This window comes from Planococcus rifietoensis (assembly GCF_001465795.2).
In the GTDB taxonomy this organism is placed as follows: domain Bacteria; phylum Bacillota; class Bacilli; order Bacillales_A; family Planococcaceae; genus Planococcus; species Planococcus rifietoensis.
In genome coordinates, this window is the sequence record NZ_CP013659.2 from 3,339,929 (window position 1) to 3,453,241 (window position 113,313).

Sequence of the window (113,313 nt, forward strand, 5' to 3'; positions counted from 1 at the left end):
TATGCAAGGTAACGCAGTATCTTGGTCTTCGGCTGGGGCTCTAGGATTCCGTGGTTCACGTAAATCCACTCCATTCGCTGCCCAAATGGCTGCTGAAACTGCTGCAAAAACTTCCATGGAACATGGTTTGAAAACTTTGGAAGTAACTGTTAAAGGTCCTGGTTCAGGTCGCGAAGCTGCTATCCGTGCGCTTCAAGCTGCTGGATTGGAAGTTACTGCAATTAGAGACGTAACTCCAGTTCCTCACAACGGCTGCCGCCCGCCAAAACGCCGTCGCGTATAATCGTTGGTCTGAGTAGGATTTTTGAACATCACGACTTACTAAATGTGTTCTGAATCGTAGCGAAAGTCTGTGACTATCGAATTCTTATGCAACGAAAATACCGACGTTTTGAAGGAGGGTAAACTGAATGCTCGAAATAGAAAAACCAAAAATTGAAACGGTTGAGATCGACAGCAATGCCAAATATGGCAAATTCGTTGTTGAACCCCTTGAGCGTGGATATGGTACCACTTTAGGTAACTCCTTACGTCGAATCCTACTTTCATCTTTACCTGGCGCAGCTGTTACTTCGATCCAAATTGATGGCGTTTTGCATGAATTCTCCACTGTCGAAGGTGTAGAAGAAGATGTAGCCTCTATCATTTTGAACATCAAGAAGCTCGCATTGAAAATTTACTCTGACGAAGAAAAAGTCATTGAAATTGATGTAAAAGGTGACGGAACGGTTACGGCTGCAGATATCACTCACGATAGTGACGTGGAAATTCTGAATCCGGATCTATATATTGCAACAATCGCGAAAGACGGCCACTTGCGCATGCGCATGTATGCTAACCGCGGCCGTGGATATGCCCGTGCAGATCAGAACAAACGTGAAGATCTTCCGATTGGCGTTATCCCGATTGACTCTATTTACACGCCAGTTTCACGCGTCAATTTCCAAGTGGAAAATACCCGTGTGGGCCAACTCGCTCATTTCGATAAATTAACCCTCGATGTCTGGACAGATGGAAGCATCGGTCCCAAAGAGGCAATTGCGCTTGGCGCGAAAATTTTCACTGAACATCTGAACATCTTCGTAGGATTAACGGATGAGGCTCAAACAGCTGAAATCATGGTTGAAAAAGAAGAAGACCAAAAAGAGAAAGTGCTTGAGATGACTATCGAAGAGCTTGATCTTTCTGTTCGTTCTTATAACTGCCTGAAACGTGCCGGCATTAACACTGTCCACGAATTGGCCAACAAGTCGGAAGACGACATGATGAAAGTTCGCAACCTCGGACGCAAATCACTTGAAGAAGTGAAAGTGAAGTTGGAAGATCTAGGTCTTGGCCTTCGTAAAGAAGACTGATTGCCCGATTCTTTCTGAACTATTCAACAAAGGAGGGAAACTTCAATGAGAAAACTTCAACGTACAAGTTCTCAACGTAAAGCGCTATTGCGTGACCTTACGACTGACCTAATCGTTCACGAGCGCATTCAGACAACTGAAGCCCGTGCTAAAGAAGTCCGTTCAACTGTAGAAAAAATGATCACGCTTGGTAAGCGCGGAGACATCCACGCACGCCGTAAAGCTGCAGCATATATTCGCCGTGAACTCGTGACTTCGACTGACGAAGAAGGCAACGAAAACACAATCTTTGCTTTGCAAAAATTGTTTGATGATGTAGCACCACGTTACGCTGACCGTCAAGGCGGCTACACGCGCATCATGAAAATGGGGCCTCGTCGCGGAGATGGCGCACCAATCGTAATTATTGAATTGGTTTAATCAGTTGAAGAGGGTTCATAGCCCTCTTCTTTTAGCATCATGATTTATACGACAATATGAAAAGCTGAGTGTTATGATGAGCGAGCCTTCGGGCGGCGTCTCGTCTAGCTCTACGCACCTCATTCAACCGGCGGCTTAAGCACCCGCAGGAGCCATAGAGATAGAAAAGCGCATACTCTGAATGAGGTGCGCGCTTTTTTTATTTAGTGATCAATTAATTTTCAGTGTTGATATTCCATAGAAGGGAATATGAACAGTGTAAGTTAAGCGTGGCTAAAGAATTCCCGTTTTACAGCACATAAGAGCAGAGTAGAGAAAGTTTAGAGGAGGCTTCAACACATGAAAGGAACCATTTTGTCATTTGAACAAGTGACATTCACATACGTACCGGGAGACGAGTCGGTCAAGCCGGCCGTCTCGGACCTATCGTTCTCGATTGACGAAGGCGAATGGGTGGCGCTGGTCGGACACAACGGCTCGGGCAAGTCGACAATCGCCAAATTGATGAACGGCTTATTGTTTCCCCAGCAAGGAACAGTCAAAGCGATGGGCTTGGAAATGTCTGAAGAAAGCTTGTGGGACATCCGCTCGCAGATGGGCATGGTGTTTCAAAATCCAGACAACCAATTCGTCGGGGCAACGGTACAGGATGACGTAGCGTTTGCGCTCGAAAATAACGGCGTCCCTCATGAAGAAATGGTGGTGCGTGTTCGTGAATCTTTGCAGCAAGTGAAGATGGCGGATTATCTTGACCATGAACCACATCACTTATCCGGCGGGCAAAAGCAGCGCGTGGCAATTGCTGGGGCACTGGCTTTGCGTCCGCGGCTGCTCATTTTGGATGAAGCCACATCGATGCTCGACCCGCAAGGCCGCCGAGAAGTCATCGAGACGATCCGTGAGCTTCGTGAAGCGACGGGCCTCACTGTGTTGTCGATTACCCATGACCTGGAGGAAGCCGCGCTCGCTGACCGTGTGCTGGTGATGAATGCCGGGCATAAACAAATGGAAGGCACACCCGATGAAGTATTTTCTTCCGGCGAAGAGCTGACGGAGATGGGGTTGGATCTGCCATTTGCGATGCGGATGGCCGGGTTACTGAAACAAGCCGGAGTGCCGATGACCGGCGAATCTATGACAGAACATGAGCTGGTGGAGGAATTATGGACATATTACTCAAGCAAGTAGGATACAGCTACGCGAAAGATACCCCTTTTGAAAAACGGGCGCTGACGGATGTCACACTGCACATACCTTCAGGCTCTTACACAGCGATCATCGGACATACGGGTTCTGGGAAATCGACCGTGCTGCAACATTTGAATGCTTTATTGCAGCCGACAGAAGGCAGTGTGCTGATCGGCGAACGGAAAATCGAAGCAGGGACAAAAGCGAAAAACTTGCGAGAGGTGCGGAAAAAAGTCGGCATCGTCTTCCAGTTTCCCGAACAGCAGCTATTTGATGAAACGGTCCTGAAAGACATCATGTTCGGCCCGCTGAACTTCGGTGTGCCAGAAGAGGAAGCTCGCAGACGAGCCATCGCCTTGGTCGAACAGCTTGGGCTTCCGGAAGATGTATTGGAGAAATCGCCTTTTGACTTATCGGGCGGGCAAATGCGCCGCGTCGCCATAGCAGGCGTTCTGGCAATGGAGCCAGATGTCTTGGTACTCGATGAACCAACAGCGGGACTTGACCCGCGCGGACGCCGGGAAATCATGGATTTGTTTTATCGCCTGCATCAAGAGAAGGGCTTAACAACTGTGCTTGTCACACATAGCATGGAAGATGCGGCGCGTTATGCGGATACAGTGGCCATCATGCACAGCGGCAAATGCGTCGCGACAGGCGATGTGCGCGAAGTCTTCGCGAATGAAGAGCAGCTCGGCGATTACCGCCTGGAGCCGCCGCGGACAGTGCGCATGCAGCGGGAGTTTGAAGAGAAAACCGGCTTGAAGCTGGATGAGCTTGCGCTGACTGAAGAAGCGCTTGCGCGGTCCATTGCGCAAGCGCTCAAGGAAGGGCGTGAGCTGAAATGATGGAAAAAATGATTTTTGGGCGCTTTATTCCGGGAGATTCGATCGTCCACCGAATGGACCCACGAGCCAAAATCCTGTTCGTCTTTTTGTTTATAGCGATCGTTTTTATCGCGAATAATGCCATAACGTATGCGATTTTGCTTGGATTTACCTTGCTCTCCGTGTTTTTATCGAAAATCCGGCTATATTTCTTAATTAACGGCTTGAAACCTGTCTTTATTTTAATGGCCTTTACGTTTTTCTTGCATTTATTCTTTACCGAAGGCGGGTCATTGCTTTTCAGTGTCGGTTTTGTAGATGTTTATGAAGAGGGGCTGCGGCAAGGGATATTCATCTCGATCCGCTTCCTGGTCTTAGTGTTCATGACCAGTATCCTGACATTAACGACTTCACCGATTTCGATCACGGATGGCATCGAAGTATTGCTTGGGCCATTCAAGCGCGTTAAACTGCCGGTCCACGAACTGGCGTTGATGATGTCGATTTCACTGCGGTTCATTCCAACCTTGATGGATGAAACCGGAAAGATCCTGAAAGCGCAAATGGCACGCGGCTCGGATATCGGTTCCGGCCCCATCAAAGAACGAGTCAAAGCCGTCGTGCCGCTGTTGATTCCGTTGTTTGTCAGTGCCTTTAAACGGGCTGAAGATTTGGCAACCGCCATGGAAGTGAGAGGCTACCGCGGGGGAGAAGGCCGCACGCGTTACCGCCAGCTCAACTGGCGCATTATGGACACATTGAGTCTATTGCTGCTCGTTGGATTTGCCGGATTGCTCTGGTATTTCCGAAGTTAACCAAAAGAGATAGCGATTCACTTAATTAGATTACGAAAGCTGCAGTAAAAGGAGAGACCTCATGAAACGAATGAAAGCGACAATTGCCTATGACGGCAGCGGGTTTGCAGGCTACCAAATCCAGCTGAAAACCCGCACCGTTCAACTGGAGCTGTTGCGCGCGTTGAAAGAATTGCATAAAGGCGAGCGGGTCGAAGTGGTGGCGAGTGGACGTACGGATTCCGGGGTGCATGCCACCGGGCAAGTGGTTCATTTCGATACCCCGTTCTCCATGCCGACAGATTCATGGGTGCGTGCGCTCAATGTCCGCTTGCCACAGGACATCCAAGTTTACGATATCGAACAAGCGGATGCTGATTTCCATGCCCGCTACCACGCCAAAGGCAAGATATACCGCTATAAGTGGAACCGCAGCAAACTCATCAACCCGTTCAGCCGCAACCATCTCGTCCATGTGCCGCAGCAAATCGATGTGGCCCGGATGGAAAAAGCAGCCCAAGCGTTTATCGGCACCCATGATTTTTCCAGTTTTTGTGCGGCGAACACCAATGTCGTCGATAAAGTAAGAACGATCTGGCGAATTGATTTTGAAGAACATGGCGAGGAATTGCACATGGTCATTGAAGGGTCCGGTTTTCTCTATAATATGGTGCGCATCATAGCGGGCACTTTGCTCGAAGTCGGATTAAATAGAAGAGAACCGGAAGAACTGGCTGACATCATTGCTGCTTGTGACCGCGACGCTGCCGGCAAAACCGCAGCAGCACACGGTTTATACTTGGAAAAAGTGCATTACTGACGGTGAAGCAACTTTTCCTGGTGTTTTTCTAAATGTCCTTGACTTAAAGCGTAATCCGTTATATGATGATGTATGGTATTTTCATTACCCCCACGATATGCCCCGGAAGGTTATTTGTGTTAAGGGATAAGGAAAACACGGAACAACGGAACCAACATGGAACACTTGGAACTGAATTCTAAAAAAAAGAGACGATTCATTAGGAGGACAATATACATGCGTACAACATTCATGGCTAAAGGTCACGAAGTAGAGCGTAAATGGTTGGTTGTCGATGCAGAAGGGCAAACTCTTGGACGTTTGGCTTCTGAAGTCGCTTCAATCTTGCGCGGGAAATACAAACCAACATTCACACCGAACGTCGACACTGGCGATCACGTCATCATCATCAATGCTGACAAAATCCACTTGACTGGTAAAAAACTTACCGACAAAATCTACTACCGCCACACGCAATACACAGGCGGACTTAAGCAGCGCACAGCACTTGAAATGCGCACGAAATACCCTACAAAAATGCTTGAACTAGCGATCAAAGGCATGCTTCCAAAGAACTCTTTGGGCCGCCAAACATTCAAGAAATTGCATGTATACGCTGGACCAGAGCACAACCACCAAGCACAACAACCTGAAGCTTACACGCTTCGCGGATAATAATCAGTAAATAAGAGGAGGATACACCTTTGGCACAAGTTCAATATATCGGTACAGGTCGCCGTAAAAACTCAACAGCTCGCGTACGTTTGGTACCAGGAGATGGTACGATCACAATCAACAACCGTGACGTATCTGACTACGTTCCATACGAAACGCTTGAGCAAATCATCAAACAACCACTAGTAACTACTGAAACTCTTGGTAGCTACGATGTATTGGTAAACGTAAAAGGCGGCGGGTTCACTGGACAAGCCGGCGCAATCCGTCACGGAATCGCACGCGCTCTACTTACAGTAGACCCAGAATTCCGTGGAGCTCTTAAATCTGCTGGATTCCTAACACGTGACCCACGTATGAAAGAACGTAAAAAATACGGTCTTAAAGCGGCACGTCGCGCACCTCAGTTCTCAAAACGTTAATTTTACCTTTCAAAAGCACTTTCCGGTTTTCCGGAAGGTGCTTTTTTGTGTATTGGCGAACTCTATAGCAAACCGAAAAGGAGTGGGTGGAATGAACCGCATCAATCTAATCTGCCTGGGCGTTCAGGACATGGAAAGATCTGTGAAGTTTTACCGGGATGAACTGGGCTTCCAAACGGATGAAACAAGCGACAAACCGAACATCATTTTCTTCAACACTTCAGGTACCAAATTGGAGTTATATCCTTTAGAAGAATTGGCAAAAGACATCGACGCAGAAAATCCGCCCGTGAAAACCGGCTTCTCTGGAATCACCTTGGCCTATAATGCCAAATCACGCGATGAAGTGGACCAAGTCATGGAATTGGCGAAAAAAGCGGGAGCGGTGATTGTGAAACAACCTGTCGACGTATTTTGGGGAGGATATTCGGGTTATTTCCAAGACCCCGATGGCTACCACTGGGAAGTCGCATATGGACCTGATTTCATATTTGATGAACAGGACATGCTCGACTTCGATAGCAATGAATAGAAGCATAGAAGATGCCACCCAGCGAAAAGCCGGAATGGATTTAAAAACGCTTTCACTATGTTATACTGGACTGTAGCAAAAGTGATAAGGAGTGTAGTGGAATGTTAAGTGAAACACAAGTGCGAGAAGCAGTCGGAGCTCTAGAAGATCCGTTTTTACATAGAACCCTTTCGGAAACAAACGGCATCTTGTCGGTAAAAATCAAAGAAGAGAAAAAATACGTCAGTGTCAAATTGGCAATTGCCAAAACGAATACACCGGAACAAATGCAGCTTCAAATGAAAGTCGTGGACGCCATCAAGGGAGTCGGCGCTGACTCTGTCGGCATCCGCTTCGAAGAATTGCCGCCAGAAGCATTGGCACAGTTCCGCGGGACCGCGAATGAGTCTGAAGCACAAGACTTATTGTCTCCATTGAACAAAGTGGAATTCATCTCTATCGCCAGCGGTAAAGGCGGCGTCGGGAAATCGACCGTCTCTGTCAACTTGGCGATCGCGCTTGCGCGTGCAGGGAAAAAAGTTGGTCTTGTCGACGCAGATATCTACGGCTTCAGTGTGCCGGACATGATGGGCATCGATAAAGCGCCGGTTGTCCGTGGCGATACGATCATCCCGGTCGAGCGCTTCGGCGTCAAAGTGATTTCGATGGGCTTCTTCGTCGAAGATAACATGCCTGTCGTATGGCGTGGCCCAATGCTTGGGAAAGTCTTGGACCAGTTCTTCCGCGATGTGGAGTGGGGAGATCTTGATTACCTACTATTGGACTTGCCGCCAGGGACAGGGGACGTCGCACTCGATATCCACCAAATGCTTCCTGCTTCTAAAGAAATTGTCGTCACAACGCCGCATCCAACCGCAGCATTCGTAGCGGCACGTGCAGGAGCGATGGCTTTGCAAACCAATCACGAAGTATTGGGCGTTGTCGAGAACATGTCTTGGTTTGAAAGCCAAGGATCCGGCAAAAAAGAATATATCTTCGGAAAAGGCGGCGGGGCAAAGCTTGCAGAAGAATTACAAGCGCCATTGCTCGGACAGATTCCGCTTGGCCAGCCGGACTGGGATGAAAATGATTTTGCTCCATCTGTTTATGCAGAAGATCACCCAACCGGAAAGATTTATGGAGAGATTGCCCAACAAGTCCTCCAGCAATTCGCGACTAAAGAGAACAAGCAATAAAACATATCATCCGGAAACCGGCTTTCGGTTTCCGGATTTTTATATAGGCAGTAAAAGACTTTCAAGGTTTGTTCACAACTCCTCCTGCAGATAGAAGGGTTTGTTGATACAATCGAAAGGAACTTTAAATTAACGGAGGCAATACACGTGACTATACGAAATTGGGTTAAGTTTGCATTGACTGCATTATTGATAGGCGGGGGGATTACCGGCTTGCTCGGCATTTTCATCCGCTGGAACGATGTCTTCGCCGAAGCTGCGCAAAACGGTCATTGGGGAGAATTAATCGCAGGTTTTGTCTGGATGATCGTCGTCGGCATGACGATGAGCTTGATTGCACAGATGGGCTTCTTCGCCTATTTGACGATTCACCAGTTCGGCCATAATATGTTCCGCTCGCTGCGGCTGTGGAATTGGGTACAGCTCTTGATCATCGCCATCGTCATCTTCGACTTGATTGTGTTCCGCTTCCTGCCGAACGTCGAGACGGGCGGGCAAGGATTCCTTTATGGAACGCTCCTATTCATTTTATTGGCGGTATCGCTGACAACGGCGTACTTCAAAGCGAAATGGACAGCGAAGTCAGCATTCATTTCAGCGTTGTTCTTCATGATTGTCGTTACGACACTGGAATGGTTGCCGGCTTTGATGGTAAGAGCGGGTAATGTAGACAGCTGGGTAACCTTGTTATTGTTCCCATTGCTTGCAGTGAACGCTTATCAACTTCTCGCCTTGCCGAAGTATAACGAGAAGTCTGAAGAGGACCGTTTGAAACTTGAAGCGCGCCGGGCTGCGAGAAAAGCGCAGGCTGCTGAAGGGAAGAAATGATTTTTCAGAAAAGTTCCGCTTTCTGCCTTTAGGGCAGGGAGCGGGATTTTTTGTTTTAAATGACTTTTTCGTCTGCAGCAAGAAACGCTTTACCTATAGGGTTTAGATGGTGTTTTGAATAGATTGTAAGAAGCTGAAAAGTTCTTTTGAAAAAAGTTTGGTAAATGCGTTGACATATATTTAAACATGCTTTAATATAATAAAAGTCGTCAGGAACGACAGCAAACATGAACCTTGAAAACTGAACAGCAAAACGTCAACGAAAGACGTCACGAGCGCCTTGGCGCGCGAACGGCTTTTGCGATGGTCGCCCTTGGGCGATCGGAGCAATCAGCCATTCCGACCTTCGGTGTTCGTGACTTACTTACTGATCAGCTTCGGCAGATCAAGCGAATCGTGCGTCTTTTAGACGGCGATACGCCAGCAACTATTGAGCAATCAATACTACTCTATAATGGAGAGTTTGATCCTGGCTCAGGACGAACGCTGGCGGCGTGCCTAATACATGCAAGTCGAGCGGAGATAGTGGAGCTTGCTCCATTATCTTAGCGGCGGACGGGTGAGTAACACGTGGGCAACCTGCCCTGCAGATCGGGATAACTCCGGGAAACCGGTGCTAATACCGAATAGTTTGCGGCCTCTCATGAGGCTGCACGGAAAGACGGTTTCGGCTGTCACTGCAGGATGGGCCCGCGGCGCATTAGCTAGTTGGTGAGGTAACGGCTCACCAAGGCCACGATGCGTAGCCGACCTGAGAGGGTGATCGGCCACACTGGGACTGAGACACGGCCCAGACTCCTACGGGAGGCAGCAGTAGGGAATCTTCCGCAATGGACGAAAGTCTGACGGAGCAACGCCGCGTGAGTGAAGAAGGTTTTCGGATCGTAAAACTCTGTTGTGAGGGAAGAACAAGTACCAAGTAACTACTGGTACCTTGACGGTACCTCACCAGAAAGCCACGGCTAACTACGTGCCAGCAGCCGCGGTAATACGTAGGTGGCAAGCGTTGTCCGGAATTATTGGGCGTAAAGCGCGCGCAGGCGGTCCTTTAAGTCTGATGTGAAAGCCCACGGCTCAACCGTGGAGGGTCATTGGAAACTGGGGGACTTGAGTGCAGAAGAGGAAAGTGGAATTCCACGTGTAGCGGTGAAATGCGTAGAGATGTGGAGGAACACCAGTGGCGAAGGCGACTTTCTGGTCTGTAACTGACGCTGAGGCGCGAAAGCGTGGGGAGCAAACAGGATTAGATACCCTGGTAGTCCACGCCGTAAACGATGAGTGCTAAGTGTTAGGGGGTTTCCGCCCCTTAGTGCTGCAGCTAACGCATTAAGCACTCCGCCTGGGGAGTACGGCCGCAAGGCTGAAACTCAAAGGAATTGACGGGGGCCCGCACAAGCGGTGGAGCATGTGGTTTAATTCGAAGCAACGCGAAGAACCTTACCAGGTCTTGACATCCCGCTGACCGCCTAGGAGACTAGGCTTTCCCTTCGGGGACAGCGGTGACAGGTGGTGCATGGTTGTCGTCAGCTCGTGTCGTGAGATGTTGGGTTAAGTCCCGCAACGAGCGCAACCCTTGATCTTAGTTGCCAGCATTCAGTTGGGCACTCTAAGGTGACTGCCGGTGACAAACCGGAGGAAGGTGGGGATGACGTCAAATCATCATGCCCCTTATGACCTGGGCTACACACGTGCTACAATGGACGGTACAAAGGGTTGCAAACCCGCGAGGGGGAGCCAATCCCAGAAAACCGTTCTCAGTTCGGATTGCAGGCTGCAACTCGCCTGCATGAAGCCGGAATCGCTAGTAATCGCGGATCAGCATGCCGCGGTGAATACGTTCCCGGGCCTTGTACACACCGCCCGTCACACCACGAGAGTTTGTAACACCCGAAGTCGGTGGGGTAACCCTTACGGGAGCCAGCCGCCGAAGGTGGGACAGATGATTGGGGTGAAGTCGTAACAAGGTAGCCGTATCGGAAGGTGCGGCTGGATCACCTCCTTTCTAAGGATTATATCGGAACCGATCTTCGGATCGGGTTGACGTTTTGCGTTCAGTTTTGAAGGTTCACTCCGCAAGGATTGACTTTCAAACTTGTTCTTTGAAAACTGGATAGATCGACATTGATTAAGAAACAAGCATCAAGTAGCGTGATCGCTTTGCGATCAACTTATTTTTTTTGACCCTCAGTGGTTAAGTTAATAAGGGCGCACGGTGGATGCCTTGGCACTAGGAGCCGAAGAAGGACGGCACTAACACCGATATGCCTCGGGGAGCTGTAAGTGAGCTGTGATCCGGGGATTTCCGAATGGGGAAACCCACTGTTCGTAATGGAGCAGTATCCATGTGTGAATACATAGCACATGAGAAGGCAGACTCAGGGAACTGAAACATCTAAGTACCTGAAGGAAGAGAAAGCAAATGCGATTCCCCAAGTAGCGGCGAGCGAAACGGGATCAGCCCAAACCAGAAGGCTTGCCTTCTGGGGTTGTAGGACACTCTATACGGAGTTACAAAGGAACGGATTAAGCGAAGCGACCTGGAACGGTCCGCAAGATAGGGTAATAGCCCCGTAGCTGAAAGTTCGTTCCCTCCAGAGTGGATCCTGAGTACGGCGGAACACGAGAAATTCCGTCGGAATCCGGGAGGACCATCTCCCAAGGCTAAATACTCCCTAGTGACCGATAGTGAACCAGTACCGTGAGGGAAAGGTGAAAAGCACCCCGGAAGGGGAGTGAAATAGATCCTGAAACCGTGTGCCTACAAGTAGTTAGAGCCCGTTAATGGGTGATAGCGTGCCTTTTGTAGAATGAACCGGCGAGTTACGATTGCATGCAAGGTTAAGGTGAGAAGCCGGAGCCGCAGCGAAAGCGAGTCTGAATAGGGCGAGTGAGTATGCAGTTGTAGACCCGAAACCAGGTGATCTACCCATGTCCAGGGTGAAGGTAAGGTAACACTTACTGGAGGCCCGAACCCACGCACGTTGAAAAGTGCGGGGATGAGGTGTGGGTAGCGGAGAAATTCCAATCGAACCTGGAGATAGCTGGTTCTCTCCGAAATAGCTTTAGGGCTAGCCTCAAGATAAGAATCCTGGAGGTAGAGCACTGTTTGGACTAGGGGCCCATCCCGGGTTACCGAATTCAGACAAACTCCGAATGCCAGTGATTTATGCTTGGGAGTCAGACTGCGAGTGATAAGATCCGTAGTCAAGAGGGAAACAGCCCAGACCACCAGCTAAGGTCCCCAAATATCCGTTAAGTGGAAAAGGATGTGGCGTTGCTTAGACAACCAGGATGTTGGCTTAGAAGCAGCCATCATTTAAAGAGTGCGTAATAGCTCACTGGTCGAGTGACACTGCGCCGAAAATGTACCGGGGCTAAACGGATTACCGAAGCTGTGGATGGACATCGTAGATGTCCGTGGTAGGAGAGCGTTCTAAGGGCGTTGAAGTCAGACCGGAAGGACTGGTGGAGCGCTTAGAAGTGAGAATGCCGGTATGAGTAACGAAAGACGGGTGAGAATCCCGTCCACCGAATGCCTAAGGTTTCCTGAGGAAGGCTCGTCCGCTCAGGGTTAGTCGGGACCTAAGTCGAGGCCGATAGGCGTAGACGATGGACAACAGGTTGATATTCCTGTACCACCTCCCCGCCGTTTGAGCAATGGGGGGACGCAGAAGGATAGGGTGAGCGTGCCGTTGGTTGTGCACGTCCAAGTTGTGAGATGAGAAACGAGGCAAATCCCGTTTCTATACAACATCAAGCAGTGATGGCAAGAGGTTTACCTCAGAGTCCCTGATTTCACACTGCCAAGAAAAGCCTCTAGCGAGGCGGGAGGTGCCCGTACCGCAAACCGACACAGGTAGGCGAGAAGAGAATTCTAAGGTGAGCGAGTGAACTCTCGTTAAGGAACTCGGCAAAATGACCCCGTAACTTCGGGAGAAGGGGTGCTCTGGTAGGGTGTTACAGCCCGAGAGAGCCGCAGTGAATAGGCCCAGGCGACTGTTTAGCAAAAACACAGGTCTCTGCAAAACCGTAAGGTGACGTATAGGGGCTGACGCCTGCCCGGTGCTGGAAGGTTAAGGGGAGTGCTTAGCGCAAGCGAAGGTGCGAACCGAAGCCCCAGTAAACGGCGGCCGTAACTATAACGGTCCTAAGGTAGCGAAATTCCTTGTCGGGTAAGTTCCGACCCGCACGAAAGGCGTAACGATCTGGGCACTGTCTCAACGAGAGACTCGGTGAAATTATAGTACCTGTGAAGATGCAGGTTACCCGCGACAGGACGGAAAGACCCCGTGGAGCTTTACTGTAGCCTGATATTGAATTTTGGTGCAACTTGTACAGGATAGGTAGGAGCCAGAGAACCCGGAGCGCCAGCTTCGGGGGAGGCGTCGGTGGGATACTACCCTGGTTGTATTGAACTTCTAACCCACAAGCCTTAGCGGCTTGGGAGACAGTGTCAGGCGGGCAGTTTGACTGGGGCGGTCGCCTCCTAAAGAGTAACGGAGGCGCTCAAAGGTTCCCTCAGAATGGTTGGAAATCATTCGCAGAGTGTAAAGGCACAAGGGAGCTTGACTGCGAGACGGACAGGTCGAGCAGGGTCGAAAGACGGACTTAGTGATCCGGTGGTTCCGCATGGAAGGGCCATCGCTCAACGGATAAAAGCTACCCCGGGGATAACAGGCTTATCTCCCCCAAGAGTCCACATCGACGGGGAGGTTTGGCACCTCGATGTCGGCTCATCGCATCCTGGGGCTGTAGTCGGTCCCAAGGGTTGGGCTGTTCGCCCATTAAAGCGGTACGCGAGCTGGGTTCAGAACGTCGTGAGACAGTTCGGTCCCTATCCGTCGCGGGCGCAGGAAATTTGAGAGGAGCTGTCCTTAGTACGAGAGGACCGGGATGGACACACCGCTGGTGTACCAGTTGTTCTGCCAAGAGCATCGCTGGGTAGCTATGTGTGGCCGGGATAAGTGCTGAAAGCATCTAAGCACGAAGCCCCCCTCAAGATGAGATTTCCCATTGCGCAAGCAAGTAAGATCCCTCAAAGACGATGAGGTAGATAGGTTCGGGGTGGAAGCGTGGCGACACGTGCAGCTGACGAATACTAATCGATCGAGGACTTAACCAACAAACTGAAACGCAAGTTTCCCACAATGTCGATTTATCCAGTTTTGAGCGAACAAGCTCAACAAGTCCAGTGATGATGGCAAAGAGGCCACACCCGTTCCCATCCCGAACACGGAAGTTAAGCTCTTTTGCGCCGATGGTAGTTGGGGGTTTCCCCCTGTGAGAGTAGGACGTCGCTGGGCAATCATCTTTTTTTACTTTGTACCGAGATTTCCTTTTACCTTGCTTCCATAGCTCAGCAGGTAGAGTGCTTCCATGGTAAGGAAGAGGTCACCGGTTCGAACCCGGTTGGAAGCTTTTGATTCTTTAAAGTTTCTTTACATCGGAAACTGTTTTCTTTATAATTTTTTTGTAAGGCCCCTTGGTCAAGCGGTTAAGACACCGCCCTTTCACGGCGGTAACACGGGTTCGAATCCCGTAGGGGTCACCATTCATGGAGGATTAGCTCAGCTGGGAGAGCATCTGCCTTACAAGCAGAGGGTCGGCGGTTCGATCCCGTCATCCTCCACCATGTATCCATTTAGGCTATTAATCGAATAACGGTGGGGTAGCGAAGTGGCTAAACGCGGCGGACTGTAAATCCGCTCCTTCGGGTTCGGCAGTTCGAATCTGCCCCCCACCACCAGTTTTTTATTGCTTTGGGGTATAGCCAAGCGGTAAGGCAACGGGTTTTGATCCCGTCATGCCCTGGTTCGAATCCAGGTACCCCAGCCATTTTTTATTTTGAGCCATTAGCTCAGTTGGTAGAGCATCTGACTTTTAATCAGAGGGTCGAAGGTTCGAATCCTTCATGGCTCATTTATCTTTGCGCATTTTTCGCGCGGGGCCTTAGCTCAGCTGGGAGAGCGCGACGCTGGCAGCGTCGAGGTCAGGGGTTCGAGCCCCCTAGGCTCCATTGTTCCATGTGCAATCCATGTGTAAAAAGCCCGTATCCATTCAATTGGATACGGGCTTTTTTTAGTTTCCGATATATTCGGATTGTGGCCGGAAAATCACGTTATCTTGCTGTTGTTCTATCGCATGGGCAGTCCAGCCGACGATCCGTGCGATGCTGAAGGTAGGGGTGAATAGTTCAGGCGACATTTGGATAGACCGCATAATCGCTGCTGCGTAAAATTCTACATTGGTATAAAGGGCACGTCCTGGTTTTCGCTCATTTAACAATTGGGTGATTTTAGTTTCCGCTTTGACTGCAAGGTCCAGCCAAGAGTCTTCTTGCTGCAGCTGCTGGCATTTTTTTCGAAGCAGTATGGCGCGCGGATCTTCTGTGCGATATACCCGGTGACCGAAGCCCATGATTTTCTCGCCTTGCGCCAGTTTTTGTTCAATGACTGGATTAATCCTTTCGGGAGACTGGATTTCATCAAGCAATTCAAGCACACCGGACGGGGCGCCTCCATGCAAAGGACCCTTCATCGTACCGATTGCAGAAACGATGGCAGCGCTTAAGTCGGATTCGGTGGAAATGGTGACACGGCCAGCAAAAGTGGATGCATTCATGCCGTGTTCCATCGTTAAGTTCAAATACGTTTCCAGGGCTTCAGTTTGTGCGTGTGTCGGTACTTGCCCTTTGATCATCCATAGATAGTTTGCAGTATGGCCCAGGTCGCTTCTTGGCGCGACGAATTCCTGTCCGGTGCTTTGCCGGTATAGAAGAGCGGTCATTACAGGAAGTGCAGCAGTAAGGGCAATGGCTTGTTGGTGGATCTCCAATTCTTTGAATTCGGCATGCAGATAAGCTGAAACGAGTGTCCGCATGCCATCCATTAATGAAATTTCTTTGGGCAAAACTTGCGCAATGGCCATAAGATAATCCGGCAATTGGCGATAGGATTTTAATTGTTCAATAAGTCTTGCGAGTTCTTCATTTGAAGCGTGATGGCCGTGCCACAGGAAGTAGGCGGTCTGTTCGAAGCTCTTTTGATTGATCACTTCATCGATCAATGTTCCACGGTAACGGAGTTCACCCTTATCTCCTTCGACAGATGCAATGGCAGTTTGAACGGCGACAATGCCTTTAAGGCCTTTTTGAAACATGTAAATTCCTCCTTTTTTTAAAGTATAAGCTGCAGCTTTAATTATGAAAATTAAAGATTTATAATTAAAATAATTAAAAAAACTAATTGAAAGGAGATCGAAAATGGAGATGCAATGGCTCAGGACCTTTGCGGATGCTGCGGAAACCTTGAATTTCCGTAAGACTTCCGAACGCTTGCTGTTGTCGCAGCCGAGTGTGACGGTGCATATTCGGCAATTGGAAGAGTATTTGGGGATTCGCTTGTTCGACCGCATCAAGAACCGTGTGGTGTTGACTGAGGAAGGGCGCTATTTTAAACAGCAGGCAGACACATTGGTTGAAAAATTCGATTCGACGGTGGACGAGCTTCAATCGTTTGCCCAGGGCTACCGGCGAAAATGGACCATCGCGATCTCCCCGTTGATGGCAGAGACAGTGCTGCCATATGTTCTACACTCGTTTACAAAAGCGCATCCAGACCTTGAGCTGGTTATCCGTGTGGAAGAGTCGGAAGTGATTGAAGAACTGGTAGAAAGCGGGGAAGTGTCTGCTGGCATCTCCGCTTTGAAGCCGGCTAAACGGGTGATTCTCCATGAAGTGGTTTATGAGGATCCTTTACTGCTCATTGTGCCTAGGGATGCTTATGATGATGAGCGGGGCCCGGTGGTTTCAGCACAAGAGGTATTGCAGCAGCATTTCATCTTTACGCATCATCATCCCGTTTTTTGGGAAGAGTTGCTTGTGAAATTGCGCGTGCAGCTTCCTGGAATCCGTACGATGAAAGTGACCCAGGCCCATATTGCGAAAAAGTTTATCCAGGAAGGGCTCGGCGTGTCGTTTTTGCCGAAGTCGATGGTGCGCCGTGAGCTGATCGAAGGGCGATTGATGGAAGCGAATTTTGATCTGTTTCCGTTGCCTAGTGTGGCAACGTATTTTCTTTCGCGCAGCATGGGGGTACTAGAGAACGATTTTTTAAGCCGCGTTCAATCGGTTTATTTCCGGTGAATTGAAGAGGCGAAAGTTTGAGAGAAAATGGCGGATTTGGCGGATGCACTGGTATACTGCAGATAAGGAGGGGATGGATATGTATATTGAACAGCGCAATATTCGGCTTCGTTTGCTGAAACGTGAGGATTTTGAGGCATTATGGGCGCTTTATACACCGGATATCTTCGAATATATGCTGACAAAGGTGGAGCGTTTCGAAGATTTGGAAGCGTGGTTATCGACTGGAATGAACCAATCCAATGTTCTGGTGTTTGCCGTGGAGCTTCCGGAAAGTGGCGAGATCGTCGGCACGACCCGTATATATTCGATTGATGATACGAACAAAAGCTGTGAAATCGGAGCAACTTTCTATAGTGAAAAAGCGCAGCGCACTCATGTCAATACGGCCGTCAAACATGCGCTGCTGGGCTATTGCTTCGAAGAGCGGGAGATGATTCGCGTCCAGTTCAAAACCGATGCTGAGAATATCCGTTCCCAAAAATCGATCGAACGGATAGGTGCAGTGAAAGAAGGGCATTTGCGCAACGAACGCATTCGCTCGACCGGTGAACCAAGGGATGCCATCGTCTATTCCATCATTGACCGTGAATGGCCGGAAGTGAAGAAATCACTAGAAGACAAAATGAATAAATATTCGGAATAATGTCAGGTTGAGCCAAAAGAACCTCAGAGGGTACAATGAATGTATCTTACTGAGGGGGTATAAAATAATGAATAAATTAAATGTTTCTATTATAGGTGTACCAATGGACCACGGACAAATGCGCCGCGGCGTGGATATGGGGCCAAGCGCAATCCGTTATGCGGGCGTTGTGGACCGTATTGAAAATCTCGGACATGCGGTAAACGATGAAGGCGATATTCAAATCCGCAAAGCGGACGGCAAAGTGGATGAAAACACCAACTTGCGCAATATGGATGTTATTACTGAAGCGACTGAAGCGCTTGGGGAAACGGTTTCAGGCGTCGCTAAAGCGGGCAATTTCCCGTTGGTACTCGGTGGTGACCATAGCATCGCGATCGGCACGCTTGCCGGCATTTCAGAGCATTACGAGAATTTGGGCGTTATCTGGTACGATGCGCATGCAGATATGAACACGAGCGAAACTTCGCCATCGGGCAATATCCACGGCATGCCGCTTGCAGCGAGCTTTGGGCATGGCCATGAGAAATTGACGAACATTCGCGGCTACTCGCCAAAAGTGAAGCCGGAAAATATAGTCATCATCGGGGCGCGTTCTGTTGACCCAGGCGAGCGCGAATTGATTAAAGAGCATGGCATCAAAGTGTTCAGCATGCACGAAATCGACAAAATGGGCATGGACCACGTTATGCAGGAGTCGATCCGCTATTTGCGCGAAGAACGTAAAACAGACGGTGTTCATTTGTCGCTTGACCTTGATGGCATCGATCCGATGTACACGCCGGGCGTCGGTACGCCGGTGCCAGGAGGCATCAGCTACCGCGAAAGCCATTTGGCGATGGAAATGTTGTTCGATGCCGGCTTGATCACTTCGGCAGAATTTGTCGAAGTCAACCCGATCCTCGATGAAAAAAACCGCACAGCTGATGTGGCGGTCGCATTGATCGGTTCATTGCTTGGTGAAAAATTGGTATAAGAATGAAGGGCTGTCCGGAATTTCCGGGCAGTTTTTTTTATTGCATGGAATGTATAAGGGATTAGGGAGAAGGGTGTAGGACTGCTGAATGGCGTAGTACATGATTTTTATCATCGGAATAATAAACTGATGAATTCATTGAAAGAACTGGAAATCGACTGGTTTTTTCTGGGGATGGTTTGATAGGATAGAAGAAGAGAAAAAAATGAAACCTTTTCAGAACTGGACCGTATATAAAAGACAGCCGCATGGCGGAGGGAAATGAGATCATGGATGCGTTAGTGAATAAACGAATAAAGCGAGTCATGAAGGGCGACCAAGACGCATTTGCCGAAATCGTGGAGCTGTATCAACATCAATTGTTCCAGATTTGCTACCGCATGCTCGGAAACCGGCATGAAGCAGAAGATATTGCACAGGAAGCATTTACGCGGGCCTATGTGAACATACACACCTTCGACCAGAACCGTAAATTTTCCACGTGGCTTTACCGCATCGCCACCAATCTGTGCATTGACCGGATCCGCAAGAAAAAGCCGGATTATCATTTGGATGCGGAAGTCAAAGGCACGGAAGGCTTGAATATGTATTCGAAGATTGCCAATGAGGAAGAGCTTCCGGAAGAAGAATTGATGCGGATGGAAGTTCAAGAGCGGGTGCAGTACGAAATAAGCCGCTTGCCGGATAAGTACCGGGCAGCGATTGTGTTAAAATATATCGAGGAATTGCCGCTGGCCGAAATCAGCGAAATCCTGGATTTGCCGCTTGGCACGGTGAAAACGCGGATACACCGCGGGCGCGAAGCACTTCGCAAGCAATTGAGCAATTTGTAGGAGGCGAGCATGATGAATGCGTGTCCGGAAAAAGTCATTCGCATGATGGACGATTACCTGGACGGGGAAATCAGCCCATCAGAGGAGAAAGAACTGAAAGAATCCTTACAGAACTGCAGCGACTGCAGAAAAATATATCAAGAACTGACCAAGACCATTGCGTTTGTCCAAAGCGCTTCACATGTCCAGGCACCGCCGGATTTTGTGCAAAAGACGATGGCCGGTTTGCCGAAAGAATCCCAGCGCGTCGGGGTGAAACGTTTTATGCGCCACCATCCGCTGATGATCGCGGCGGCACTTTTCGTCTTGTTGATGAGTGCAGCGATGATGTCGAGCTTCAGCGACGACCAGCAATTTTCGTTCACCAAGCAGGAGAATTTGGTGGTTGAAGGGCAAACCGTCATCGTGCCGGAGGGCCAAACGGTTATCGGGGATTTGACGATCCGCAATGGAGATCTGCGTGTGGACGGTGAACTTGAAGGCGACGTGACGATCGTCAACGGCCAGTATATGGCATCGAGCGGCGTCATCAACGGTGAAATCGAAGAAATCGACCAAGCATTCGAGTGGCTCTGGTATACGATCAAAGGGGCATTCCAGGACGCCGTCAGTTTTTTTGGCGGCAATGACCAATCAATAGACAAGTAAAGCCCATCCATTCATTGGATGGGCTTTTTCAGCTGGTCGAGAAAGTTAAAAAGTCGTATTTTCCGAAGCTTATCGCTCGCTTTCCGCGGGCGGGAATCGAGCCTCCTCAGCCGCTATAGCGGCCTGCGGGGTCTCTCAAACCCGCTGTTCCCGCAGGAGTCGAGCAAACGCTTCTCCAAATACTTAGATAGGTCGTTGAATTTTGAATGTAGGAAAGACAATCCCTTTTTCAGTCATAACGGATTAATAAACTTCTTCATACTCTTGTAAAGCCCATCCATTCAATGGATGGGCTTTTTGCATGGGGGCAGATGTCTCGGGATATGATATACTGGAACTATATGTACATGGAGAAAAGCGAGGGTTGCAGATGCCTTTTTTGGAAAACTTCAATGACCAGACACCGCTTCAGATGATCGGAAATGTTATCGACATCCTGTTGGTCTGGTTCGTTATTTACAAACTTATTACTGTCATCAAGGGAACGAAGGCTGTCCAATTATTAAAAGGAATCTTCTTTATCATCATCGCGCGTCTTGTGACCCAGGCGCTCAACCTGGAAACGCTTGGTTGGATTATGCAGCAAGTGCTCGAATGGGGTTTTCTTGCCATTATCATCATCTTCCAGCCGGAACTGAGACGCGCACTCGAACAGCTCGGGCGCGGAAAATTATTCTCGAGCAGTACGCTTAATGAAGAATCCGAGCGCAACCGTTTGATTGAAGCGATGAGCAAGTCGGTCAGCTATATGGCGAAGCGCCGCATCGGGGCACTTATTTCGATCGAGCGTGAAACCGGGCTCAGCGAATACATAGAGACGGGCATTCCGATGAATTCGGACATCACTTCCGAATTGATGATCAATTTATTCATTCCGAACACGCCGCTTCATGACGGCGCGGTCATCGTCCAGAAGAACCGCATCGCTGCGGCAGCCTGTTATTTGCCGCTGTCCGAGAGCCCGTTCATTTCGAAAGAGCTGGGGACGCGCCACCGTGCAGCACTCGGCATCAGTGAAGTGACGGATGCAATCACTATTGTCGTATCGGAAGAGACCGGTGCGATTAGTCTGACGGCGAACGGCGATTTGCATCGCAATTTGTCGCTTGAAGACTTTGAAGTGAAGCTCCGCCGCATCTGGTTCGGTGCCGAACAACAGCAGGCAGCAACTTCCTGGTGGAATTGGAGGGGGAAAAAGAATGGATAAGATGATGGACAATCCGTGGTTTCTTCGGATCATGGCATTATTCCTGGCTTTTCTGCTCTTCTTTTCCGTCCAAACGGAAAACAGTACGACCACGACCGAAACCGGAAGAGTGTCGGAAATGATCGAAGACGTAGAACTGCAAGTGTATTATGATGAGAGCTTGATGGTCAGCGGCGTGCCGGAAACGGTCGACCTGTATTTAAGCGGCCCGGCAAGCATCATCCAGACGACGCGCCAGCTTGATGATTACACGCTGTTCATCGATTTGCGCAGCCTGCCTCTAGGGGAGCATCAAGTGCCGATTCAGACGGAAAATCTATCGGAACAACTGAGCGCACGTGTGGATCCGGCATTCGTTAATGTCGTGCTCGAGGAGCGGGTGTCCCAGGAATTCGATATCGACGCTGAAATGAACGAACGCTTGCTGGCAGAAGGATTTGTCCTCGACGGCCTGTCTGTCGAACCGGATACTGTGACCGTTACGGGACCGCAAAGCGTCATCAATGCCATCAGCTTTGTCAAAGCGACAGTGACCGGGGAACCGGAAATCAAGGAATCTTTCACTGCTGAAGCGCGTGTCCGCGTGCTGGCAGAAGATTTGACGAAACTCGACAATGTCACGATCGAGCCGGAATCCGTGGCGGTTGACGTTACGGTAGAGGAATACAGCCGCGAACTGCCGGTGCGCATCGAATCGACTGGCGATCCGCAGACAGGCATCACCATCAATTCCTGGACGCCTACAAGTGAACAAGTACGAGTCTTCGGACCGCGTAGCGTAGTGGATGCGATGGAGGAATATGTCATCGAAGTGGAAGCGAACAGCGTCACGGCATCCGATACGACGGTGACGGTCGAATTGCCGATTCCGTCGGGAGCTTCTGGGGTTTCGCCAGGAGAGATGCAAGTAGAAGCAGATATCTCGGTGGATGAATCTTTGATCGTGCCGGAAGAGTTGGAAAATCCAGAAATTGCCGATAGCAATGATGAAGAATAAAAATAGCTAAAAATGTAAACTTAGGTTAATATAAACAAATCATAATACAGAGTGATTGAAGGAGCGAAAAGAATGGGAAAATATTTTGGGACCGATGGTGTACGAGGGGTGGCCAATAGCGAATTGACGCCTGAACTGGCATTTAAACTTGGGCGTTTTGGCGGCTATGTCTTAACAAAAAGCTCAAAGGAAAAACCGAAAGTGCTCGTAGGGCGGGATACACGGATTTCCGGGGAAATGCTTGAAAATGCATTAGCGGCTGGATTATTATCAGTCGGCGCAGAAGTTATGCGCCTCGGCGTCATCAGCACTCCAGGTGTTTCATATTTGACACGTGTCATGAGCGCGGAAGCGGGAGTCATGATTTCAGCTTCCCATAACCCGGTCGCAGATAACGGCATCAAATTCTTCGGTTCGGACGGCTTTAAATTGTCGGACGACCAGGAAGCGGAAATCGAAGCCTTGCTTGATGCAGAAACAGACGATCTGCCGCGCCCAACTGGCGGAGATCTTGGCAGCATCACCGAATATTTCGAAGGCGGCCAAAAATACATCCAGTATTTGAAGCAAACAGTGGACGAGGAATTCGATGGCATCCACGTGGCGCTTGATTGCGCGCATGGTGCGACATCGACATTGGCGACTCACGTATTTGCCGATTTGGACGCTGACATCAGCTCAATGGGCGCTTCGCCAAACGGCTTAAACATCAACGAAGGCGTCGGATCGACACATCCTGAAGCACTTGCGAAGTTGGTCGTGGATAAAGGCGCGGACGTTGGCCTTGCCTTTGACGGCGACGGCGACCGTTTGATCGCGGTGGATGAAAAAGGAACAATCGTCGACGGCGACCAGATCATGTATATTTGCGCGAAGCATTTGAAATCAGAAGGCCGCTTGAAACAGGACACAGTCGTTTCAACGATCATGAGCAATATGGGCTTCTACAAAGCGCTTGAAGAAAACGGCATGAAGAGCGTCAAGACGGCTGTCGGCGATCGCTATGTAGTGGAAGAAATGAAGAAGAATGAATACAATTTGGGCGGCGAACAGTCGGGCCATATCATTTTCCTTGATTACAACACGACAGGCGACGGATTGTTGTCAGGCCTTCAATTGGTGAACATCATGAAAATCACAGGCAAGAAATTGTCTGAGCTGGCGAATGAAATGACGATTTTCCCACAGAAACTCGTCAACATCCGCGTAACGGACAAGCACGGCGTGACAGATAACGCGCTTGTGGCCGAGAAGATTGCGGAAGTGGAACGCGACATGGACGGCGATGGCCGTGTGCTGGTGCGCCCTTCCGGAACCGAGCCATTGGTTCGTGTCATGGTCGAAGCGCCTTCTGCAGAAGCATGCGAAGAGTACGTGGAGCGGATTGCTGCAGTTGTACGCGAAGAAATGGGCATGAAATAAATAAGCTAGAGGCCGGAGCGAATGCTCTGGCCTTTTTTTTTTGAAAAAGTGGGGAGGGAGATTCTGCTCCAGGGAGGACGCTTTCCGGAGGGCTAAACCCTTGTGCTCCCACATCTGCAAGCAGATGCGTCGCAAATGAATGGACTCGGTTCACCTCGCTCATTCATTCATTGAGCCGCTTCGATCGCTGCGCGCTCTCCAGGGTCTCAATTGTCTCGCTAATCCTCCCGGAGTCGCCTCCCTTCCGCTCCATCACTAAGTGTAGTACGGAAATCAAATTCAACTGTCATTGAAATTAGCAGGAATAGTTTTAGGCAGTTTTGTAATTACATAAAGAATAGCTAGTTAACAATCTTCTAGCTAGGCCTCTTCTTACAGATGAAACAATCAACGGCCATAACGCCACACTCACACATCCCACTAAGCATCGACAACCAGTGGATGCAATAAAAGAAGCTGAAGCTCAGTCGCTCAAAGCAATCAATGAAATCTAATAGCCGAACCGCGCACACGGGCGAGCCGGAGCAATGAGACAAACGTTCTTCTTGGCTCATGATGGGAGGTCAGCCCAAAGCGGGGGGCGGCTACTTCATGGAGAAAAGATCAATGCAGCATGCATCTCACTTAAATGTCTAATTAAGCGCCTTCACCAGCGGAAACCTTTACGGCTGTTTATCGTCATTTCAAGGGGCTGCGCCGTCAAAAGTTTACCAAGGAATTCAAAAAGATAGGTTTTGGGGTTTTTGGCACAGATACGCAATGGAAAGCTAGCATGCTTGTCCTCACAGGTTTTCGGGCAGCCTGTAAGTTATTCAGAGCTGAAAATAGTTAGAAAACGTGAGGAGCTATGAACCAGCCGCTGGAAGATGACTGTGCGGATTGTCCTAAGAGAAGTTGTGCGTTGATTGACGGAATTGTATGGAACGGTTATGATAGGGAGGTCGGTTTAACGCCGATGCAAAAGGGGGATAGAGGTAAGTGCGAAGGAAACCAATTATAGCGCCTGTACTGAAGAACTCGGACGGACCAGTCAGTCTTCAGTAGACGAGGAGGAGGAGTATCGAGATTTCGGCGGATACCTCCCGGCCGCGAAGCCCGGTCGTTATGTGCATGCTTAAAACAGTCGAGTGATCGATTGGACAACCAGCTTGCACGGGCTCACAACAAAGCGTTTGCGAACGCTTATTTTGACATTTAGAAAATTGGAGGAATATAAATTATGTGTGGAATTGTCGGATATATTGGAGAACAGGATTCAAAAGAGATTTTATTGAAAGGCTTGGAGCGTCTGGAGTACCGTGGCTATGATTCAGCAGGGATTGCAGTGCGCAACGGCGAAGGCATCAAAGTATTCAAGGAAAAAGGCCGCATTGCGGATCTGCGCGGAGTCGTGGAAGACGATGTGACTGGAAACACAGGCATCGGGCATACACGCTGGGCAACGCACGGCAAACCAAGCAAAGTCAACGCTCACCCGCATCAAAATGCATCAGACCGCTTCACGCTTGTCCATAACGGCGTTATCGAGAACTACCACCACATCCAGCGCGATTATTTGGAAGGCGTGGAAATGGAGTCTGATACAGATACGGAAATCATCGTGCAATTGATCGGCAAATTCGTCGAAGAAGGCATGACGACAAAAGAAGCGTTCAGTAAAGCTTTGAAATTGATGAAAGGTTCGTACGCCATCGCATTGCTTGATGCACAAGAAGAGCAGACGATCTACGTAGCGAAAAATAAGAGCCCGCTTCTTGTCGGCCTTGGCGAAAACTTCAATGTCATCGCATCTGATGCAATGGCAATGCTGCAAGTGACAGACCAGTTCGTTGAATTGATGGATAAAGAAGTCGTCATCGTGAAAAAAGAAAGCGTACAGATTTTGACGCTTGACGGCGAAGAAGTGGCGCGCGATCCGTTCACAGCAGAAATCGACATGAGCGATATCGATAAAGGGACGTACCCTCATTACATGCTGAAAGAAATCGATGAGCAGCCAGCGGTTATGCGCAAAATCATCCAAGCATACCAAGACGAGAACGATCAATTGACGATTGACTCGAAAATCTTGGACGCTTTGGAATCAGCAGACCGTCTGTACATCATTGCTGCAGGCACAAGCTACCACGCTGGCTTGATCGGCAAGGAGTACTTGGAGAAAATGGCGGGAATTCCAGTAGAAGTACACGTAGCGAGCGAATTCGGCTACAACATGCCGCTTCTTTCTGAAAACCCGTTGTTCATCTTCATTTCCCAGTCCGGCGAAACAGCGGACAGCCGCCAGGTATTGGTGCGCATCAAAGAATTGGGTCATCCATCACTGACAGTGACAAACGTCGCAGGCTCTACGCTTTCTCGTGAAGCGGACCATACACTATTGCTGTATGCAGGCCCTGAAATTGCGGTAGCATCCACAAAAGCATATACAGCACAACTGGCTGTACTTTCAATCCTTGCAGCAGTAACGGCAGAGCGTCGCGGCCGTGATATCGGTTTCGATTTGGTCCAGGAAATGGGCATCGTGGCGAACGCTGTGCAAGCACAAGTCGATATGAAAGAAGAACTTGAACAAATCGCAACGGATTATCTTTCGACTACACGCAATTGCTTCTTCATCGGGCGTTTGATGGATTATTTCGTCGGCCTTGAAGGCGCATTGAAACTGAAAGAAATCTCGTATATCCAAGCAGAAGGCTTTGCTGGCGGAGAACTTAAGCACGGCACGATCGCATTGATCGAAGAAGGCACACCGGTCATCGCGCTCGCGACGCAAGAGTCCGTTAACTTGAACATCCGCGGAAACGTCAAAGAAGTAGCGGCGCGCGGCGCAAATACATGCATCATCTCCATGGAAGGCTTGAACGAAGAAGGCGACAGCCACGTCTTGCCGAAAGTCCATGAATTGTTGACGCCGCTTGTATCGGTCATCCCGCTTCAGTTGATCAGCTATTATGCTGCTCTTCACCGCGATTGTGACGTCGACAAGCCGCGCAACTTGGCAAAATCCGTTACAGTTGAATAAGCAATGAATGAACTCCCGCATCCGTGCGGGAGTTTTTTATTTCCCGGGGAATATCGCAGAATCCGCCAAAAGCCGCACCGTTTTTGTCGGGTGTTGGAAACATCGGATATCTATAATGAAAGCAGGAAGGGGGCAGGGGATATGCTGAAACAAATGAACGAAGCGCTTGCCTATATTGAAGCGCATTTGGAAAAGGAAATCGACGAACGCGAGCTGGAGCGCATAGCTGGCACGTCCATTTACCATTTTCGGCGAATGTTCTCTTTCTTGTCAGGCTTCACATTGGGCGAGTATATAAGAAAGCGGCGGCTGTCGAACGCCGCAGCGGACTTGCACGCTGGCATGAGTGTGACGGAAGCAGCGTTCAAATATGGCTATGATTCAGCCGATGGATTCTCGCGTGCTTTCAAGGAATGGGCAGGGATCAATCCTTCAACGGTCCAAAAGAGCGGCATGTTGAAGTCGTTCCCAAAACTGACCTTACAGTTAATTATAAAAGGAGGAGTAGAAATGGAATACCGCATCGAAGAAAAACAGGCGTTCACTATTATTGGCGTGAAGAAACGAGTAGCGATCCAATTCGAAGGGGAAAATGAAGAAATTATGACGCTTGCCAAAAGCATCTCAGCGGAACAACGTGAGGAAATGCGCAGTTATGCAGATATGGAACCGCATCAAGTGATCAATGCACCATTCAATTTTGACGAAGGGCGCATGGATGAACAAGGCAGTTTGGATCACATGATTGGCTTTTTGACGGCGAAAAATGTCGAGCCTGGTAACGGACTTGATCGAGTCGAAGTGCCTGCACTTACGTGGGCGGTGTTTACAGCAGAAGGGGAATTTCCACGTGTGATGCAAGAGTCTTGGGGAAAAATCGTCTCCGAATGGCTGCCATCGTCCGGTTATGAACTGGCCGAAGCACCGGAAATTTCATTTACGGGTGATTTGTCGGATCCCGCCCATGTAAAAAGTGAGATTTGGATGGCAGTTCGTAAAACGACTCTGACAAAATGATGGCATGAAATTGATATGAATAGAAGAAAGAATATTCACTCTTTTAATTGAAAAAAGTTGTTTTTTCTCCTATGATGAAAGGGCATCGAGATCTGCATACATGCGGCACGAGAGGTTCATCATAAAGGAGGCGGAGTTATTATGACGAAAATAGGCATCATTACCGGAAGCACACGTCCAGGGCGCAATAGCCTGCAAGTGGCAGAATGGGTGAAAGGCATCGCCGATCAGCGCGGCGATGCTGATTATGAACTCGTGGATTTGGCTGAATACAATCTGCCGATGTATGCAGAGCCGGTTTCTGCGGCGTATAGCCAGGACTATCAGACGCCTGAAGCCATTCCATGGGCGCAAAAGATTGCGGAGTTGGACGGTTATGTATTCATTTGCCCGGAGTACAACCATGGCGTTACGTCAGCGTTAAAGAATGCCATCGATTATTTGTACATCGAATGGAATAATAAGGCGGCAGGCATTGTCAGCTATGGGTCAGCAGGCGGCGTCCGGGCAGCGGAATCCTTGCGCATCATCATGGCGGAACTGCAAGTGGCCACGGTGAGGGCCCATCCTGCCATGTCCTTGTTTACGGATTTCGTGAAAATGAGTGAATTCAAACCGGCAACAGTCCACGAAAAATCGGTCAATGCCATGCTTGATCAAGTGAACGCCTGGACGAACGCGCTGGAGCCTTTGCGCAAAGGATCCAACGAATAACACTTTCCCTTCTATCCTGGATGAGAGACGCGAATAATGGCGTCTTTCATCCAGGGTTTTATTTTTGTTAAGAATGAAAGCTGCGATATCATTTTAACCGGTATGGAAGAAAGTGTATTATGAAAAGAGACAACAAAGAGTTTGCAGGAAATGAGGAATTTGAGTGGGGAAAATAACAGAAAAAAGAACAAGCAAGCGCGCCAAGAAAATCTTGCGGGCTATTGCGGTCATCATCGGCGGATTTATTACCGCATATGGGCTCGAAGCTGTATTGATTCCGAACAATGTATCCGATGGCGGCGTGACGGGGCTGAGCATCGTCGGTTCACAGCTGACCGGCATGCAGCTCGGGATTTTAATCGGCTTGCTGAATATCCCATTCGTCTATCTCGGATACAAACAGATCGGTAAGAGTTTTGCCATCTATTCGGTGATCGGCATTGCCGCGTTGGCATACGGGACGACCATCATGCACCATGTCCCGCCGATTGTTGAAGGCGATTCGCTGCTCGTGACGGTAGTCGGGGGCATCATCATCGGCTTCGGCATGGGGCTTGCTTTGCGAAACGGCGGCGCGTTGGACGGCATCGATATGCTCGCGGTATTGCTGTCACGGAAATTGCCGTTTGGCACGAGTGATTTGATTTTGTTCCTGAACTTATTCGTCTTTATCGTCGTGTCGACGGTGTTCGGATTGCAAGGCGCGTTCTTATCGGGGATCGCTTATTTCATTGCTTCCAAAGTGATCCATATGGTAGAGGAAGGCTTGAGCGGTTCGAAGACCTATAAGATCATTACCAGCGAGCCTGAGAATATGGTTGAGACGATCCGTGACCGCTTGGGGCGCAGTGCTACCTACAATTTGGTCAAAGGGGCGTATACCAATGAAGCCTATAAGGAAATTACGTGCATCATCAACCGCCTTGAAGACAGCAAGATGAAGGAAATCATTTACGAAATCGACCCGCAAGCCTTTGTGGCGGTATATGACGTCGCTGAAGTGAAAGGCGGCAATTTCAAGAAACGTGATATTCATTAATGAACAGGGGGATAAGCGATGATCATCGGATTGCATCACGCACAAATCACCATTCCAAAAGGAACGGAAGCGGCAGGAAAAGCATTTTATTGTGAGCTATTGGGCTTGGAGGAAATCGATAAGCCGGATGCTTTGAAAGGGCGCGGCGGCTTTTGGCTCTCAGTCGGCCAACAGGAAGTGCATGTCGGGACTGAAGATGGCTTTGACCGTTTGGCGACAAAGGCGCATCTCGCGTATCAAGTGGAAGACATCCGCTATTGGCGCGAGCGGCTGGAAGAAAGCGGTGTGGAGATTCTGGAAGCGGTACCGATTCCGGGATATGACCGTTTCGAATTTCGCGACCCATTCGGCAACCGTGTGGAAATGATTCAATATGAAGGAGCGGGAGAAAGCCGATGAAAGTGATAGCTGGATCAGATCGACAAGATAGTGAATTTATCCGCGACAAATTGATTGAGTACAATATGAAAAACTTGCCGGATGAAGTTAAGACACCGGTAGAGCATTTGAACTTTGTGCTGAAAGACGAGGACGGGACAATCATGGGCGGTCTCACCGCTACTACGTTCTGGCAGCATTTGCATGTCGACTTTTTGTGGGTGGATGAGCGCTTGAGAGGGCAAGGCCAAGGAAAGGTCCTGCTTGAGAAGATGGAGCAGGCGGCGAAAGTAAAAAGCTGCCGGTTGATCACGCTCGATACGTTCAGTTTCCAGGCGCCCGATTTTTACAAACGAAGCGGTTACGAAGTATTCGGCATGCTTGAAGATCATCCGAAAGGCTTCAGTCAGTATTTCCTCCAAAAACGACTAGAGAATTAAAGTATAAGGCCGGCCTGAATACAGGCTGGTTTTTTCTATGGAAGAAATTTCATCTACTAACTTGCAATGCAAGGGTTTATCGTTTATGATGATTTTATAACACTTGCATTGCAAGGTAGTAATGCGACAGAGAGAGGGTTGATGCGCAAAGTGGCGGATTCTACACAAATGCTCAAAGGAATTTTGGATGGCTGCATCTTGTCGATCATCGAAGAAGGCGAGATTTACGGCTATGAATTGGCCGAAAAGCTACAGAGCTACGGATTTCAATCATTTAGCGAAGGCAGTATCTATCCGCTATTATTGCGGATGCAAAAAGAAGGCCTCGTGTCGAGTGTGCAGCGCAAATCGACAGCCGGGCCGAAGCGTAAATATTATTCATTAACGGAAGCGGGACAAGTGGAACTGGAGCAATTTCTTGGGCGCTGGGCTGAACTGAAGCAATCGGTCGATGCGGTCATCACTAAAGGAGGGCAATGATATGTTATCAGCTAAATCTGAACAATTTCTGATCGAACTGCGCATGTATTTGGTCCAGCGAGGGAAAAGCGATGAAGACATCAACGAAGTGGTTGATGAACTGGAAAGCCATTTGATCGAATCGGAGAAACATGGCAAAAGTGTCGAGAGCATCGTCGGGAAAGACCCAAAACAGTATATGAAGAGCATCGGGGCGTCGCTGCCGATTGCAGCGCAAGAATTGATGCTCCTCATTCCAGCGACGGTGTTGGTGATTCTCGCGTATTTAGCATACATCCCGGCTTTGTCAGGAGATTTCAACTTATCGCAAACGGTGCTTTGGGGCATCATTCCGGTCGTCTTGAGCCTGGCCATCTACAGTTCCTTGATTTTCAAGGTATTTCCGAAGTTCCATGACCGGCCGGTGAAGCTCGGGGTGATCGCAGTAGCTGTTTCAACTTTGGTCATTGGCTTCTGGGTGGCATTTTATTTGTGGATGGTTCCAGATTCTACATCGGCTTATTTCACGGCAACGGCTGAACAGAATTACGTGATCCTCGCCGTCTGTCTTGTTGCGTTTATCGCTTATGCGTTGTACACGAAGTCCTGGATTACGATTATCGTCGCAGCGTTGATGAGTGCGGGTCCGCTCGCGGAAAAATGGATCCCTCAGGATGTAAATGAAGATCCGGTATACATCGCCATGACTATCGGGATTTTCGTCTTGATCGGCATTGCCTTCATCTGGTTGTTGATGCGAAAACGCCGTAAAACCGCTTGAACGATGAGTTGGAGCAGGGCTTATCTTCGCTGAAAAAAAAAGAGCTGCCAGAGCAGCTCTTTTTTCTTATAAATCAATTAAATGGTACCGGCTTCGAATGATTCGTCGCTGATTTCGCCGACGATTTCCTCGAGAATGTCTTCCATTGTCACAAGGCCTGCGATGCGTCCGTCTTTTCCGGTAATGACGGCCATATGCGTCCGGCTTTGCTGCATGCTGGAGAGCACTTTTTGGATCGGCGTGTTTTCCGGGAAGCTTGGCATCGGATGCAGGAACGATTCCGGTGTCTGGGTTCTGCCGGCCGCCATGCTCGTCAGTAATTCTTTGGTGTTGATGAATCCGAGCAGACGGTTCGGGTCTCCACCTTCTGTCACAGGATAGCGTGTATACTCATGACCATCGAGTACCTTGAAAAGTTGTTCCTGTGTCAAAGAACTCTCAACCGACACGATTTTCTCTTTCGGGATCATGATGTGCTTGACGATGCGCTCATCGAAATCGAAAATATTTTTCAAATACGTCAGCTCAGTCTGGTTGATCTCGCCGCTTTGGTAGCTTTCAGCCATGATCAATTTCAATTCCTCTTCGGAATGAGCTTCCGTATGGCCGCTCGGTTCCACTTTGAACAAGCGCAAAAACAAGCGCGCTGACCCGTTCAACAGCCAGATGAACGGGCTCATGATTTTCCCGAACCAGTAGAGTGGCGGGGCAAGCAATAAAGTCATGCGTTCTGCATATTGAATGGCCAAAGTTTTCGGGGCCAGTTCGCCGATGACAACGTGCAAAAAGGTCACGATGCTAAGGGCAATGGCGTACGACAAGATGGTCGCGATGGCAGGGGACAAATTGAACTCTTCAAACAGCGGGTGCAAAAGGCGTTCAACGGTCGGTTCCCCGAGCGCCCCGAGAATCAATGCCGTGATTGTGATGCCGAGCTGGCAGGCAGAAAGGTAATAATCGAGTTTATCTGCCACTTCTTTGGCGCGCACGGCTTTTTTATTGCCTTCGGAGATCAATTGGTCGATCCGTGACATTCGTACTTTCAAAATAGCGAATTCGGCGCCGACAAAAAACGCAGTCGCCAAAATCATTAAAGCTACGAGCAATAAGTTAATTATTATTTGTCCATCCAAGTTGGATCCCCCAGAATCGGGGGCTCACCTCCATTTAGTCGATTTGGTCTTGAGATTTTTTCGGTTTTTGCTTAAACAAAACTTGTTTGATTTGTTGGTGGTCCATATCGGTGACGGTCCATTCCGTGTTTTTGTACGTCAAGGGCTCGCCAATTTCGATTTCTCCGGTCGTGCGGTAGTGGATCCAGCCGCCGATTGTGTCGATGTCCTGGCTATTGTCGAAGTCGACGCCAAAACGCTCTTCGAGTTCTTTCAATAGCACGCGGCCATTCAGTACGTACTCGCGATCTGCAATTTTCTTGATTTCCGGCTCTTCGTCTTCGTCAAATTCGTCGCGGATTTCGCCGACGATTTCTTCGAGGATGTCTTCGAGCGTGAGCATGCCGGCGGTCCCGCCGTATTCATCCGCGACGATCGCTAGGTGGACGCGGGCATTCTGCATGCGCAGCAAGGCACCTTGCAAATCCGTCATCTCGAATACGGTTGGAACTTCGCGGACAAAATCATGAAGCTTCCAATCACGCCCCGCGACGATTTGCGGCAGCATTTTCTTGGCGCTGACAAAACCGATGATCCGGTCCTTGTCGCCGTCTTCTGTTACGGGATAGCGCGTGTAATTATGTTCATCGAGCACATCGATGATTTCTTGAGATGGCATATCGAGGTCGAGCGTTACGAGCTCCGTCCGTGGCACCATGATGTCTTTTGACGAACGTTCATCGAATGTGAAGACATTTTCCATATAAGACAACTCATTTTGATTGATGGCACCGCCTTCATAGCTTTGCGCCATGACGATTCTCAACTCGTCTTCCGAATACGCCTGCTCATGGCCTGGCTGGACGCCGAAAACTCTTAGCAATAGGCGAGCTGCTCCGTTCAACGCCCAAATGAAAGGCTTCATGATTTGGCCGAACCAATACAGCGGTGGAGCCAACAGCAGCGACATTTTTTCAGCGTATTCGATGGCGAGCGTTTTGGGCGCCATTTCTCCGAGCACCACATGTAGATATGTCACCAATAGGAAAGCAATCGCATAGGAAGCGGCGGATGCGACCGAATCCGACACTTGGAAAAAGTCGAAGATCGGATACATGAGCCGTTCGACGGTCGGTTTCCCGAGCGCCCCGAGGCCGAGTGCTGTGACCGTGATGCCAAGCTGGCAGGCGGACAGGTAATAATCCAAATTGCCGGCGACTTCTTTGGCGCGCACGGCTTTTTTATTGCCTTCTGCAATGAGCTGGTCCAAGCGCGACATGCGGATTTTGACGACCGCGAATTCAGCACCGACGAAAAAGGCGGTCAAAGCGAGCAATAGTACAAGCAAAGCTAGATTCAATAATGTGATTATGTCCACGTAAGATTCCCTAAAAAGGGATTCACCTCCATAAATAGTTCAGCCGGCGTCCGTAATTTTCCACGGGGCATGGCTGATGTTATTCAAAATGGCCGCTTACGATGACAGGTGAACTCCGTTCGTTGAAATGAGGCGGTCCGCACGGGTGCAACTGTTCATGCAAAACGGTGTAAAGCGGATGATTCGTTTGAGTGCATAAATAAGTGTCGCTATTCCCTTCCCAATGGTTTCCCCTCCTTCAGTGATTAAGAAGTATAATACCATATTAATGACAGGAATCTGCAAAATATTCAGGAGAATGATGGATAAACAATCCCGAAAATTGGCGATATTATGTAGTAGCTTTTTTGTTTTTTTATGCTATACTTTTTTTAACAACTCAATAGACCTTGACATCACGTCAAAGGGGAGTAGCTATGGGGAAACCTATTTCACAGTCGTCATTACATGGACCCGTTCCATCGGTTGTGATAGCAAAATCATTTTGCTTAGCAAGACCTTTGCCTTCTATAGGCAGGGGTCTTTTTTGTTGTCAAATTCAAGGAGGTTTTTTTCAGTGGAAGCAATATTATTGGAGTATTTATGGGTGCTGCTCGTCTTAGTGGCACTTGAAGGTTTGCTTGCTGCGGACAATGCCGTCGTCATGGCGGTCATGGTCAAGCACTTGCCGAAAGCACAACAAAAGAAAGCATTGTTCTACGGCTTACTCGGGGCGTTCGTGTTCCGTTTCGCGGCCTTATTCATGATCACTTTGCTCGTCGATGTCTGGCAAATCCAGGCACTCGGTGCGGCGTATCTCTTGTTTATCGCGTTTAAGCATATTTACGATCAGCGAAAAGGCAAAGAACATTCGGTTGAGCCGGAACAGACAAAAGGTTCTGGCTTCTGGATGACGGTTTTGAAAGTGGAACTGGCGGATATCGCATTCGCAGTCGACTCGATGCTTGCAGCGGTGGCGCTTGCCATCACGTTGCCGCATCTTGGTTCTATGGAAATCGGCGGCATCAACGGCGGGCAGTTCGCCGTCATGCTTGCTGGTGGCTTGATCGGACTCGTTATTATGCGTTTTGCGGCACATAAATTCGTCAAGCTATTGTCGAATTACCCGCAGCTTGAAACGACAGCATTCGTCGTCGTCGGCTGGGTCGGCGTCAAATTGACCGTGTTGACGCTCGGGCACAAAGGCGTCGGCATCTTGCCATACGAATTTGCCCACTCGACGGAATGGAAATTGATCTTCTGGGGCGTCCTTCTTGCCATCGTGGCAGTCGGCGCAATTGTCAGCGTCAAGAAAAAGCGCGAACAAAGCGCTGCGTAATTCCGGCTGGCCCAGTTGCAAGCAAAGTTCCTGCATGATAAAATCAACTCAATTCTGAAATGAAACGAGTTGATGGGTGGACAATGCGTAACTAACCTATATTTTTAGTCATTTGAAATAGTTATTTTTCGAAGACGAAAACATAGGATTAGTCTGCCCATTTCATCCATAAGGTGTCGCTGGTTATTTGGCGCACCCAAAGTGTACTGGCTAATCCTTCCAAATTTAGATTTGGGAGGATTTTTTTAATTCTCCCTGTCAAAACGAGAAGGGGTGGTTCTGCATGACAGAACTAATGAAATTATTGAACGTATCCTTGGAAATCGAACAACAACCATTATTCGAGGACGTGACGGCGAACATCATGAGCGGCGACCGCATCGGCATTATCGGGAAAAACGGCGCCGGAAAAACGACGCTGTTGCGGCTGATTTCCGGCGACATCGCACCGGCCAGTGGACAGTTGATTCAAGGCGGACCAGACGTGAGCGTGCGGGCAGTCGAACAGGAATTGCCGGATTACGCTTTTGAAGACGTGACGAAAGCGGAACAAGCGCTATTGAACAGATGGAAAGTCCCGCTCCGCGATTTTGCTCAATTGAGCGGAGGCGAAAAACTAAAGGCGAGGCTCGCGAAAGGCTTAGCACAGCCAGCGGATCTTTTGCTATTGGATGAGCCGACCAATCATCTGGACGCACAAGGCACAGCCCATTTGTTGCGCGAATTAAACGCTTATCCAGGCGCCATCGCGATCGTCTCGCACGACCGCTATTTCCTCGATCAAATCGCAACGAAGATCTGGTCGATTGAAAACGGGAAGGTCCACAGCCATAACGGCAATTACAGCGATTATATGGAATTCCGCGAACGCAAGCGTATAAGCCAGCAACACGCCTATGACATACAACAAAAACGCATCGACCGGATCGAAACCCAGATGAAGCAACTTTCCTCGTGGTCTGAATCGGCTCATGCCAATTCCACCAAGCAGGAAGGCTATAAAGAATATTACCGGGTCAAAGCCAAAAGCATGGACGCGCTAGTGAAATCAAAGCAAAAACGCCTGGAGAAGGAATTGGCGAACGCGGCGGTCGACGCTGTCGAACCGGAATACGAGGTGGACTTCGCCTTCCGCGCGAATCCGAAAGCCGGCAAACGCTTTTTGGAAGTGAAGAAGCTAGGTAAATCGTTTGGCGATATGCCATTATTCAAGAACGCTTCGTTTACGGTCCAGCACGGTGAGAAAATCGCCGTCGTCGGCGCAAACGGCAGCGGCAAGACGACATTTTTGAAAATGCTGGCGGGCGAAGAGCCGGTAAGCGTAGGGGAGCTTTGGCTATCGCCTTCTGCCTCTGTCGGCTATTTGACGCAAGACGTCTTTGATTTGCCGCTCGACCGGACGCCTGCCGAATTATTTGAGCAATTCACGTTCAAAGAGCGGGGGCGTGTGCAGAATCTATTGAAGCATTTAGGCTTCCGTAAAGAGCAATGGCTGGAGCCGATCCAGGAGATGAGTATGGGCGAACGGGTTAAATGCAAATTGATGAAATTCATCTTGGAGGACAAAGACGCCTTATTACTTGATGAGCCGACCAATCATTTGGATTTGCCGTCGCGCGAACAATTGGAGTCGACCTTGGCGGACTACCGCGGCACGCTTCTTGTCGTATCGCATGACCGCTATTTGCTCGACAAGGCGACGGATGGCAAACTGGTGTTTGAAGGCGGAACGATCCGCAAGCAGCTCGGGGAAGCGCCGCAACAGGAAGCGCTCGGAAGCAGCGGTGAACTTCGGCTAAAACTCGAGACGGAGCGCCAGGCCGTGCTTGGCAAACTGAGCTTTATGCAGCCGAAAGACCCGAGCTATACAGAACTCGATCGGCGCTTTGTGGAATTGACGAAGCAATTGAAGGAAATGGAGTAGACAGCGATTACGAAAAAGAGACGGCTCAGGCCGTCTCTTTTTTCAGTTTGTCGAGAAAGATAAGAAATCGTATTTTCCGAAGCTTATCGCTCGCTTTCCGTGGGCTCGCGCCCAAGCCTCCTCAGTCGCTTCGAAACCCTTGTGCTCCCACATCTGCGTAGCAGATGCGTCGCAAATGAATGCGTTCAGCTAAGCTTCACTCATTCATTCCTTGCGGGGTCTCGGTCGTCTCGCTATCCACTGGAAAGATTAGGTCGACCTACGGGAGACCTTATCTTTGCGAAAGTAATGCGCAGCATTATTGAGCAGAAGGGGTTACGAGCGAACGCTTCTCCAAATACTGAGATAGTTCATTGATGTTTAATAATAGGAAAGGTAAGCAGCTTTTCGATTCATAGCAGACCATAGACTTCTTCAATATTCTAAAGAGACGGCCGCAGCCGTCTCTTTTCTTTATGCTAAGCGGCCGTCTTTCATAGTGATGACGCGGTCCGCGTAGGCGAGCATGTCTTCTTCGTGGGTCACCATCAAGGTGGCGATGTTCAATGTTTTTGTTAGTTGCTGCAGCAATTCCATAACTTCGCGCGACTTGGTGGAGTCCAAACTTGCGGTCGGTTCGTCCGCGAACAAAAGTTTGGGTTGGTGGACGATGGCCCGAGCGATGGCGACTCGCTGCTTTTCGCCGCCGGACAGCGAAGCGGGATAGGCGGTTTTCCGGTGGCCCATGCCGACCGACTGGAGTATTCGCGCAGCTTCATCGCGGCGTTGTTTTTTCGAAAGCGGGGAGCCGGCTGTCTCGAGCATGAGCAGCAATTGTTCTTCGGCCGTGAGAAACGGTACGAGGTGCGCGGACTGGAACACAAAGCCAAACGATTCCGCACGGATTTGGCGAATCTGTTCTTGGTTCATGGCGGTCAATTCTTCGCCGTCAAAATGGATCTCGCCGCCGGAAGCGAGCTGAAGCCCCGCCGCAATCGTCAGAAGCGTGCTTTTGCCGGAGCCCGATGCGCCGACGAGGGCGGTGATTTCGCCTTGTGTCAGCGACAAGTCAATACCTTTTAAAATCTCTTCTGCTACCTCACCCGTTTTGAAAGTCTTTCGGATGTCTTGTGTCGTGAAAATCATGCTTATCCTTCTCCTTGTTGAATGGCTTGAAGCGGCTTGGCTTTGCGGATCTGAAGGCCCGATAAAGTGGCCCCGGCAAATCCGATAACAAAGAACACCGCTGTTAATTGCAGCGTGGCATCAATCGGCAAGTAGAACGGCATGTCGTCTGGCGCCAGTGTCTCAAACACTTGGCTAACGGCAATCGATAAGAGGAGCGCCATCGCAGTAATGACAACCATCTGTGTCCAGATCATGCGGAACAAGGTGCCAGTCTTCACGCCGATCGCTTTTAAGATGCCGTACAGCCCGAGCTTCTGGATGTTCATCATATAGAAGAAAATCGCGAATAGCATGCCGCTGATGACCACTAAAAACCAGACGATCATCGACAGCGATAATTGCTCGGCGCTATAGCTCGGCAAAGTGTTGAGGAATTCTTCTGTAGAGAAGCTTTGCAGGCCGGGGATTGCGCCGGGTTGTGCCATCTCTGGGAGGAACAGCATTTGCAGTTCATCTGTCCGGTACATTTCCGCAAAGTCGTCCGGATGGATAAAGGCGACAGGTGCATGGCTGTATTTCGCGCCGTCGGTAAAGCCTGCTACGGTAAATTCGCCATCCAACTGGCTGTTGGTAAAGATATCGCCTTGCTTGAGGCCGTCTTCTTCGAGCGAACGGTCGAGGATGATCTCGCCTTTTTTGACATCCGGAAATTGAGCCGAATCGGTTGATGTGGCGAAGGCGACGCTTTGCTGTTCGTCTTGTTCATTCAATAAAAAACCCATCTGGATAGAGAATGCAAACGCACCGTCGTTTTCCGACAGGGCTGATTGCTGCGTTTCCATGTCGATTGCGGACAAGGCGTGAGTTTCTTCCGCCGCCGTTTCCATATAGATCGTTCCGTCCGGTAAATTCTTGATCAGGGCGGCATTGTCTTGTGACAAGCCGTTCGCAAGCCCTGAGATGATAAAGGTCAATAAGCTGATCAAAAAGACGATCGATCCGAGGATCACGAATTTCGTTTTGCTTTTCTTCATTTCTTTCCATGCTAAGTTCACGTTGCTCGCCTCCATTTTGGTGTACTTTCAGTCTACAGAGGCAAGATGAATGGAAGGTGAACGGGTGTTGACAGTTTGGAATAAAAAAAGCCCTCCAGTTGTGGAGGGCTTTGAATCTATACAGATGATGAGGCTGGAAGAATAACAGTTACGGTGGTGCCAGCACCTGGCGCGCTGTCGAGTTCGATCCGGCCGCCGTGGAGTTCGATGATTTCCTTGGCGATCGATAGGCCAAGGCCGGAGCCTTTTTGGCCGCGGGTGCGGGCTTGGTCGGCGCGGTAAAAGCGCTCGAAAGCATGTTTCGTTTCGTCCTCTGTCATGCCGATGCCGTAATCGCGTACCGTGACATAAATATGGTTCTCACTTTGTGTAAGGCTTACGTCGACCGAGCCGCCCTGTTCACTGTATTTCACTGCATTGGTCAATAGGTTTTCCCAGACGGTTTGAAGCAGCACCGCGTTGCCTAGCGTATAGGCTGGGGTGAGCTGTGCAGACAGCGCCAGTTCTTTATCGTCGAATGCATAGCGCAAATGGCTGAGCGTCGCGTGCAATTGCTCGTGGAGTGCGACGGTCTCGAGCGCTTCCGGCGTTTCCTTGTCGACCGATGCCAAGGTCAAGAGTTGCGTTGTCAACAGCGACAGGCGCGCCGTCTCTTCGCGGATGATGTCCGCGTAGTGCTGCTTGTCGGAATCACTGATGCCCGGTTTTTCCAACAAGCCGAGATAGCTTTGAATCGTATGGAGCGGTGACTGGATATCGTGGGACACGTTATGGACGAATTCCTTGCGCTTGACGGTCGACTGCTCAATGCGCGAGCGCATCAACAGGAACTGGTCGGCAAGGCGGCCGATTTCATCCCGCCGGTCGATCGCGAGCGGCACGTCAAAGGTTTCCGTCGCCATTTTCTCGGTCGCTTCGGTCAATTTCGTGATCGGCTGGATCAATAAACGCGCAACCAACAGCATGCCGAGAAAGCTCAGCAGCACGATCCCTACAGCCAAGCCGCCAAACAACAGATGGAGTTCCTGGAACAATAGCTCGATGTCGGGGCGCAGGAATAAAGCATAGGGTTCGCCGCCGAGTGTCACGGGGACGCCGATGGAATTTTGCAGTTCATTGGCGAAAAAGCCGGTGACGAAAGTTTGGCGCGGAAAATCACGGATGCCGTTGAAGATGTCGCCGCCGAGCACGTGCTGGACGTCTTGTTGGGCGATCGTTTCATCGCGGAATTCACCGCCGAAGCGCGAGATAGCGCTGCCATCGGTCAAATACAATTGATAGCCGGCGTCACCGAGCACTTCGAGTGTACTTTCCACTTGGTTCGGCGGCAGGCTGTTCAAATGATCGGCAAACGATTCGGCAATCGCCAGGTTTTTGTCGTTATTGTCTTCTTTCAAAAATTGGTGATACAGCGTGTTCATCGCGAAAAACGAAATGGCGCTGCTGATGAGCATCGTCAGGAATGTGAACCAGATGAATTTGACGTACAAGCTCATGAGTCGGCCTCCAGTTTATAGCCGACGCCGCGCACCGTGACAATCTTGACATCCGGCGCGAATTGCTCGAGCCTCGTGCGCAGCCGTTTGATGTGGACGTTGATGGTCTGTTCGTCCCCTTGAAAATCGAGCCCCCATACGCTTTCGATAATGGCGTCTCGCGTAAATACGTGGCGCGGTTTCGAGGCGAGCAAGGCGAGCAGCTCAAATTCTTTTAATGGGATAAACGACAAGCCGTTCGGCGAGCGCAGTTCGTAGCTTTTTAAGTCGATCGTTAAAGACCCTGCCGTAAGGGTATTGTTTGCGGGGTGGTCGTAACGGCGCAAAATCGCTTTGACACGGAACAGCAATTCCTTGGATTCGAACGGTTTGACCAAATAATCATCAGATCCGGCGAGAAATCCGCGTTCTTTGTCTTCGATATGGTGGCGCGCTGTCAAGAGGATGACCGGGATATCGTAGTCTGTGTGGATGCGTTCGGTTAATTCAAAACCGTCGATTCCGGGCATCATGACATCGACAATCGCGAGGTCTACCGTCTGCTGTTCGAGACGCGCCAATGCCTGTTCACCGTTTTCGGCGGATATCACTTCGTAGCCATGTTGCCGGAGCTCCCCGGCGACAAACTGAAGCATATGTAAATCGTCGTCTACTGCGAGAATGCGGATCATGTAAAACCCTCCTTGCCTATTAGTATAGGACATCGTGCGAAAAGGCGTTAGATTTTCCTTTCCTGGATGAAGTTGGCTTGTATAATGGAAAGAAAACAACTGCAGTGTAACTGATGTCGCTGTGAATAAGGGGTGCGGGCAATGAGTGGAATTTCACGACATAAAGAACAAGGTTGCTTAGGGTGCAGGCTGGCAAACGGCGAGCTGCCGGCGCACATGGTGTATGAAAACGAGTGGGTTGCGTGTTTTTTGGACCACGATCCATTCAATGAAGGGCATGTACTCATTTTACCGAAAGCCCATTACCGGTTTATCGACGAGATGGACGATACTACGGCACTTGCCATTTTAAACGCGTCACAAGTAATGAGCCGGGCCATCCGGGAACTTTACGCGCCGTTTGGCATTACGCAGACGCAAAATGGCGGCGGGCCTGATGAATTGACGCATTTTCATTTGCATATCGTGCCAAGAGAGAAAAATCAGCCCTTCGCGAGTTTCTATACAGGAGATGAGTGGGACAATGCAGCGTTGAAGAACCAACTGGCCGACACGCGCACTCAATTGGCGGCGGCTGTTGAAAAGCAACTCTCGGGGTTTCCCGGGAAATAATGCGCAGCGAAGACGAAGGAGACTGTTATGCCAAAACGAATCGATGAACAAGCACTCCATCAACAACATTACGCGGAAATTCGCAATAAAGTGGCAAGCGACCCTTATGCCAAGTCGCTCGGCATCCGTTTGACGAAATTCGAAGAGACGCTGGCCGAGGCGGAGCTGGTCGTGCAAGATCACATGGTCAATGCGTATGGAACTGCGCACGGTGCGGTCATTTACGCACTCGCTGACCATGTCATGTCGGTCGCAAGCAATGCGCACGGCAAAGTATCGGTCGGTTTGTCGACCAATGCCCAGTTTATCCAAGCAGCAAAACCGGGAGACCTGTTGACGGCGCGCGCGATCGAGACGAAGCGCAATTTCCGTGTCGGTTTCTACCGCATAGACGTGCTGCGCGGAGACGAGATCATCGCGACGGTTGACGGGGTAGCGTACCGAAAAGATCAGTATTTCGTGGAAACGGAAGACGAATGAATCTTCGTATAGGAAGGGGGGCGTAGATATGCTATTGACGATTCAACCGGAAGAGCTGACCGAGCGCTGGTATGATGTCTTCGAAAAAATTGAATGGACAGAAGTATTGCTGTTCTTGTTTTATGTGGCGTGTATTTTTCTTGTTAGGGCAATTGTGCTCGGCATTTCTCGCCGCTTAAGCACCAATCGGGTCTTCCGCCACGTTGACCCTGTGCTCCGGAGCTTGTTGAACTGGGCCACAACCTATGGGATTTTGCTGTTTATGATTTTTTATTTTTCCAATTCGGGCTGGATGTTTGATCGCCTGTTTGAAATCGGCAATGTCGAAATCACAGCGTTCCTATTAATCCTTGTCGTCTTGATTGTGTCGCTTGCCAACCGGGCGTCGAAAATCATCACGCGTTATATTTTGCCGAATGTCTATCAGCGCTACCACTTGGACCGTGGCATGAGCTACACATTCGATAGGATGTTCCATTATACAGTGATGGCCATCGCCATCGTCGTCAGCTTGACGACGGTCGGCTTGGATTTAAGTGCCTTGACGGTGTTCGCCGGTGTGCTTGGCGTCGGGATCGGTTTTGGTCTGCAGAACATCGCCTCGAACTTCATTTCAGGGATCATCTTGCTGTTCGAGCGGCCAATTAAAGTCGGCGACCGGGTGATCATCGATGATTTGATCGGCGATGTCGATAAAATTTCGATGCGCTCGACCGTCATCAAGACGATTCACAATGAACACGTCATCGTGCCGAACTCCTATTTTTTGGAGGAGCAAGTGGTTAACCGTTCCTACGGCGATCCGCGCATGCGGCTTGTGGTGCCGGTCGGTGTCGCATATGGAACGGATGCCGACAAAGTGAAAAAAGTATTGCTGCAAGCTGCACAAGAAGAAGAACAAGCAGGCGGTGTCGTCTTGTCAGATCCGGTACCGTTCGTCAATTTCGCTGCGTTCGGCGAGTCGTCGCTCGATTTTGAGCTGATGGTCTGGATCGACAACTCGAACCAAGTCATTTCCACAAAAAGTGCATTGAATTTCCGCATCAACCGACTGTTTGCGGAACACGAGATTGAAATCCCATTCCCTCAGCGCGATCTGCATATTAAGAGCATGCCTGACATGAAGCAGCAATAAAAACCTTCTAGCGTCATGGATTTTAAATCCGCTTCAAACAAGAGGAGGCATAACAGATGAATGAATTTGAAGAGTATTTGGCGAAAATCGACAACCCGGACCACCGTGAACGGGTCGAAGAAGTATTGAAATGGGTCACGGAAACCTATCCTCAGCTCGTTCCGCGTGTTGCGTGGAATCAGCCGATGTTTACCGATCATGGCACCTTTATCATCGCGTTCAGCACCGCGAAAAAACATATGGCGGTGGCACCGGAAAAAGCAGCGATCGACCGCTTCGAGCAGGACCTTGAAGCAGGCGGCCATTCGAGCACGAAGCAATTGATCCGCATGAGCTGGGACCGTCCCGTCGATTACGCATTGCTTGGTAAATTGATTGAATTCAATATCGAAGACAAAGCGGATTATGAGAAGTTTTGGCGGTAAATAAAACTGTTCTGTAACGAGAGAGTTTGGAATTTTCCTCTCATGACTTAACTGAATGCAACGAAAAAAGGAAGAGACCGTGGTCTCTTCCTTTTGTTATGAAGCCGTTTTCGCCGCAAGCGGTGCTGCCGCCGGCTTGCCGAAGTAATAGCCTTGAAACAGTTCATAGCCTTGTGCTTTCAGCCATAGGAAATCTTCTTCGGTTTCGATGCCTTCTGCAAGCGGCGTTGAGCCGACTGCCTGGGCTTTTTCGAGGAAGCTTTGCGCCACTTTTTGCTTTGCTGCATCCTGTGACACACCATTGACGTATTGCATGTCGAGTTTCATGAAATGCGGCTTGAGTTCGCCGAGCACTTCGGCGGTGCTATAGCCTTCGCCCACGTCATCGAGTGCATATTGGAAGCCTCTCGATTTGTAATAGCCGAGGATATGTTTCAAATGCTCGAGGTCATCGACTTTCTCGGATTCGACAACTTCGAACACCAATTGGTTCGGGTCGACGCCTGTCTGATGAGCCAGGTCGATCGTTGAACGAAGGCAAAATTCCGGCGAGTAAATCGAAGTCGGGATGAAATTGATGAATGCTTTTTCGCCGGACAATTGGCCAGCCGCACGGACAGCGGTCATCCGGCAGACGCGGTCAAGTGCATACAAGCGGCCACGGCTTTTGGCGGCAGGGAAGATCGTGTTCGGATAAATGACTTTTCCGTCGGCGTCATGGAACCGTGCGAGCATTTCATAGGCGAAGACGTTGCGGTCTTGATCGACGATCGGCTGGAAATGGGAAACGATGCGTTCGTTTTGGATGACTTCATCGATCCATTCCATATCGAATACTTGGTGCATGTCGGTAATCGGCTGGTAGCTTTCCTGGTTGATGCGAAATTCAGCCAATTCGGTTTCCAGCAGGTCTTCACAAAAACTCAAAAATTCACGAGCGCCGAACTCGCCCATGCGCAGCCGGCTGTCTTTCAAAGAGACGTCCAAGCCTTGGCGTTCTAAATGATCTATGGCAATAGGAATGATGGAATGGTTTAATTCACCGCTCAGGCGAATATCAAAAGTCAGTGTCGAGACAGAACAATTATTGCAGTTCAAACATGCTCCCCCTTAAATTTGTGGTAATTAAAGTATATCGGATGTGACTTAATTCACAAGAAGTTTTTACAAAGAAGGCATTTTGGTTGAAAAAAGCAAAGTATCTACCAAAAAATGGTTAGCTTTCTGACCTGCTGAAAATGAAGTGAGTCGGAAGCTTTGCGTAGCTTCGTGTGAAAACGCTAAAATGGGAATATTAACTTTTCGGGAGGCGATAGGATGAATGAAGAAATAATGTTTCGGCAATGGAAAACCTGGCGCGGCATGATCATCAAACTGGTGGATAAGATGAGCGAAGAAGAAGCAGACCAAATGCCGACACCGTTCCGCAACTCGATCCGCTGGAATGCGGGGCATTTGGCAACCGGAATCGATAGTTTCGTCTCGAAATCACTCGGCACGGAGCCATTTTTGCCGCAACGCTATAAAGAATTATTTGCCAGCGGCACATCACCGCAAAACTGGGAAGGCGAAGTGCCGTCATTAGAAGAACTCAAGCAGGTGCTGCGCGACCAGCCCGACCAGATTGAGCGTGTGACTGCCGGCAAGCTCGACAGCAAATTGCTCGAGCCATTTCTTGGCATGGAGACGCTCGGGGAAGTCTTGGCGTTCATGATTTCGCATGATGCGCTTCATCTCGGAACGATGAGCGCTATCCGCAAAACGATTAAAATTCAATAAGCAGATCAAAGCCCCGCTTGAAATTACAGGCGGGGCTTTATTACAGGAGTATGTCATTGTCATTTCCATGGTCATATCGGCGTGCCTGCCCTTATACAAAGTGGTATACTGAAAGCAATTCATTGGAAAAGGTGGCAGACGGAATGTCTTCATTTACGGAGTTTTGCGGATATATCACAGCGAGCCCGCGTACGCTCGCTGAACAAGTAGTGGACCGGGTGCTTGCAAAAATCGACCAGGACATCCTGGCAGAGGAACGCTTGCGCGCGGTGGACATGTACGAGGAATTGCTTGGCTATCTTGGCGAGACCATTGGCAATGAAGCCGACCTCGAGGTGCCGGATGCACTCATCGAGTGGAGCAAGCAAAATGCCGAGATGCAAGTATCTTCCGGCGGCAAGATTTCAGAGATCGTCGTGCGTTATCCACCGACGCGCGTCGTCATGGCGGAATTGTTCACGGAACTGAGCGTCAAATCAGGGCTTAGCTTAGAAGAGAATGCGCTGGTCATCAAACGCATCAACACCTTGCTCGACGTCAGCCTGAACGAAACTTTCTTTGCGTTCGAACGGCTTCAGGAAAAATACGAAGCGGAAATGCAAAGCGAGATGATTGCGCTGTCGGCACCGATCGTTCCGGTCGCGGACGATGTCGTCGTCTTGCCGCTGATCGGCTATCTCGACAGCTACCGGGTCAACCACATTTTGACCAATGTCATCCCGCGCGTTGCGGAGATGAATGTGCATCACGTCATCACGGACTTCTCGGGCGTCTTGAAGATTGACGACCAGACCGCAGAAGCGATTCACCATATCGGCAGCACGCTCAGCTTGATGGGCATCCACGTCGTCGTGGCGGGGCTGCGTCCGGACTTGGTGCAGACCATCGTCCAGTCAGGCATTCAATTAACCTCTGCGGATGCCTACGCGACCGTCAAGCAAGCGCTGGAAAGCTTGGAGAAAATCGAATCGTAAGTAAAGCCGGACTCTATAGGGGGTCCGGTTTTTTTGTGGGGGTTAGTAAATAATTTCGTGAACCTGCCGATAATAAAAGAGACAGCTTAGCAGGTTGGATGTGTGTGAAAATGTACATATTTTCATTTGAGCATTCAAAAGGTATTGTGAGAAACGTAATAATAAGCTATCGTTTGGAATAAATAATTCATCTTGATTTCAAAGTAAAAACTTATAGCGGAGGCCCTTCATGAATGAAACCGAACAATTGGAACAGCGCATCCAGGAGTTGATGGCGTTATGGGATGCATCGAAAGAGCTCAATTCCCATCTTGAGCAGGATAAAGTATTCGATAACATTCTGCAGCAGATGATGCACGTCATCGGAGCGGGAGCTGGCACTTTGTGGATTGCGGATACAGATGGGCAGCACTTGCAGGCCGTGTCCGCATTCGGTGCGGCAGCTGAAGAGATTCTCGATGTGAAAGTGCCGAGAGGGCAAGGCGTCGTATGGAAAGTGCTCGAAAGCGGCCAGGCTGAACGCATTGAAGACGTCACGCGGCATGCCGATTGGAACGAACGGATTGACCAGGAGAGCGGCTTCATGACAAGTTCTCTCCTGACAGTGCCGTTGATTGTTAAAAGCCAATTGCTCGGCTCTTTGCAATTGCTTAATAAGCGGGACGGCGAATTTTTTACCGAACAAGACCTGCGCCTAGCAGAAGCGCTGGCGCATCAATCTGCGCTCGCGCTGCACAATAGCCAAATGTACGATGAGCTCAACCGCATGCTCATCAGCATGATCCGCACGCTCGCGACGCTGCTCGATGCGCGCGACCCTTACACGGCCGGGCATTCGGGGCGCGTCGCGAATTACGCCTTATGGATTGCGCAGAAAATCGGCATGGCGCCTTCCGAATGCGAAGAGCTGTATAAAGCGGCGCTATTGCACGATATCGGGAAAATCGGCATCCGCGATGACTTGCTCCAAAAACCGGGCCGCTTAACGAAAGAGGAATTCAGCGCCATCCAACAGCATACGGTAATCGGCGCGGGAATTCTCGCGAACATGGAGCCGCGGCATGCGATGGAGCGAGCGGTGGAAACGGCGAAATCCCACCATGAGCGCCTGAACGGCAGCGGCTATCCGGAAGGGCTCCAAGGTGATGCGATCCCGCTGTTCGCGCGCATTGTCGGCGTCGCGGATACCTTTGATGCGATGACCACTGTCCGGCCGTATAGCAAAGGGTTCACTCCACAAGAAAGCGCAGAAGAACTCTTGCGCTGCCGAGGTGAGTTGTTCGAAGCGGAATTGGTCGATGCGATGATCTCGATCTTAGAAGAATGCGATTACGATTTAAGCACGTATAAAACAGAGCGGAGATACCGGATATGAGCATGTTTGATTATTTACTGCTGGGCCACTTGGTCGGCGATTTTTTGTTGCAGACTTCGTGGATGGCGAAACACAAAGCGACCCAGTGGCTGCCGCTGCTGGCGCATGTGTCGGTGTACACGGCGGTCATCGCGTTGTTCGGTTTATTTGCAGGCGGCTTGTCGCTACCGGCGATTGCGCTCGTCTTCTTCAGCCATATCGCGCTTGACCGGCGGCGCTTTGTCCAGTTTTGGGTCAAGCGCATCCAAATGACCACAGGATCCGAAAGCAGATGGCTCACGATTGTCGCGGACCAGATTTTCCACCTATTGTTTCTGGCTTTGGCGATCGCATTGACATAGGAGTGAACGATGATGAAATTGAAACCGAAAGTCTACATACTGGAACAGGAATTTCCCATTGACCGTAAAATGGCGTGGCAGCTGCTCGCCGACAATAACCGGATGAATGATGCGATCAGCTTGTTCCCCGTAGCATTCGGACAGGCGAAAACGGAAACCAGCGGCGTGTTTTACCGGGAAGCGGCAGCGAAAGTGATGGGGCTTGTGCCGATGAAATGGCAGGAGTTTCCGTTCGAATGGCAGGAACAGGAGTATTACGCGGTCGAGCGAAGGTATTTATCGGGCCCGCTATTGTATTATAAATTGAAAGTAGAGTTGTCCGATGCAGCAACTGGAGGCATGCAAACGAAAGTCCGCTTAACGGCCGAATTTGCACCGCGAAATGTACTCGCTTATCCGGCTATCCAAACAACTGGGCTGCCGGCGGTCAAAAAAATTATGCTGTATATGGAGAACGCCCACCTGGATGCACAGTCATCCAAACTAGCGAAACCGGCCGTACCGAAAGTGAACCATGCCGAACTCGAACGGCTGTCGAATGATTTGCGCGCTTATCCAGTCGCAGAGGAATTTATTGCGCAGCTAAAAGCGCATCTCACTGAAAGCAGCGACCAAGACGCGGCGCAATTGGTGCCAAGTCAACTCGCGAAACGTTGGGAGATGGACAGTGAGCAAGTGTTGAGGGGCTTGTTGTACGCAACGAAAACCGGACTCTCGGACATGAGCTGGCACGTCATTTGCCCAAATTGCCGCGTGTCCAAAGATGACCACCGCAGCTTGTCCGACCTCGAGCAGCAATTCCATTGCGACTTGTGCGGCGTCTTGTACGATGTGAACTTCGACCAATCCGTCGAGCTGCAATTCGCGGTGCATCCGAACGTCCGCCAAGCCTATGCAGAAGTGTATTGCGTCGGCGGCCCGGTGATAACGCCGCATATTAAAGCACAGCGCATTCTGCATCCGGGAGATCATGCGGAATTTTTGCTAGCGGATCAGGCGTCAATGCGCTTGCGCGTGCTGCAAAAAAATGATCAAGTGCCAGTCGAGCAGAAGGGTTCGTTCCGTTATACGGAAGCGGGATGGATAGAGGAAGCTCGGGAAGCATCGAACATTTCCGTCATCAACGACAGCGAAAAAGACATTGTCGTCGCGCTGGAAAATGCCGACTGGAGCAAAGACACGGTGACGGCGGCGAAAGTGACCGCCATGCAGGAATTCCGCGATTTGTTTTCGTCGGAAGTGCTGGCGCCGGGGCAGAAAATCGCCATCGGCCAGGTAACGATCCTCTTCACGGATCTGAAGGGCTCGACTGCATTGTACGAAGAAGCGGGAGACGCCAATGCCTACGGACGCGTGCGCGGCCATTTCGATTTTTTGACCGAACACATTAAGCAAAATTCCGGCAGCGTCGTCAAGACGATCGGCGACGCGGTCATGGCGGTGTTCTCAAAACCTTCGGATGGCGTGAGGGCAGCGCTTGCGATACAACAAAAACTGGATGCCTTTAACGAACAGACAAATGATACACTGCTACTAAGGCTCGGTCTGTTCAGCGGACCGGCGATTGCCGTCAATTCGAACGACCGGCTCGATTATTTCGGCCGCACCGTCAATTTGGCGGCGCGTGTGCAAGGCCAGGGCGACGCAGGCGAAGTGATCCTGAGCCAAGAGTTGCTCGAACAGCCGGATGTTGCGGCACTAGTCGATACACAAGGCTTATTGGTCGAGCCGTTTATCGCTGAACTGAAAGGCGTTACAGGCGAGCAAGCTTTGGTGCGTTTGCGCATGCAAGAAATGGTTCATAAAGAAGTAGTCTAAATCAGGTTCATACAGAAAGGAAGTCAGCTATGAAAATCCATACCGAACAATTTGGCGAGCTCGAACTCGAAGCCAATCGTTTGCTCACATTCGAGCGCGGCATCCCAGGATTTGAAGAGGAGACGAAATTTGTCTTACTTCCGGCAGACCCTGCTGGCGACTCGCCGTTCTTTTTCCTTCAGTCCACAGAACACGCGGCGATCAGCTTCTTTATGGCGGACCCGTTCGTCTTTTTGCCGGATTATGAAGTAAAGCTCGATGACGCGTTAACCGGGCAATTGAAACTGGAAGATCCGGCCGATGCGATCGTTTTGGTGACCGTCACGCCGAACAAACAAATTGGTGACGCGACGGCGAACTTGAAAGCGCCGGTCGTCATCAATAATAAACAACAGCTCGGCAAGCAAATCGTCCTGAACAACCCGAACTACCAAGTGAAACATCCGCTGTTCCAACAAGCGGCAAGGCAGGTGTAAGGAATGCTCGTACTCGGACGCAAAGTCGGTGAATCGATCGTCATCGACGATAATATCGAAATCACGGTTACTTCCATCGAAGGCGACCTCATCAAACTGGGGATTTCCGCACCGAAGGAAATTCCGATCCACCGGAAAGAGATTTATTTAGAAATTCAGGAAGAGAACAAGAATGCAGTTTCGAATGTTATTGATATTAGTGATTTTTTGAAAATGAAAAAATAAAACCTAGAGTAAGCTCGAAACTGAGCTTGCTTTAGGTTTTTTACTTGCTTCCTAAAATTCACATACTAAAGTAAATCGATTTCAAAAAGTTTTTAGAAATTTTTAGAAAAAAGCTAAACATTTTAAAACGCTTACCGATAAATAGAGTGTAAGGCAGTCCAAACGGATTTGGGCGCTTGCAAAAAAACAAAAAACATTACACGGAGGTAATACACAATGATTATCAATCACAACATCGCAGCACTTAACACGCACCGCCAAATGGGCACAGCTCAAAGCGCACAAATGGACAGCATGGAGAAATTGTCTTCAGGACTTCGCATCAACAGCGCGAAAGATGATGCAGCTGGACTTACAATTTCTGAGAAAATGCGTGGGCAGATTCGCGGACTAGAGCAGGCTTCAACAAACGCACAAGACGGTATCTCGTTGATTCAAACTGCAGAAGGTACCTTGAATGAAACTCAAGATATTCTTCAGCGTATGCGTGAACTAGCAGTTCAATCTGCCAACGATACAAACACAGATACAGATCGTAGCGAAATCCAAAAAGAAGTAACGGAATTGGCTTCTGAGATCACAAGAATTGGTAACGATACTGCATTCAACACGAAAGATTTGCTAAATGGAGATTTTAAAGCAACTTTCCAAATTGGTGCAAACTCTGGTCAAAACCTTTCTATCTCAATCGGTGATATGCGTTCTGAAGCTTTGCAAGTAGGTACTAACTATACTGCAAGTGCAGATGGAAGCACTATCACTTACAATGGTGTTGGCGGAGCTGAAGCAACTGCTACTTGGCGATCAGGAGAAGCCCAAGAAGCTATAGCATATATAGCAGCGGGTACTTCTGGGAACTCAGTAATAAACGATGCAGATGGAGTTGAATTAGGAGCATATCAGGATGCTGACACAGGTGCTGGAACACCGGCAGGTTACTACAATGGTGGGGAATTGGTATTAGAAAGTGCTGAACTTGCTGCAGATGCTACAGGAACAATCGCAGCGAAAGAAGCAACAGTAGCGGGTTACTATAATGGTGCTAATCTAGTAGCCTCAGCAGAAGCTGAATTTGCAGATGGAGCTAAAGGTGTAGCTGGAATTAACGTTTCTACTCAGGAAGCTGCCAATACTGCAATTACAACAATTAATGATGCAATTGAATCAGTGTCTTCTGAACGCTCAAAACTTGGTGCAAGCCAAAATCGTTTGGAGCACACAATCAACAACTTGAACACATCTTCTGAAAACCTAACAGCTGCGGAATCACGTATCCGTGACGTTGACATGGCGAAAGAAATGATGGAACAAACAAAGAACTCAATTCTTGCACAAGCGTCACAAGCAATGCTGGCTCAATCCAATCAAATGACTCAATCAGTATTACAGCTGTTGAGATAATTGATTTTAGGGCGTCTAACCGGGTAACGGGTTAGAGTATAACTGGGTGAATTGCTGGAACTTCCTAAAGCCCCATCAACCACAACGTAACTGGAAACGGTCGGCGTAACGGTCTGAAAATGACGGGGATGCACCAATGGATAATCAGCAGCCAAGCTCCTGTGAGGAAACTCTGGGGAAGGTTCAACGACTAGGATAGACCGTCTAAGGCGAAGGCTATGGCGATGAAATCCGTAGGGCGGCAAGCGCCGTTCGAAGTGCCCAGCCCCTCGAAAATGAGGGTGAAGATATAGTCTATTCTATGATCGAAAGACATAGCGGCAAAGCAAGCCAACCAAGCACCACAGCAAGTTCTTCAATTGCTGCGTTAATTTTAAACACCAAAAGGAGCCTGATTCTAGGCTCCTTTTTTTATAAGTAAGTTCACAAGGGGGAGTTCATATGGATATCGCCGCTTTATCGATGTCGCTCAGCCAGATGAATGTCCGGCAAGAAGCGAGCGTACTCGTAACGAAAAAAGCGATGGATCAGGCAGAAACGAATAGCGCGAGTGTTGTTAAGATGCTTGAACAATCGGTGCAGCCGCATATTGGCGGATCGGTCGATTTGAAGGGCTGAGCTAGCTAAATAAATATCTTTGAAATAGAAGCTTCTATCTTGAAGCTTCTTTTCTACACAAAAGACAGTAAAAAGTCACAGCTTTTATTCCAAATAAAACTACTCTATATCCAGCCTACCCCCAATCCGCCTATTCTATTATCTTGCATCTTCTTGTAAACTAAACGAATAAATGGAAACGGAAGGTGTGGAAGAGTATGATGGGGCCGATCAATTCAAATTGGCTGTTTCAGTCGGCGATGAGTTCGCTTCAGCAGTCGTCAGCAACAAATGGAAGCGGAGCGGCGAATAGCCAAATGCCCGGGATGGCAGGGCCGGGGTCGTTTATGATGTTGTTGATGGCGGCGATGCTGGAGAATGTCCAGCAAATGCAGTCACAGCAAATGCCAACGCAACAAGCGCCCGCCGCAAACAACTTGTCGTTTATGGCACCGGCAAGTTCATCGTACAATCCGGCTGTCGCGAATCTGACGATGCAGCATAAAGACGTGGCGACGAGCGCTGCAGATCAAAGCGATTTGAAATTCCGGCCAGTCCAGTTTTTGAAATTGGATGGACAGCTCGCCGGGAAATTGAGCGGCACCGCTGTGCATTTCATCGAAGCCGGCAAGAAATACGATATCGACCCGAATCTTTTGTCTGCGATTGCGGTGCATGAAACCGGAAACGGCTCGTCGCGTGCGGCGAATGAGAAAAACAATATCGCCGGCATGATGGGCAAAAATGGCCTCCGCAGCTACGAGACGGTGGCGGACAGCATTTACGACATGGCGCGTAATTTGCGCCAGAACTACTTGAACCAAGGCAAGGAAAGCATCGCGCAAATCGGCGCGAAGTATGCTCCGGTTGGTGCGGCGAACGATCCGACCGGCCTCAACAACCACTGGACGCAAGGCGTCAGCAAATTTTATACGCAACTCACATAAGATAAGGCAGGCTCTTTATGGGCTTGTCTTATTTTTTTGATTCTGTACTAAAAAAATCCAAGATCCTGCCGATAATAAAGATAGAGAGCTTTTTAGGTCGATTTGAGAAGACGGGGGAGTGTCGTCATGGAAGTCACTAATCAATCAATGCCACATCTTCAAGAGGTCAGCAAAATAGATCCGATCGTAGCAAAACAAACGGGAATTCCTGAAAAAAATCAATTCCAAGAACCATCTCAACCTATCACGAAAGAAATGGTGACGGATAAAGTCGCCGTCATGAACGAATTTTTAGTACCAACTGAAACCAATATTAAATTCCAGCTGCACGAGCAATTGGAAGTGTATTACGTGCAAGTGATCGATACAAAAACCGATGAAGTACTGCGGGAAATCCCGAATCGGAAGTTTTTGGACATGTACGCATCTATGTCTGAAATCGCCGGCATGATGATTGACGAAAAACGATAAGACAGGAGTGAACGAGCTATGAGCGCAATGAGGATCGGCGGATTAGCTTCCGGGATGGACACCGACTCCATCGTGAAACAAATGATGCAAATACAGAAAATGCCTTTAGATAAACTGATGCAGCAAAAAGTCTGGACCGAGTGGCAACAAGAAGCGACACGCGAACAGAATCTCGCGTTCTCAAGTCTGCGGACGAGCGCCAGCAACCTGCGACTTCAATCGAGCTTCAATTCCTATAGCGCAGAAATGACAGGGTCCGGCAGTGCGAAAGTGACAGCGACGGCTACAGCGATGAATGGAGACTACGAGGTGAAAGTCAATTCGCTTGCGACACCGGCAAAGATGACTTCCGAAGCACAGATCCAGAAAACAGCTGGTGGCGCAGCAAAATCTACTGACGCAATTGGTGTTGAAGGAAGAATCGTCATAGATGTTAGTGGTGGAACAGATATTAATATGGATATTAAAGCAGACATGACCTTTAAAGCTGTTGCGGAATTGTTACAGGAGAAGACAGCAGGTAGTGTGCCTGCTCTTCGTGTCAACTTCGATGATACAACTTCACGCTTTTTCATTTCTTCCAAAGAACTCGGCTCAGCGCAGAATTTCACGCTTTCGTTCAAGAATGCGGACGGCACGGCTGACAATACAGACCTCGGGCGCCAAATCACTGGCACCGCCCAAGCGTCGATGTCATCTACAGCCGCAACGGACGGTTCTATCACAATTGACGGCATCACAGTCAATGGACTGACAAGCAATAAGGCGACTGTTAACGGATTGACGGTTCAATTGCTTTCGGTCGATGCAGTAGCAACAGATACAACTCCAGGCACTTCAACAAAAGTCCGTGTGCAGTCAGATCCAGAAAAACCGGTACAGATGCTCAAGGATTTTGTAGAAGCGTACAACAAGACGATCGAAGACTTGCAAAAGCAGATCGTTGAAAAACGCTATCCGGATTTCCAGCCGCTCTCGGACGAACAGAAAAAAGACATGAGCGATAATGAAATTGAATTGTGGGAAGAAAAAGCGCGCAGCGGCTTGTTGCGCAATGACCCAATTATGAAATCAGCGCTGCAGGATTTGCGCCGTGAATTCATGGATAAAGTCGGTGGTATCGGGGATGGCAGCATTAATTTATTGTCACAGATCGGCATTAATACAGGTGACTATCGTGAAGGCGGCAAGCTGTTTATCGATGAAGATAAATTGAGGACCGTTCTTTCAGAAAAACCGGATGAAGTGATGAACCTGTTCACTGTCCGCAGTGAAGCGGGCGACGGCATCGGTGCGCGGGTCTATGACAAGCTCAACGACATCGTTAAAAACCTGAGCACACAGGCGGGAAGCCTAGGGAGTCCGGTCGACAACAGCACGATGTCCAAAAAACTGCGCCGCATGGAAACGGAAATCACGCGCTGGCAGGACCGCTTGACGAGCATCGAAGACCGTTACTGGAGCCAGTTCACGGCGATGGAAAAAGCGCTCAGCAAAATGAATTCACAAAGCGCTTGGATGCAGCAGAATATGTTCGGAGGCATGTAATGGAAAAAAGAATCGATGGGCTCACCGAATTTCTGACGCAGACGCTAGCGATTTATGAACAAGCACAATTAATTGATTCAGATATGGATAAAAATGAACTGGTACCACTCGAACGGCTTCAAGAGTTGTTCGACAGCCGGCAAGAAACAATCGAAGCGCTCGCTGAACAAGTAACGAGCGAATGGGCGGCGGACGAACAAGCGATCATCGCCAAGATCCAGCAGACAGAAATCCAGCTGCAGCCACTCATGCAGACGGTGCACGAACAGTTTGCCGCACAGATGGCCCGGCTCGGCCAAGCGCGGAAAGTCTCCGGGCAATATGCCGGCGCTTACCGCCAACCGACGAGCGGCGGCTCATTTATCGACCAACGCAAGTAAGAGAGGGGCACTATAATGGCAACGATCAATCCATACCAGACCTACCAGCAAAATTCCGTCATGACCGCATCATCTGAAGAATTGACCTTGATGCTCTATAACGGTTGCTTGAAGTTCATCAAACTCGCAAAAAAAGCGATGCTCGATAAACAGTTTGAAGAAAAGAACAAAAACCTGCTGAAAGCGCAAGCTATCATCCAGGAACTGCGCAGCACCTTGAACCCGGACATCGCGCTGTCGAAAGAACTCGAACAGCTGTATGAATACCAAAACAACTCGCTCATGGAAGCGAATATGAAAAACGACGCAGCAGCACTCGACGCTGTACTCGCAGACTTAACAGAACTGCGCAACACCTGGAAGCAAGCCATGGCATTAGCAAAACAATAAGGGATATGTTGGGTTGAAGTATTGAGATGTGGAGGTAGACATCTTTTGATTTACCGTCAATAGATGTAGAACATAATGGATTTTCGGCGCTGAAAAGAGCGAAAGGCGGCTAAGGGCAAAACTGTGCTCCCGCATCGCTGCGCTACTGCGTCGCAAACGAATCGTGTCAAGCACGATTCGTTTCCTGCGGGAATAGCGCGAGCCGAAGACCCTGGACTGAGCGGAGCGAGGGAAGCGGCTGAGGCCGTGCCCTGGCAGCTGGCAACGCGACGTCCTGTCGCGCCAGCTGCATGACCCACATCCTGTGGGCCCGAAAGCGTCCGCCTGTAGCGACTTCATTCCCCATATATTTCCCCAAATTATTCAATTCAACAAATATCCAAAGTGAAATGAGGTATGGACGTGGATAAGACATCTTGGTTAGGCATCATCTTGGGCGTACTTGTGCTCGTCGGCGGTATGGCCTTGAAAGGGTCCAGCCCGGCCGCACTATATAACCCAGCCGCATTGGTCATCATTTTCATGGGCACCGCTGCCTGTATCTTGATCGCCTTTCCGATGGACGAAGTAAAGCGCATCCCGGGGCTGTTCAAAGTGTTGTTCGGTGAACAGAAAACATTGTCGATCAAAGAACTGATCCCGATGTTCACCGGCTGGGCAATGGTCGCAAGAAAAGAAGGCTTGCTCGCCTTGGAAGAGCGTGCAGAAGAAGTGGAAGACCCATTTTTGCAGCGCGGCTTGAAAATGGTCGTCGATGGCCAATCGCTCGAGCACATCCGTGACTTAATGGAAGAAGACATCGCGGCAATGGAAGACCGCCATGAACTCGGAGCGAAAATATTCACCCAAGCCGGTACATACGCGCCGACGCTCGGCGTGCTTGGAGCGGTTATCGGGCTCGTCGCAGCACTCGGTCATTTGGACGATGTGGCATTGCTCGGAAAATCGATTTCCGCGGCATTTATTGCAACGCTGTTCGGGATTTTCACAGGGTACGTCCTGTGGCACCCATTCGCCAATAAATTAAAGCGTAAATCCGAAAAGGAAGCGCGCGTGAAACAAATCATGCTTGAAGGCTTGCTTGCCGTACAAGAAGGCTTGCCTGCACGAACTGTAGAAGAAAAACTTTTGACGTATCTGCCGGCCAAAGACCGTGTGTTAGAAGACGAACAACAGAGTGGTGTTGAAGTTGAAGCGTAAAAAAAAGCACGAGGAACATGTCGACGAATCCTGGCTCATTCCGTATGCCGATATCTTGACGCTGCTCTTGGCACTATTTATCGTGCTGTTTGCGGCAAGCGAAGTCGATGCGAAGAAATTCAAGGCCATTTCCGAATCGTTCAATGTGGAATTGCAAGGAGGCACCGGCCTGCTTGACCAGTCAGCGCCTGTAGAATTGGACACCGACACTTCGCCGTTTGCGATCATTCCAGAAGAAGGCATGACCGAAGAAATGATGGAAGAAGTGGAAGCCGTGCGCGACCTACAGGAACTGAGGGAATTCCAGGAGAAGATCGAATCATATATTGATGAAAAGGGCTTATCGCCGAAACTTCAAACGGAATTGACCGATAAAGGGCTCATGCTGACGATTAATGAAGGGGTCTTGTATCAATCCGGAAGCGCGAATATTGATGAGCAAGCGCGTACCATCGCGAGTGAATTATCGGAGCTGCTCGTCAGCGACCCGCCGCGGATGATCTACATTGAAGGCCATACAGATAACGTGCCGGCAGTTGGCGGCGAGTTTGATTCGAATTGGGAACTCAGTTCAGCGCGTGCCATCAATTTCATGAAGATTTTGCTGGAAAACGGCGACTTGGACCCAAGAAAATTCAGCGCGACCGGCTATAGCGAATATCAGCCGATTGCCGAGAACGATACAAAAGAGGGGCGTGCGCAAAATCGCCGCGTCGAAGTGCTGATTTCTCCCTATAAGGATGAGCCGGAAACCGAAGAGTAAGAGGTGGATGATGAAAAAAGTATTGTTAGTTTTATTGATTGCGGCGCTTTTGGGCGCTGGAGGAGCGGTCTATTTTCTCCTAACGCAAAAAGATGTGGACGCAGATGCACCGCTGACAGCTGATGAAATGGTCGAGCTGAGCATCGACACGGAAGAAATCACAACAAATCTCGCCACGCCGGCATCTTATGCGGTGGTGCAGTTTAATATTTTATCAGCAGATAAAAAAATAAAAGAAGAAATGGAAACACGCCACGCGGAAGTCCGTGCAGCGGCAATTGCGACTGTGGCCGGCATGGAAAAAGAACAGCTGGTCGGCACAGAAGGCATCACCTTGCTGCAGGACGAAATGACAGCACAGCTCGAAAACCTGGTCGGCAAAGGAAAAGTCGAACGGGTACTGGTCACGCAGTTCAAAGTGCAATAATGTTTTTTAAAAAAAGGCTAAACATTTTTCAAGAATGGCCGATATTAGTAGTATAGATAGTAAATCGAATAGTCCCGGACAACATAGAACTGATTGCGATAAGAAACTAGGTGATCCATTTGACAACCCCGAAACTGGACAATTGCCCCAGCTGCGGAGCGCTCTTTCTGCGTGATCAAATCGCTTGCTGCTTGAAATGCCATCAGGAGAATGAAACGGCATTCAAAAAAGTCTATATGTTTTTGCAAGAGCACGAACACCGAAACGCGTCTCTCGAAGATGTCCACTTATTCACGGGCGTCTCTGTCCATAAGATTTCCGAGTTTCTGCGGGAAGGACGGATTTTGACAGGCGATTATCCGAATCTTGGGTATCCGTGCTCCCATTGCAAAGAAATCATCCATCGGCACATGCTCTGTGAAGACTGCCGGTTGGATTTCTTGAGAAGCGCCAACGAGATTCTGGCTGAAGATGGCGATTGGACGAACAGCAACCAAGCGCACTGGAGACTGAAGAACTAAAACTAAGAGGTGGTGAAGGAATGAATATTGATAAAACGAATAGTTCTTCCTTTATACAATCTTATCAAAAGCAAATGCAGGTGACGCCGGCTCAAAAGGCGCGCCCGCTTCAACAGGAAGACCATCTGCAAATTTCAAGTGAGGCGAAGGCGATGTTCGAGAAGAATACGGAAGCGGATATCGCCCGTCAGGAAAAAATACAGCTGCTAAAAGCACAGGTGGCTTCCGGGGAATACAAGGTGGACCAAGACAAGGTAGCTGAGAAAATCCATCAGTACTGGTTTGACAAATGACAGTTGAGCGATGGAAAGAGAGGGAACTCCGGTGTTGAAAATGATGACCGCAACACTTGATGAGCTGATTACCATACAGCATCAGTTGATCCGCTACGCCGAGCGCAAGCAAACGGTGTTGATCGAGCATAAAGTCGATGAGCTGACAGAACTCGTCAAAGAAGAGACACGGCTCATTCGCAGGCTCGGACAACTCGAAGATGAGCGAGAACGCCTGGTGATTGAAGTGCTCGAAGAACATCCAGGGCTCAGCTTCAGCCAGTTCACGGACCAATTGCCCGACGAAACGGCAAAACTTGCGCTGCAGGAACAATTAACGACCTTAAAGCAATTGCTCGTGGAACTGCAAGCGAAAAACCGCCAGAACGAAAAGCTGGTACAGGACTCCGTAGATTTCATTTCAGGCATGATCGGGCACATCACGACACCTGCGAAGCAGCCGTATAATTACCAGCCTCAATCCAGCACTAAGCATACACAGTCAACCAATCGGGGCTTTTTCGATACAAAAGCGTAAAGTCCCGCGAAGAAAGCAGGGGATCACGTGTCAACTTTTCACACTTTGGAAACCGGCAACCGCGGCTTGTCTGCAAGCCAGGCAAGCCTCTCCACGACGGGCCAGAATATCGCGAATGCCAATACGAAGGGCTATTCGCGCCAACAAGTGAATACGAGTTCTTCTGCTTCTCTTGAAGTTTGGACCAATCAAGGATCGGGACAGCTTGGAACCGGGGTTTCCATCGATTCGGTGATGCGTGTGCGTGACCGCTTTCTTGACCAGCAATACCGGGGGCATACAGCAGAATTTGCGGAGTGGCAAACGAAAAGCGAAGCACTTGGCAACGTCGAAACGATTCTCGGAGAGCCGGGAGATAATGGCCTTAATGCATCGATGGGCCGCTTGTGGAGCGCTTGGCAAGACTTGGCAAGCGACCCGTCGAACTCAGCGGTTCAAGCAGTCGTGAAAGAGCGGGCGCAAGCATTTGCGGACGTAGCGAAAACAATTGACCGGTCGATGGGGGATTTGACCGCGGAGTTGAAAGAGCGTACAACGGCTGCAGAGAAAGAAGCCCAGACCTTAATCTCGCGCATTGAAGAATTGAACAAAAACATTATGCGTACAGGCCCGCAGGCAAACAATTTACGTGACGAGCGGGACGCGGCTGTCGATGAACTGTCGCAGTTGATGGACATCAAAGTCACAGAAAAAACAGATGGCAGCTATGCGATTGCATTGGCGTCGAACAATCAGCCGGTGAAAGCCGGTGAACCACTCGACCCTGAGACAGCCGGCGGCAAGCTGGGCGGACTCGCGGAAGCCGCAGCTACAGTCACGAGCTACCGAGAAAACATTAAGGCCGCGGTGACAGAATTCGCTGAAGCGAACGGCAATGTTTTTGAAAATACGGCACCAGGTGAATTGAGCTTGGCAAAAGATGCCAAGCTCGAACTGCCAAAAGGTCTTGATGAAGACGTGAAAAAAGTACAAGCCGATTTTCGTTCACTAGTGAGCGGCTTAGGTGCAGAAGCACAGAGTGCTGGCTATGCGGTTTCGACGCAGCAGCAATTGATGGTGTCGACAGAAAATCGCCGCCAGTCAGTTGCGGGTGTTTCACTGGATGAGGAAATGTCGAATTTGGTGAAATTCCAGCATGCCTACAATGCTGCAGCCCGATTGGTGTCAACTACCGATGAAATGCTTGATACAATCATAAACCGAATGGCTGCACGTTAAAGCTGATAAACGGAGGACAATCCAATGAGAGTAACCCAACAAATGATGCATCAAAATTCCGTCAACCATATGCAGCAAAATCTCGGGCGCTTTGAGAAAACCAATTTGCAGGCATCCAGCGGCAAATTGCTTCACAAACCGTCTGACGATCCGCAAGCGGTGGCGAAATCGATGAGCTTAAAAAGCGTCATGTCGGCGAACGATCAATTCGAACGAAATATCGGAGATGCCAATTTGTGGCTGGATGAAAACGATCGTTCCATCCAAGCTATGGTTGATGTCACCCAACGCATCCGCGAGCTCGGTGTTCAAGGCGGGAGCGGGACATTGTCTCCGGAAGATCGCGAATTGATTTTCAAGGAAGTCGGCGTGCTAAATGAGCAATTACGCCAATTTGCCAATTCGGAAGTTGATGGAAGGTATTTGTTCGGAGGAGGCGACGGCACGGTAAAGCCGTTTGCGGATGCTGTTTCTTTTGAAGCAGCACCAGCGAACGGGCCACTGAAAACGGCGAAAATCGGCCCGGGGATGCAAATTGAAATCGGCATTTTGCCTCAAACGCTCGTCGGCAATGCAGAAGATCCGAGCAATTTGTTCCGGGTGGTCGGCCAACTTGCTGACAGCATACAAGCTGGCGGGGAAGTCGGACTCGATGGCATTGACGAAGCGATGGAGCGTCTCCTCACAGCAGCTGCTGAAAACGGGGCACGCCAAAATCGCATTGAATCGACCGAAAGCCGTCTGTTGGACGCCAAACTTTCTCTTGGAACTGCGTTATCTTCTATAGAAGATGTAGATTATGCTGAAATACTAATAAAATTAAAAAGTGAAGAAAGCATTTACCAAGCGAGTCTGTCATCATCTGCCAAGATTATGCAGACAAACTTGATGGATTTTCTTCGATAAACGGCGGATGCATGCAGGCATCGGCTGTTTTATTTTATAGGAAGAGCCATATAATCTTAGAATTCGATGAAGATCAGGTAGAGAATATGTTTATCCATTAAGTGGCTAGTACTCAAACTTTTGCATAAAAAACCCGCAATTCCAGATAATTCCTGGAATTGCGGGTTTTTTTATTATTATAGTAATCAAACATGAAGTGGAGGATATTAGGATTTCATTGTATTGACCAAGCCCATCATATCATCTGCGAATGAAATGGCGCGCCCTTGTGATTGAAAGAGGCGCTGCGTGGCGATCAGTTCGGTCATTTCACTCGCCATGTCGACGTTTGAAGTTTCCAGCACCGCTTGGGAAATAGGGGAACCCCCCAGCTCCAAGGCGCCGGCGGCAATTTGTTCAGCTTCAGTGCCTGGCAAGCGGTAGCGGTTATCGCCTGTTTTTTCCAGAAGGGCGGTCCGGTTAATTTGAGCAGTTCCGAATTGGAACGTTTCAGCTGCTTGGCCGGCATAAGTTGCGGTCACGGTGCCGTTTGATCCGATGCTCAATTCTTCGTATCCCGCTGCAAGCGTGATCGGTGTGCCGTCAGCACCCAAGACCGAATCGCCGGAAGCGGTGACAAGCGCCAAACGGTCGCTGCCCGCAATTGGCTCGGTTTGGAATGATCCATTTCTAGTGTAAGAAATGCCATCTTCGTTCGAGACGCGGAAATAGCTGTTCGGCGAATCAATCGCAAAGTCCAGTTCGCGACCTGTTTCCTGCATCTGCCCAAGCGAATGGCGGGTGATGCCATCAGACAATAACATCCCACCGCCGATGCGCAGCCCGTCCGGTGTGCTTCTTCCAATTTCGTTGGCAGGACCGGCTTGCTTATTCACGCTGTGAAGCAAGGCGTCCGCAAAATTGGCTTCTTGTTTTTTATAGCCTGTCGTATTGACGTTGGCGACATTATTGGCGATCATATCAATTTTTTTCTGAAGTTCGCGCATTGAGCTGCTTGCCGCATTCATTTGGATGTTCATATGATTGGCTCCTTATCAGACCCGGCCGATTTCATTAACCGCTTTTTCCATGCTGCGGTCATAGGCCTGGATCACTTTTTGGTTGGATTCGAATCCGCGGTAAGCGGTCATCATGTCGGTCATCGTGCGGGTCAAATCGACATTCGATTGTTCGACAAAACCTTGCTTGACGAATCGTTCGGCATCTTCAGCAAGTGCCGGTGCATCCGCATCGTCTCCTGCCCAGGCAAGCAAATTGTGCCCTTGCTTGATCAATTGTTCCGGCTCGTCCGCAGCGCCAATCCAGATACTTCCGGCATCTACGCCATCCGAACGCGTGAGTTCGCCGTTCGTTTGGACAGAAAATCCGCCATCGCCGACTTGAATCGGCTGGAGGTTGTCGCCGAGCACCCGCTGGCCGAAGCTGGTCGCAAGGAATCCTTCCGCATCGACCGTGAATTGCCCGTTACGCGTATAGCGGATGTCGCCTTGTTCTGTTTCAACCGCAAACAATAACGTGCCGCGTTCCCCGGTTTCGGCATCTAGCGGCAAATTATCGTTGACTAAGGCGAAATCGGTCGCATTCCCCGTTTCGCGTATCGGCCCTTGCAGGAATGAAGGAATCGCTTCTTGAACGTAAACGCCAGTGGAAAGTCGGCCAATCGGCGCAGGCTGATTGGCATTTTGCGCTTTGATCAATTGCTGTGGAAACGAGCGAATAGCCGCTTCATCTGTCTTGAATCCCGGGGTATTGGAATTTGATAGATTATTTGTCAATATTTGTTGATTCCTATTTTGAGACATCATTCCTGAGGTAGCTGTGTATAATCCTCGAAACATATTACCTAGTCACCTTCCTCTTAATAGTCTTTTGGACTATGTATTCTTTGTGGTGTCTTCATTTTAACAGAAAACCGTAGATTAAATGGAAAAAATAGTAGAATTTTTTTATAAAATAAAATAGCCAAAATAAAAAAAGCATGATACTATACCGAGGTAGTAACGACTCAAAATGATTCTAAAAGACGAGTTTAAAGAAAAATATACCCATATCATGACGAAAATAGCAAACTTATACGAAAGTTAAGGACGCAAAGCCACGGGTCTAACTGTCTAAGACACAGGATCGCCGGGTTACCGAAAGATGGTAGATTTGACTCAAATCCGCCTTTTTCAAAGTGGGTTTTTTATTTGGGCAAATTTGGGGACGAGGGGAGAAAAAAGATGAACATCTTTCCATCAAGCATTCAAAAAATGGAGCAGGCATTGTCGACTTCGACATTGAAACAGCGTGTTCATGCAGGCAATATCGCCAATGTCGATACAGCAAATTACAAAAGTAAGCAAGTGAATTTTCAACAGGCGATGGAACAGGCAAGCGCCTCGCAGATGAAGAGCTACCGCACCGATGCACGCCACCTGGAATTCCAAAGTGGGGCGGGGGCAACGCCAGTAACGGTCAACCACAACACGAAAATGACACCGAACGGCAATAATGTCGATATGGATGTTGAAATGGCAGAACTGGCGAAAAACCAGTTATGGTATAACGCCGTGACAGAGCGCGTCAACGGCAAGTTTTCCAGCTTGAGTTCAGTCATCAATGGAGGGAGATAACGCTTATGTCTTTATTTAATGGTCTGAATATTAGCGCATCTGGTCTAACCGCCAACCGTTTGCGAATGGATGTTGTGTCTTCGAATATCGCCAACGCCAATACGAACCGTGCAGAGTTGGTCAACGGGGAATGGGTACCTTACCGCCGCAAGACTGTGGAATTATCGACCGCCGGCGCTTCGCCATTCGCTAAGCAATTAACGGCCGCCATGGAAAATAAAGGAGCCGGGGCAGGCGTAAAAGCAAGTGCCATCCGTGAAGACGCTACACCGTTTCCGGTCACTTACGATCCGGAACATCCGGACGCAGATGCTGAAGGATATGTGCGCACGTCGAATGTGGACCCGATCAAGGAAATGGTCGATTTGATGTCGGCGACGCGTTCCTATGAAGCGAATGTCACTGCGATGAATGCCTCGAAAAGCATGTTTATGAAAGCATTGGAAATCGGAAAATAACGAAGTTTAGTTTAGGAGGGGCAGCATGGAGAAAATTGCACAGTTGCAAACACCGTTTCTGCAAAATCAATTCCTGGAAAAAATGCAGCCGGAGCCGCAAGCGACAGGGTTCGGCGATGTCTTCAAGAATGCATTGAAAGAAGTCAGCGCGGCGCAAAATGTATCCGATAAAAAGACGGATCAATTGTTGACGGGCGAAGTGAAAGACGTCCATGAAGTGATGATCGCTTCGCAAAAAGCGAGCCTATCGCTTCAAATGACAATGCAAGTGCGCAATAAAGTGGTGGAAGCGTACCAAGAAGTGATGAGAATGCAAGTATGAAAGAAATTAAGGTGTGCGTTCAATGAAAGAGAAGTTCGAAACCTATAAAACCAAAACAAAAGACTCCTGGGGCAGTTTATCGAAAGCGACCAAATGGCTGATGGCCGCGTCCTTTTTCATCACATTACTTGCCCTAGGGCTTTTTGTTTTCTTCAATAGCCAAACGAATATGTCGCCTTTGTACTCCAATTTGGATCCTGCGGAAGCAGGCGAAATCAAGGCAGCGATCGAAACCCAAGGAATTCCAGTCGAAGTGTCGACGGACGGCTCGACCATCTCCGTCCCGGACGAGCAAGTCGCCAGCTTGAAAGTGAGCCTAGCGGCAGAGGGCTTGCCGAAAAACGGCAATGTCACGTACGGCATATTCAGTGAAAACATGGGGCTTGGGATGACCGACCGCCATTTTGATGTCGTGGAACGTGACGCGATGCAAAACGAACTTGCGTATTTGGTGAAACAAATCGCTGGCGTGACTGATGCCAACGTCATGATTACCTTGCCGAAAGAAAATGTCTGGCTGACCGATGAAGAACAAGTGTCGACCGCATCGATCGTCATCCAAGGCGACGGCACTTTGAATTTGGACCAAAAACAAATCAACGGTTTATACCATTTGGTCAGCAAGTCGGTGCCGAATTTACCGATGGAACAAATCGTCATTATGGATCAGAACGGACAAGTATTTGAATTGCAAGATACAGGCGCTCCGGACACCAATTTGACGGTCTATCAGCAAAACCGAGAAATCCAGCAAGGCATCGAACAAGATATTCAACGTGAATTGCAGCAGATGCTCGGGCTATTGCTCGGGCAGGACAAAGTCGTTGTTTCCGTTATGGCAAACATCGATTTCACGAAAGAAAAACGCGAAGAGCAATTGGTGGAGCCGGTTGATCTCGAAACGGGCGAAGGCATCGACATCAGCGTCGAGCGGATCGTCGAAACTTATGCAAGTGAAGGGGCGGCGCTGGCAGATGATGCCGGAACCGGGGAAACGGATATTGCCAATTACCCCGCAGCAGACGGCACCGGAACGAGTGAATCCGAACGGACCGAAGAACGCATCAATCGCGAAGTCAACCGCATTAGCCGGCAGATCGAGATGAGCCCTTATGTCATCGACGATATTACGATCAATGTCGGCGTCGAGCCGCCGGTGCCGGACAATCCGGCAAGTTTGACCGAGCAGAACATGACCGATATCCGTAATTTACTCGGGAATACGGTCAGCGCATCGCTCAGCATGAACGAGTTCCAGCCGACGCCGGCAGAACTCGATGACCGCATTTCAATTTTTGCGACAGAATTCCAAGGGCGTCCGGAACTGGCCGAAGAAGAGCCGGTCACGACATTCTGGACAGGCGTTCCACTTCTTTGGTACGTACTTGCCGGAGTGGCTGTGATCTTGTTGACGGGAATCATTCTCCTTGTAGCCAAGAGACGCAAAAAGCAGCAGGAAGAATTGGCAGCAGAACTTGAGATGGATTATTTCGAGCGGGCGGCTGCGAAAATGCAGCCAGCAGCAAACGCCACCGAACAAGACGGTGGAGTCGATTTGTCTGAATTTAATAATCGGACCAATCCAAAGCGCAAAACCATCGAGAAGCTTGCTAAAGGGCGTCCTGATGATTTCACAAATCTACTGCGCTCATGGATGGCGGATGATTAGGGGAGAATTGAATGGTAGAACGCATTAAAGAATTGACGGGAATCCAAAAAGTCGCCGTATTGCTTGTAGGTATGGGTCCTGACGTTTCCGTCGAAGTATTCAAGCGCTTATCTGAAAGGGAAATCGACCAATTGACGATGGAAATCTCCAATGTGCGCCAATTGAAGAACAGCCAGACAGAAAAAGTGATCAACGAATTTTATGAAATGGTCCTGGCGCAGGATTATATGAACGAAGGCGGGCTCAGCTACGCGCGGGAAGTTCTCGAAAAAGCGCTCGGCAAAGAAAAGGCCATCGACACGATCGGCCGCCTGTCAAATCGGCTTCAAGTCAAGCCATTCAATTTCGCGAGGCGCTTGGATCCGGCCCGGCTTGTGACCGTGTTGCAGAACGAACAGGCACAGACGATTGCATTGGTGTTGTCTTATCTTGATCCAAAGCAATCTTCGCAAATCCTCTCGCAGTTGCCGATTGAGCAGCGGGCGGAAGTAGCAAAACGAATTGCGTTAATGGAAAGTACGTCACCCGATGTTATCCAGCAAGTGGAACAAATTTTGGAGCGGAAACTATCTTCTGTGAACGGTGTCCAGGATTACGCAGTGACCGGTGGGGTGGAAGCGATTGTCCGCGTCCTCAACCAAGTCGACCGGAGTACAGAAAAAGCCATTTTGTCTGAACTTGAAAGCGGCAGCCCAGAGCTTGTCGCGGAAATCAAAAAACTTATGTTTGTCTTCGAAGACCTGGTTAAATTGGACGTGCGTTCAATCCAGCGGGTTATTCGCGAAGTGAGCGATGTGGAATTAAGCCTGGCATTGAAGGCAGCAAGTGATGAAGTTAAGGAAAGCATATTTAGAAACATGTCTTCAAGACGCTCAGAACTGATTAGAGAAGAGATAGAAGTGATGGGGCCTGTGAAACTGAAGGATGTGGAAAATGCGCAGACTGAAATCGTAGCGCTGATCCGCAAGCTTGAAGAAGAAGGCGAAATCACCGTTTCCCGGGAAGAGGGAGATGAACTGATTGTCTAATATCATCCGCAGCACCGAACAAAGCGGCACAAAAATCATCGGATTACGCAAAGTGGAAACCCGCCGGCCGTTCGAAGCTCAAGCGGATTCAGACGTCGAACAGTACGGTGTACATTTAAAAGAAGAAGTCAGCGGCCTGGAGCAGCAATTGGACACGCTGAGAAAACAATTGGCTGAAGAACAGCAACAAGCACACGCAGAAATGGCCGAATGGCGTGAAACTCAACAGCAGCAAGCGCTAGAACAAGCGGAGCAACAGGCGCAAGCTGCCGCGGAAGCTGGATTTCAAGAAGGCTTCACCCAAGGGCTCGCTCAAGCCGAAGTGGATTTTCTCCAAAAGCGCGAGCTGATGGAAAGCTTGATCGCTGCGGCTTACGAAGAACAGCGCCGCATCATCCGGGAATCGGAACCGTTCTTGCTATCGCTCAGCACCGAAATCGCGCGGAAAATCATCCGCAATGAATTGATGCAAGACGATGTGCAACTCTTGTCGATCATCCGCCACGCGCTTCGGCAAGCGGACGATACGGAAGAAGTCGCCATCCATGTGGCACTCGAAGACTATCCGGCGATGCTGCCGTTTGAAGACGAGCTGAAAAGCTATATCCGGGCAGGCGCAGAACTCAAACTGATGCCAGTCGCAGGGCAAGCGCCTTCTGGGTGCACCATCCACACGAAAAGCGGCTCGTTTGACGCGACACTGGATAGCCAGCTGAATGAAATCAAAAAGCAATTGCTCGTTTATTGTGAGGAGAAATCCAATGATGAAGCTGATAGATAGCGAATATTTGACGCTGCTGGAAGAAATCGAGCCGGTGAGAAAACACGGAAAAGTCGTCCAAGTGATTGGCTTGACCATTGAAGCACAAGGCCCAAACGCCAAGCTCGGCGAGTTGTGCTTACTTTATCCAAGCCGTTTTGACCCGCCGATTGAGGCTGAAGTCGTCGGCTTCAAGGAAAACAAAATTATGCTCATGCCATTGCGCGATTTGGCGCAAGTCGGTCCAGGCTGCCTCGTCGTGGCAACAGGCGTGCCGTTGCAGATCCGTGTCGGCCCGGCCATTCTTGGGAAAATCCTAGATGGCACCGGAAAGCCTTTGGATGACAATAAATTGCCGAAAGGCTTAAAGAAATATTCCACGACCAATACGCCGCCGAACCCGCTGAAGCGGCCGCGCATCGACAAGCCTTTGGAAGTCGGCGTGCGCGCGATCGACGGCTTGCTGACGGTCGGGCAAGGTCAGCGCATCGGCGTATTTGCCGGAAGCGGCGTCGGAAAAAGCACGCTTATGGGCATGATCGCCCGCAACACCGAAGCCGATGTCAACGTCATCGCGCTGATCGGCGAGCGCGGCCGGGAAGTGCGTGATTTCATTGAACGCGATCTCGGGCCAGAAGGATTGAAAAACTCGGTCGTGGTCGCTGCAACCTCCGACCAGACGCCGATGCAGCGCATCAAAGGCGCCTTGACGGCCACGGCGATCGCGGAGTATTTCCGCGATCAGGGGAAAAACGTCATGTTGATGATGGATTCCGTTACCCGTTTTGCCATGGCGCAGCGCGAAGTGGGTCTTGCTGTCGGTGAACCGCCGACCAGCAAAGGCTATACGCCGAGTGTCTTCGCATTATTGCCGCGTTTATTGGAGCGCTCCGGCACTTCCTCGAAAGGATCGATTACGGCATTCTACACCGTCTTGGTCGATGGCGATGACATGAACGAGCCGATTGCCGATGCGGTGCGCGGAATCTTGGACGGCCACATCGTCCTGGACCGTAAATTGGCGCAAAAAGGGCAATTCCCCGCGATCAATATCATGGCCAGCGTGAGCCGCATCATGAATGAAGTGACGACGCGCGACCATCAAAGAGCCGCGACCGAATTGAAGCGATTGCTCGCAGCTCACGATTCCGCGGAAGACTTGATCAATATCGGGGCCTATAAAAGCGGCGCCAATAAAGAAATCGATGAAGCGATCCGGGCGTATCCATTGATTCGCGAATATTTACAGCAAGATATTTACGAGAAGGCCGAATTGACGGAAAGCGTCGAACGGCTCGCACGACAATTTGGAGGTGCTGATACGTGACACGATTCAATTTCCGATTCCAGAAAATTCTCGAACTGAAAGAAAATGAAACACAGCTGGCACAAGTAGAGATGGCCGAAGCACTGAAAAAAGAGCAGGCAGTCCGTGAACAAAGTGAAGCATTGCATAGCAAGATCGCCCAGGTGGAAGAAATGAAAAAAGCAAAAGAGCAAAAAGGCCTTCCGATCTCTGAGCTGCGCATGCTAGAAGAATACATCCACCAGCTCTATGAGCAATCGTCCATGGCGAACCGCGAAGTTGCGACGCACGAACGCATTGTCTCGAGAAGCCAGGATGCCTTAAAAGAAAAAGCGCGTGAAGAAAAAACCTGGGGCAATTTAAAAGAGCAAAACTATGCCGCCCACCAAAAAGAACATCAAGCGGCCGAGCAGAACTTTTTCGATGACCTGGCCGGCAGCCGTTATTACCGCCTTGGCAGAACCGGTGACGCACAGTGAACGCGCTGGTGTCTGCGTTAACCAGCCGGCCCGCTGCATCCGCAGCTGCAGTGAAAACGCCGGCAAGCAATGAGCCCGCAGGACAGTTTGGGCAATTGCTCATGGCGTTATCGAAAGAACCGGCGCAGGCGATAGCGGAGCCTGAAACCGCACTAGAAGAGTTGCCGATGAAAGAACTCGCAGCGCTCCTCGAGCAATTATCGGACATGCCTAAAGAACAATTGACCGAAGAGCAGCAAGCTTTGCAATACGCAGTGTTCCAATTGCTTGCAGATGTCAACGGTGAGCAGCTTCAGCAAGCTATCGAAGCCTTTAGTTCCGACGAAGAGGTGCAGGGTGAATTGGCTGCGCTGGTAAAACAAATAAAATCCTTATTGCTGACTGCTAAAGAATTCGTACAGCCCGCGGAATTTTCGGGGGTCGCGGAAAAAGAAATTGCCTCAGCTGAAGCGGCGCCGGAAGAAGCGCTGCGCCCGCTCATCGAGTTGGCTGCGCAGCTGAAAGAAGAAACGCTTCCTTCAGAAAAGCTGCTGTTATTGAAAGAGCTCACGCCGATTAAAACGGAAGCGCGCCTGCCATTTGCACAGACGCCTGCCGCCTGGCTGCGCGCGCTGTCGAAGGACAGCACTCAAGCTAACAATGCGGTTGAACAGCAAGCGCCTGACACGCAAGCTGCGAAAGCGGTGCCTGCAGAGGGCGAAACGATTCCAAAAGCGGAAGCAGTTCAAGCTGCAGCTCCTGTGAAAACAGAAGGGCAAGTGCAGGCTGTTGTACTTCCGGCTGCTCTTGCTGATCAAAAGCCAGTGGATGTTCCGGTTCGGCAAGTGCCGGTGCAGAAGCTGTCGGAAACGCTCGCGGAATGGATCAGCTCACCGGCCCGCTTGAGCACTGGTGGAAATGAAGCGCGCTTGCGTATCAATATTTTTCCTGAACATCTCGGCCATCTGGAGATTTTGGTAAGCACGGCAGGCGGCAAAGTCAGCGCACAAATCATCGCGAGCCACGGCGCAGCGAAAGAAGCCGTGGAGTTCCAATTAAATCAATTGCGCATGTCACTGTCTCAGCAAGGTGTGGAGATCGATCGCTTGGAAGTGCGGGAAGAGCGCAATTCATCTGAATTCCAACAGCACGAACGGCAGCGGGAATCGCCTTTCGCGGATGCGTCTGGAAATAGCGCTGGCCGGCGCGGCGGAAGCAGCGGTGAATCCGTTTCGGATGATGCTGATATACCGCAGAGGCGCCAGCGTGAAGCTGTTTCAGCCAATGGCCAAGTGAATTATACCGTTTAACAAAGGGGACTGATTGGATGAATATCACCACAGCAACGACGGCGGCGAACCAGCCGGCGGCAGCTGCAGAAAAAACAAAGCCGGATGCACTCGGGCAAGACGCTTTCCTGAAAATCCTGATCGCCCAGCTGAAATACCAGGATCCGATGGAACCGCAAAAAGATGCAGAATTCATTGGGCAGATGGCACAGTTCAGCAGCCTCGAGCAGTTGACGCAATTGAATAAGACGATGACAGGCTACGCTGGAGAAGGCGGAAGCGCATCGCTTGCAGGTTCTGCCCATTTGCTCGGGACCGAAGTCAGCTGGTCGGCGAATGAACAAGCTGGCACCGGCATTGTCAAAGCGGTCACGATGAAGAACGGTGAGATCATGGTCGAGCTGGTCGGCGAAGAAACGAAGATTCCATTGTCGGCTATTGAACGGATTGAACAGCAAGGCGAAATCAAAAATGAACAGGCGGCCGAGCAAGCTTAAACTTGCAGCCAGCTGAAAGGGGAAATGAAAAATGTTGCGTTCCATGTACTCCGGGATTTCCGGCATGAAAAACTTCCAGGTGAAATTGGATGTTATCGGTAATAATATTTCCAACGTCAATACGGTCGGATTCAAGAAAAGCACCATCACGTTCCAAGATCTATTGAGCCAAAATATGTCCAATAGCGGGGCTAATCCGATGCAAGTTGGCCTTGGTTCAACTAGCGCTTCTTTGAACGTCAATCACAACGCCGGGTCAGCCATGTCGACAGGCGTCGGAACCGACTTAACGATTATGGGCGACGGATTCTTTGTCGTGCAAGATCCGGAAGCACCTGGCGCTGAAGGGCAATATTTAACGCGCGCGGGTAATTTCACGGTTACGGCTGATGGCAACTTGGTCACGGCTCAAGGCTATAACGTATTGGGCGATGATGGACAGCCAATCAATATCAGCGGCTACGATTCTTACACAATCAACCGTCTAGGTGAAGTCATTGGAAAGCAAGCGGATGGCACAGAGGAAGTCGCAGCGAATATCGGCATCGCCACTCCTGAAAATCCAGCTGGCCTGCGCAAGTTTGGCGGTTCTTTGTATGAAATGACCAATATCGCAAGCCCTGGTGGCCTGGTAATAGAAAATGCTGCACAAGCGGGCACAGAAATTGGTTCTGGAATGCTCGAAATGTCCAACGTTGACCTTACGGAAGAGTTTACGGAAATGATTATTGCGCAGCGTGGTTTCCAAGCGAATTCACGGACCATCACGACTTCAGATGAACTGCTTCAGGAAGTCGTGAACTTGAAACGATGATAAAACCAGCCGAACGGAGTGATGCGCAATGATTCGCTTAACAAGGCTGAACCGTTCTGAAATTGTCTTGAATGCGGTTTATATTGAGCGTATTGAAGCCATGCCGGACACGGTTGTTACGCTTACTACCGGAAGAAAAGTGCATGTGTTGGAGCCAGTACAGACAGTGATTGACTCAGTCTCGGCTTATTACCGTGACATCAACATTCTGCCGAAATTGCACGATGCACCCATGGAAGAGTAAGGAGAGTCAGTATGGAAACAAATTTTTCAGGCATCAATAGAGAAGCCTTGAACAGCAAGAAAATTCATACCTATGATTTCAAGAAGGCCTTGCGATTTTCACAAGACCAGATTCGGACACTATCCCGCATCCATGAGAATTTTGCGCGTCTGTTGACTTCCTATTTTTCGACACAACTGCGTACCTATGTGCAAATTACCGCTGAAAAAGTGGAGCAAGTGGCTTATACAGATTTCCTCGAGAATATTGAGAAAAAGTCGATTCTCGGCGTATTTGAAGCGCCTCCGCTTAACGGCAGCATGGTGATGAAGTTTTCGCCGGAAGTGGCATATGTCATGTTTGACCGCTTGCTTGGCGGTCAAGGAAATGTGGGGCAAAAGCCGAGTGATTTGACCGAAATCGAAATCAGTGTCATCAACCGGATCTTTGCCCAGTCTCTGGGTTGCTTTCAGGAAGCTTGGACATCGGTCATTGAGCTAACACCCGAATTAAAGGAAGTGGAAGTGAACCCGCAATTCTTGCCGATGGCTTCGCCGAATGAAACGGTCATCATCGTTAAATTACAGGCGAAGATTGGCGAAACGGAAGGCGAGATTCAGTTATGCCTGCCGCATTTGGTGCTAGAACAGGTCTTGCCGAAATTATCTGCACGCCATTGGCTGGCAAGCCAGAAAAAAGCAGTCGAGCATGAGGAAGTGGAAGTGCTCGAAAGGCGTCTCCACGCAACGAAGATGGACGTAGCGGCAGTGCTGGGCGAAGTGGCAATCGATATCAAGGATTTTCTGGACCTGAAGAAAGGCGATATTCTTCGCTTAGATGAATCAATTGATGCGCCGGTAAAGCTGTATATCGACCAGAAGCAGAAATTCCTTGCACAGCCGGGAATTTCAAAAGGCCGCTTGGCGGTACAAATTACAGGCTTGTGTGTGGAAGGGGAAGTTTGCGATGAAGGATGAGCGCCTATCGCCTGAAGAGATGAAAGGGCTGCTGAATAAAACAGACAATACGGTCCCAGAGGAAACTTTGGGGGGCCACGAACTCAGTGTATTGAAAGAGTTATTCTGCACAGCATTCGGCGGCACCGCTGCCCTTCGCGACCCGCTGTTTCCGGAAACGGCAGCCATCAAAGGGCCGGTTTGGAGCGTAAAGAGCAAGGATGAGCTGTTTGCTGAAACCGAGACGCCAGTCTACGTTGCGCTCGGTGAATATAGCGGCTTGTTGAAAATGCCGCAAATCGTCACGCTCGATCAAGCAGAGGCGGATGCGGTGGCTTCGGAGCTGTCAGATGAAACAGACAGCGATAAGCTGTTTGCGGCAGTCCAGGATATGCTCATGCGCCTGTTCGGATCATCAGCGACAGCTTTGTCGATGGTGAGCGGCCAAGAGATCGGCTATTCCTTATCGGGTATGGACATTCTGGAGGCAGGTCAGAAGTTTCCGTTCACTCATTTCACGAAAGAGCAATGGTTTGCTGAAGCGCTGTTTACGCTGACTGTCGGCGACCGCCAAAATGTAGCGTTCCGCATGTATTTGCCAGCCGGGCCGTGCCGAGAGTTGGCCGAAGAGCTGGCAGGCTGCGAGCAAGCGGAAGAAACGAAGGAGACACAGGATATGTCATCAAATGAACAGCAACAACCAGAAAAAACTTCACAGCCGGCGGATGCTAATGGACCGAACGTCCAGTCCGTCCAATTCTCGAGCTTTGATGAGATCGCCGCTGAACAATCGGCGCCGAACAACCTCGACATGCTCTTGGACATTCCGCTGCAAGTGACGGTGGAACTTGGCCGGACGAAGCGGATGGTCAAGGAAATCCTCGAGATGTCGCAAGGGTCGATTGTCGAACTCGACAAACTGGCAGGAGAGCCGGTGGACATCCTTATCAACAACAAACTGATCGCTGTCGGCGAAGTGGTCGTCATCGACGAAAACTTCGGCGTGCGGGTCACCGATATTTTAAGTACGGCAGAGCGCATTTCCAAATTGCGTTGATGCAAGGCGAAGGAGTACGGCAAGTGTGAATTACAGACAATGGATTTTACTACTTATAACGCTCGCTGCCCTTTGGTTTGCTGCACCGGCAATGGCGTCTGCGGATACGGGAAATGTAGCCGATTGGCTGAAAGAAGACCCGGCAAGCGAAACGGAACCGGCAGAAGCGGAAGCGGTGCCGGAGATCGAAGAGAAAAGTTTCGCTGCGATCATCGGGCAATTGATTTTCTATACCTTGCTGATCGCCGGATTGATTTACGGGCTCATCAAATTTTTGGCCATGCGCCAAAAAGGGGTGCAGTCACAGCGTGCGGTCCAGTTGATGGGCGGCTCGCCGCTCGGCCAGAACAAATCACTGCAGCTGGTCAAAGTCGGAGGCCAATTTTACTTGATTGGCGTGGGCAACGAAGTGACGCTCATCAAGGAATTTTCGGGAGAAGCGGAGATCGCCGCTTTGGAACAAGACTTGGATCAACAGCGTCCAGCTGCATCCGCGTTGTTCGGCAACGGTGGCAAAGCGAAAGCGCCATTCACGAATTTCGAGCAATACTTCGCCCGCAGTTTGGACAAGCAAAAAGAACGGCGCTTGTCTTTCGGCGAAAAGCGCACGGATGACGGGGAGGACCAGCGATGATCCCAGAATTATTATTGGCCATTCCCGGCATCTCACTCGATAATACCGATCCCGGAGATGTCTCGACGACTTTGCAATTATTATTGATGCTAACCGTGTTGTCGCTCGCACCGGGCATCCTGATCATGATGACGAGTTTCACGCGCATCATCATCGTCTTGAGTTTCGTGAGGACAGGGCTCGGGACGCAATCGATGCCGCCGAACCAGGTGCTGGTCGGATTGGCTTTGTTTTTAACCTTTTTCATCATGGCGCCGGTCGCGACGGAAATGAATGATACCGCGCTCCAGCCGTATTTGGACGAAGAACTGAACCAAGAAGAAGCGCTCGATGCCGCCATCTTGCCGATCAAGGAATTCATGGCGCAGCATACGCGTGAAAAAGATTTGGCGTTGTTCTTCAAATACGCCGAACTGGAAAAGCCGGACGGCATCGAAGGCATTCCATTGACTTCGCTGATCCCGGCATTCGCACTCAGTGAATTGAAGACCGCTTTCCAGATCGGCTTCGTCATTTTCATCCCATTCTTGATCATCGATATGGTCGTCGCATCAACCTTGATGGCGATGGGGATGATGATGCTGCCGCCGGTCATGATTTCACTGCCTTTTAAAATCTTATTGTTCGTCCTGGTGGATGGATGGTACTTAATCATCGAATCGCTGCTTGTCAGCTTTTAGCGAGAGGAAGAATTTATTTGACGCCGGATATGGTCATCAAACTAGCAGAACAATCCATTTACCTCATCATTCTCATATCAGCACCGCTATTGCTCATCGCACTGGGAGTGGGGCTACTGGTCAGCGTGTTCCAGGCCATGACCCAAATCCAGGAGCAAACTCTGGCATTCATCCCGAAAATACTGGCGGTTTTCTTGTCGCTCGTCATTTTCGGCCCCTGGATGCTGACGATGCTCCTGGATTATACGCGCGATTTGTTCGAGCAGCTTCCGCGGTTTATCGGATAAGCGCCGATGAATGATGTTCTTAATCTGCTGCCGTTCTTCCTGCTCGTGCTTATTCGCCTTACCGCTTTTTTCCTGATTGCGCCGCTGTTTGCGATGAGGGGCGTGCCCAATCAATTCAAGATCGGCATTGCCGCTTTTCTCGCACTGACCGCGACCACTGCTTGGGCTCCAGAAAGCGCATTGGTGCTTGATGGCAGTTACACTTTGCTGATCTTCAAGGAGCTGGCGGTCGGCTTGGCGCTTGGCTTTACGGCTGCGCTTTTGCTTTATGCGGTGCAAATTGCCGGAGCCTTCATCGATTTCCAGATGGGTTTTGCCATCGCCAATGTCTTGGATCCGCAGACGGGCGCTCAAGTACCGATCATCGGGCAATTCAAATACACGCTCGCGCTGTTGTTCCTATTGACCGTGAACGGCCATCATATGATGCTAGACGGCGTCATGCAGAGCTTGCGCGCCCTGCCGGCGGAAGAGTTTTTATCGGTCGGTGCGGAATCCATCGCGCGTTTTATGACCGATTTGTTTATTGAAATGTTCATCATCGCTTTTCAGATTTCACTGCCGATCGTCGCGTCCTTGTTTTTGATCGACGTGGCGCTTGGCATCCTGACAAAAGCCGTGCCGCAATTGAATATCTTTGCGGTCGGCTTGCCGCTAAAGATCTTTGTCGGCTTTGTGCTGCTGCTCTTGACGATGAGCGTGTTCTTTTATTTGCTGCAGATTCTCTTTGAAAAAATGATGGGCAGCATGGGCGAATTAATCAGCTTATTGGGAGGCGGATAGGATGAAACGCTATCCATTGAACCTGGACCTGCAGTTTTTTGCCGGCGAAAAGACCGAAAAAGCGACGCCCCAAAAGCGCCAGGAATCGCGCAAGAAAGGCCAAGTTGCCAAAAGCCAGGAAGTCGCGGCCGCACTCATCATGCTCGGCGGCATCCTGGTCCTAAGTTTTCTCGGGGATTGGATGCTTGATCAATTGCTGGCCATTTACCGCATCAATTACATCCAATACATCAGTTGGGACATCACGCCAGACACAATCCGGCTCATGTTCGAACAATTGGCCATGGATGCGTTCTTAGTCATTGTGCCGATTATGCTGGTCGGCGTGGTCTTCGGGTTTCTCGGAAATTATATGCAAGTGGGCCCGCTTTTTACGGCAGAACCGTTAAAAGCGAAGCTCGAGCGGCTCGATCCGATCAAAGGCGCAAAACGGATTTTCTCGGTTCGGGCACTTGTGGAGCTGGCCAAATCCTTGATGAAGATTGCGATTGTCGGGGGCGCCGCGTTTGGTGTCTTGTGGTTCGGCCAGGAAGAGATTTTCTCGCTGTCTAGGCAAAGCCTGCGCGATTCCCTGAGCCTGGTCGGCGGCCTTGTCCTCCAGATGGGCATGGTCGCGGCGCTCATCTTGTTGTCTTTATCAACGCTCGATTATATGTACCAGAAATACGAGTTCGAAAAAGGCATCCGGATGTCGAAGCAAGACATTAAAGATGAATACAAAAAAGCGGAAGGCGACCCGTTGATCAAGCAAAAGATCAAAGAAAAGCAACGCCAAATGAGCATGAACCGCATGATCCAGGATTTGCCGAACGCTGACGTCGTCATCACCAACCCGACGCATTATGCGATCGCGATCCAATACGACGCCGAAACGATGGAAGCACCGAAAGTCATTGCGATGGGGAAAGACTTTACCGCGCTCAAGATCAAAGAAAAAGCGAAAGAGCTCGGCATCGTGACAATGGAAAACAAGCCACTCGCCCGCTCGCTCTACGCACAAGTATCGATCGGCGATTCCGTGCCCGAAGAATTATTCCTAGCCGTCGCCGAAGTCCTGGCTTATATCTACGCTTTGAAGGGCAAGCTTTCATGAGTTTGTATTAAGAGATAGTAATGTGGAGGCGCTTCAGGCGGACGCTTTCCGCGGGCATGGCTTGAGCCTCCTCGGTCGCTTCGCTTCCTGCGGGGTCTCAAGACTCATGCTATTCCCGCAGGAGTCGCCGCCTTCCGCTTTTTATAATTAGCAAAAAAGGATATGGAGCAAAACAGCGCAGACTCCTGGGGGATCAGCGAAGTGCTGAAATCCATTCGGGCGCCTAGCCCGAATTAGTTCAGCGCGAGCCCCCCGGAAAGCCAGCTGTTTTGCGGAATATCCGGAATCATCTTCAACATACATAGCAAACCGCAACACGAAAGAGGAGGAAGCAGTTTGAAATTCAGAGATTATGCGATATTGGTATCGGTGATCATGATTGTCATCATGATGGTTATCCCGCTGCCACCGCTGTTATTGGATATTTTAATCATGATCAATATCAGCTTGGCGCTGACCATCATCCTGGTGGCGATGAACACGCAAGAACCGTTGCAGTTCTCGATCTTTCCGACGCTCCTCCTGCTGACGACTTTGTTCCGTCTCGGTTTGAACGTCTCGACGACACGCTCGATCCTGACCAATCAAACCGGCGGGCAAGTCATCGAAACCTTTGGCTCGTTCGTGGTCGGGGGCAGTGCCATCATCGGGATCTTGGTGTTCTTGATTTTGGTCATCATCCAATTCCTCGTTATCACCAAAGGTTCGGAGCGGGTAGCAGAAGTTGCGGCCCGTTTCACGCTCGATTCGATGCCCGGTAAACAGATGAGCATCGATGCTGATCTGGGCGCAGGGATGATTTCTGACCGCCAAGCGAAAACACGCCGCGAAAAAGTCGGCCAGGAAGCCGATTTCTACGGCGCCATGGACGGTGCCAGTAAATTCGTTAAAGGCGATGCCATCGCCGGCATCATCATCACCATCATCAATATCATTGGCGGCTTGATGATCGGCGTCGTCGTCCATGGCTTGCCAATTGGTGAAGCGGCGCAATTGTTCACTTTGCTATCGATCGGCGATGGATTGGTCAGCCAAATCCCGGCGCTGTTGATTTCGACGGCAATGGGGATTGTCGTCACCCGTGCAGTATCGGATGGCAACCTCGGATCCGATATTACCCGTCAATTGTTCGCTTTCCCGAAAATGCTGTACGTCGTCGCTGGAACGCTGATGATGCTTGCAGTTTTCACACCCATCAGTCCGCTGTTGATTATGCCAGTCGCTGGCGTCATTGCCTTTAGCGCCTTTAGGATGCAAAAAACGCTCAACGCCGAGGAAGCGGTCGAAAAAGACAGCGATCCCGGCGAAAAAGAAGCGGCTGATCTGAAGAGTCCGGAAAGCGTCACCGACCTGCTTCATGTCGATGCGATCGAATTCGAATTCGGCTACGGTCTGATTCCGATCGCTGATAAAAACCAGGGCGGGGACCTATTGGACCGCGTCATCATGATCCGCCGTCAATGCGCAATGGAACTGGGCATCGTCGTGCCGGTCATCCGCATCCGTGACAATATCCAATTGCAGCCGAACGAGTACGTCATTAAGATCAAAGGCAACCGGGTCGCACGCGGCGACATCATGCTCGACCATTATCTTGCGATGAGCCCGGGCGTCGATGATGAAAACGTTTTTGGCATCGAAACAGTCGAGCCTGCGTTTGGCATGCCGGCACTGTGGGTTGATGAAGACATGAAAGAAGAAGCAGAGATGGCAGGCTACGCCATCGTCGATCCGCCGTCTGTTGTCTCGACGCATTTAACAGAAATCATCAAACGCCATGCGCATGAACTCGTCGGCCGCCAGGAAGTGAAATCATTGATCGAAAATATCCGTGACTCTTCTCCAGCCGTCGTCGAAGAATTGATTCCGAATTTGATGAGCATCGGCGAAGTGCAGAAAGTACTCATGAAATTATTGAAGGAAAAAGTGTCGATCCGCAATTTGCTGGTCGTCTTGGAAACCTTGGCCGATTACGCGCCGCAGACGAAAGATGTCGATTTGCTGACGGAATACGTGCGCCAGGCACTCGCGAGACAAATCACCCGCCAGTATGCGCCGGACAATGAAGCATTGAAAGTCATCACGGCAGGAGCAAGCTTAGAGAAGAAATTCGCCGATTCGGTCCACCGCACCGAGCAAGGCAATTACCTGTCGATCGATCCGGAATCGTCCCAGACGATTTTCCAGAAAATCACCGAGCAGGCGGGGCAGCTGCAACAAAACGGCGTCCAGCCAATCCTGCTCACTTCGCCTGCAATCCGCATCTATATGCGCCAGTTCGTGGAACGCTTCGCGCCGGATCTACCGGTGTTGTCCTATAACGAATTGGAGCCTGAAATTGAAATCCAAAGTGTTGGAGTCGTGAATATCCCATGAGATTAAAAACCTACCGAGTTACTACAATGCCTGAAGCCATGGTGCTCATCAAAAGAGATTTGGGCGATGATGCCCTCATCCTCAATACGAAAAAAGTGAAAACCGGCGGCTTGTTCGGCTTGTTCCGAAAAGACTGCCTCGAAGTGACCGCGGCGGTTGAAACCATGGAAGAACCGGCGCCAAAATCCATTTCGCCAGTCAACACGCAAGCGATGCCTGCTGAAGCGCCACTTAAAAAGAGCCAGGAAAACGATGCGCTGATGGACGAACTGCAAAGTTTGAAGCGGCTTATGATGCATGAAGGGCCGGAAGACCGGTTGCCCGAATCATTGCGGCCACTGCGAAGCTTGCTGGAAAAACAAGGCGTCGAAAAAGCAGTGCAGACAGAGCTGCTCTCCAAATTGTTGCAGGCATCAGAAAATGAAGCGCCGGTGCAGGAGGCGTTCCATGCGGAGCTCATCCGCTTTATTGAACAGCATCAACAGGCCGTCAAAAATGAATCGCCTTCGATTGCCTGCTTTATCGGGCCAACAGGTGTCGGCAAAACGACAACGATCGCGAAAGTGGCAGCTGAGCAATTGCTGGAATATAAACGCACCGTCGGTTTGATCACCGCCGATACGTATCGCATTGCAGCCGTGGCGCAATTGAAAACTTACGGCGAAATCCTGGATGTGCCGGTCGAAGTGGTCGAATCGCGTGAACAACTGGCCGGAGCACTTGATGCCTTAAAAGCCTGCGACGTCATTTTGATCGATACCGCAGGGCGCAACTACCAGCAGGCCGAATACATTGAAGATTTACAGAAGCTGCTGCCGGAAACGCAGCATATCCATACGACTCTAGTCTTGAGCATGACGGCAAAATATGAAGACATGGTTCAGATCATCGGCAACTTCGAAGCGCTGTCGATCGATGAGTTATTGTTGACGAAAAAAGACGAAACGGCTTCTGCCGGGGTCATCCTTAATTTATTGCACCGCTACCGGATACCGCTTCGCCGCATCGCGACAGGGCAAAACGTACCGGACGATTTAGTTGCGGCAACGCCTGGGCGCATCGCTGATTACATTGCAGGGGAGCTGCGCCATGCGTGACCAGGCCGTTCAGTTAAGAGAGAAGATGTCCCGTAAGAATACGAAGCCCAGCATACGCAATACGCGTGTGCTGGCAGTGACAAGCGGGAAAGGCGGCGTTGGCAAATCGAATTTCACCTTGAATTTCGCGCTCGCATTGATCGAACAAGGGAAATCGGCGTTGATCATCGACGTCGATTTGGGATTTGCCAATATTGATATCTTGTTCGGCCATGCGCCGCGCGAAACGATTGCGGGCATGCTCGACAAGCAATTGGCAATCGAAGACGTAATTGAGCGCGGCCCGCTCGGCTTGCAGTTGATTGCCGGAGGGCAAGGGTTTTCAGGACTGTTTGAACTCGATGCCGATAAAATGAAACGTTTTATGGAACAGCTCGGCAGCCTGCAAGGAAAAGTGGATTTTGTGCTGCTCGATACAGGAGCGGGATTGTCGGAGAACAATATGCGTTTTCTGCTCGCAGCGGATGAAGTGCTGTTGGTCACGACGCCTGAACCGACGTCGGTCACCGATGCCTATTCGGTCGTCAAGATGATGCACGCCAAAGACTCGGACCTGGCCATCCGGCTCGTTGTCAATCAATGCACCGACGGCAAAGAAGGGCGGCAGACAGCCGAAAACTTCGCGGAAGTCGCACAGCGCTTCTTGGATAAAGACATCCGGACGCTCGGCATATTGCCATCAGATCTCCATGTGCCGCAAGCGGTGAAAAAGCAGGAACCGTTCTTGTTGGCGCATCCGGGCAGTTCGGTGAGCAAAGCGATGCGTACGCTCGCGGCACAGTACCTGGAGTTGCCGTCGCCATTCAAGATCGGGCTTCGGGGATTCGTCATGAAATTATTCTTCAAATAAAGGCATCGCGGAAGTGGGGTGGACAGCTTGGTAAATCAGAAATTGTCGAATGCAGAACTAGCGCAATGGGGCAACTGGCAGCAGCACAGGGACCAGGATGCCGGCGATTATTTAGTCGCGAAGTATTTGCCCTTGGTGGATTATGTGATTCAACGCTTTCTTATCAGCCTGCCGAAAACCGTCGACAAAGACGAAGTCCGAAGCTACGCCTACGAAGGCTTGCTGGACGCACTCGATAAATTCAAGCCGGAGAAAGACTGGAAATTCGAAACCTATGCCGCGTGGCGGATCAAAGGGGCGATCATCGATGGCCTTCGGAAAAGCGATTGGCTGCCGCGTTCATTGCGGGACAAAGTGAAGAAAATCGAGAAAGCGTACGCCGAACTGGAACAACAGAAAGGCGAAAGTGCCAGTGACCAGGAAGTGAGCGAATACTTGGGGATGACCCCGGCAGAATTGAACCGCGCTGTCTCGGAAGCTGCCTTGTCGGCAATGCTGTCGATGGATGACGACCAGGCGAGCGTGGAAGAACGCATGCCGCGCGCCAGTAGCGGTTCGCCGGAACGCGAGCTGTCTGGGCAGATGACCAAAGAGGCGCTAGCGAAAGCCATTGCCACATTGCCGGAAAAAGAGAAATTGACGGTTTCGTTATGTTATTTTGAAGAAATGAAGCTGACCGAAATCGCGGAAATTCTCGGCCTTAGCGTTTCCAGGGTGTCGCAATTGCATTCGAAAGCGATGCTCCGGCTGCACGCAGCGATGCTATCGGTCCATGAACATTATTAATCGAGGGAAAGCAGGGAGCAGATGGTAGCACTGTTGATAGTGGTCAGCACTTTATTGTTATTGCTGAATGTCAAACTGATGATGTCGAGAAAGCTGATGGTCGAACAGGAATCCGAACGGCTCGAAGCGGCCATGGCGGAATTCATCACAGCCGTCGAACAGGAAAATGATGCCTTATACGATAAATTGATGGATCGGCTGGAGCAGACGGAAGCGAAAGTGGCGCAATGGGAAAAAGCGGAGCATAAAGTAAAAGAGCCGAAAAGCGCAGATTTCTCCGCCGATCAGCCTCCAGTGGAAACAAACCGGCGCGAAAAAGTGCGGCAGCTCACGAAACAAGGTTTCTCGGCTGCCCATATTGCAAAGCTATTGGAGTTGCCAATCGGCGAAGCGGAAGTCGCCGTCCAATTAGAGAAGAAAAGACAGATTCGATAGGTGGGACATGGAGATGCGCATTGATGCAGCAAGGCCTAGGCCTTCGGAACAACCCAATACAGCAATTGCCAAACCGCCAGGCGGCGCATTTGCAGAGGCCATGAAACAGTCACGGACTGAGCTGAGGCGGGATGCGCTCACGCCGTTACTCGCGAATGTCGAAAAGAGCGGAAAACGCCTCGCAGAACACCGGACTCTGCAGAATTTGGTTGCGTATAAACAATCCATTAAGCAATTTCTCGGGGAATCGCTTCGCCACGGACTTCAACTGAGCGACCAAGCTGCGTCCGGTTTTGGGGAAGGGGCGCCGCCTCAACAAATCGTAAAGGTCATCGACGAAAAAGTGATTGCGCTTCAGGATCAATTATTAGATAATGAAGTGGAATATATTGGCATACTGGAAACGGTAGGGGAAATAAAAGGCTTGCTGCTCAATTTATATATGTAACAAGCTTGGGGGAAGGGAGAAACAATGTGAGCGATAACCGCAGGGAATTTTTTCGTGTGTCTTTTGTCCGCGCGATTACTGGAAAGGTAGGGCTTTCTGAAAAAGAAGAGGTTCTTGTAGATATTTCCAGTTTGAGTGCCGGAGGGCTTGTTTTTGAAGCCTATCTTGATTTCGCGCTGTATGAACAGGTCATCTGCAGCTTCGAATTGCTGGGCGAACCTTTCCAATTGGAAGGAAAAATTATCCGGAAAGTGGCCAAAGAGCATAATTTCGAATATGCTGTGCAATTCAATGCTGGCCAGCGTTCTGTATCAAAATTATTCCAGCAATTGAATACATACCAAATCCGCAAAAGAAAAAGCGTGTTGAATGATTAAAGGAAGGCTCCGGCCTTCTTTTTTTCATGCAGGAATATAGATGTCTCGAATCGAAAGTAATGGAAGATGGATGAGGAGAGGGGATCGGAAAATGCGGGCAGGTGAACATCTTCTGAATGTATGGCGGCGCTTTGACGGGTTGCCGATGGATAATTTGGTGAAGGCTTGGAATTACGAACGGGCTGGGTTGAAAAAGCAGCGCAGCGTCGAGCAAATGCGGGAGCATCGCGAAGCGTATGGGCTTGGCGGAAATTGCTTCGATTTGGCGCTTTGGCTGATTGCGGAATTCCGCGAGGCGGGAATCGAGGCCTATGCGGTCGGTTCGGAACTCAGCACAGAAGGAGCGCATGCAGCGGTATTGGCACTTGATGACACGGGCAGGCGTTTTCTGTGTGATTTAGGGGACCAGTGGATACAGCCGATTTTAGTAGACTCACAAGATCCAGCTTTCTCGGATGTCCCGCAATCAGGGTTTTTTCCAGGAGCGGACGTGCAGTTGTCGGCTGAGCCGGATGGCCTGACGATCATCTATCAACGTCCCGGCGGCAAATTGTCGGTGCAGAAGTATTCACTCGACCCAATCGGCGAAGAAGCCTTTTGGCAGGCAGCGGAATATTCGCAGCATCAGCTCGGCAAAACACCGCTCATCGAAGTCCGTGTCCCTTTCGAAGGTGAAATCGCCCATTGGGAATTCGACGATTGGCACAGCGAACTCAGCACGAGCAAGGGCTTGTTCAAAGAAGAGCCAGCCGCGTCCTTTGACGCATGGGTGGAGCGCATTCATGAGCGGTCAGGGTATGACCGCGATATAATAGAAGAAGCACTCGCATTTTACAAAAGCATGGACTGAGCAAAGCAAGGCAAGGAGGCAAAACGCATGAACACCAATTCATTACCGAAAGAAATCCAGACGGAGCGGCTGAAGCTGGTGCCGATCACAGAAGAACTGTACCGCAATTTATACGGCAGCTACGAAATGGGCGCGCATATCAGCCTGCATTTGGATGATTTGAAACAAGATCAGCGGCTTTATGGCTGGGGTGCATGGATCGCTTTCGATAAATCCGGCGCGCCGGTTGGCGATATGGGGTTTAAAGGGCGCCCGGATAAAGCGGGAAAAGTGGAAATTGGCTACGGCGTCAAAGAGTTTTATCAAGGCAAGGGCTATGCCACGGAAGGCGTCCAAGGCTTAATCGATTGGGCTTTTTCATTTCCGGAAGTACGGGAAGTGACGGCGGAATGCTACGAAGACAATATGCCGTCGATCCGTGTGCTCGAAAAACTGGGGTTTGAACGCACTGCGCAGTCGAAAGAATTGGTGTTTTGGAGATTGCGCGATGGCTATTGAAAAAATTGCCTGCGTGACAGAAGATGGCGCGCTGACAGGCGTCGCGACGCGTGATGAAGTCCATCGGCAAGGTTTGTGGCACGAGACTTTTCATTGCTGGGTGGTCTCAAGAGAATTGGGCCGCACCCGAATTCACCTCCAGTTGAGAAGCCAGGATAAAGCAGATTTCCCGGGGCTTTTTGACATTACGGCAGCGGGCCATATTGCAGCGCATGAAACGATGAAAGATGGCGTGCGGGAAATCGAGGAAGAGCTCGGCCTCAAGCTTGCGTTTGAGCAATTGACGCCACTTGGTGTAGTGAACGACGAGATTTTGCTGCCTGGATTCACCGATCGCGAGCGGGCTTACATTCATTTATACGAGGGCACGCAAATCGATTTGGCGGATTATCGCCTGCAGCCGGAGGAAGTAGCGGGCATGGCGGCTGTCGATTTTCAGGCATTCTTTGAATTGTGCATGAAGCAAACGGAGACAATCGATGCCTTTGGGTTTATTGACACACAAGAAGGCAGGCAATCGTTCCAGCAAAAGCTCAGCTTGTCCGATTTTGTGCCGCATCAAACGGATTATTGGAAGCAAATGGCGATTCGCATCCGCCGGCAATTGATGGATAGTTAAACAGAAAAACAAAAAGCGCTTGTATGGAAAATTTCCATACAAGCGCTTTTTTTAGGTTTTCAAAACACGCTAAAATCTTCTGATTTCAAATCAGTGATGAACATATGGCCTGGTGCATGGGTGATCATCAAGGAAGGCTTGCTTTCCATGGCGACAGCTTGAGGCGTCACACCACATGCCCAGAAGACCGGCACTTCTCCTGGCTTGATTTCCACCGCGTCACCGAAATCGGGCTTTGTGATGTCTTGGATGCCGATCGATTCGGGATTGCCGATGTGGACGGGCGCACCGTGGACGTTCGGGAAGCGGCTCGTCACTTGGACCGCGCGGACGATGTCTTGTTCTTTGATCGGGCGCATGCTGACGACGGTCGGGCCTTGGAAGCGGCCAGCTGGAACGGCAGGAATCGAAGTCTTGTACATCGGCACGTTGCAGCCTTGTTGCTGATGGCGCATCGGGATGCCGTTTTGCATCAGTGCTTCTTCGAATGTAAAGCTGCAGCCAAGCAGGAATGCGACCATGTCGTCAGTCCATAATGAGCGGATATCTGCCGTCTCTTCCGCCAATATGCCGTCCCGGTAGACACGGTATTTAGGGATGTCAGTACGCAAGTCTGCAGTCGGTGCTGACAAGGCCGGAACGAATGAACCGGGTTCTGTGACATCGATGACCGGGCAGGATTTCGGGTTGCGCTGGCAGAACAGCAGGAACTCAAACGCCATGTCTTTCGGCAAAATGGCCAGATTCGTTTGAATGAATCCCGGGGCAAAGCCGGAAGTCGGTGCTTGAAATTCCCCTTTTCGGATGGCGCTGCGCAGCTCTTCTGGAGATGTGAATTGCATGTTTCAATCACTCCTTATTTAAATAATTGCGGGATGCCGTTCAACAGCGTGTAGCCGCCCATCCAGGACATGGCGATGACGATAACGACACCGAAGATTGTCATCCACAGTGGATGTTTGTAGTCGCCGACAATTTTCTTTTTGTGTGCGGCGATGAGCATGACGCCGAGTGCGATCGGCAAGATCAAGCCGTTGAGTGAGCCGACAAGTAGAAGGATCAAGACCGGGCGCCCGATGGAAATGAAGACGATGGTCGAGATGACAATAAAGCCAATGGTCAAGTAGCGGTGATATTTCTCGAGTACCGGGCTGAACGAACGGATAAACGAAACGGATGTGTAAGCAGCGCCGACGACCGAAGTGACAGCGGCCGCCCACATGACGACACCGAAGATTTTGTAGCCGACATTGCCGGCAGCGAGCTGGAACACTGACGCTGGCGGATTGGACGGATCGAGTGCAAGCCCTTGCGAGACGACACCGAGTACGGCAAGGAATAAGATGACGCGCATGATCGAAGCGACACCGATCGCGTAGATGGAACTTCTTGTCACTTGCGGCAAATGCCGTTTGCCGGTCATGCCGGCATCGATCAAGCGGTGGCCGCCGGCGAATGTGATATAGCCGCCGACCGTTCCGCCGACGAGCGTGACGATGGCGAAAATATCGATCGTGTCAGGTACGAAGGTTTTCGCAACGGCTTCACCGATAGGCGGTTGTGCCGTAATCATCACGTAAACAGTTAAGGCGATCATGACAAATCCGAGAATCTGGGCGAAGCGGTCCATGGCGCGTCCCGCTTCTTTGACCATGAAGATCCCGACGGCTAGCAAGCCGCTAAGACCGGCGCCGAGTTCCGGGGAAATGCCGAACAGCACATTCGTACCGAGCCCGGCACCGGCGATATTCCCGATATTGAAGGCAAGGCCGCCGATGACGACGAGAAACGCCAGCACATAGCCAAGGCCTGGCAGCACATCATTGGCAATGTCTTGTGCGCGCTTGCCTGAAATGGCGATGATGCGCCAGATATTTGTTTGCGCACCGATATCGATGATGATGGAAATGAGGATGACAAAACCGAATGAAGCCAATAAGGTTTCAGTGAAAACGGTCGTTTGGGTCAAGAACCCCGGCCCGATAGCAGAAGTTGCCATCAGGAAGGCAGCGCCGAGCAGCACGCTGCGATTGGTATTTTTCATCTTTTTGACATTGTTCATGGAAGTACCCCCTTAGGCAGTGTTAAACGATTTTTTGGATATGTTGGATATCGATTCCCGCCTCTTTCAAGGAGCTGGAAATATGCATGGCGAACTCTTTCGCGGTCTTGCCGTCGCCATGGATGCAGATCGTTTCTGCTTTCAAAGAAGTTTCGGTGCCTTCTGTGTTGATGACTTTGTTTTCTTTGACCATGCGGATGACTTGCTCGATCGCAGCATCCGGGTCGGTGATGAGCGCATTGGGCTGGCTGCGCGGAGTGAGTGTGCCGTCGGGTTGATAAGTGCGGTCGGAAAACACTTCATTGGCAGTGCGCAGGCCGATCCGGTTTCCAGCTTTGATGATTTCACTGCCGGACAAGCCGAACAAAACCAATTCCGGATCGATTTTATAGACCGCTTCCGCGATTGCTTCGGATAACTTAGCATCGCCTGCCGCCATATTGTACATAGCGCCGTGAGCTTTGACGTGCTGCAATTTCCCGCCTTCTGCTTTGACGAAGCCGTAGAGCGCGCCGATCTGGTAGACAACGAGGTCGTATACTTCCTGGGGCGATACAGCCATCTGGCGGCGCCCGAAGCCGGCAAGGTCCTGAAGCCCAGGATGTGCGCCGATGCCAACATTTTTCTCGAGTGCGAGCTTGACGGTTTCACGCATCGTCGCCGGGTCGCCCGCGTGAAAACCGCAGGCAATATTGGCGGACGTGACGTAATCAAGAATTACTTGGTCGTTTCCAAGTGTATACGTACCGAAGCTTTCGCCCATGTCACAGTTCAAATCTACTTGATGTTTCATGTCCATTCCTCCCGTTTCATTTGGATGGCAATCTTCAATTGGCGAATTTGTTGTTCTTGTTCGATATAAAGTTGTTGTGCATCATCCGCGGATATGTGGCGGAACTTCAGCGATTCGCCGGGTTTTAATTGGCTGATCAGCGGCAAGTCGACCGATGCGACTTGGCCGATTTTCGGATAGCCGCCGGTCGTTTGGCGGTCGGCGAGCAAGACGATCGGGTTGCCGTCTGCCGGCACTTGCACAGAGCCGAACGCGACTGCTTCCGAAATCAATTCTTCCTGCTTTTCGAGCGCCAGTTCAGGGCCTTCCAGGCGATAGCCCATTCGGTCTGAATTGGCAGAGACGGTGAAGGTTTCCTCGAATATGCGCAAGCGGCTCGCTTCATTAAAGAGTGCGTACTGCCGGCCTGGCATCATCCGGACAATCGGCTGCTCGTGGTAGCGGGCAGGGGGAATGAGCCAATCAGGCGTTTGGGCATTTTGGTTTTTCAAAGCATCTAGGCGCTGAGGCGAAATGGGTAAGGTCTTTAAACTGTCGCCATTTTTTAGCGCGCGTCCCTGGAAGCCGCCGATGCCTGCCCGTAAATAGGTCGAGTGGCTGTCCATGACGGCCGGAACGTCAAAACTGCCGGCTACGGCCAAATAACTGCGGGCGCCGCGTTTCGGTTCGCCGAACGACAAGACGCTGCCTTTTGGGACGAAATGGCCGCGCCACATGGCCAGTGGTTCGCCGTTAAGCGAAGGGGACAAATCACCTCCGCAAATGGCGATGAAATGGTCGGCGTCGAACTCGATGATCGGCCCGGATAAGGCAATCTCCAAGGTCGGGGACGTTTCCGCGTTGCCCGCGAGCAAATTGGCGATGCGGTGGGCAAACGGGTCCATGACACCGCTTGCGATGACACCGTAGCGCTGGAAACCTGTTCGGCCGAGGTCCTGGACCGCTGTCTGGAGCCCGCTTTTACGAATGCTCAGCATCTAACTTCGCCTCCTGTTCACGGTATTCGGCTTCATCGATCTGCGTGAAGCGGATTTCATCGCCTGCACGCAGCAAGCTCGGAATGTCCTGTTCCGGAACGAATAGGCGCAGCGGCGTCCGGCCGATCAATTGCCAGCCGCCCGGTGTTTCAATCGGATAGACGCCGGTTTGCATGCCAGCGATTCCGACGGTGCGTTCCGGGATGCGCAAACGCGGCGACTTTCTGCGCGGTGCGGCAATTTTTTCGGACATGCCGCCGATGAACGGAAATCCCGGGGCGAAGCCGATCATGTGTACGCTATAGACGCCGGACGTGTGGATTTTGATGACTTCTTCTTCGGTGAGGCCGTTATGCTCCGCGACAAAGATGAGATCAGGGCCGAAATCACCGCCATAGCAAACCGGGATTTCGATTTGACGTGGTGTGGGTGCTTCGACCTCATCTAAATGAGCCGTTAGGAGCCGCAATTCCTGTTCAACTTCTGCTTGCCTGATCTGGCACGGGTCGTAAAAAACAGTTACTGTCGTGAATGCCGGGATGAATTCAACTAGCCAATCCGGTGCTTGCTTTTCCAGAAGCGAGGACAGTTTGCGTACCGCTTGTTCCGACTCTTTATTGATGATGGTGCCGGTTTCGATGACCAGCGCCTGTTCACTGAGCGGGGAAAATGTGAATTCCAAAAGTTCACCTCATCTGCAGATTATTCTAAATACTTTAATAGTATAATGCTTTTCACTAGTGAATGAAAGTGGAGAATAGTTGGAGTTTATCATCTTAATATAGTAAATAATCGTTGAAGTAAAAGAAATAACTAAATAGATAGGCTCAGCAAAAAGGATGATCGTGGAAATAGAGAGAAAGCGCTTCCGAAAATTATTTGAGAAATGCTATTAAAGTAATAGCATTCTGTAAAAAAAACCGATGGCCGCAGAAGCGGGCATCGGGTCAGTAGAGCTTATTCTTCAATGTCGATTGGCTGTGTCACATCGGCGCCGTCAAAGAACTCAGCGGAAAGTTCAGCGATGGTGCCGTCTTCTAGCATTTCATCAATTGCTTTGTTGACGTTTTCGACCAGTTCATCGTTGCCTTTGTTCATGACCATGCCGCCTTCAGAAGGGCGGTATTTGATCGTCGGATGGATGACGATGTCGAGCTCCGGGAATGCTTCGATGGCAAGCGTCTGCAAATAATAATCGTTGAGGATGACATCGGTGCGGCCAATTGCCACATCGCGCAAATAGGTTTCGTTCGTTGCATTGTCATACGTCACTTCTTCAGCGCCATAAGAACGGGCTGTTTCCATATAGACGGATGTCGAAGCGCCGGCTGCTTTTTTGCCTTCGAGATCTTCGAGCGTCTCGATGCCAGAAAGGTCGCCTTCGCGGACAATGGCGGTACCGTATGAATATTTGAACGGCGTGGAGAACACGAATTTCTCCTTGCGGTCTTCGTTGATTTCGATATCGTTCGCTGCGATATCAACTTGGCCGGTCTGGACGGATGTCATCATCTCGTCAAATCCCATTTCAGAGAATTCCACGTCAAGTTCGAGGCGTTCAGCCATTTCGCGGACCACTTCAACTTCAAAGCCGGTCAATGCATCGGTGCCTTCCTCGCGGTACGAAGTCGGGTAAAGCGTGCCGGATGTCGCAACGGTCAATGTGCCTTGTTCTTGAATCTCATCCCACGCACTTGCAGTGTCAGCGGTTTCTTCGCTGTCACTGCCGCACGCGGACAAGGTAAGTGCTGCGGCTGCAGTGAGTGCGGCGACAGAAAACTTAGGTGTCATGATTTTATTCAAAAGAAGCTCCTCCTGTCTTGTCATACTTATGTAAAACATAGCATGAGAAGCGCTTTCAGGGAAGCTGAAATACTTCCGGAGATAAACACGGAATTATCTGATTTTTAAGTTTGACCAGGGTGGTCGAATGTTGTATATTTAAGTCGACCAGGGTGGTCTAGTTGCGTGAAGGAAGAGGAGGTGGATATCATCATTGCACGATTTGAAAGTTTGGAAGAAAGCAAGCAACACACCATCCGCCAGGCAGCACTCGAGGAGTTTGCGCAACACGGCTACAAGAAAGCGTCGACCAACCGCATCGTCAAAGCGGCAGGGATCGGCAAGGGAATGTTGTTTTATTATTTCACCAGCAAGCAGGAGCTCTACGAGTATTTGGTGAAGTATAGCCTTGAATTCATCCAAAGCCGCTATTTGAATCGAGTGGACGCAGGGGAATCAGATTTAATCGAACGGCTCACGCAACTGGCCCGCTTGAAAATGGAAGCCCAAGCGGAAAATGAAGAAGTGTTCAAGTTCTCGGCGGTTTTTTTGCAAGAAGGCGAAGCGCATTTGCCGAAAGAGCTGGCAGCGAAAATAGAGGAATTGAAGCAATCTGGCTACCGGCTTATGTATGAAGGCATCGACCATAGCCGTTTCCGAAAAGACGCGGATCCCGATAAAGTGTTCCATTTGATCCGTTGGTCAATCGATGGCTACCAGCAGGAACTGTTCACCAGATTGACAGGGCAAAAACTTGCCGATATCGATTTTGCGCCGCATTGGGAAGAATTCTACGCTTATTTAGCTATTTTGAAGAAGAGCTTTTACGAAACGGAGGAGGAATCGCGATGACGGTCGTCAAAACACAAGGGCTCAGTAAAACCTTCGGAGATTTCAAAGCGCTGGATGGTGTCGACATCGAAGTGAAAGAGGGGGAAGTGTTCGGTTTTATCGGGCCGAACGGAGCAGGAAAGTCAACGACCTTGCGCGTCCTGCTTGGAATTTTGAAAGCATCCGAAGGCAGTGCCGAGATTTTCGGCAAAGATGTCTGGAAAGATGCGGTCGATATCCATAAACGGGTGGCGTATGTGCCGGGTGACGTCAATTTATGGCCGAACCTGACCGGCGGCGAAGTAATCGATTTGTTCGGAAGATTACGCGGCGGCTACGATAAGGACCGGCGCGATGAATTAATCAGCCGTTTTGGGCTCGACCCGGGCAAGAAATGCCGGACCTATTCAAAAGGGAACCGCCAGAAAGTGGCGCTCATCGCCGCCTTTTCCGCGGATGCGGATCTCTATATCTTCGATGAGCCGACTTCAGGCCTCGACCCGCTCATGGAGCGCGTGTTTTCAGAATATGTCCAGGAAGCGAAAGCGCAAGGCAAGAGCATCCTATTGTCGAGCCATATCCTATCGGAAGTGGAAAAGCTGTGTGACCGGGTAGCGATCATCCGCAAAGGGCGCATCATCGAAACCGGGACACTGAAGGAAATGCGCCATTTGACCGGATCGCTAATGTTCATTGAAACTGACAAGCCGATACCTGATTTGGTGGAGCTTCGTGGGGTCCACCGTGTGCAGGCGTTTGACGGGGGCTGGTCGTTCCAAGTGGACGCCGATGAACTGGATGCGGTCGTCCGTCATTTAAGTGCGTTTGGCATCAAGCGGATGGAAAGCCGGCCGCCGACGCTGGAAGATTTGTTCATCCGCCATTACGAGGAAACGGAGACAGGAGCAGGAGGTGGCGTGTGATGAGCCAGCTTTTTGACCATACATGGAGTTTGATGCGTTTTATCCTGCGGCGCGACCGCGTTCGGTTGCCGATCTGGATCTTGTCGTTTGTTTTCGTGTCGGCAGGGATCGTCCTCGTCTTCGACAATTTATACGGAGATGATATCGAGCGGCAAGCCATTGCGGAAACGATGGAAAACCCGGCCATGGTCGCGATGGTCGGGCCCAATTACGGCGGGGCCGATTACACGACCGGCGCCATGACGGCACATGAAATGCTGGTCATGACCGCGGCGATTGTCGCCTTGATGAATATCTTGCTGGTCAGCCGCCATACGCGCGGGGATGAGGAGGAAGGGCGGCTTGAGCTTGTCCGTGCGCTGCCGGTCGGGCAGTTGTCCAGTTTAACGGCGGTGCTGCTGGTGCTCACTGCTGTCAATACACTGCTTGCGGTATTGACCGGTGTTTCAATGGCCGCGCTGCAAGTCGAGAGCGTCGACCTTCACGGTTCGCTCTTGTTCGGGGCAGCGCTCGGTGCGACCGGCTTGTTCTTCGCTGCGCTAACGGCCGTGTTTGCACAACTTACGCAAAATGCCCGTGCGACGACCGGCTTGTCGATCGCCGCTTTGCTGGTGTTTTATATGATTCGTGCAATTGGCGATGTCATGAGCGAGGCCTTGTCGCTCACTTCGCCGCTCGGCTGGATCCTGCGCGCCAAGCCATTTGTCGAAAACTTATGGTGGCCGGTCATGCTATCGGTGGGTTTGGCGTTGGCGCTGTCCATCTTGGCGTTGTATTTAAACAGCATCCGTGATCACGACTCCGGGTTTTTACCGACGCGTGCGGGTCGTACACAAGCCCCGGCAACGCTTCGCGGGCCGTTCGGCTTGGCGTGGCGGCTTCAGCGCACGGGCTTGATTGCCTGGGCGGTCGCGTTGTTCATCCTGGGCATCTCGTATGGGTCGGTGCTCGGTGAAATCGAACGCTTTTTTGAAGGCATCGATTTGTTCCAGCAATTGATCGTCGAGCAGGAAGGCTTTAGCTTGATCGAGCTGTTCATTCCTGTACTGTCTTCGGTCATGGCGATTCTCGCCTCGATCCCGGCCATCATGGTGATGCTGAAAGTGAAGACGGAAGAAAAGAATGGGCGCATGGAACACGTCATCGGCCGCTCGGTTTCCCGCTGGCGCGTGGCGTTCAGCTATTGGCTGCTTGCCGCATTGACGGCGATTACGATGCTGTTTTTGACCGGTATCGGGCTCGGCCTCGCAGGCAATGCCGTGCTTGATGAAGACTTGCCGCTAGGCACGTATATCGGTGCTTCGTTCGTGTATTTGCCAGCAGTGTTGATCATGATCGGTTTGGCGCTCGTGTTCATCGGCTTTTTGCCGAGTTTTGCGAGTGTTATCTGGCTCTACTTAGGTCTATCGTTTTTCGTTGTCTATTTGGGCGAGCTGCTGCAGCTTCCGGATTGGGTGGAGAAGCTGACACCTTACGGACATATTCCAGGCATTCCACTGGATGAAGTCAATTACGGTGGGCTGGCTTTGATGATTGTAATCGCTGTTCTCCTGTCTGTTGTGGGGGCCTATGGTTTCCGCCGGCGTGATTTGAAAACTTAAGGAGGTTGATCACATGACTCAAACGATTACGACATTTTTACTGTTTCAAGGGCAAGCAGAAGAGGCGATGAAACTGTATACTTCCATTTTCAAAAATTTCCATATCGATTCAGTGAAGCATCGGGAAGATGGTAAAGTAGAGCAGGCGAGCTTTACGTTGGCAGGCACTGAATACATGTGCATCGATAGCCCGATTCCGCATGAGTTCACTTTTACGCCTGCTGTGTCGCTATTTGTCCAAGTGGATGATGAAGCGCAATTCGATAAAGTCTATAGTGCTTTAAGCGAAGATGGAAAAGTACTAATGGAACCTGGCGATTACGGCTTCAGCCGGAAATTCGGCTGGTGCAATGACCGCTTCGGCGTATCCTGGCAAGTGACGATCAACTAGAGAATCCCCGGTGCACCGATGCACCGGGGATTTTTTTGGAGCTATTGAATTGCGATGATGGTAAGAAGATATGATTCCTACTTGTACTTGAATGCAGGCTAAAGCAGCAGCCAGGCGGCGAGCGGGCTGAGCAAGGCGCCAAGAACGGCGGCCAAGGTCATTGCCACAGAACTCATCGAGGCATCTTCCGGACCGTATTCGAATGCTTTCGCTGTACCAAGCCCGTGGGCAGAAGCGCCGAGGCCGATGCCGCGCCCGATCGGGGAGTCGATATTCAATAAGTGCAACAAATACGGCCCGAGCAGGATGCCCGTGAAGCCGGCAACCATGACGAATACGGCAGCCAGCGATGGAATGCCGCCGATTGTGTTCGCGACTTGCATGGCGACAGGCGTCGTCAATGATTTCGGCAAGACCGTCAAGATCAATTCTTCCGTAAAACCGAGCCAACGTGTAAACAAGGTGCCGCTGACAAGGCCTGCGATGACGCCCGCGACAATCCCGGCAGCGATCGGCACCAGGTTTTTCTGGAGCAATTCACGATGCTTGTAAAGTGGTACGGCAAGCGCGACGACAGCGGGCCCGAGAAAAGCCGCCACCCAGTCGCCGCCTTCCATATAAGTTTCATAAGGAATATCGAACAGGATTAAAATGGCCACGAGCGCTACCGTCGCCGTGATGACGGGGTTCAAGGGCGTTTTGCGAAAGCGCAGGTACACGAAATTGGCGACAACGTAAGTCGCTACGGTCAGGACGGAGAACACAATGGCTGAGGGAGTGAATGCCATGATTATGCTTCCTCCTTTTGCGCTGTGCTTCGATTTGCAATATACTGGCTTGCAAAGCCGGCAGCCGCCATCGTGATGAGCGTACTGATGATCACGATCGGCAGCAGCAACACGCCTTTTCCGGAAAACAAGGGGCCGTAATCAACGACGCCGACCGTTGCCGGAATGAAATATAAGGAAAGAAAGCTTAATAAAAAAGTGGCGCCTGCGTCTATCCATTCCAGTGGATAGATTTTCAGCAATAAAGCGCTGAACAATAGCAAAAAGCCGATGATGCTGCCAGGCATCGGCAGCTGGAGCAAAGCTTGAATGGCTTCACCGATCAGCAAAAACCCGTACAGGACAAGCAATTGCAAAATGATACGAATGATCTTCATAGGGTACCTCCGCCTTCCGGTCAGTTTTGGAAAACGATGGACGTCTTCATATATGTAGATATTTTACAGCAATCGAGGGGAAATGCGAGTCAATTTATTCGGAAATGGAGACGGAATAACTGTAAGGAAAGGAAGAAAATGTTATAGCGCGAAAGCTCTATACAACAAGGTTTTAAGCGAATAATGAAATTTTCCGAAAACAAGAATTTAACACTTGCATTTTGTAGAGGATGTTGTAGTATTACCTTATGCAATATATCGCATACAATTATTCGTTGATAGTATTTCGGAATAAAGAAGAATGAATATTCAAAAAAGTAAGGGAGCTAGTAAGTATGGACAGCAAATTATCGATGAAGGCTTATCTTATCATTGGGACAATGCTTTTCGCATTGTTTTTCGGAGCAGGGAACTTGATCTTCCCCGCGCAGCTCGGCCAGTATGCAGGTGAAAATGTCTGGGTGGCAATGGCTGGTTTCTTAACGACAGGGGTCGGCTTGCCGCTACTCGGCATTTTGGCGATCGGTTTTTCAAAAAGCCGGGACTTGCAGGATCTCTCAAGCCGCGTGCATCCGGTGTACGGCTTATTGTTCACCGCCGCGCTTTATTTGACGATTGGGCCGTTTTTCGCATTGCCGCGGACAGCAGCCGTTTCTTATGAAGTGGGCATCGTGCCATTTATCGGAGACGGATCGATTACGATCGGTTTGATTGTCTTCTCACTCATTTTTTATGTGGTTTCTTTATTGTTGTCGTTGAACCCAACGCAAATGGTCGACAGCATCGGTAAATTCCTGGCTCCAGCCATCTTGATCGTCCTTGGCGTCTTGCTAGTCGCGGCGTTCGTCTCTCCGATGGGCGAGGCTGGCCCTGCACAAGACGGGTACGCAAGCGGCGCCTTTTTGACCGGCTTTACGGAAGGATACAATACGATGGATGCGCTCGCTTCGCTCGTGTTCGGAATTATCGTCATTTCAGCGGTCCAGAAAATGGGCGTCACCTCATCTAAGGGCTTGCTGAAGGCGACGCTTCTCAGCGGTGCCGTGGCAGCTGGATTATTGGCTGTCGTTTACACGGGAATCGCTTTCCTTGGCGCGACCAGCACTTCTCAGCTGGGCCTTTTGGAAACCGGCGGGCCGGTTCTGAGCGGGGCTTCTGAACATTATTTCGGCACATTCGGCGCCATGCTATTGGCCGTGATCATCATCTTGGCATGCCTTACAACAGCAGTCGGCTTGACTGTCGCCACTTCAGAATTTTTCCATAAGCTGACGCCTGGCATCAGCTACCGCACATATGTCTTTATCTTCACCATCTTTTCGTTAGTGGTAACGAACGCTGGACTTTCGAATATCATCACGTATTCCATTCCGGTATTGATGTTCTTGTATCCACTCGCAATCGTCCTGATCATGCTGGCATTCATGTCGCCGCTTTTCAACCACAGCCGCATCGTCTACGTATCGGCTATCGGCGTGACGTTCTTCATCGCGATCGTCGACGGATTGAAAACTTTGACAGGCTCGCTCGGCATTGAAAATCCGGCTTGGCTCCAAAGCATCATCGACTTTTATGCTGAGGTCCTGCCGCTTTACGGCGACGGGCTCGGCTGGCTAGTGCCGGCTTTGGCCGCTATCATCATTTCAGGTGTGGCCGCCCGTTTGAGAAATCGCGGGGAAGCGGAATCTCCAGCCTTCACAAATCGCTAAAAAAAGCTGTTCCCAACGTGTGCGACACGTTGTGGAACAGCTTTTTTAAATGCCTTTGGAAGCGGTCAATTCTTCAATAGTGCGGACCCAATTGGATTTCATCAAGTGTGAAATCTTTTCGGCGTCTCCGGCTTTGAGAGTTTCGATGATTTCGATGTGCTCGTCATGGGAGCGCATCGTCAAGACTAGGGAATGGTGGAAAAATTGTCTGCGGACATGTGATTGAAGCTGGCCGAGAATGGAATCTATATATGGATTTCCGGCTGCATCCACGATGATCTGATGGAATTCTTCATCGATTTTCAAAGCAGAGAAGGAATCGCTGTTGCGGATGGCGCGCGCAAATTTCCGGTTGGTTTCTTCCAACAGCCCAAAAATCTCAGGGGTCAAATTCGGAATGGCCAGCTCACCGGCAAGTGCTTGCAGCACAGCAAGAGGAGGCAGGAGGTGTTTGATGTCTTCGATATGGATATCCGTAACGCGTGTCGCTTTGCCGGGAAACATTTCAATGAATCCTTGTACTTCAAGAAGCTGCAGGGCTTCACGAATCGGCGTCCGGCTCAAATTGAGCGCTTCAGCGAGTTCGGTGTCAACCAGTTTCTCACCAGGCTGTAAGGTGCCGTCAATGATCCATTGCTGCAATTGTAAGTGGGCACTTTCTTTAGCGGAAACGCGTACCGGCCTTGTATGGTCTACAGGAATCGGCATAGTAAATCTCCTTTCGAAATTATCTGACTCCATTATACACTAATCTGCAAAGCAATAAAATGCAGAATGCAATATATCTAAAACGCTGATTTGCGAATGTCAGTTTGATGCCCTCTGTAAAGGGAATAACAGCATTATCAGGAAACTTTAAGGAGGAGCCGCCATGCTATCATTCTTTACCAGTAAAGACGAACAAACCTTTGCTATCGAAGTCGAGGGCAAAGTAACCAAAGACGATTTGAAGAAATTTGACAATGTGGTGTTCGAAAAATTCCGCAACGATCAGAAATTTAATGTGTACGCCGTGATCGGCGATATCGACACGCCTACAGCGGGCGCCATGTTCGAAGAGTTGGCCATCGATGCCAAACGCTGGAGCCAATACAATAAACTCGCGGTCGTCAGTGAAAAAGACTGGCTCGACAAAGTATCGGGCGCACTCGACAAACTGCCTGGCGTGCAAGCCAAACATTTCCCAATGGACCAGATGGAAGCAGCCTGGGATTGGATAAAGGAGAGGTGACGAGATATGTTGTCAATTGTACCGAGCAAAGACATCGAAACGATTGCGATTGAAGTGGAAGGGCGTGCCAGCAAAGCCGATATCGAAAAACTGGATCATGTCATCCGCGACAAAGTGAGCGAAAAAGGACATTTCAATATGTATGCCATCATTTACAAAGTGGAAGATTCAACTTTGTTCGATGCGGCAGATAGTGCGGTAATCGACCGGCACAGCTGGAGCCAAGCGCGCAAATTCGCGGTTATCAGCGAAAGGGACTGGACCTCGGCAGCGAGCGGCTGGCAAGGCTTCGCGGACGGCCTGGAAACTCGCCATTTCAACCTCGACGAAATGAACGATGCATGGGAATGGATGCAAGAATAACCAATGAATACAAAGCGTTCCGCATTGCTGCGGAGCGCTTTTTTCTTTTGAGAGGATTATGCAGATATAAAGATAGAAGTTGAAATTTAGTGATTACAATAGCTTGCGCTATGAGACTTCGTTTCAGGGGGCTGCTTTCCGAGGGGCGGGTGTTGAGCCAATGTGCGGCAAAGAGAGCCGCACATTTGTCTCGCCAGCCCGCGCGGTCCCTCAGGAGTCAGCCCCCTTCCACTCCGTCTCTAGTTTTAGAGTGAAAGATCATTTTTTGCTCATTAAATATTAAATGTAGAAACAATTCAGGTTTTCTAGCTCAAGTTATCTTTGGAGTAGAGAAGCGAGCTAATCCTGATACTGCCACCAACATTTTCGACTAAAGCACAAATGTGCCAGACACTACATCACAGGAGGCGATTCCCCCGCTAGCCGGCAACTGACTAAAGAAGCAGACCTAGTTGAACGCACCTTAGGCAATGAAATCACTCAGCCGCCGAGCGACAAGGGTGAGCCGACGCAGTAAGACAAGTGTCCTTCTTGGCTTGCTGCCAAAGGCCAACCCAAAGCACGGCGGCGACTACTCAGGCGAAACTCAAACAAAGGCAAAAACAATTCGACAAGTAAACTCTCACTAGCTTCTAGCTTCTTATACATTTCTTCCGGGAAGCGATTCCCCAACTAGCTACAGAAGCCGGACTGACTAAACATTCTTCACTCAATGAAATCACTCAGCCGCCGAGCGTAAAGGGGTGAGCCGATGCCGTAAGCCAAGTGTCCTTCTTGGCTTACGGCTAAAGGCCAACCCAAAGTCCGGCGGCGACTACTCAGACGAAACTCAAACAGAAGCAAAAACAATTCAACATCTAAACTCCCACTATCTTTTCCAATCATGTCCCGGGAAGCGATTCCCCTACTAACCTGAAGCTCCGATAGAACATCAAACACATTTCCACAAGTTAACCCTCGCTATCTTCACTAAGCTTCTTCAATACGCACAAGCTCAGCACGCACGATGTGGAAGAGGTTCAAGACAAGCGTCTTGCCCGCTGTATCTTCAACCGGAAGCAGGCTGACGGCAATGCCGATGAAATGGTCTTCCAGTGCGCCTTCAATGCGGATGCCTTCCAGCATGTCGCCATTGGTCAGCAGGATGTTGTAGATGTAGTATTTCTTTTTCACGACGGCTCCTCCTTTCCTTATCCAATTCAATGAAAAGGGCCTTTGAAAGTGGGCAGGGCGACGGATTTCCTTTACACTGATTATAATGCAAAACGCAACGGCATAGATAGGATGAGGAATTGTGAGAAACGAAATGACGGTAACAGTGAAAGATGTTTTGAGAAATGAATTGGCGAAAGGGTCTCCGCTCATCACAAAATACGGATTGATGAGTGAAATCGATGCACCGGAAGGCACATTGCTGCGCCTCGTTGATAAAGATGGGGAATATTTGGGCACAGGTTATTACGGCGAACAGAACAAAGGCGCTGGCTGGATCTTGACGAGAAACCAAGACGAGGCAGTCGGCCAAGCCTTTATCGAACGCAAGCTGGAATTGGCGTTCAGCCGCCGCGAGAAATTCTTCAACAATCCGGAGACGACCGCTTTCCGTGTCTTCAACGGCGAAGGCGATGGTTTCGGCGGGTTGACGATCGATTATTATGCCGGATTCTACCTGCTGTCCTGGTATAGCGAAGGCGTCTATTCGTTCCGCGAAGACGTCGTGGCAGCTTTGGAGAATGTAGTGGAATGCATCGGAATCTATGAGAAAAAACGGTTTGATACGAAAGGCCAGTATATCGAAGACGATGATTTCGTATCGGGCGAGCGTGGGGAATTCCCATTGATCGTCCAAGAAAATGGCATGAATTTTGCGGTGTATTTGAACGACGGCGCAATGACCGGCATCTTCCTCGACCAGCGCGATGTGCGCCAGGCGATCCGCACGAAATACGCAGACGGCAAAACGGTGCTCAATACCTTTTCTTACACAGGGGCCTTTTCAGTAGCGGCGGCGCTTGGCGGAGCGGACAAGACGACGAGCGTGGATCTCGCGAAGCGCAGCTCGGCGAAAACGATCGAGCAGTTCAGCATCAACGGCATTGATTTTGACGAGCAGGACATTCTGGTGATGGATGTCTTCAATTATTTCAAATACGCGAAGCGCAAAAACCTAAACTTTGATATGGTCGTCCTCGATCCCCCAAGTTTTGCGCGCTCGAAAAAGCACGTTTTCAGTGCGGCGAAAGATTACACTAATTTGATGAAAGAAACGATCGATATTACGGCGCCGGAAGGCTTGATCGTCGCTTCGACCAACAGCGCTTCATTCAATATGAAGAAGTTCACCCAAATGATCGATAAAGCTTTTAAAGATAAAAACCAGAAATACAAAGTGGTGGAGACTTATAGCCTGCCGGTCGATTTCCATGTCGACAGAAGATTCCCGGAAGGCGATTATTTGAAAGTGCTTTTCCTCCGTTTACTGTAAGGCGGGCTCATAAGCAGAAACAAAGAGCGCAGATGGGCATTCAAAGGCGAATGTGCAACTGCGCTTTTTGTGCATTTTATTGCTGGATCAGATTGGTTTATAATGGAAAAAAAGAACGTGATTACTTAATTTGGAGGCGGCATAATGGCAAAAGCAATATCCTCATCTTCGCTCGCAGGGAACCCGGTTTATCCGGTGATGTTCGCGATCGGCGGTGTCCATTTACTGAATGATTCCTTGCAGGCAGTGATTCCAGCAATGTTCCCGATTTTAGAGAAGGACCTGGGCTTGTCCTTCACACAGCTCGGGCTGATCGCTTTTGCGCTCAATATGGTGGCGTCTGTCTTGCAGCCAGTCATCGGGTTTGCAAGCGATAAAAAGCCGATGCCTTATGCATTGCCGCTTGGTATGGTGTTCTCGTTCATTGGGATCGCAGGCTTGGCGTTTGCGCCCGAGTATTGGCTCATCTTATTGTCGGTCATTTTTCTCGGTTTCGGTTCTGCGGTCTTTCATCCGGAAGGTTCGCGCGTGTCGTATATGGCAGCGGGATCAAGACGCGGCTTGTCGCAATCGATTTACCAAGTCGGGGGCAATTCTGGGCAAGCGCTGGCGCCTTTGATCAGTGCCTTTATCCTGGTGCCGCTTGGGCAACGGGGAGCGGCCTTGTTTCTTTTTGTCGCAGCACTCGGCATTTTCGTATTATCCAAAATTTCCGCCTGGTACAAGGCACAGTTAGAGCGCGATAAGCTGGAGAAAGTGAAAAAAACGGTGCTGTCTTCTTTGCCGCCTTTGACGAAAAAGCAGGTGGGCACTGCTTTGACTTTGCTGTTGTTGATCATTTTCGCGCGCACTTTTTACATAACGACGATCACCAGTTTTTATATTTTCCATTTAATGGATAATTATGGTGTGACGATTCAGCAAGGGCAAATGTTCATCTTCCTATTTCTCGGAATCGGGGCGTTCGGGACCTTTTTCGGCGGCCCACTTGCAGACCGCATCGGCCGCAAGCGCGTCATTGTGCTGTCGTTGCTCGTACCGATTCCGTTGGCGCTGGTGCTGCCGTATGTGGCCTTGCCGATTGTCGCTGTCATTCTTGCCGTATTGGGCTTTTTCCTTATGTTGAGCTTTTCTGTCATGGTCGTCTACGCCCAGGAACTCGTACCGAGCAGAATCGGCACGATGTCCGGGCTGACAGTCGGCTTGGCATTTGGCATGGGGGCCATTGGAGCGGTCGCGATCGGTGTGTTGATGGATTCGATCGGCGTTTATGAAACGATGGTCATTATTTCCGTGCTGCCGATACTCGGGCTGGTTGGCCTCGCTTTGCCGAAAGACCGGAAAATTGCTGCCGCGTAAATGGCTTGGCCGGATAGATAGGAGATGGAGTTATGGAATCAATTCAGAAAAAACAAAGCATCAAGCCGTTTTTCACACTGTTAACGTCGATTAAAATCCCGAAATGGGCGCTCGTTTTTGGGCTGGCGACCAGTTTAGTCACGACCATCGTCGGCTTGCTTGTCCCGTTGCTGACGAGAGAGTTAGTGGACGGGTTTTCAGTGGAGGCATTGAGCGGAGGATTGATTGCCGCGCTTGCCGCTGCTTTTATCGTGCAGGCGGTCATTAACGGCGTATCGATTTATTTATTGAGCATGGTCGGGCAGCGGATTGTGGCTGGGCTGCGCGAGCGCATGTGGCTTCATTTGCTACGTTTGCGTGTTGGCTATTTCGACCAGCACGCAAGCGGGCAAACGGTGAGCCGTGTCGTCAACGATACCGGCATCGTCAGGAATCTCATCACCGATCATTTCCCGAATTTCGTGACCGGCATCATTACGATCATCGGGGCGGTCGCGATCCTTCTGGTGCTGGACTGGAAAATGACTTTGATCATGATGCTCGCAGTGCCGTTGACAATTGCCATCATGATTCCTTTAGGACGCAAGATGGCGAAGATTTCCCGCAGCTTGCAGGATGAAACCGCCGTATTCACGGGCGACGTCCAGCAGACGCTCGGGGAAATCCGCTTGATGAAATCATCGACAGCGGAACGAGTGGAAGAACAGCGCGGGTTGTCGGGCGTCCAGAAATTATACGGGCTCGGCATGAGAGAAGCGAAAGTCTATGCTTTGATCGGCCCGCTGATGTACTTGGTTGTTATGGTCGTTATCGTGATGATCATCGGCTACGGCGGTATCCGTGTATCGGAAGGGTCGATGTCGACCGGATCCTTAGTCGCTTTTCTTCTGTATTTGTTCCAGATTGTTGTGCCGCTCGCTACGTTTGCGCGGTTCTTTACAGAGTTGCAAAAAGCCAGAGGGGCGACAGAACGCATTATCGATATTTTGGAACTGCCACGTGAAGAACAACATCGCGGCATCGAACTGGACATCACCGGCAAAACACTGCGCCTTGAAGACGTCAGTTTTGCATACGAAAACGGCGAGCCAGTGTTGCAGGGCGTGTCGTTTGAAGCGCGGCCTGGCCAGAAGATTGCGTTTGCTGGGCCGAGCGGTGGAGGCAAGACCACCATTTTCGGATTGATTGAGCGCTTTTACGAACCGACCGCCGGCACCATTACAATCGGTGATGTGCCGATTGGGGATGTGGCGATCGCTTCTTGGCGCGACCAGATCGGCTATGTATCACAGGAAAGTGCCATGATGGGCGGGACGATCCGTGCCAATCTGACTTATGGCTTGCCGGATGCGGACAGTTATGCAGATGAAGAGTTGTGGCGCGTCTCCCGCATGGCGTACGCTGAGGAATTCATCGCTTCGTTTCCGGACGGATTGGATACACAAGTCGGGGAGCGCGGCGTCAAATTGTCCGGTGGGCAAAGACAGCGCATTGCCATCGCCCGCGCATTTTTGCGCGATCCAAAATTATTGATGATGGACGAGGCGACAGCGAGCCTCGACAGCCAGTCGGAAGGCATCGTCGGCCAGGCGCTTGGCCGCTTAATGGAAGGGCGCACGACATTGGTCATCGCCCATCGGTTGTCGACAATCGTCGATGCCGATCAGATTGTCTTTATCGAAGGTGGTCGGGTCACCGGCATCGGGAACCACCGAGAACTGACCGGGAAGCATGCACTATACCGCGAATTCGCCGAGCAGCAATTAACCTAATGTTTTTTCTTGAGATTGACGCAACGTCAAGGTTTATGATGAAGTCATCAGGAGGTGGCGGTATGTATACCGTGCAGAAATTGGCAACGCTTGCCGGCGTGAGTGCGCGGACTTTGCGCTATTACGATTCGATCGGCTTATTGACGCCGCAAAAAAACGACTCCGGCTACCGGGTGTACGGAAGTGCAGAAATTGATCGTCTCCAGCTCATCTTATTTTACCGAGAGCTCGGTTTTGGGCTTCATGATATCGCGAAGCTGTTGGACGAGCCGGGTTTTGATGAAACCGAAGCATTGATCGGGCAGCGGGAACAATTGATGCGGGAACGCAGCCGCCTGGACCTTTTGATTACAAATGTGGAGAAAACGATTTCCACAAAACAAGGGGAGAGTCGAATGGCAGATCATGAAAAGTTCGAAGGATTCAAGAAGCAGCTGGTTGAGGGCAATGAAGCGGCTTACGGGAAAGAAATCCGCGAGAAATACGGCGACGCGGAAGTCGACCGTTCAAACGCCAAAATGCTCGGCATGGGCCAGGAACAATATGAAGCATTCAAACGCCTTGAGCAAGAGATACTGAAAAAGTTGGAGCATGCACTGAAAGAAGGCGAACCAGCGGGAACCGCGGGACAGGAAATTGCCGATTTACACCGACAGTGGCTGGGGTTTACATGGGGCAGCTATGAACCGAAAGCTCACGCTGGACTGGCGGAAATGTATGTCGCGGATGAACGCTTCGCAGCCTATTATGAAAAAGCCGGCGAAGGGGCAGCGAAATATTTGCGGGATGCGATCATTGCCTATACAGATCAGCAAGATGAATAAAAATGGGCCCGCTTGCTTGCGGGCTTTTTTTGGTTTCAATCGGCAAGGCGCGGGAATGGAAGTAAACAATAATAAGAGAAGATGGGGGTGGGGAAGATGCTGACAGTGATGAGCTTTAATATTGCATCAGGCAAGCGGATCGACGGAAAGCTGGATCTTGAACTAACGGCTCAGGCGATTGAACAAGGACAAGTGGATGTCGCTGGATTGCAGGAAGTGGACCGAAACTTTTCTTCCCGCAGCCGTTTTTGGGACCAGGCCAAATGGCTTTCCAACCGGCTTGGCATGCACATGGCGTACGGGCCGAATTTGGTTGACAGGGGAGCCGGAGGTGCACGGCCGAAGCGTGAATACGGCAACGCCATTTTGAGCCGCTATCCGATCCTGTCATTCCGCAACCATGATTTGAGCGCAGTCGAAGTCCATCCCGAAGAGTTCGAGCCGCGCGGGATGCTCGAAGCGATTATTGAAATGGAGGGGTTCCGGTTTTCTTTCTATAACACGCATCTATCGCTTATTGATGAGGAAGTGGACCGCAACTTGACGGAAATCATCGCCATCACTACCGATAATCCGCTGGCGCAAGTGCTGGTGGGGGATTTCAATGCTGCGCCATCCACCAAACATATCCAGCGATTTTCCAAGCATTTTTATAACGGGTTCGGTTCGGGACCTTATCCCGATACGTATAAAAAACAAGGCGACCACGGCCAAAAAATCGATTATATTTTCCACGATGCCCATTTTCAAGCATTGGAAGCGTGGACCATCGATACCGATGCATCGGATCATGTTCCAATTGTGGCAAAAATCAGAAATTTACAAAACTCTAACAATTTTTAACCTGTTTTTAACTTACAAAAGCGCCATCCTTGCTATAATGAAGGGGACAATTGCAGCTGCCACTGATTCGTTTCAACCAGAAAAGGAGATGGTCTCATGCACGGCGATGCCAGCAGGACACCAACAGTGAAAGTGATGTCGTTCAATATTGCCCATGGAATGGGCATGGATGGCGAAGTGGATTTAGAAAGAACCGCACAAGTGATTGAAGCATCGGGAGCTACCGTAGTGGCACTTCAGGAAGTCGACCGTTATTTTTCAGCCCGTAGTTTTTATATGGATCAGGTCGAATGGCTTTCTGAACGGCTCGGAATGTACGCCGCGTATGGCGCCAACCTGAACCAGGCACCGGATGATCCCGAACGCCCGAACCGCCAGTACGGCAATGCAACGTTAAGCCTTTATCCAATCAAGTACGCAGAAAACCATTTTTTGACGCAAGTCGTAACAGACATCTACAATAATGAGCAGCGAGGCGTTCTCGAGACAGTAATTGAAGTCGGAGGCACTTACCTCAAAGTGTTGAATGCCCATTTAGCGTTGAAAGATGAAGAGCTTGAAATGAGCATTGCGGAAATATTGGAGATTGCCGGCAAGAGCCATTTCCCGAAAATCATCGCGGGTGATTTCAATGCACCGCCGACCCATCGTCATTTGGCGCATCTTCACCAGACCATGACAGATGTCTTCTTGAAAGCAAAGCGCGGCGATGCCTACACGTATCCATCTCCTTATGAAAATCATGAAACTGGCGAATCGTTCAAGCCGATGACGCGCATCGATTATATTTTTGCCGACCGCGGCTTTGACGTACGAGATGCAGAAAAAATCGAAACGGCTGTATCGGATCATTTGCCGATCACCGCAGAGCTCGTTTGGACACAGAAACACGACTCGGCTGCGATCATCGTACCTGCAGCCCAACCAGCCAAACAAAAAATTTAAACACAAAAGCCGCCGGCAATGTTTAACTGCCGGCGGCTTTTTTATGCATGGATCGATTACGCGAAGCTTTTTTGAGTGGCTGTCTTGGAGCGGCGCGCGAGTTTGACGAGCAAGTAGACAAGCGGCGTGTCCGCTGCTGCAACGACCCATTTGAACAAATACTGCGTCAAAATCATGGCAGCCAACGCCGACAGCGGCATCGTCCCATAAAAAGCGATCGTGATGAAAATCGTCGTATCCACCAATTGGCTAACCATCGTCGAGGCATTATTGCGCAGCCACAATTTCGACTCGCCGTTACGTGCTTTTAATTTATGGAAAATCGTGACGTCCAGGTTTTGGCTGATGAAATAAGACACCAAACTCGCAAGCGTTACCCGGAAGCCGGCCGAGAAGATCGATTCAAACGCTGCCTGGTCCGCAAAAAATGGCGCAGAGGGCAAATGAATGGCCGCAAAGATGAATGCCAGCGCTGCGAGTTGTGTGATAAACCCAGCCATGACCGTCTGGCGCGCGGCTTCTTTGCCGTACACTTCCGCAATCGTGTCGGTGATTGGGAACGTGAAGACATAGACGATGACTGCAGCCGGCAGTACGGCCCATTCGCTGATGGAAAATAGTTTTACGGCCAAGATATTCGACAGGATGAGCAAACCGACAAAAGCGCCGTTCAAATAAAGTAGCATGGACGGTTCTCCTTATCGGTTGGTGATCGTTTCCGGATTCATGTCGTGGTTCATCATCCGGTACGTCGCCATTTCTTCGTATTTCGTGCCTGGCTTGCCATAGTTCGTATACGGGTCGATCGACAAACCGCCGCGCGGAGTGAATTTGCCCCATACTTCGATATAGCGCGGGTCGAGCAGTTCGATCAAGTCATTCATGATGATGTTGACGACATCTTCATGGAAATCGCCATGGTTGCGGAAGCTGAATAAATACAGCTTCAAGGCTTTGCTTTCGACGAGTTTCTTGTCGGGAATGAAGCTCAAGTAAATTGTCGCGAAATCGGGCTGGCCGGTTTGCGGGCACAGCGAGGTGAATTCCGGGCAATTGAATTTAACGAAGTAATCGCGCGTGTGGAGATTGTCGATCGCTTCTAGAATGCCTGGGTCGTATTCGAATTTGTAGCGCGTGTTCTGGTTGCCGAGCAAAGACAAATGCTCGAGTGTTTCTTCATTTCTTCCTGCCATGTGAGTGGCCTCCTTATATTCGGCCGGCTGGGGGAGAGCTATAAAAAATTCGGACAAACGAAAAGCCGAATCGCATGTGGATTCGGCTTGATTTCAAAATCCATAGTTTTTTATAGAGGGTGGAATGCTATGAACCTCTCCCGTTGCCGGGTTATTTAATTTCCTGCCTTATCGTATAAGATAGGGGCGGTTCTGTCAATTGTTGGTTTGTTATGGCTTAGAGTCTGCAATTTGCGGGTCATACGTTTTGATGCATGATAAAGAGTGAGTAGAAAAGCTTCCGCTTCTCGACTTCGTTTCAGGGGGGCTGCTTTCCGAGGGGCGGGTGTTGAGCCAATGTACGGCAAAGAGCGCCGTACATTTGTCTCGCCAGCCCGCGCGGTCCCTCAGGAGTCAGCCCCCCTTCCACTCCGTCTTTAGTTTTAGAGTGGAAGAGCATTTCTTCATTCTACTTGATAAAAGATGTGAAAATGTGTCGGGCTTTATAGCTCAAGTCATCTTGATTAATAAAGATGTAATTGTAAATTCTATTCCGATTATAAACTTTCTATTCAAGCATCTTAAACCTAGACGCCACATCCCAGGAAGCGATTCCCCCACTAGCCGGCAACCGATTATAGAAGCAGAGCTATCTAATCATGCTCCACACATTGAAATCTCTAAGCCGCCAAGCGCCACGGGTGAGCCGACGCCGTAAGACAGGCGTCCTTCCTGGCTTATGGCAAGAGGCCAATCCAAAGCAGGGCGGCGACTACTAAACTGAAGCACAAATAGAATTACGGAACAATGAGACAAGCAACCCCTCGCTATCTTCTCACACGCTCGATCTGGGAAGCGATTCCCCCGCTAGCCGGCAACTTTATATAGAAGCAGATCAATTTAATCATGCTCGATACATTGAAATCTTTAAGCCGCCCAGCGCCACGGGTGAGCCGACGCAGTAAGACAAGTGTTCTTCTTGGCTTACTGCCAAAGGCCAACCCAAAGCAGGGCGGCGAATACCAACATGAAGCTCAACTAATGAACAGGAATGATTCCACAAGCAAACCCTAACTATCTTCTTTTCCAGCAAATAAAAAAAGCTAGAGACAGAATCTCTAGCCTTTCATTATTAATGGAATGGGCACCCTGATTGAACAGTTGTGTTCTTCTGTTCGTGATAGAACACATTGTCTGGGCGGTTTTTCAGTTTTTGCACGTCTTTTAAGATTAAGCGGCTTTTTGGCATAGTTGGCATGCGGGACATGTCGTAGGACAAGTCTTGTTCAGGCACGCTGTATTTCAAGTTCTCCGCAAAATATTTGAAGATTGATTGCATATACATGACCGTCATCCATTCGCCTGCGCAGCGGTGTCCGGTATGGTGGTCGCCGCCTCCTTGCGGAATGAAAGAAAATGGGCTGCCGTTCCATGTGCTGAAACGTTCTGGGATGAATTCATCAGCGTTGTCCCAAGAATCCGGGTGATGGTTCGTGCCATAAAGGTCCAGAATGACGCGCATGTCTTTTTTGAAGTGAACGCCGTTCCAGTTGAAATCTTTTTTGGAGATCGCTGCCATGACCGGTGCGAACGGATAATAACGGCGCACTTCCTGGGCGAAATTGTGGCTGTAATTGTTTTCGTCTGCTTGGAGTTTGCCACGCGTGACTGGGTTTTCGTGCATCGCCATGACGCCGAAGACGATAAAGTAAGCTGTAGCAATCATCGGGCGGTAGGCGTTATTCAAGTCGACAGCTGCCGTCTCGAGGTCGAGCAGCTTGCCGTTCGGTGTCCGGTGGTGGG

Annotated in this window: 121 protein-coding genes, 7 tRNA genes, 3 rRNA genes and 2 riboswitches (2 of these 133 only partly in view); of the genes, 108 read left to right on the forward strand and 23 right to left on the reverse strand. The window is 50.1% G+C overall.

Annotated features, from left to right (window positions below; genetic code table 11):
* The 22 genes from rpsK to AUC31_RS16705 form a co-directional block, all read left to right on the forward strand.
* On the forward strand, positions 1–283 hold the 3' portion of the coding sequence (rpsK, locus tag AUC31_RS16600) for a 30S ribosomal protein S11 (RefSeq protein ID WP_058382143.1). The gene continues 107 nt to the left of window position 1, outside the view; only the last 283 of its 390 coding nucleotides appear in the window; the start codon falls outside the window, past its left edge; its stop codon occupies positions 281–283.
* A 127-nt stretch (positions 284–410) separates the two neighbouring features.
* Positions 411–1,355: a DNA-directed RNA polymerase subunit alpha gene (locus AUC31_RS16605; RefSeq protein WP_058382142.1), complete on the forward strand. Its 945-nt coding sequence runs from the start codon at positions 411–413 to the stop codon at positions 1,353–1,355.
* A gap of 45 nt (positions 1,356–1,400) precedes the next feature.
* Complete coding sequence (gene rplQ / locus AUC31_RS16610) at positions 1,401–1,775, forward strand: 50S ribosomal protein L17 (protein ID WP_058382141.1); 375 nt, start codon at positions 1,401–1,403, stop codon at positions 1,773–1,775.
* A 339-nt stretch (positions 1,776–2,114) separates the two neighbouring features.
* Positions 2,115–2,963: an energy-coupling factor ABC transporter ATP-binding protein gene (locus AUC31_RS16615; protein ID WP_058382140.1), complete on the forward strand. Its 849-nt coding sequence runs from the start codon at positions 2,115–2,117 to the stop codon at positions 2,961–2,963.
* On the forward strand, positions 2,939–3,811 hold the full coding sequence (locus AUC31_RS16620; RefSeq protein ID WP_058382139.1) for an energy-coupling factor ABC transporter ATP-binding protein: 873 nt from the start codon (positions 2,939–2,941) through the stop codon (positions 3,809–3,811). The genes AUC31_RS16615 and AUC31_RS16620 overlap by 25 nt, the downstream gene beginning before the upstream one ends.
* A complete protein-coding gene (locus AUC31_RS16625; RefSeq protein WP_058382138.1) occupies positions 3,808–4,605 on the forward strand; it encodes an energy-coupling factor transporter transmembrane component T family protein in 798 nt (265 codons plus the stop codon). The genes AUC31_RS16620 and AUC31_RS16625 overlap by 4 nt, the downstream gene beginning before the upstream one ends.
* 61 nt (positions 4,606–4,666) lie before the next feature.
* Positions 4,667–5,404 (forward strand): tRNA pseudouridine(38-40) synthase TruA, encoded by a 738-nt coding sequence (truA, locus tag AUC31_RS16630; protein WP_058382137.1) that lies wholly within the window; start codon positions 4,667–4,669, stop codon positions 5,402–5,404.
* 216 nt (positions 5,405–5,620) lie between these two features.
* Complete coding sequence (gene rplM / locus AUC31_RS16635) at positions 5,621–6,058, forward strand: 50S ribosomal protein L13 (RefSeq protein WP_058382136.1); 438 nt, start codon at positions 5,621–5,623, stop codon at positions 6,056–6,058.
* A 29-nt stretch (positions 6,059–6,087) separates the two neighbouring features.
* Positions 6,088–6,480, forward strand: coding sequence for a 30S ribosomal protein S9 (gene rpsI / locus AUC31_RS16640; RefSeq protein ID WP_058382135.1), 393 nt, complete (start codon positions 6,088–6,090; stop codon positions 6,478–6,480).
* Between the two features lie 91 nt (positions 6,481–6,571).
* On the forward strand, positions 6,572–7,012 hold the full coding sequence (locus AUC31_RS16645) for a VOC family protein (protein ID WP_058382134.1): 441 nt from the start codon (positions 6,572–6,574) through the stop codon (positions 7,010–7,012).
* 101 nt (positions 7,013–7,113) lie between these two features.
* Positions 7,114–8,187 carry an Mrp/NBP35 family ATP-binding protein gene (locus tag AUC31_RS16650; RefSeq protein ID WP_058382133.1) on the forward strand — a complete coding sequence of 358 codons (1,074 nt, stop codon included), beginning with the start codon at positions 7,114–7,116 and terminating at the stop codon, positions 8,185–8,187.
* Positions 8,188–8,334: 147 nt separating this feature from the next.
* Positions 8,335–9,015: a KinB-signaling pathway activation protein gene (locus AUC31_RS16655; RefSeq protein ID WP_058382132.1), complete on the forward strand. Its 681-nt coding sequence runs from the start codon at positions 8,335–8,337 to the stop codon at positions 9,013–9,015.
* Between the two features lie 451 nt (positions 9,016–9,466).
* Positions 9,467–11,017 (forward strand): 16S ribosomal RNA (locus AUC31_RS16660).
* 187 nt (positions 11,018–11,204) lie between these two features.
* A 23S ribosomal RNA gene (locus AUC31_RS16665) occupies positions 11,205–14,137 on the forward strand.
* A gap of 65 nt (positions 14,138–14,202) precedes the next feature.
* Positions 14,203–14,318: ribosomal RNA gene (rrf, locus tag AUC31_RS16670) — 5S ribosomal RNA — on the forward strand.
* The 16S, 23S and 5S rRNA genes sit together here with 7 tRNA genes alongside, the layout of an rRNA operon.
* Before the next feature lie 42 nt (positions 14,319–14,360).
* Positions 14,361–14,433 (forward strand) — tRNA-Thr (locus AUC31_RS16675).
* Positions 14,434–14,491: 58 nt separating this feature from the next.
* Positions 14,492–14,566, forward strand: a tRNA-Glu gene (locus tag AUC31_RS16680).
* 5 nt (positions 14,567–14,571) lie between these two features.
* Positions 14,572–14,647, forward strand: a tRNA-Val gene (locus AUC31_RS16685).
* Between the two features lie 30 nt (positions 14,648–14,677).
* Positions 14,678–14,761, forward strand: a tRNA-Tyr gene (locus tag AUC31_RS16690).
* Between the two features lie 14 nt (positions 14,762–14,775).
* Positions 14,776–14,850 (forward strand) — tRNA-Gln (locus AUC31_RS16695).
* An 11-nt stretch (positions 14,851–14,861) separates the two neighbouring features.
* Positions 14,862–14,934, forward strand: a tRNA-Lys gene (locus AUC31_RS16700).
* 24 nt (positions 14,935–14,958) lie between these two features.
* A tRNA-Ala gene (locus AUC31_RS16705) sits at positions 14,959–15,031 on the forward strand.
* A 62-nt stretch (positions 15,032–15,093) separates the two neighbouring features.
* On the opposite strand, the gene AUC31_RS16710 is transcribed toward AUC31_RS16705, so the two are convergent.
* Positions 15,094–16,173 carry a citrate synthase/methylcitrate synthase gene (locus AUC31_RS16710; RefSeq protein ID WP_058382131.1) on the reverse strand — a complete coding sequence of 360 codons (1,080 nt, stop codon included), beginning with the start codon at positions 16,171–16,173 and terminating at the stop codon, positions 15,094–15,096.
* Between the two features lie 103 nt (positions 16,174–16,276).
* Here AUC31_RS16710 and AUC31_RS16715 point away from each other — a divergent pair, with 103 nt between their 5' ends.
* The 16 genes from AUC31_RS16715 (at position 16,277) to AUC31_RS16790 (ending at position 31,737) form a co-directional block, all read left to right on the forward strand.
* Positions 16,277–17,158 carry a LysR family transcriptional regulator gene (locus AUC31_RS16715; RefSeq protein WP_058382130.1) on the forward strand — a complete coding sequence of 294 codons (882 nt, stop codon included), beginning with the start codon at positions 16,277–16,279 and terminating at the stop codon, positions 17,156–17,158.
* Positions 17,159–17,237: 79 nt separating this feature from the next.
* Positions 17,238–17,804, forward strand: a complete 567-nt coding sequence (locus tag AUC31_RS16720) for a GNAT family N-acetyltransferase (protein ID WP_058382129.1) — start codon at positions 17,238–17,240, stop codon at positions 17,802–17,804.
* Positions 17,805–17,871: 67 nt separating this feature from the next.
* Positions 17,872–18,780 (forward strand): arginase, encoded by a 909-nt coding sequence (gene rocF / locus AUC31_RS16725; RefSeq protein ID WP_058382128.1) that lies wholly within the window; start codon positions 17,872–17,874, stop codon positions 18,778–18,780.
* Positions 18,781–19,049: 269 nt separating this feature from the next.
* The gene (sigW, locus tag AUC31_RS16730) at positions 19,050–19,613 is read left to right on the forward strand and encodes an RNA polymerase sigma factor SigW (protein WP_058382127.1); all 564 of its coding nucleotides are present in this window, start codon (positions 19,050–19,052) and stop codon (positions 19,611–19,613) included.
* 12 nt (positions 19,614–19,625) lie between these two features.
* Positions 19,626–20,261, forward strand: a complete 636-nt coding sequence (locus AUC31_RS16735; protein WP_058382126.1) for a zf-HC2 domain-containing protein — start codon at positions 19,626–19,628, stop codon at positions 20,259–20,261.
* Between the two features lie 370 nt (positions 20,262–20,631).
* Positions 20,632–21,468 (forward strand): diadenylate cyclase CdaA, encoded by an 837-nt coding sequence (gene cdaA, locus AUC31_RS16740; protein WP_058383732.1) that lies wholly within the window; start codon positions 20,632–20,634, stop codon positions 21,466–21,468.
* Complete coding sequence (locus AUC31_RS16745; protein WP_058382125.1) at positions 21,461–22,465, forward strand: CdaR family protein; 1,005 nt, start codon at positions 21,461–21,463, stop codon at positions 22,463–22,465. Before cdaA ends, AUC31_RS16745 begins: the two co-directional genes overlap by 8 nt.
* Positions 22,466–22,537: 72 nt before the next feature.
* Entirely contained in the window at positions 22,538–23,887 is a 1,350-nt protein-coding gene (gene glmM, locus AUC31_RS16750) for a phosphoglucosamine mutase (RefSeq protein WP_058382124.1), read from the forward strand.
* 1,219 nt (positions 23,888–25,106) lie between these two features.
* On the forward strand, positions 25,107–26,909 hold the full coding sequence (gene glmS / locus AUC31_RS16755) for a glutamine--fructose-6-phosphate transaminase (isomerizing) (RefSeq protein WP_058382123.1): 1,803 nt from the start codon (positions 25,107–25,109) through the stop codon (positions 26,907–26,909).
* Between the two features lie 141 nt (positions 26,910–27,050).
* Entirely contained in the window at positions 27,051–27,926 is an 876-nt protein-coding gene (locus tag AUC31_RS16760) for an AraC family transcriptional regulator (RefSeq protein ID WP_058382122.1), read from the forward strand.
* A gap of 141 nt (positions 27,927–28,067) precedes the next feature.
* Positions 28,068–28,640, forward strand: coding sequence for an NADPH-dependent FMN reductase (locus AUC31_RS16765; RefSeq protein WP_058382121.1), 573 nt, complete (start codon positions 28,068–28,070; stop codon positions 28,638–28,640).
* 172 nt (positions 28,641–28,812) lie between these two features.
* Positions 28,813–29,679 carry a YitT family protein gene (locus AUC31_RS16770; RefSeq protein WP_058383731.1) on the forward strand — a complete coding sequence of 289 codons (867 nt, stop codon included), beginning with the start codon at positions 28,813–28,815 and terminating at the stop codon, positions 29,677–29,679.
* Between the two features lie 18 nt (positions 29,680–29,697).
* Complete coding sequence (locus AUC31_RS16775) at positions 29,698–30,078, forward strand: VOC family protein (RefSeq protein WP_058382120.1); 381 nt, start codon at positions 29,698–29,700, stop codon at positions 30,076–30,078.
* Positions 30,075–30,497 (forward strand): GNAT family N-acetyltransferase, encoded by a 423-nt coding sequence (locus AUC31_RS16780; protein ID WP_058382119.1) that lies wholly within the window; start codon positions 30,075–30,077, stop codon positions 30,495–30,497. Before AUC31_RS16775 ends, AUC31_RS16780 begins: the two co-directional genes overlap by 4 nt.
* Before the next feature lie 150 nt (positions 30,498–30,647).
* A complete protein-coding gene (locus tag AUC31_RS16785) occupies positions 30,648–30,977 on the forward strand; it encodes a PadR family transcriptional regulator (RefSeq protein ID WP_058383730.1) in 330 nt (109 codons plus the stop codon).
* 1 nt (position 30,978) lies between these two features.
* The gene (locus AUC31_RS16790; protein ID WP_058382118.1) at positions 30,979–31,737 is read left to right on the forward strand and encodes a DUF1129 family protein; all 759 of its coding nucleotides are present in this window, start codon (positions 30,979–30,981) and stop codon (positions 31,735–31,737) included.
* 77 nt (positions 31,738–31,814) lie between these two features.
* Here AUC31_RS16790 and AUC31_RS16795 read toward each other — a convergent pair whose 3' ends face one another.
* Together AUC31_RS16795 and AUC31_RS16800 are read right to left on the reverse strand one after the other, a co-directional pair.
* Positions 31,815–32,870: a hemolysin family protein gene (locus AUC31_RS16795; RefSeq protein ID WP_058382117.1), complete on the reverse strand. Its 1,056-nt coding sequence runs from the start codon at positions 32,868–32,870 to the stop codon at positions 31,815–31,817.
* Between the two features lie 34 nt (positions 32,871–32,904).
* On the reverse strand, positions 32,905–34,227 hold the full coding sequence (locus tag AUC31_RS16800) for a hemolysin family protein (RefSeq protein WP_058382116.1): 1,323 nt from the start codon (positions 34,225–34,227) through the stop codon (positions 32,905–32,907).
* 556 nt (positions 34,228–34,783) lie between these two features.
* Here AUC31_RS16800 and AUC31_RS16805 point away from each other — a divergent pair.
* Together AUC31_RS16805 and abc-f are read left to right on the forward strand one after the other, a co-directional pair.
* Positions 34,784–35,545, forward strand: coding sequence for a TerC family protein (locus AUC31_RS16805; RefSeq protein ID WP_058382115.1), 762 nt, complete (start codon positions 34,784–34,786; stop codon positions 35,543–35,545).
* 283 nt (positions 35,546–35,828) lie between these two features.
* On the forward strand, positions 35,829–37,469 hold the full coding sequence (gene abc-f, locus AUC31_RS16810) for a ribosomal protection-like ABC-F family protein (protein ID WP_058382114.1): 1,641 nt from the start codon (positions 35,829–35,831) through the stop codon (positions 37,467–37,469).
* A gap of 453 nt (positions 37,470–37,922) precedes the next feature.
* On the opposite strand, the gene AUC31_RS16815 is transcribed toward abc-f, so the two are convergent.
* From AUC31_RS16815 to AUC31_RS16830, 4 genes are all read right to left on the reverse strand, one after another.
* Positions 37,923–38,594, reverse strand: coding sequence for an ABC transporter ATP-binding protein (locus AUC31_RS16815; RefSeq protein WP_058382113.1), 672 nt, complete (start codon positions 38,592–38,594; stop codon positions 37,923–37,925).
* 2 nt (positions 38,595–38,596) lie between these two features.
* Positions 38,597–39,631, reverse strand: a complete 1,035-nt coding sequence (locus AUC31_RS16820; protein WP_058382112.1) for an ABC transporter permease — start codon at positions 39,629–39,631, stop codon at positions 38,597–38,599.
* A gap of 116 nt (positions 39,632–39,747) precedes the next feature.
* Positions 39,748–41,127, reverse strand: coding sequence for a sensor histidine kinase (locus tag AUC31_RS16825; RefSeq protein WP_058382111.1), 1,380 nt, complete (start codon positions 41,125–41,127; stop codon positions 39,748–39,750).
* Positions 41,124–41,798, reverse strand: coding sequence for a response regulator transcription factor (locus AUC31_RS16830; protein ID WP_083509211.1), 675 nt, complete (start codon positions 41,796–41,798; stop codon positions 41,124–41,126). Before AUC31_RS16830 ends, AUC31_RS16825 begins: the two co-directional genes overlap by 4 nt.
* Positions 41,799–41,939: 141 nt before the next feature.
* On the opposite strand from AUC31_RS16830, the gene AUC31_RS16835 reads away from it, so the two are divergent.
* The 4 genes from AUC31_RS16835 to AUC31_RS16850 are packed head-to-tail and all read left to right on the forward strand — an operon-like array spanning position 41,940 to position 44,450.
* Complete coding sequence (locus AUC31_RS16835) at positions 41,940–42,410, forward strand: HIT family protein (RefSeq protein ID WP_058382110.1); 471 nt, start codon at positions 41,940–41,942, stop codon at positions 42,408–42,410.
* 27 nt (positions 42,411–42,437) lie between these two features.
* Positions 42,438–42,890 carry a PaaI family thioesterase gene (locus tag AUC31_RS16840; protein ID WP_058382109.1) on the forward strand — a complete coding sequence of 151 codons (453 nt, stop codon included), beginning with the start codon at positions 42,438–42,440 and terminating at the stop codon, positions 42,888–42,890.
* 28 nt (positions 42,891–42,918) lie between these two features.
* Positions 42,919–44,025 (forward strand): mechanosensitive ion channel family protein, encoded by a 1,107-nt coding sequence (locus AUC31_RS16845; RefSeq protein WP_058382108.1) that lies wholly within the window; start codon positions 42,919–42,921, stop codon positions 44,023–44,025.
* Positions 44,026–44,081: 56 nt separating this feature from the next.
* Complete coding sequence (locus AUC31_RS16850) at positions 44,082–44,450, forward strand: iron chaperone (protein WP_058382107.1); 369 nt, start codon at positions 44,082–44,084, stop codon at positions 44,448–44,450.
* A gap of 96 nt (positions 44,451–44,546) precedes the next feature.
* On the opposite strand, the gene AUC31_RS16855 is transcribed toward AUC31_RS16850, so the two are convergent.
* Complete coding sequence (locus tag AUC31_RS16855; RefSeq protein WP_058382106.1) at positions 44,547–45,548, reverse strand: EAL domain-containing protein; 1,002 nt, start codon at positions 45,546–45,548, stop codon at positions 44,547–44,549.
* A 219-nt stretch (positions 45,549–45,767) separates the two neighbouring features.
* Here AUC31_RS16855 and AUC31_RS16860 point away from each other — a divergent pair, with 219 nt between their 5' ends.
* From AUC31_RS16860 to flgL, 22 genes are all read left to right on the forward strand, one after another.
* Positions 45,768–46,229 carry a DinB family protein gene (locus AUC31_RS16860; RefSeq protein WP_058382105.1) on the forward strand — a complete coding sequence of 154 codons (462 nt, stop codon included), beginning with the start codon at positions 45,768–45,770 and terminating at the stop codon, positions 46,227–46,229.
* Between the two features lie 143 nt (positions 46,230–46,372).
* Positions 46,373–47,203 (forward strand): STAS domain-containing protein, encoded by an 831-nt coding sequence (locus AUC31_RS16865; RefSeq protein ID WP_058382104.1) that lies wholly within the window; start codon positions 46,373–46,375, stop codon positions 47,201–47,203.
* A 229-nt stretch (positions 47,204–47,432) separates the two neighbouring features.
* Positions 47,433–48,578 (forward strand): GAF and HD-GYP domain-containing protein, encoded by a 1,146-nt coding sequence (locus AUC31_RS16870; protein ID WP_058382103.1) that lies wholly within the window; start codon positions 47,433–47,435, stop codon positions 48,576–48,578.
* Positions 48,575–48,919 carry a DUF3307 domain-containing protein gene (locus AUC31_RS16875; protein ID WP_058382102.1) on the forward strand — a complete coding sequence of 115 codons (345 nt, stop codon included), beginning with the start codon at positions 48,575–48,577 and terminating at the stop codon, positions 48,917–48,919. The genes AUC31_RS16870 and AUC31_RS16875 overlap by 4 nt, the downstream gene beginning before the upstream one ends.
* Positions 48,920–48,928: 9 nt before the next feature.
* The gene (locus AUC31_RS16880) at positions 48,929–50,737 is read left to right on the forward strand and encodes an adenylate/guanylate cyclase domain-containing protein (RefSeq protein WP_237150655.1); all 1,809 of its coding nucleotides are present in this window, start codon (positions 48,929–48,931) and stop codon (positions 50,735–50,737) included.
* A 29-nt stretch (positions 50,738–50,766) separates the two neighbouring features.
* Complete coding sequence (gene fliW / locus AUC31_RS16885; protein WP_058382100.1) at positions 50,767–51,213, forward strand: flagellar assembly protein FliW; 447 nt, start codon at positions 50,767–50,769, stop codon at positions 51,211–51,213.
* 3 nt (positions 51,214–51,216) lie between these two features.
* Positions 51,217–51,438, forward strand: coding sequence for a carbon storage regulator CsrA (csrA, locus tag AUC31_RS16890; protein ID WP_058382099.1), 222 nt, complete (start codon positions 51,217–51,219; stop codon positions 51,436–51,438).
* 216 nt (positions 51,439–51,654) lie between these two features.
* On the forward strand, positions 51,655–52,839 hold the full coding sequence (locus tag AUC31_RS16895; RefSeq protein WP_058382098.1) for a flagellin N-terminal helical domain-containing protein: 1,185 nt from the start codon (positions 51,655–51,657) through the stop codon (positions 52,837–52,839).
* Between the two features lie 441 nt (positions 52,840–53,280).
* Positions 53,281–53,457, forward strand: a complete 177-nt coding sequence (locus tag AUC31_RS17595; protein WP_083509212.1) for a YjfB family protein — start codon at positions 53,281–53,283, stop codon at positions 53,455–53,457.
* A 197-nt stretch (positions 53,458–53,654) separates the two neighbouring features.
* The gene (locus AUC31_RS16900; RefSeq protein ID WP_058382097.1) at positions 53,655–54,383 is read left to right on the forward strand and encodes a glucosaminidase domain-containing protein; all 729 of its coding nucleotides are present in this window, start codon (positions 53,655–53,657) and stop codon (positions 54,381–54,383) included.
* A 126-nt stretch (positions 54,384–54,509) separates the two neighbouring features.
* Positions 54,510–54,854, forward strand: a complete 345-nt coding sequence (gene flaG / locus AUC31_RS16905) for a flagellar protein FlaG (RefSeq protein WP_058382096.1) — start codon at positions 54,510–54,512, stop codon at positions 54,852–54,854.
* A gap of 18 nt (positions 54,855–54,872) precedes the next feature.
* Positions 54,873–56,402 (forward strand): flagellar filament capping protein FliD, encoded by a 1,530-nt coding sequence (gene fliD / locus AUC31_RS16910; protein ID WP_237150656.1) that lies wholly within the window; start codon positions 54,873–54,875, stop codon positions 56,400–56,402.
* A complete protein-coding gene (locus AUC31_RS16915) occupies positions 56,402–56,782 on the forward strand; it encodes a hypothetical protein (protein ID WP_058382095.1) in 381 nt (126 codons plus the stop codon). Before fliD ends, AUC31_RS16915 begins: the two co-directional genes overlap by 1 nt.
* A 15-nt stretch (positions 56,783–56,797) precedes the next feature.
* Positions 56,798–57,172 (forward strand): flagellar export chaperone FliS, encoded by a 375-nt coding sequence (gene fliS, locus AUC31_RS16920; RefSeq protein ID WP_058382094.1) that lies wholly within the window; start codon positions 56,798–56,800, stop codon positions 57,170–57,172.
* Between the two features lie 402 nt (positions 57,173–57,574).
* Complete coding sequence (gene motA, locus AUC31_RS16930; RefSeq protein WP_058382093.1) at positions 57,575–58,372, forward strand: flagellar motor stator protein MotA; 798 nt, start codon at positions 57,575–57,577, stop codon at positions 58,370–58,372.
* A complete protein-coding gene (motB, locus tag AUC31_RS16935) occupies positions 58,362–59,135 on the forward strand; it encodes a flagellar motor protein MotB (protein WP_083509253.1) in 774 nt (257 codons plus the stop codon). The genes motA and motB overlap by 11 nt, the downstream gene beginning before the upstream one ends.
* Before the next feature lie 10 nt (positions 59,136–59,145).
* Positions 59,146–59,562, forward strand: coding sequence for a flagellar basal body-associated FliL family protein (locus tag AUC31_RS16940; RefSeq protein ID WP_237150658.1), 417 nt, complete (start codon positions 59,146–59,148; stop codon positions 59,560–59,562).
* Positions 59,563–59,681: 119 nt separating this feature from the next.
* Entirely contained in the window at positions 59,682–60,083 is a 402-nt protein-coding gene (locus AUC31_RS16945; protein WP_058382091.1) for a hypothetical protein, read from the forward strand.
* A gap of 20 nt (positions 60,084–60,103) precedes the next feature.
* Complete coding sequence (flgM, locus tag AUC31_RS16950) at positions 60,104–60,376, forward strand: flagellar biosynthesis anti-sigma factor FlgM (RefSeq protein WP_058382090.1); 273 nt, start codon at positions 60,104–60,106, stop codon at positions 60,374–60,376.
* Positions 60,377–60,416: 40 nt separating this feature from the next.
* Entirely contained in the window at positions 60,417–60,893 is a 477-nt protein-coding gene (locus AUC31_RS16955) for a flagellar protein FlgN (protein ID WP_237150776.1), read from the forward strand.
* A gap of 27 nt (positions 60,894–60,920) precedes the next feature.
* Positions 60,921–62,111: a flagellar hook-associated protein FlgK gene (flgK, locus tag AUC31_RS16960; RefSeq protein WP_058382088.1), complete on the forward strand. Its 1,191-nt coding sequence runs from the start codon at positions 60,921–60,923 to the stop codon at positions 62,109–62,111.
* A gap of 24 nt (positions 62,112–62,135) precedes the next feature.
* Positions 62,136–63,017, forward strand: coding sequence for a flagellar hook-associated protein FlgL (gene flgL, locus AUC31_RS16965; RefSeq protein ID WP_058382087.1), 882 nt, complete (start codon positions 62,136–62,138; stop codon positions 63,015–63,017).
* A 206-nt stretch (positions 63,018–63,223) separates the two neighbouring features.
* Here the strand turns inward: flgL and AUC31_RS16970 are convergent, their stop codons facing one another.
* Together AUC31_RS16970 and AUC31_RS16975 are read right to left on the reverse strand one after the other, a co-directional pair.
* Positions 63,224–64,036: a flagellar hook-basal body protein gene (locus AUC31_RS16970; RefSeq protein WP_058382086.1), complete on the reverse strand. Its 813-nt coding sequence runs from the start codon at positions 64,034–64,036 to the stop codon at positions 63,224–63,226.
* 15 nt (positions 64,037–64,051) lie between these two features.
* Positions 64,052–64,855: a flagellar hook-basal body protein gene (locus AUC31_RS16975; protein WP_058382085.1), complete on the reverse strand. Its 804-nt coding sequence runs from the start codon at positions 64,853–64,855 to the stop codon at positions 64,052–64,054.
* A gap of 215 nt (positions 64,856–65,070) precedes the next feature.
* A riboswitch (cyclic di-GMP riboswitch) is annotated at positions 65,071–65,157 on the forward strand.
* An 82-nt stretch (positions 65,158–65,239) separates the two neighbouring features.
* On the opposite strand from AUC31_RS16975, the gene flgB reads away from it, so the two are divergent.
* From flgB to AUC31_RS17120, 29 genes are all read left to right on the forward strand, one after another.
* Positions 65,240–65,632 (forward strand): flagellar basal body rod protein FlgB, encoded by a 393-nt coding sequence (gene flgB / locus AUC31_RS16980; protein ID WP_058382084.1) that lies wholly within the window; start codon positions 65,240–65,242, stop codon positions 65,630–65,632.
* Positions 65,633–65,637: 5 nt separating this feature from the next.
* Positions 65,638–66,090, forward strand: a complete 453-nt coding sequence (flgC, locus tag AUC31_RS16985) for a flagellar basal body rod protein FlgC (protein WP_058382083.1) — start codon at positions 65,638–65,640, stop codon at positions 66,088–66,090.
* 25 nt (positions 66,091–66,115) lie between these two features.
* Positions 66,116–66,412: a flagellar hook-basal body complex protein FliE gene (gene fliE, locus AUC31_RS16990; protein ID WP_058382082.1), complete on the forward strand. Its 297-nt coding sequence runs from the start codon at positions 66,116–66,118 to the stop codon at positions 66,410–66,412.
* Between the two features lie 22 nt (positions 66,413–66,434).
* Positions 66,435–68,081: a flagellar basal-body MS-ring/collar protein FliF gene (gene fliF / locus AUC31_RS16995; protein ID WP_058382081.1), complete on the forward strand. Its 1,647-nt coding sequence runs from the start codon at positions 66,435–66,437 to the stop codon at positions 68,079–68,081.
* An 11-nt stretch (positions 68,082–68,092) separates the two neighbouring features.
* Positions 68,093–69,109 carry a flagellar motor switch protein FliG gene (gene fliG / locus AUC31_RS17000; protein ID WP_058382080.1) on the forward strand — a complete coding sequence of 339 codons (1,017 nt, stop codon included), beginning with the start codon at positions 68,093–68,095 and terminating at the stop codon, positions 69,107–69,109.
* The gene (locus AUC31_RS17005; RefSeq protein WP_058382079.1) at positions 69,102–69,890 is read left to right on the forward strand and encodes a FliH/SctL family protein; all 789 of its coding nucleotides are present in this window, start codon (positions 69,102–69,104) and stop codon (positions 69,888–69,890) included. The genes fliG and AUC31_RS17005 overlap by 8 nt, the downstream gene beginning before the upstream one ends.
* A complete protein-coding gene (gene fliI / locus AUC31_RS17010) occupies positions 69,874–71,196 on the forward strand; it encodes a flagellar protein export ATPase FliI (protein ID WP_058383726.1) in 1,323 nt (440 codons plus the stop codon). The genes AUC31_RS17005 and fliI overlap by 17 nt, the downstream gene beginning before the upstream one ends.
* Positions 71,193–71,654: a flagellar export protein FliJ gene (gene fliJ / locus AUC31_RS17015; protein WP_058382078.1), complete on the forward strand. Its 462-nt coding sequence runs from the start codon at positions 71,193–71,195 to the stop codon at positions 71,652–71,654. Before fliI ends, fliJ begins: the two co-directional genes overlap by 4 nt.
* Positions 71,651–72,943, forward strand: coding sequence for a flagellar hook-length control protein FliK (locus AUC31_RS17020; RefSeq protein WP_058382077.1), 1,293 nt, complete (start codon positions 71,651–71,653; stop codon positions 72,941–72,943). Before fliJ ends, AUC31_RS17020 begins: the two co-directional genes overlap by 4 nt.
* Before the next feature lie 17 nt (positions 72,944–72,960).
* Positions 72,961–73,419 (forward strand): flagellar hook capping FlgD N-terminal domain-containing protein, encoded by a 459-nt coding sequence (locus tag AUC31_RS17025; protein ID WP_058382076.1) that lies wholly within the window; start codon positions 72,961–72,963, stop codon positions 73,417–73,419.
* Positions 73,420–73,450: 31 nt separating this feature from the next.
* Entirely contained in the window at positions 73,451–74,233 is a 783-nt protein-coding gene (locus AUC31_RS17030; RefSeq protein WP_058382075.1) for a flagellar hook-basal body complex protein, read from the forward strand.
* 28 nt (positions 74,234–74,261) lie between these two features.
* Positions 74,262–74,477, forward strand: coding sequence for a flagellar FlbD family protein (locus AUC31_RS17035; protein ID WP_058382074.1), 216 nt, complete (start codon positions 74,262–74,264; stop codon positions 74,475–74,477).
* 11 nt (positions 74,478–74,488) lie between these two features.
* Positions 74,489–75,433, forward strand: coding sequence for a flagellar motor switch protein FliM (gene fliM / locus AUC31_RS17040; RefSeq protein WP_058382073.1), 945 nt, complete (start codon positions 74,489–74,491; stop codon positions 75,431–75,433).
* Entirely contained in the window at positions 75,423–76,469 is a 1,047-nt protein-coding gene (gene fliN, locus AUC31_RS17045) for a flagellar motor switch protein FliN (RefSeq protein WP_058382072.1), read from the forward strand. Before fliM ends, fliN begins: the two co-directional genes overlap by 11 nt.
* A 25-nt stretch (positions 76,470–76,494) precedes the next feature.
* Positions 76,495–77,103, forward strand: coding sequence for a flagellar biosynthetic protein FliO (locus AUC31_RS17050; RefSeq protein ID WP_058382071.1), 609 nt, complete (start codon positions 76,495–76,497; stop codon positions 77,101–77,103).
* Entirely contained in the window at positions 77,100–77,783 is a 684-nt protein-coding gene (gene fliP, locus AUC31_RS17055) for a flagellar type III secretion system pore protein FliP (RefSeq protein ID WP_058382070.1), read from the forward strand. The genes AUC31_RS17050 and fliP overlap by 4 nt, the downstream gene beginning before the upstream one ends.
* A 17-nt stretch (positions 77,784–77,800) precedes the next feature.
* Entirely contained in the window at positions 77,801–78,070 is a 270-nt protein-coding gene (fliQ, locus tag AUC31_RS17060; protein WP_058382069.1) for a flagellar biosynthesis protein FliQ, read from the forward strand.
* A 6-nt stretch (positions 78,071–78,076) separates the two neighbouring features.
* Positions 78,077–78,853 carry a flagellar biosynthetic protein FliR gene (gene fliR / locus AUC31_RS17065; protein ID WP_058382068.1) on the forward strand — a complete coding sequence of 259 codons (777 nt, stop codon included), beginning with the start codon at positions 78,077–78,079 and terminating at the stop codon, positions 78,851–78,853.
* 1 nt (position 78,854) lies between these two features.
* Positions 78,855–79,946, forward strand: a complete 1,092-nt coding sequence (gene flhB, locus AUC31_RS17070) for a flagellar biosynthesis protein FlhB (protein WP_058382067.1) — start codon at positions 78,855–78,857, stop codon at positions 79,944–79,946.
* Positions 79,947–80,282: 336 nt separating this feature from the next.
* Positions 80,283–82,322 carry a flagellar biosynthesis protein FlhA gene (gene flhA / locus AUC31_RS17075; protein ID WP_058382066.1) on the forward strand — a complete coding sequence of 680 codons (2,040 nt, stop codon included), beginning with the start codon at positions 80,283–80,285 and terminating at the stop codon, positions 82,320–82,322.
* Positions 82,323–82,348: 26 nt separating this feature from the next.
* Positions 82,349–83,419 (forward strand): flagellar biosynthesis GTPase FlhF, encoded by a 1,071-nt coding sequence (gene flhF, locus AUC31_RS17080; protein WP_237150660.1) that lies wholly within the window; start codon positions 82,349–82,351, stop codon positions 83,417–83,419.
* Positions 83,412–84,269 (forward strand): MinD/ParA family protein, encoded by an 858-nt coding sequence (locus AUC31_RS17085; RefSeq protein WP_058382064.1) that lies wholly within the window; start codon positions 83,412–83,414, stop codon positions 84,267–84,269. Before flhF ends, AUC31_RS17085 begins: the two co-directional genes overlap by 8 nt.
* Positions 84,270–84,296: 27 nt before the next feature.
* The gene (locus tag AUC31_RS17090; protein ID WP_058382063.1) at positions 84,297–85,055 is read left to right on the forward strand and encodes a FliA/WhiG family RNA polymerase sigma factor; all 759 of its coding nucleotides are present in this window, start codon (positions 84,297–84,299) and stop codon (positions 85,053–85,055) included.
* A gap of 21 nt (positions 85,056–85,076) precedes the next feature.
* Positions 85,077–85,490, forward strand: a complete 414-nt coding sequence (locus tag AUC31_RS17095) for a DUF6115 domain-containing protein (RefSeq protein ID WP_058382062.1) — start codon at positions 85,077–85,079, stop codon at positions 85,488–85,490.
* A gap of 13 nt (positions 85,491–85,503) precedes the next feature.
* A complete protein-coding gene (locus AUC31_RS17100; RefSeq protein ID WP_058382061.1) occupies positions 85,504–85,938 on the forward strand; it encodes a YaaR family protein in 435 nt (144 codons plus the stop codon).
* Between the two features lie 26 nt (positions 85,939–85,964).
* Positions 85,965–86,315: a PilZ domain-containing protein gene (locus AUC31_RS17105; protein ID WP_058382060.1), complete on the forward strand. Its 351-nt coding sequence runs from the start codon at positions 85,965–85,967 to the stop codon at positions 86,313–86,315.
* 91 nt (positions 86,316–86,406) lie between these two features.
* On the forward strand, positions 86,407–87,165 hold the full coding sequence (locus tag AUC31_RS17110) for a hypothetical protein (RefSeq protein WP_058382059.1): 759 nt from the start codon (positions 86,407–86,409) through the stop codon (positions 87,163–87,165).
* A 27-nt stretch (positions 87,166–87,192) separates the two neighbouring features.
* Positions 87,193–87,663 (forward strand): GNAT family N-acetyltransferase, encoded by a 471-nt coding sequence (locus tag AUC31_RS17115; RefSeq protein WP_058382058.1) that lies wholly within the window; start codon positions 87,193–87,195, stop codon positions 87,661–87,663.
* Positions 87,653–88,282, forward strand: a complete 630-nt coding sequence (locus AUC31_RS17120; RefSeq protein ID WP_058382057.1) for an NUDIX hydrolase — start codon at positions 87,653–87,655, stop codon at positions 88,280–88,282. Before AUC31_RS17115 ends, AUC31_RS17120 begins: the two co-directional genes overlap by 11 nt.
* Positions 88,283–88,341: 59 nt before the next feature.
* Here AUC31_RS17120 and AUC31_RS17125 read toward each other — a convergent pair whose 3' ends face one another.
* From AUC31_RS17125 to AUC31_RS17150, 6 genes are all read right to left on the reverse strand, one after another.
* Positions 88,342–89,124, reverse strand: a complete 783-nt coding sequence (locus AUC31_RS17125) for a putative hydro-lyase (RefSeq protein WP_058382056.1) — start codon at positions 89,122–89,124, stop codon at positions 88,342–88,344.
* Positions 89,125–89,138: 14 nt separating this feature from the next.
* Complete coding sequence (locus AUC31_RS17130) at positions 89,139–90,344, reverse strand: NRAMP family divalent metal transporter (RefSeq protein ID WP_058382055.1); 1,206 nt, start codon at positions 90,342–90,344, stop codon at positions 89,139–89,141.
* A 22-nt stretch (positions 90,345–90,366) separates the two neighbouring features.
* Complete coding sequence (locus tag AUC31_RS17135) at positions 90,367–91,137, reverse strand: LamB/YcsF family protein (protein ID WP_058382054.1); 771 nt, start codon at positions 91,135–91,137, stop codon at positions 90,367–90,369.
* Positions 91,134–92,114 carry a 5-oxoprolinase subunit C family protein gene (locus AUC31_RS17140; protein ID WP_058382053.1) on the reverse strand — a complete coding sequence of 327 codons (981 nt, stop codon included), beginning with the start codon at positions 92,112–92,114 and terminating at the stop codon, positions 91,134–91,136. The genes AUC31_RS17135 and AUC31_RS17140 overlap by 4 nt, the downstream gene beginning before the upstream one ends.
* Complete coding sequence (gene pxpB, locus AUC31_RS17145) at positions 92,098–92,796, reverse strand: 5-oxoprolinase subunit PxpB (RefSeq protein WP_058382052.1); 699 nt, start codon at positions 92,794–92,796, stop codon at positions 92,098–92,100. The genes AUC31_RS17140 and pxpB overlap by 17 nt, the downstream gene beginning before the upstream one ends.
* A 275-nt stretch (positions 92,797–93,071) precedes the next feature.
* A complete protein-coding gene (locus tag AUC31_RS17150) occupies positions 93,072–93,905 on the reverse strand; it encodes a transporter substrate-binding domain-containing protein (RefSeq protein ID WP_157073546.1) in 834 nt (277 codons plus the stop codon).
* 177 nt (positions 93,906–94,082) lie between these two features.
* Here AUC31_RS17150 and AUC31_RS17155 point away from each other — a divergent pair, with 177 nt between their 5' ends.
* From AUC31_RS17155 to AUC31_RS17170, 4 genes are read left to right on the forward strand one after another with little or no spacing between them, the layout of a single operon-like run.
* Positions 94,083–94,748, forward strand: coding sequence for a TetR/AcrR family transcriptional regulator (locus tag AUC31_RS17155; RefSeq protein ID WP_237150664.1), 666 nt, complete (start codon positions 94,083–94,085; stop codon positions 94,746–94,748).
* Complete coding sequence (locus AUC31_RS17160; protein ID WP_058382050.1) at positions 94,745–95,650, forward strand: ABC transporter ATP-binding protein; 906 nt, start codon at positions 94,745–94,747, stop codon at positions 95,648–95,650. Before AUC31_RS17155 ends, AUC31_RS17160 begins: the two co-directional genes overlap by 4 nt.
* A complete protein-coding gene (locus AUC31_RS17165; RefSeq protein ID WP_058382049.1) occupies positions 95,650–97,251 on the forward strand; it encodes an ABC transporter permease in 1,602 nt (533 codons plus the stop codon). Before AUC31_RS17160 ends, AUC31_RS17165 begins: the two co-directional genes overlap by 1 nt.
* A gap of 13 nt (positions 97,252–97,264) precedes the next feature.
* Positions 97,265–97,642 carry a VOC family protein gene (locus AUC31_RS17170; RefSeq protein ID WP_058382048.1) on the forward strand — a complete coding sequence of 126 codons (378 nt, stop codon included), beginning with the start codon at positions 97,265–97,267 and terminating at the stop codon, positions 97,640–97,642.
* A 98-nt stretch (positions 97,643–97,740) separates the two neighbouring features.
* Here AUC31_RS17170 and AUC31_RS17175 read toward each other — a convergent pair whose 3' ends face one another.
* Both AUC31_RS17175 and AUC31_RS17180 read right to left on the reverse strand, forming a co-directional pair.
* Positions 97,741–98,430 (reverse strand): LrgB family protein, encoded by a 690-nt coding sequence (locus AUC31_RS17175; protein WP_058382047.1) that lies wholly within the window; start codon positions 98,428–98,430, stop codon positions 97,741–97,743.
* Positions 98,431–98,432: 2 nt separating this feature from the next.
* On the reverse strand, positions 98,433–98,807 hold the full coding sequence (locus AUC31_RS17180; protein ID WP_058382046.1) for a CidA/LrgA family protein: 375 nt from the start codon (positions 98,805–98,807) through the stop codon (positions 98,433–98,435).
* Positions 98,808–99,142: 335 nt separating this feature from the next.
* On the opposite strand from AUC31_RS17180, the gene brnQ reads away from it, so the two are divergent.
* On the forward strand, positions 99,143–100,516 hold the full coding sequence (brnQ, locus tag AUC31_RS17185) for a branched-chain amino acid transport system II carrier protein (RefSeq protein WP_058382045.1): 1,374 nt from the start codon (positions 99,143–99,145) through the stop codon (positions 100,514–100,516).
* 45 nt (positions 100,517–100,561) lie between these two features.
* Here the strand turns inward: brnQ and AUC31_RS17190 are convergent, their stop codons facing one another.
* A complete protein-coding gene (locus AUC31_RS17190) occupies positions 100,562–101,224 on the reverse strand; it encodes a GntR family transcriptional regulator (RefSeq protein WP_058382044.1) in 663 nt (220 codons plus the stop codon).
* A 163-nt stretch (positions 101,225–101,387) separates the two neighbouring features.
* On the opposite strand from AUC31_RS17190, the gene AUC31_RS17195 reads away from it, so the two are divergent.
* Together AUC31_RS17195 and AUC31_RS17200 are read left to right on the forward strand one after the other, a co-directional pair.
* On the forward strand, positions 101,388–101,747 hold the full coding sequence (locus AUC31_RS17195; RefSeq protein WP_058382043.1) for a SpoIIAA family protein: 360 nt from the start codon (positions 101,388–101,390) through the stop codon (positions 101,745–101,747).
* Positions 101,748–101,753: 6 nt separating this feature from the next.
* Positions 101,754–102,110: a SpoIIAA family protein gene (locus tag AUC31_RS17200; RefSeq protein ID WP_058382042.1), complete on the forward strand. Its 357-nt coding sequence runs from the start codon at positions 101,754–101,756 to the stop codon at positions 102,108–102,110.
* Positions 102,111–103,079: 969 nt separating this feature from the next.
* On the opposite strand, the gene AUC31_RS17205 is transcribed toward AUC31_RS17200, so the two are convergent.
* Entirely contained in the window at positions 103,080–103,283 is a 204-nt protein-coding gene (locus tag AUC31_RS17205) for a hypothetical protein (RefSeq protein WP_058382041.1), read from the reverse strand.
* Positions 103,284–103,404: 121 nt separating this feature from the next.
* On the opposite strand from AUC31_RS17205, the gene AUC31_RS17210 reads away from it, so the two are divergent.
* The 6 genes from AUC31_RS17210 to AUC31_RS17235 all read left to right on the forward strand — a co-directional run bounded on the left by AUC31_RS17210 (position 103,405) and on the right by AUC31_RS17235 (position 110,338).
* On the forward strand, positions 103,405–104,595 hold the full coding sequence (locus AUC31_RS17210; protein ID WP_058382040.1) for a class I SAM-dependent rRNA methyltransferase: 1,191 nt from the start codon (positions 103,405–103,407) through the stop codon (positions 104,593–104,595).
* Between the two features lie 144 nt (positions 104,596–104,739).
* Positions 104,740–105,954, forward strand: a complete 1,215-nt coding sequence (locus tag AUC31_RS17215) for an MFS transporter (protein WP_174520010.1) — start codon at positions 104,740–104,742, stop codon at positions 105,952–105,954.
* Between the two features lie 32 nt (positions 105,955–105,986).
* A complete protein-coding gene (locus AUC31_RS17220; protein WP_058382039.1) occupies positions 105,987–107,726 on the forward strand; it encodes an ABC transporter ATP-binding protein in 1,740 nt (579 codons plus the stop codon).
* Positions 107,727–107,788: 62 nt separating this feature from the next.
* A complete protein-coding gene (locus AUC31_RS17225; RefSeq protein ID WP_058382038.1) occupies positions 107,789–108,550 on the forward strand; it encodes a MerR family transcriptional regulator in 762 nt (253 codons plus the stop codon).
* Between the two features lie 96 nt (positions 108,551–108,646).
* On the forward strand, positions 108,647–109,393 hold the full coding sequence (locus AUC31_RS17230; RefSeq protein ID WP_058382037.1) for an endonuclease/exonuclease/phosphatase family protein: 747 nt from the start codon (positions 108,647–108,649) through the stop codon (positions 109,391–109,393).
* 96 nt (positions 109,394–109,489) lie between these two features.
* Positions 109,490–110,338, forward strand: coding sequence for an endonuclease/exonuclease/phosphatase family protein (locus tag AUC31_RS17235; protein ID WP_083509214.1), 849 nt, complete (start codon positions 109,490–109,492; stop codon positions 110,336–110,338).
* Between the two features lie 56 nt (positions 110,339–110,394).
* Here the strand turns inward: AUC31_RS17235 and AUC31_RS17240 are convergent, their stop codons facing one another.
* The 3 genes from AUC31_RS17240 to AUC31_RS17250 form a co-directional block, all read right to left on the reverse strand.
* Positions 110,395–111,024: a queuosine precursor transporter gene (locus AUC31_RS17240; RefSeq protein WP_058382036.1), complete on the reverse strand. Its 630-nt coding sequence runs from the start codon at positions 111,022–111,024 to the stop codon at positions 110,395–110,397.
* 12 nt (positions 111,025–111,036) lie between these two features.
* The gene (gene queF, locus AUC31_RS17245; protein ID WP_058382035.1) at positions 111,037–111,531 is read right to left on the reverse strand and encodes a preQ(1) synthase; all 495 of its coding nucleotides are present in this window, start codon (positions 111,529–111,531) and stop codon (positions 111,037–111,039) included.
* Positions 111,532–111,627: 96 nt separating this feature from the next.
* Positions 111,628–111,675, reverse strand: a riboswitch (PreQ1 riboswitch).
* Between the two features lie 967 nt (positions 111,676–112,642).
* On the reverse strand, positions 112,643–113,313 hold the 3' portion of the coding sequence (locus tag AUC31_RS17250; protein ID WP_058382034.1) for a cytochrome P450. It continues 658 nt past the right edge of the window; 671 of the gene's 1,329 nt are visible here — the last part of the coding sequence; its start codon lies beyond the right edge, outside the window — the gene reads right to left on this strand; it ends in the stop codon at positions 112,643–112,645.

Excerpts from the sequence above, each read along its gene's own strand:
- fliW (WP_058382100.1), top strand. The coding sequence starts at position 50,767 with ATGAAAATCCATACCGAACAATTTGGCGAGCTCGAACTCGAAGCCAAT.
- AUC31_RS17140 (WP_058382053.1), bottom strand. The coding sequence starts at position 92,114 with ATGCTGAGCATTCGTAAAAGCGGGCTCCAGACAGCGGTCCAGGACCTC.
- fliR (WP_058382068.1), top strand. The coding sequence starts at position 78,077 with ATGAATGATGTTCTTAATCTGCTGCCGTTCTTCCTGCTCGTGCTTATT.
- AUC31_RS16780 (WP_058382119.1), top strand. The coding sequence starts at position 30,075 with ATGAAAGTGATAGCTGGATCAGATCGACAAGATAGTGAATTTATCCGC.
- AUC31_RS16605 (WP_058382142.1), top strand. The coding sequence starts at position 411 with ATGCTCGAAATAGAAAAACCAAAAATTGAAACGGTTGAGATCGACAGC.
- AUC31_RS17095 (WP_058382062.1), top strand. The coding sequence starts at position 85,077 with ATGGTAGCACTGTTGATAGTGGTCAGCACTTTATTGTTATTGCTGAAT.
- AUC31_RS17170 (WP_058382048.1), top strand. The coding sequence starts at position 97,265 with ATGACTCAAACGATTACGACATTTTTACTGTTTCAAGGGCAAGCAGAA.
- sigW (WP_058382127.1), top strand. The coding sequence starts at position 19,050 with ATGGATGCGTTAGTGAATAAACGAATAAAGCGAGTCATGAAGGGCGAC.
- rocF (WP_058382128.1), top strand. The coding sequence starts at position 17,872 with ATGAATAAATTAAATGTTTCTATTATAGGTGTACCAATGGACCACGGA.
- AUC31_RS17230 (WP_058382037.1), top strand. The coding sequence starts at position 108,647 with ATGCTGACAGTGATGAGCTTTAATATTGCATCAGGCAAGCGGATCGAC.
- AUC31_RS16860 (WP_058382105.1), top strand. The coding sequence starts at position 45,768 with ATGAATGAAGAAATAATGTTTCGGCAATGGAAAACCTGGCGCGGCATG.
- AUC31_RS17100 (WP_058382061.1), top strand. The coding sequence starts at position 85,504 with ATGCGCATTGATGCAGCAAGGCCTAGGCCTTCGGAACAACCCAATACA.
- AUC31_RS16865 (WP_058382104.1), top strand. The coding sequence starts at position 46,373 with ATGTCTTCATTTACGGAGTTTTGCGGATATATCACAGCGAGCCCGCGT.
- flaG (WP_058382096.1), top strand. The coding sequence starts at position 54,510 with ATGGAAGTCACTAATCAATCAATGCCACATCTTCAAGAGGTCAGCAAA.
- AUC31_RS16825 (WP_058382111.1), bottom strand. The coding sequence starts at position 41,127 with ATGAGCTTGTACGTCAAATTCATCTGGTTCACATTCCTGACGATGCTC.
- truA (WP_058382137.1), top strand. The coding sequence starts at position 4,667 with ATGAAACGAATGAAAGCGACAATTGCCTATGACGGCAGCGGGTTTGCA.
- rplM (WP_058382136.1), top strand. The coding sequence starts at position 5,621 with ATGCGTACAACATTCATGGCTAAAGGTCACGAAGTAGAGCGTAAATGG.
- flgB (WP_058382084.1), top strand. The coding sequence starts at position 65,240 with ATGAACATCTTTCCATCAAGCATTCAAAAAATGGAGCAGGCATTGTCG.
- AUC31_RS17085 (WP_058382064.1), top strand. The coding sequence starts at position 83,412 with ATGCGTGACCAGGCCGTTCAGTTAAGAGAGAAGATGTCCCGTAAGAAT.
- AUC31_RS17180 (WP_058382046.1), bottom strand. The coding sequence starts at position 98,807 with ATGAAGATCATTCGTATCATTTTGCAATTGCTTGTCCTGTACGGGTTT.
- AUC31_RS17195 (WP_058382043.1), top strand. The coding sequence starts at position 101,388 with ATGCTATCATTCTTTACCAGTAAAGACGAACAAACCTTTGCTATCGAA.
- fliS (WP_058382094.1), top strand. The coding sequence starts at position 56,798 with ATGGCAACGATCAATCCATACCAGACCTACCAGCAAAATTCCGTCATG.
- flgM (WP_058382090.1), top strand. The coding sequence starts at position 60,104 with ATGAATATTGATAAAACGAATAGTTCTTCCTTTATACAATCTTATCAA.
- AUC31_RS17025 (WP_058382076.1), top strand. The coding sequence starts at position 72,961 with ATGAATATCACCACAGCAACGACGGCGGCGAACCAGCCGGCGGCAGCT.
- AUC31_RS17165 (WP_058382049.1), top strand. The coding sequence starts at position 95,650 with ATGAGCCAGCTTTTTGACCATACATGGAGTTTGATGCGTTTTATCCTG.
- AUC31_RS16650 (WP_058382133.1), top strand. The coding sequence starts at position 7,114 with ATGTTAAGTGAAACACAAGTGCGAGAAGCAGTCGGAGCTCTAGAAGAT.
- AUC31_RS17225 (WP_058382038.1), top strand. The coding sequence starts at position 107,789 with ATGTATACCGTGCAGAAATTGGCAACGCTTGCCGGCGTGAGTGCGCGG.
- AUC31_RS16765 (WP_058382121.1), top strand. The coding sequence starts at position 28,068 with ATGACGAAAATAGGCATCATTACCGGAAGCACACGTCCAGGGCGCAAT.
- fliP (WP_058382070.1), top strand. The coding sequence starts at position 77,100 with ATGATCCCAGAATTATTATTGGCCATTCCCGGCATCTCACTCGATAAT.
- AUC31_RS16915 (WP_058382095.1), top strand. The coding sequence starts at position 56,402 with ATGGAAAAAAGAATCGATGGGCTCACCGAATTTCTGACGCAGACGCTA.
- fliE (WP_058382082.1), top strand. The coding sequence starts at position 66,116 with ATGGAGAAAATTGCACAGTTGCAAACACCGTTTCTGCAAAATCAATTC.
- AUC31_RS17160 (WP_058382050.1), top strand. The coding sequence starts at position 94,745 with ATGACGGTCGTCAAAACACAAGGGCTCAGTAAAACCTTCGGAGATTTC.
- AUC31_RS16875 (WP_058382102.1), top strand. The coding sequence starts at position 48,575 with ATGAGCATGTTTGATTATTTACTGCTGGGCCACTTGGTCGGCGATTTT.
- AUC31_RS16710 (WP_058382131.1), bottom strand. The coding sequence starts at position 16,173 with ATGTTTCAAAAAGGCCTTAAAGGCATTGTCGCCGTTCAAACTGCCATT.
- AUC31_RS17175 (WP_058382047.1), bottom strand. The coding sequence starts at position 98,430 with ATGGCATTCACTCCCTCAGCCATTGTGTTCTCCGTCCTGACCGTAGCG.
- fliI (WP_058383726.1), top strand. The coding sequence starts at position 69,874 with ATGAAGCTGATAGATAGCGAATATTTGACGCTGCTGGAAGAAATCGAG.
- fliG (WP_058382080.1), top strand. The coding sequence starts at position 68,093 with ATGGTAGAACGCATTAAAGAATTGACGGGAATCCAAAAAGTCGCCGTA.
- AUC31_RS17595 (WP_083509212.1), top strand. The coding sequence starts at position 53,281 with ATGGATATCGCCGCTTTATCGATGTCGCTCAGCCAGATGAATGTCCGG.
- flhB (WP_058382067.1), top strand. The coding sequence starts at position 78,855 with ATGAAACGCTATCCATTGAACCTGGACCTGCAGTTTTTTGCCGGCGAA.
- AUC31_RS17130 (WP_058382055.1), bottom strand. The coding sequence starts at position 90,344 with ATGAACAATGTCAAAAAGATGAAAAATACCAATCGCAGCGTGCTGCTC.
- AUC31_RS16895 (WP_058382098.1), top strand. The coding sequence starts at position 51,655 with ATGATTATCAATCACAACATCGCAGCACTTAACACGCACCGCCAAATG.
- AUC31_RS16645 (WP_058382134.1), top strand. The coding sequence starts at position 6,572 with ATGAACCGCATCAATCTAATCTGCCTGGGCGTTCAGGACATGGAAAGA.
- flgL (WP_058382087.1), top strand. The coding sequence starts at position 62,136 with ATGAGAGTAACCCAACAAATGATGCATCAAAATTCCGTCAACCATATG.
- AUC31_RS16845 (WP_058382108.1), top strand. The coding sequence starts at position 42,919 with ATGCTATTGACGATTCAACCGGAAGAGCTGACCGAGCGCTGGTATGAT.
- AUC31_RS16830 (WP_083509211.1), bottom strand. The coding sequence starts at position 41,798 with ATGATCCGCATTCTCGCAGTAGACGACGATTTACATATGCTTCAGTTT.
- AUC31_RS16850 (WP_058382107.1), top strand. The coding sequence starts at position 44,082 with ATGAATGAATTTGAAGAGTATTTGGCGAAAATCGACAACCCGGACCAC.
- csrA (WP_058382099.1), top strand. The coding sequence starts at position 51,217 with ATGCTCGTACTCGGACGCAAAGTCGGTGAATCGATCGTCATCGACGAT.
- AUC31_RS16790 (WP_058382118.1), top strand. The coding sequence starts at position 30,979 with ATGTTATCAGCTAAATCTGAACAATTTCTGATCGAACTGCGCATGTAT.
- AUC31_RS17115 (WP_058382058.1), top strand. The coding sequence starts at position 87,193 with ATGAACACCAATTCATTACCGAAAGAAATCCAGACGGAGCGGCTGAAG.
- AUC31_RS17220 (WP_058382039.1), top strand. The coding sequence starts at position 105,987 with ATGGAATCAATTCAGAAAAAACAAAGCATCAAGCCGTTTTTCACACTG.
- AUC31_RS17235 (WP_083509214.1), top strand. The coding sequence starts at position 109,490 with ATGCACGGCGATGCCAGCAGGACACCAACAGTGAAAGTGATGTCGTTC.
- AUC31_RS16625 (WP_058382138.1), top strand. The coding sequence starts at position 3,808 with ATGATGGAAAAAATGATTTTTGGGCGCTTTATTCCGGGAGATTCGATC.
- AUC31_RS16970 (WP_058382086.1), bottom strand. The coding sequence starts at position 64,036 with ATGAACATCCAAATGAATGCGGCAAGCAGCTCAATGCGCGAACTTCAG.
- flgC (WP_058382083.1), top strand. The coding sequence starts at position 65,638 with ATGTCTTTATTTAATGGTCTGAATATTAGCGCATCTGGTCTAACCGCC.
- AUC31_RS16775 (WP_058382120.1), top strand. The coding sequence starts at position 29,698 with ATGATCATCGGATTGCATCACGCACAAATCACCATTCCAAAAGGAACG.
- fliF (WP_058382081.1), top strand. The coding sequence starts at position 66,435 with ATGAAAGAGAAGTTCGAAACCTATAAAACCAAAACAAAAGACTCCTGG.
- AUC31_RS16900 (WP_058382097.1), top strand. The coding sequence starts at position 53,655 with ATGATGGGGCCGATCAATTCAAATTGGCTGTTTCAGTCGGCGATGAGT.
- AUC31_RS17200 (WP_058382042.1), top strand. The coding sequence starts at position 101,754 with ATGTTGTCAATTGTACCGAGCAAAGACATCGAAACGATTGCGATTGAA.
- queF (WP_058382035.1), bottom strand. The coding sequence starts at position 111,531 with ATGGCAGGAAGAAATGAAGAAACACTCGAGCATTTGTCTTTGCTCGGC.
- AUC31_RS17135 (WP_058382054.1), bottom strand. The coding sequence starts at position 91,137 with ATGAAACATCAAGTAGATTTGAACTGTGACATGGGCGAAAGCTTCGGT.
- AUC31_RS16745 (WP_058382125.1), top strand. The coding sequence starts at position 21,461 with ATGGATAAGATGATGGACAATCCGTGGTTTCTTCGGATCATGGCATTA.
- fliN (WP_058382072.1), top strand. The coding sequence starts at position 75,423 with ATGAAGGATGAGCGCCTATCGCCTGAAGAGATGAAAGGGCTGCTGAAT.
- brnQ (WP_058382045.1), top strand. The coding sequence starts at position 99,143 with ATGGACAGCAAATTATCGATGAAGGCTTATCTTATCATTGGGACAATG.
- fliD (WP_237150656.1), top strand. The coding sequence starts at position 54,873 with ATGAGCGCAATGAGGATCGGCGGATTAGCTTCCGGGATGGACACCGAC.
- AUC31_RS16735 (WP_058382126.1), top strand. The coding sequence starts at position 19,626 with ATGAATGCGTGTCCGGAAAAAGTCATTCGCATGATGGACGATTACCTG.
- AUC31_RS17120 (WP_058382057.1), top strand. The coding sequence starts at position 87,653 with ATGGCTATTGAAAAAATTGCCTGCGTGACAGAAGATGGCGCGCTGACA.
- AUC31_RS16955 (WP_237150776.1), top strand. The coding sequence starts at position 60,417 with ATGATGACCGCAACACTTGATGAGCTGATTACCATACAGCATCAGTTG.
- AUC31_RS17190 (WP_058382044.1), bottom strand. The coding sequence starts at position 101,224 with ATGCCGATTCCTGTAGACCATACAAGGCCGGTACGCGTTTCCGCTAAA.
- rplQ (WP_058382141.1), top strand. The coding sequence starts at position 1,401 with ATGAGAAAACTTCAACGTACAAGTTCTCAACGTAAAGCGCTATTGCGT.
- AUC31_RS16975 (WP_058382085.1), bottom strand. The coding sequence starts at position 64,855 with ATGTTTCGAGGATTATACACAGCTACCTCAGGAATGATGTCTCAAAAT.
- abc-f (WP_058382114.1), top strand. The coding sequence starts at position 35,829 with ATGACAGAACTAATGAAATTATTGAACGTATCCTTGGAAATCGAACAA.
- AUC31_RS17110 (WP_058382059.1), top strand. The coding sequence starts at position 86,407 with ATGCGGGCAGGTGAACATCTTCTGAATGTATGGCGGCGCTTTGACGGG.
- AUC31_RS17035 (WP_058382074.1), top strand. The coding sequence starts at position 74,262 with ATGATTCGCTTAACAAGGCTGAACCGTTCTGAAATTGTCTTGAATGCG.
- flhF (WP_237150660.1), top strand. The coding sequence starts at position 82,349 with ATGCCTGAAGCCATGGTGCTCATCAAAAGAGATTTGGGCGATGATGCC.
- AUC31_RS16815 (WP_058382113.1), bottom strand. The coding sequence starts at position 38,594 with ATGATTTTCACGACACAAGACATCCGAAAGACTTTCAAAACGGGTGAG.
- AUC31_RS16880 (WP_237150655.1), top strand. The coding sequence starts at position 48,929 with ATGATGAAATTGAAACCGAAAGTCTACATACTGGAACAGGAATTTCCC.
- AUC31_RS17150 (WP_157073546.1), bottom strand. The coding sequence starts at position 93,905 with ATGACACCTAAGTTTTCTGTCGCCGCACTCACTGCAGCCGCAGCACTT.
- AUC31_RS16620 (WP_058382139.1), top strand. The coding sequence starts at position 2,939 with ATGGACATATTACTCAAGCAAGTAGGATACAGCTACGCGAAAGATACC.
- AUC31_RS16760 (WP_058382122.1), top strand. The coding sequence starts at position 27,051 with ATGCTGAAACAAATGAACGAAGCGCTTGCCTATATTGAAGCGCATTTG.
- glmM (WP_058382124.1), top strand. The coding sequence starts at position 22,538 with ATGGGAAAATATTTTGGGACCGATGGTGTACGAGGGGTGGCCAATAGC.
- fliM (WP_058382073.1), top strand. The coding sequence starts at position 74,489 with ATGGAAACAAATTTTTCAGGCATCAATAGAGAAGCCTTGAACAGCAAG.
- AUC31_RS16835 (WP_058382110.1), top strand. The coding sequence starts at position 41,940 with ATGAGTGGAATTTCACGACATAAAGAACAAGGTTGCTTAGGGTGCAGG.
- AUC31_RS17125 (WP_058382056.1), bottom strand. The coding sequence starts at position 89,124 with ATGCAATTCACATCTCCAGAAGAGCTGCGCAGCGCCATCCGAAAAGGG.
- AUC31_RS16615 (WP_058382140.1), top strand. The coding sequence starts at position 2,115 with ATGAAAGGAACCATTTTGTCATTTGAACAAGTGACATTCACATACGTA.
- AUC31_RS16840 (WP_058382109.1), top strand. The coding sequence starts at position 42,438 with ATGCCAAAACGAATCGATGAACAAGCACTCCATCAACAACATTACGCG.
- AUC31_RS17215 (WP_174520010.1), top strand. The coding sequence starts at position 104,740 with ATGGCAAAAGCAATATCCTCATCTTCGCTCGCAGGGAACCCGGTTTAT.
- AUC31_RS16720 (WP_058382129.1), top strand. The coding sequence starts at position 17,238 with ATGTATATTGAACAGCGCAATATTCGGCTTCGTTTGCTGAAACGTGAG.
- AUC31_RS16715 (WP_058382130.1), top strand. The coding sequence starts at position 16,277 with ATGGAGATGCAATGGCTCAGGACCTTTGCGGATGCTGCGGAAACCTTG.
- AUC31_RS16870 (WP_058382103.1), top strand. The coding sequence starts at position 47,433 with ATGAATGAAACCGAACAATTGGAACAGCGCATCCAGGAGTTGATGGCG.
- glmS (WP_058382123.1), top strand. The coding sequence starts at position 25,107 with ATGTGTGGAATTGTCGGATATATTGGAGAACAGGATTCAAAAGAGATT.
- AUC31_RS16940 (WP_237150658.1), top strand. The coding sequence starts at position 59,146 with ATGAAAAAAGTATTGTTAGTTTTATTGATTGCGGCGCTTTTGGGCGCT.
- AUC31_RS17240 (WP_058382036.1), bottom strand. The coding sequence starts at position 111,024 with ATGCTACTTTATTTGAACGGCGCTTTTGTCGGTTTGCTCATCCTGTCG.
- AUC31_RS17030 (WP_058382075.1), top strand. The coding sequence starts at position 73,451 with ATGTTGCGTTCCATGTACTCCGGGATTTCCGGCATGAAAAACTTCCAG.
- cdaA (WP_058383732.1), top strand. The coding sequence starts at position 20,632 with ATGCCTTTTTTGGAAAACTTCAATGACCAGACACCGCTTCAGATGATC.